This is a genomic window from Clostridium sp. HBUAS56010 (genome assembly GCF_007115105.1).
Lineage (GTDB): Bacteria > Bacillota > Clostridia > Lachnospirales > Lachnospiraceae > Lacrimispora.
On the sequence record NZ_SULJ01000009.1, the window covers coordinates 1 to 115,343 of the forward strand.

The window sequence follows — 115,343 nt, forward strand, 5'->3', positions numbered from 1 at the left end:
CATTCACAGTCATCAAACATGACTGATTTTTTAGAATTTTCAGGGTTTTACATACTGTTCAATCTTCTGTTTTCAAAGTGCTTTGCATCTGAGTAAAAGCTTGTCTTAATCAAATACTGACGCAGAAGGAGGGATTTGAACCCTCGCGCCGCTACTAACGGCCTACTCCCTTTCCAGGGGAGCCCCTTCAGCCACTTGGGTACTTCTGCAGTTAGCTGATTCTTTATTATATAGCGGCTAAAACCTGCCAACGGAGAGGGTGGGATTCGAACCCACGCGCCCTTGCGGACAAACGGTTTTCAAGACCGCCTCGTTATGACCACTTCGATACCTCTCCAAATGCGCTTTTACATTTTAATAGAAGTTTGTACTTTTGTCAAGCACTTTTTTCTATTATTTCCAAATCTCTTGGAGAACTTTATTATCAGTTCATTGGAGCTTTGTATTTGTTGTTGCCGTCATCAGAAGCAACTTGGATAGTTTATCATTGTTTATTGGTTCTGTCAACATATATTTACAATTTTTTCAAATTAATTTTTTTACCCTTAATATAACGTAGAATCTGTTGTTTTGCTTCCTCTGATGAGTAAAATGCTTCATCATTTCCTGTTATATAATAAAATGCGTCTCTCCATATTTTAACAGGGTACTCCCCTGCCTGAATCTGATTAATTGATGACAGGAATTCTTCTGTAAATACATATTTCCTTAAATCAGACAGGTACATACAACCAGATTCTGCTGCAATTCGTTCTAAAAGTCCGGTCTCACAGGTCTGACCATCCTTTTCCTTCTTTTCTCCCATATTCATCTGACGTACCTTCTTCCTTTCTCTTCCTGTAATAATGCAGTGAATGATAGAGAATAACCACGGAATCCCCTGGAATGGTTTTATTGCCTGGTTATACATTAAATACTTTATATAACTAATAATATTGTAACGTATGCAACATGTCAAGAGATGGATTGCATTATTTGCTACACATATTTCATTTAATGCAATACTATGGAAACAGAAGGAGCTGCCTATGTATATTGATTTCAATTTTTCCAAACGGCTTTCGGAGCTAAGAACTGAAAAAGGTGTGTCCGCCCGGGATATGAGTTTGTCCCTGGGACAGAACCCCACCTATATCCACAAAATAGAAAATGGAATCGCTCTTCCATCTATGATGGGCTTTTTCTATATATGCGAATACCTGGATATTGAGCCTGCTGATTTTTTCTCCCGTAATATAAACAGCCCTGTTAAATTAAAAGAACTGACAGAAGATGCCCAGCACTTAAACCGGGAACAACTTGAGCACATCCATCTGATTGTCAAAGACCTTTTAAAATCAACGGGCAAAAAATAAAAAGGAAGCTGTGGTTACAGCATTCCTTTTATTTCATTCCGTAGATTCTCTTTAATAGTACCTCTGCAATATCCAGGTCTTCCGGAGTGGTAACCTTTATATTACTGTAATCTCCTGGAATCAGCTTTACCTTTTCTCTGGTCATGGCTTCCACAACCATAGCATCATCTGTTACTCCCTTTCGATGACTCTCAGTCGAAAGGAGACTCTCATACGCTTGAAATACCAGGCTGTATTCAAAAGCCTGGGGAGTCTGAACCAGCCAGAGATAATTCCTGTCTGGAGTGTGGGATGCAAATCCCTCTTCATCTGACACTTTAATGGTATCCTTTGCCGGCATTCCGGTGACACAGGCCTTGTATTTTTCTGCACCTTCCAACGCTCTTTGTATTATTTCACTGGTAATACAGGGTCTGGCCCCGTCATGAATTAACACATAATCACAGTCAGAGACCATCTTTAGTCCTTCATATACGGAATGATAACGCTCTATTCCGCCCTCTGTCACAGCCTTTACCTTAGTAAAACCGTATCTTTTCACAATTTCCTTCTGACAATAGGGAATCTCACCGCAGCCTGTAACGAGAACGATCTCATCAACTGAACTGGTTTCAAATGCCTTCAGCGCATAGTAAAGCATAGGTTTATCCAGGAGTTCCATGTATTGCTTGTGAATGGAACTTCCCATTCGGGTGCCTTTTCCTGCTGCCAGTATGACAGCGGCTGTTCTACCAGTCATTGCCTTACCTTTCTCCCAGTTTCAAATTAGGAACTGCATTTAAGTCCCAGCCAGCTCTTGAACCTTTTTTATATTCATAATAAGCGGCTGTTCCTATCATGGCTGCATTATCAGTACAGTATATGGGGGATGGATAATAGAAGGAGATACCTTCTTTTTCACAGGCATTTTTCATTCCCTGTCTGAGTGCAGAATTTGACGCAACACCTCCAGCGATTGCAACCTTTTTAAAACCATATTCTCTGGCAGCCTGTATCGTATGGCTTACCAGAACATCCACAACCGCATTCTGGAAAGAAGCTGCCAAATCTGGTACATGGATTTCCATTCCCATCATGTGAGCATGATTGATATGGTTTAATACTGCTGACTTTAAACCGCTGAAACTGAAATCGTAAACATTGCCTTCTACCTTTGCCCTTGGAAACTTTATTGCATCAGGATTCCCTTCTTTTGCCGCTTTATCAATCTTTGGACCGCCAGGATAGCCAAGACCTACCGCCCTTGCAACCTTATCAAAGGCTTCTCCGGCGGCATCATCTCTGGTACGTCCTAAAATCTCAAACTCACCATAATCCTTTACAATGACCAGATGGGTATGACCGCCTGATACGATCAGGCAAAGAAAAGGAGGTTCCAGATCCGGATGTTCAATAAAATTGGCAGATACATGTCCTTCAATATGATGAACACCTACTAAAGGCTTCTTTGCTGCATAAGCAATGGCTTTTGCTTCTGCCACTCCAACAAGAAGTGCTCCTACAAGCCCTGGTCCGTAAGTGACTCCGATGGCATCCATCTCAGAAAGCGGCTTACCGGATTCCAAAAGAGCTGCTTCGATTACCTGATTGATCTTTTCTATATGTTTTCTTGATGCAATCTCCGGAACTACACCTCCATATAATGTGTGAAGGGCAATCTGGGAGGATATTACATTAGAAAGTATCTCCCGCCCATTCTTCACGACAGAAGCTGCCGTCTCATCGCAGGAACTTTCAATTGCCAGTATATATACATCTTCCTCTGTATCATTCTTTTTCATTGCCATTCCCTCATTCCTCATCAAATTCCAGCTCTGCTGTCCAGGCATCTTTTGCCGCTTTTGCCCGCGGGAAAATGTCTCTGACTTTATCCATGAATTCTTCTGGTCTGGTAAGGGAGGGGCTGTAATGAGTCAGCCACATCTGTTTTGGCTGTGCTTCTTTTGCCAGTCTGGCAGCTTCATAGAATGTCATATGTCTGTATTCTCTGGCTTTTGCTTCTTTTCCTTCTTCCCCATACATTCCTTCACAGATAAAAAGGTCTGCATCTTTTGCATATTCTGCAATCACAGGAACTGGTCTTGTATCCGTACAGTAAGTCACTTTAATTCCCCGTCTTGCCGGTCCTAATACCATATCAGGAGTTAATGTTCTCTCTCCGTCAGCAATGGTCTCTCCTTTTTGAAGGCGGTTCCAGAACTTTTGCGGAATTTGGGACTCTTTTGCACGGTCAACATCAAAACGGCCTGTCCTTGGAATGGAAATAGAATAACCATAGCAAACCACATTATGGTTCACACGATACGCATCAATCACATAAGGTCCGATCTTTAACTGTTCCCGGTTCTCAGACAGTTCTATAAATTTTAATTCAAATGGAAGCTCCGGTGCTATGACCCTTAGCGCTCCAACGACCCGTTCCAATCCTTTTGGTCCAATGAGCGTAAGGGGTTCCGTCCGTTCGGCATTGCCCATGGTTAATAAAAGTCCCGGCAATCCGCTGATATGATCCGCATGATAATGAGTAAAGCAGATGACATCAATGGGCTTCGGGCTCCAGCCTTTTTCCTTTAACGCAATCTGGGTCCCTTCGCCGCAGTCAATGAGAAGACTGCTGCCGTCACACCTTGCCATCATGGCTGTCAGCCAGCGATATGGTAAGGGCATCATTCCTCCGGTTCCCAGCAAACATATATCCAACATAAAATTTCCTCGCTTTTGCTTCAATCAATGAATGGCGGTCAAAAAACCGCCTCATAAAATCATATCACAAAGCAGAGGCAATTAGCAACTATAAATATTCCAGTTGTTCTTCTACTTCTACTGGTATTTTAAATTCCATAATCAAGGCGTCATAACAATCTTCACACAAGTCAAAGTGATGGATCTCCCCATCTTTTTCTGAAAAGAAATCCCAGCTATGATTGATGCTGATCACTCCTTCTCTGGCAATGCCTTCCGATACAATAATTTTTTTGCCGCAGCAATTGCAAACAACTGTTTCAAGCTGACCGCCGTTTTTGTACTTTCTCATCTTACTCTCACCTTTCCTTTTTCCCGCCCGCTGTTTTCATACCGGGCATATTGGTATGCCTTTTTGGCTTCCCTTTTTCGCACGTCCCAGATCCGCCCATTTTCTGCACCGCTAGAACGGAGGATAGAAAAAAGGGCATCCCAACTGGATACCCCTACATTATAAACGGTGTTATGACTTATTTTTAGTGGTAAATGTTTCAAATCACGGCGTACTGCATGACGAGGGCATTTTCACTCGGATTATGGTAATAATCTTTTCGAATTCCAGCTTCGGTGAAACCATAGGATCTATATAGGTTTCTGGCACTTTTATTGCTTTCACGCACCTCTAAAAACAAGGACTGTGCGGACTTTTCTCTGGAATAATCCACCACCCGGTCCATAAGTTTCTTTGATAGTCCGAGCCCCCTAAACTGGGGAAGAAGTGCAATCCTTAAAAGTTCTCCTTCCCCTGCAATGATCCGCAGCACACAGTACCCCTTCAAAATACCATCCCCGGTAAGCACAAACCAGGTATCCAGCTCACTGGTAAGTCCTTCTTTTATGGTATGAAAAGACCAGGGATCGCTGAAACAGACCTGTTCTGCATGGGAAATAAAAGAAACATGATTCTCTTCCATCTTACAGACCATTCGTTTCCCCTTTTAAAGCCTGCTCTTCCCGCTCACGCTCTGCCTGCGGTTTTCTCAGATAATCAGGTCCGTGGTCGGCTGCACTTACCGTTTTTCCTTCTTCATAATACAGACTTCCAAGAGCTGCAACAGAAGATGCTTTCTGTCTGTTTAAATGGGCAGGTGCAAAGGAATATGGAACAGCCATCTCCTTCTTTATCTGCTCTTTGTATACAGGAACTCCATCTCCCAAAAAGATTATCTTCTCTCCTGTTTCATTTAATTCTCTGATCAGATCGGAAATATCCATGGCACAGGATTCTTTTTCCACGGAAAATCCGCTTTTATTGTTATAGATTCCTGTATATACCTGATTTCTTCTGGCATCCATAATGGGACATACCAGACCGGAATATCCGTATAAATTATATGCCATTGCGTCTGTGGTAGGTACCGAAACCAACGGCTTATGAAGTGCAAGTCCAAGCCCTTTTCCCGTGGCAGAACCAATCCTCAGACCGGTAAAAGAGCCAGGACCTGCGGATACTGCAATGGCATCAACCGTTTCCAAATCAAATTCTACCATGGAAACAATCTCATCAAGCATGGGAAGAAGTGTCTGGGAATGGGTCTTTTTAAAATTGACTGTATATTCAGCGATGAGCATCTGATCTGTTATAAGGGCAACAGAGGCTACCAGCGATGAGCTTTCGATTCCAAGTATATTCATTTACATTCCCTCCACGGTTATTTTTCTGTAATCAAACCCTTTTTCCATATCTTTTTCAATGGTCACCGTAATCACATGATCAGGAAGAATCTCCCGGATCAGCTCAGACCATTCAATTAATGTTACCCCTTCTCCATAAAAACAGTCTTCATATCCAATCTCATCCATTTCGCTTACATCGCCGATCCGGTAGACATCAAAATGATAAAACGGCAAACGCCCGTCATCATACTGCTGGACGATTGTAAACGTAGGGCTGTTTACAGGTTCTGTAATTCCAAGCCCTGCTGCAAATCCCTGTGTAAAAACCGTTTTTCCAACCCCAAGATCCCCGTTTAAACAATAAACCGAGGATTGATCTGCCGCCTCTCCCAGTTTCTTCCCCAGTTCAAACGTCTCTTCTGGTTTCCAGCTATCTATTACCATAATTATATCCTCTTTCGCCTCCAAAGAGGCAGCTTCTTTAATTATTAGTGAAATTAATGCCTGTTTCAAATATCCGGTAAAAGATCAGAATTTCATTGTCAGCGCAATCCGTTTCTTGGGAAGATCTACGCTTATGACTTTCACCTCAACAATATCTCCTACACTTACTGCTTCCAATGGGTGCTTGATGAATTTGTCTGATATCTGGGAAATGTGGACAAGGCCGTCCTGATGGACACCGATATCTACGAATGCACCAAAATCAATGACATTCCTTACCGTTCCTTTCAGTACCATACCTGGTTTTAAATCTTTCATATCCATAACATCAGTCCGGAGAATGGGTTTTGGCATCTCATCACGGGGATCTCTCGCAGGCTTTTCCAACTCTTTTGCAATATCCCGAAGGGTGATCTCACCGATCTCCAGTTCAGAAGCAAGCTTTTTATAATCAGGAATCTTCTTACCTAATCCACTTAGACCGCCACGTGTAAGTTCCGATGGCTCATAGCCCAGTTTCTTTAGAAGCTTTTTTGCCGCTTCATAAGATTCCGGATGAACACTGGTCTGATCCAGAGGATTCTTTCCTCCCTGAATTCTCATGAATCCGGCACACTGTTCATATGCTTTGGGACCCAGTTTGGAAACTTTCAATAGCTGGCTTCTGCTTAAAAAAGCACCATTCGCCTCCCGGTATAAGACAATGTTCTTTGCAATCGGCTTTGAGATGCCGGATATATATTCCAAAAGGGAAGCGGAGGCAGTGTTTAAATCCACTCCGACTTTATTTACACAATCCTCAACTACAGCCTGGAGTGCCTCACTTAAACGCTTCTGGTTCATATCATGCTGGTATTGACCTACACCGATGGACTTTGGATCAATCTTGACCAGTTCTGCAAGAGGGTCCTGAAGTCTTCGGGCAATGGAAGCTGCACTCCGCTGACCAACGTCAAAATTAGGAAATTCCTCTGTAGCCAGCTTACTGGCGGAATAGACAGAAGCCCCTGCTTCATTCACAATAATATACTGAACCTGCTCCGGAATTTCTTTTAATAATTCCACGATTACCGCCTCTGATTCTCTGGAGGCTGTTCCATTTCCTACAGAAATCAAGGAAATGTGATACTTTTTAATAAGCTTTTTGACCGTTTCTTTTGCTTCTTCCACTTTATTCTGCGGAGCAGTGGGATAAATGACCACGGTATCAAGAACTTTTCCTGTCTCATCCACGACTGCCAGCTTACAGCCTGTCCGAAATGCAGGGTCCCAGCCAAGAACTACACGTCCGACTATAGGAGGCTGCATCAAAAGCTGCTCCAGGTTCTTTCCAAAGACTTTAATGGCACTCTCTTCTGCCTTTTCCGTCAGTTCACTTCTCACTTCCCGCTCGATTGCAGGAGCAATGAGACGCCCGTAACTGTCTTCAACTACCTCTTGAAGTACAGGTGTTGTGTAGGGATTGTCCCTTACAATAACCTGTTTTTCCAGATATCGGATAATCTGTTCTATGGGAGCTGTAATCTTTACGGTAAGAAGCTTTTCTTTTTCCCCGCGGTTTATGGCAAGAATTCTGTGTCCTGCTGTCTTTTTTAATGTCTCTTCATAATTGTAATACATCTCATAAACAGATTCTGTCTTCTCATCCTTTGCCTGAGACTGGAGAAGCCCCTGACTCAATGTGGCATTGCGGATATAGGTACGGAAATCTGCCTGGTCAGAAAGCCGCTCTGCCAGAATATCCTTTGCACCATCAATGGCTTCTTCTGGAGAATTCACTCCCTTTTCTTCTGAGACATACCGGCCAGCTTCTTTTATTAAAGGGGAATCTGCCATTTGAAGAAGAATATAATCTGCAAATGGTTCCAGACCTTTTTCCTTTGCTATGGTGGCACGGGTCCTTCTCTTTTGCTTATACGGACGGTATAAATCCTCTACGGCTACCAGAGTCGGGGCTTCGTTGATCCTTACCTCCAGCTCTTTCGTCAATTTTTCCTGGTCCCGGATGGAGGAGATCACCTGCTGCTTCCTCTCCTCAAGATTCCTGAGATAACGAAGACGCTCATCCAGATCCCGAAGTACCTCATCATTTAAAGAACCGGTAACTTCCTTCCTGTATCTGGCAATAAAGGGAATGGTATTCCCCTCATCAATCAGCTTAACCGTGGCTTCTACCTGGTTCCTTCCAATGGAAAGTTCTTCCTGCAATACTTTTATGATATCCATGCTATTCCCCTTGCTTTTTAATAGTTCATTTAATTTTATTATTATAATTCATCAGTCTTTGGTTTGCAAGACCTGTCTGGACATGCAGTCGGTTTCGTGCTACAATCATACAATGCAAGAGAATGCGCTCTTTGCTTTTGAAAATACGCAAACGAGGTATAAATACAAATGGAAGATCATAACAAAAGCAATAACGGGATGCTGCCTCAATTACCGCCGGCAGGTTCCTTTCTGGCCTATTGGTCTGTTTTCCTGGGTGGTCTTGGACTGGTGAGCGGCTGCCTTCCTTTATTTAGTATCTGGAATCTTCCAGCAGGACTTTTTTTCGGTCTTGGAGGAATTATATGTGCAGTACTGTCCAAACGAGGGAAACCTTTTACTCAGCAGGCACAGCTTGGTCTGATCCTTTCTGTCATCGCTTTTGTCTGCGGAATACTCATGGCATTATTTGTTATCTTTGTTTACGACACCATGGATTCAAACTCTCCGCTGGGGCAGTATTTCAGAGATACCATTGAAACTGCCACTCAGGCACTTATGCCTCCTAAAGCTCCTGGCGAATAAGATTATTTTAAAACAGGAAGCAGATCCACGCCTTTTACTACCAACATATAGTTTTTAAAAATCCAGTTCACTACTACAATGGCAGCCCCTGCCAGAATAAAAAAACGAACTCTTTTGTTGTGGTCCATGGGACGTGAAAATTTCTTTGATATAAAGCGAAGGACGATTTCACATAGGAACACACAAACAGTATAAAGGACCAGTGGATGATACTGAAAACTCATCCACAGGTCCCCTCTTAAAAGGGAACGGACAGCCCGTGTTCCGCCGCAGCCAGGACAGTATAGTCCGGTTAAGCGGTTGAACACGCATGGCTTTCCAATTCCCAGTATTTCTTTTAACCAATTCATAACATTCACCTGTCTAATCTGCCAGATCAAAGGCATCATGAACCGTTCTCATAGAACGTTCCACATCTGCTTCATCAATCAAAACCGTTATCCGAATCTCAGAAGTTGCAATCATCTTAATATTCACATTCGCATTGGAAAGAGCTTCAAACATCTTGGCTGCTACTCCCGGATTGCTGGACATACCTGCACCGATGATGGAAATCTTCGCCACTCCCTCTTCACTGGTTACATCCTGGGCAGAGAACACTTCTTTTTGATCTCTTAACAGTTCTAATGCTTCCTGCAAATCTGTCTTGGCAACGGTAAAGGAAATGTCTTTTCTTTCCTCCCGTCCAATTGACTGTATGATAATATCCACGTTTATGTTATGCTTTGCCAGCAGATTAAAGATCTTAAATGCAACTCCAGGCATGTTGTTTACACCAATAACAGATATACGGGCTACATTCTTATCTGCTGCCACACCGCTGACCAGCATTCTCTCCATCTTTGCTTCCTCCTTGACCACAGTACCTTCCTCTCTTGTCAGACTTGACCGGACTACTAATTGTACACCATATCGTTTTGCCATTTCCACAGAACGGTTATGGAGGACTTTGGCTCCTAAAGAGGCAAATTCCAGCATCTCATCATAGGAAACTTCCGGAAGTTTCCTTGCATCTGGCACCACTCTGGGATCTGCTGTGTATACACCATCCACGTCCGTATAGATCTCGCATGCGTCTGCATGAAGCGCGGCTGCAAGTGCAACTGCGGTTGTATCGGATCCACCCCTGCCAAGGGTAGTTAAGTCATCGTACTTGTTGACTCCCTGAAATCCGGTGATAACTACAATCTTTCTGGAATCCAGTTCATGCCGGATACGTTCTGTGTCAATCCGTTTTAATTTGGCAGTGCCATATGCGGAGGTTGTGTGCATGGCTACCTGTGCCGCATTCAAAGAAACCGCCGGTACTCCCAAAGAATGGAATGCCATGGACATAAGTGCCACACTAACCTGCTCTCCGGTTGCCAGAAGCATATCCAGTTCTCTCTTTGGGGGATTGGGATTCATCTCATAGGCCTTGGCGATCAGACCGTCTGTCGTCTTACCCATCGCAGACAGGACCACAATTACCTGATTGCCTTTTTCATACTCCTCTATACATCGCTTTGCCACGTTGAATATCTTTTCTTTGTCTGCGACGGAGCTGCCGCCAAATTTCTTTACTACTAACATTGCTGCCTCCTGGCGAAAATTAGAATTCTGCGCGGATGCACTGTCTGATGCCTGACAGTTCGTTCGCTTTTCTTTTATATTCCTGTTCTGACATCGCTTCTGTTAAGAATGCAAACTCATCCATGTGATCCAGCTCAATGCCTTCCACTTCGCCAAATACAGACTCTACTTCTTTCAGCCGTTTTGCTGCAATTCCCTTAACCCGTACAAAATAGCGGAAAACCATAGTATCCATAGGAGCAATGGCAAGACTTTCTTTATCCCAGCCAAGTTCTACATGAGTAGTTTCATTCTTAAGGGCTTCCACAATATCTGCAATCACTGCACTGGCAGTAGGAAGCTTTCCTGCTCCGCTGCCATAAAACATGGAAGTTCCTAACATATTACCTTTTACCAAAATGCCATTATAGACATCATTGACGGAATAAAGCGGATGATCCTTCCCGATCATAACCGGTGCAACAAAGGCATGTGCAATACCATCTTTAATCCGGCTTGAACCCAGAAGTTTAATGGAGGTTCCAAGGCTTTCTGCATAGGAAAAATCCACATCCGTTATTTTTGTTATCCCTTCTGTATAAATATGCTCGTAGTTCACCTGGTGTCCCGCTGCCATGGCTGTAAGAATGGCAATTTTCCTACAGGTATCATGTCCTTCTACGTCTGCTTCGGGATTTCGTTCCGCATATCCTAAATCCTGAGCTTCTTTTAAAGCATTCTCAAACGTATCTCCCTGTTTATCCATCTTTGTCAATATGTAGTTGGTCGTTCCATTGAGGATTCCTGTAATCTCCTCAATCACTTCTCCTGCAAGAGATGTGTACAGAGGACGAATAACCGGAATTCCTCCGCCTACGCTGGCTTCAAAAAGGAAATTCACATGATGCTCTTTTGCAATCTTTAACAATTCTGTTCCGTATGCAGCTACCAGCGCTTTGTTTGATGTAGCAACATGCTTGCCCGCCTCCAGACTCGCCTTTACAAATGCGTAAGCAGGTTTTAAACCTCCCATTGTCTCGATTACCATCGTAACTTCAGGATCATTCTCAATTACGGAAAAATCGTGGACAATCTTATCTTCCACAGACGTGCCTGGAAATTCTCTTAAATCCAGGACGTATTTTACAAAAACCGTATCACCCGTCGCTTTTGCAATCATATCTTTATTTCTCTCTAATATTTCTACAACACCAGAACCGATAGTCCCATAGCCCATAACTGCAACATTTTTCATCTCTCTACTCCCTGGCTAAAATTTTAACGTAATGAACTCCATGCTTCTCTTCTAAATCTTCTACCATCTTTGACACATTCCCAGTCGTATCCAAAACTTCCACGCTCAGGGTTAAAGTGGCAACTCCATTCACCGGTATGCTCTGGTGAATCGTAAGAATATTAGCACGGTATACCGCAACCACATGAAGAAGATCGGACAGCAAACCAGGTTCGTCATCCATCTGCATCACAAGGGTTATGGTTTTCCCCTTCGTATTATCATAAAATGGAAAGATATCATCCTTGTATTTATAAAAAGAGCTGCGGCTGATCCCAACTCGGTCAGTCGCCTCCTGGACGGTGATAACACGTTCTGAATCCAACAGTTTTTTTGCTTCAACAACCTTTAGTAATACTTCAGGTACCGCTTTCTGCTTTACCACAAAATATTTACTCTTTTCTTCCATAAAAAAATATCTTCCCTTCTGTGTCCGCAGCAGAAAAACATCTGTGCTCATAGGGAAGATATTATCATATTTATGATTGGTATGCAACCATTTTGTATTTATTTTCTTGGATTTTTACAAATAATTAGCTAAAAATCTAGTCAGGTGTATTCTCACTGGCTTTTGCTCCAGTGCTTAACCACCTCAGATATGCGTACATAAATTGATCCAGAGATCCATCTAGTACGTTGTTGACATTGCCTGTCTCCGCATTGGTTCTGTGATCTTTCACCATGGTATATGGCTGAAGGACATAAGAACGGATCTGGTTACCCCAGCCGATCTCAGTTACATCTCCGCGGATTCCAGATAACTTCTCCGCATTCTCCTGCTGTTTCAGCATATATAGCTTTGCCTTTAACATCTGCATTGCCTTGTCCTTGTTCTGGAACTGAGATCTCTCATTCTGACACTGTACCACGATTCCAGTCGGAAGATGGGTAATACGGATTGCAGAGGAAGTCTTATTAATGTGCTGTCCGCCTGCTCCACTGGATCTGTAGGTATCAATTCTTAACTCTTCTTCATTGATCTCCACATCCAGATCTTCTTCAATGTCCGGCATTACATCGCAGGAAACAAAAGAGGTCTGACGCTTGCCCGCTGCATTAAAAGGAGAAATACGAACCAGACGATGAACGCCTTTTTCTGATTTCAAATATCCATAAGCATTGATTCCATTAATCTGTATGGTTACCGATTTAATGCCGGCTTCATCTCCATCAAGATAATCTAACACTTCGGTCTGAAATCCCCTTTTCTCCGCCCAGCGGCAGAACATACGGTAAAGCATCCCGCACCAGTCACAGGATTCTGTTCCTCCTGCACCTGCATTGAGTTTTAAAATTGCATTATGGCTGTCATATTCTCCGGATAAGAGTGTGCTGATTCGCATAGCTTCCAGCTTATCCTTGAATTCCGTCATCATCTGTTCAACTTCCGGAACCAGAGACAGGTCATTTTCTTCATTACCCATCTCAATCATTACACCAATATCTTCATATTGCTGTTCCAGATCTTTGTATCCCTGAACCGTATCTTTTAAGTTCTTTGCAAGCTGGACAATCTTGGTGGACTTCTCCGGATCTTCCCAGAAGCCCGGTTCCTCCATAGACTTATCAAGCTCATCAATTCGCTTCAACTTATTATCTAAGTCAAAGTGAATCCCTCACTTCCACTAATGGTTTTTGAAACGTCGATAATTCATATTTGTACTGATCTAATTCTACCACTGTGTCACCCACTTTCATTTTATTATTTATAAATACAAAATTGGGGTCCGCCCTTTTCAGATGCGAACTCCAATTTTATAAAAATACTATACTAATTTGCGCCCGCAGCACTGTTTATACTTTTTACCAGAACCGCAAGGACATGGATCATTGGGATATACCTTTGCCTCAATCTTTTTGACTGGTGCTTTTGGTCCGCTTTCATCCTTGTTGGTTCCTGTCTCCTTGGCAGCAGCTTCCCGCTCTACCTTCTGCTCCACTCTGATGTGGAATAAAACTCTTACCGTTTCTTCCCGGATGGCTGCTGTCATCTCTTCAAACATCTGATATCCGCTCATCTTATATTCTACCAGCGGATCTCTCTGACCATAAGCCTGAAGACCGATACCTTGACGAAGCTGATCCATATCATCAATATGAGACATCCATTTATTATCAATCACTTTTAATAAAATTACACGCTCAATCTCACGAATCTGCTCTGCCTCAGGGAATTCTGCTTCTTTGGACTCATAAAGCTTAATGGCTTCTTCTTTTAATCTATGCTTTAATTCATTCTTCTTAATCTTCTTATCTTCCGGAAGAGTAACCGGTTCTAAAGGAATAACAGGAAGCAGCAAAGTATTTAACTCATTTAAATCCCATTCTTCCGGTGCCTGATCCTCACTGACGCAAAGATCTACTACATTCTCCACAATATCTGTGACCATCTTTAAAATTACGTCACGCATATTGTCTCCGTCTAATACTTTTCTTCTCTCTGCGTAAATAACCTCTCTCTGGTCATTCATGACTTCATCATATTTCAGAAGATTTTCACGGATTCCGTAGTTATTGGTCTCGATCTTCATCTGTGCCTTTTCAATGGCATTAGACAGCATCTTATGCTCGATCTCTTCGCCTTCCGGCACACCTAAGGCATTGAACATGGTTACAAGACGCTCAGAACCAAACAGACGCATCAAATCATCTTCCAGGGAAATATAAAATCTGGATTCACCCGGATCTCCCTGACGGCCGGCACGACCACGGAGCTGGTTATCAATACGGCGGGATTCATGACGTTCTGTACCGATAATCTTCAAACCTCCGGCTGCTTTTGATTCATCATCAAGCTTAATATCCGTACCACGCCCAGCCATGTTGGTTGCGATGGTGACTGCTTTATGAATACCAGCATCGGCTACAATCTCTGCCTCAAGCTCATGGTACTTGGCATTAAGGACTTTATGAGGAATGCCGCGGCGTTTTAACATTCCACTTAACATCTCTGAAGTTTCAATGGTAATCGTACCAACCAGAACTGGCTGCCCCTTCTTGTGAGCTGCTTCCACCTCATTGCAGACCGCTTCAAACTTCTCTTTCTTAGTCTTATATACAGCGTCTTCCCGGTCAATACGGGCAATTACACGGTTAGTCGGAATAGAAATGGCATCCATGCCATAAGTATTACGGAATTCTTTCTCTTCTGTAAGAGCAGTACCGGTCATACCTGATTTCTTACCATACTTATTAAAGAAGTTCTGGAATGTAATGGTTGCCAGAGTCTTGCTTTCTCTGCGGACATTTACATGTTCCTTTGCTTCAATTGCCTGATGGAGTCCATCCGAATAACGTCTTCCCGGCATAATACGTCCGGTAAATTCATCAACAATCAGCACTTCATCATCTTTTACCACATAATCCTTGTCCCTAAACATGAGATTATTGGCTCTGAGGGCAAGAATAATATTATGCTGGATCTCTAAGTTCTCCGGGTCAGACAGGTTCTCAATATGGAAGAACTGCTCAACCTTTTCCACACCCTGCTCTGTTAAGTTTACGACTTTATCCTTTTCATCTACAATAAAATCACCGGTCTCAACAATCTCTTCTCCCATGATGGCTGCCATCTTGGAAAATTCTCCGGAAGCTTCTCCGCGCTCCAGCTGGCGTGCAAGTATATCACAGACCTCATAAAGCTTGGTTGACTTTCCACTCTGTCCAGAAATAATAAGAGGTGTTCTGGCTTCATCAATCAGCACAGAGTCAACCTCATCAATAATACAGAAATCTAAATTTCTCAAAACCATCTGTTCCTTATAGATGGCCATATTATCTCTTAAATAATCAAATCCCAGCTCGTTATTGGTTACATAGGTAATATCACAGTTATAAGCGTCCCGTCTCTCATCTGAATTCATGTTGTTTAACACGACACCGACTGTAAGACCCAAGAACTCATGAACTCTGCCCATCCACTCCGCATCACGCTTTGCCAAATAGTCATTGACCGTTACAATCTGGACACCATTCCCAGCCAGAGCATTCAAATAGGCAGGACAGGTGGAAACAAGCGTTTTACCTTCACCAGTCTTCATCTCCGCAATACGTCCCTGATGAAGAACGACACCTCCGATGAGCTGTACACGGAAATGTTCCATATTAAGGACTCTTCGTGCTGCTTCTCTGACCGTAGCAAAAGCTTCAGGTAAAACATCATCAAGAGTTTCGCCTGCTGCCAGCCGTTCCTTGAAAAGCTTTGTATTATTCCTCAGTTCTTCGTCCGTAAGAGCAACCATTGCCGGACGCAGAGCCTCTATCTTATCCACAATGGGATTAATCAGTTTTAATTCTCTTTCACTATGAGTTCCAAATATTTTCTGAACGAGGTTCATGTTTCATTCTCCTACTCTTCTTATCTCTTATACACGATACAATCTAATATATTGTAGCACTAAGTGCCTGTTAATTCAACGAATTCATAAAAAATTAACATTCTGGTAATAATCTGACCAGATCCTTCCAAAAGCACCCTTTCTTTCCACAGCAAAGAACAGCAAAACAGATTATTTTTATGGTAACCTGACATATTGCACAAAAAACATGTTCGATTTTTTGTTTTTCCACATTATCCACATCCGCCTGTACATCTTTCCCCCATTTTTATCCCCAGATTTTCCTTCCAAAAATCGGGAAAAAACAGTTATACACCGAGTTATCCACATTATCCACATTATTTCTCCACATATTCCCATAATCCCTTATCGAATGCAACAACGTGGTTTTTTTGTATAGATGTCATAAAATTTCCTTTTTCGACGGAAAATTCCATATTTCCCTTGACTTTTTTTTATGTGTATCTATAGTTTTTCAATAAATTGATAAAATATAAGAAGAAACATTTCACATAAAATTCACATAAATTATCTTAATATTTTACTAACTTATTGAATTATTCTCATAAATATGCTATACTATAACCATCTCAAGAAAAAGGAGCTGATGACTTATGCGTTTTACAATTACGGGAAAGAATATTGAGGTTACATCAGGATTACGGGAAGCGGTTGAAGACAAGCTCGGAAAGTTAGATCGTTTCTTCGCTCCTGCTACGGAAGCTACCGTAAGACTCAGCGTGCAGAAAGAATTGCAGAAAATTGAAGTCACAATCCCAGTGAAAGGACATATTATCCGGGCCGAAGAGTCCAGCACAGACATGTATGTTTCCATTGATCTTGTGGAGGAGATTCTGGAACGGCAGTTAAAAAAATATAAAAATAAGCTCATTGATAAGAAACAGAATGCTCCATCCTTCTCTAAAGCATTTATAGAAGAAGATTTTGTAAGTGATGATCACTTTGATATTGTTAAGACAAAGAAATTTGCAGTGAAACCCATGGATTCCGAAGAAGCATGTGTGCAGATGGAACTCCTTGGACATAACTTTTATGTATTCTTAAATGCAGATACAGAAGAAGTCAACGTGGTTTATAAAAGAAAAGGCGGTTCTTACGGACTGATCGAGCCGGAATTCTAAATAAAAAAAGCCCATAAAAAGAATAATCCCCAATCAGATTGGATGCCAGTGCAGACAATCTGACTGGGGATTTTTTTGATTCTTCCATAAATTGACAGGATTCAATATGACATGATACAATTCTATTGATTGTTTCGGAATTCAAAGTTCCTGCAATAAAATCGGGAGGTCTATATTATGGAAAAAGCACTAAAGAAAAGGCGGCATGGTCTTCAAATCGCTTACGTCACTATGGCAACTCTTTATATCCCATTTAATTTTTTGTTATTACTAGGTCTATCCTCTTATCCCAGTCCAGGTATAAACGAGGACACCGCGGAAGCGTTATTTACAGCTCCTATTATAATGTATTTCATCATTTCTTTTATTTATGTTGTAACATTCATTGTTCTGGCTATTTTAAATATTATTCAGTCTTTTAAAGCCTTCAATCAAAGGGACACGCTATTTTGCATTAATGGTATGTTGATTTTAAAATATGGCATGGTTATTTTTTTTGCAAGTAATTTTCTTTATATTACACTTACGCTTTTAGGGCTAGGTATTTTCGGAATGCTTATCAGTCATGGAACACTTATTTTTACTGCACCAATCTTACTTCCTTTTTTGATAGCTATCATTCTTTTTTTGCTTTTTATTGCCTGGCTGATCATGCTACCCGGCTCTATTTTCTCCATTCAGGTCATACGTCTCAGCCGCTTAGAGAAAAAAATCGGATCAGCATCTGCCTTTTTCCACGGTCTGCTTCAATTTCTGTTTCTGACTGATGTTCTGGATACCATGTATTTAGCCCTTGTAAAATGGAGAAGAGGGAAAAAGAGTTCCATTGTTATCAGCTTCTTCTACCTTTTTTGCATCGTAGAGAGTATATGGACCTGTATAAAAATATGGAATGTGCTTAACAGTTAAGAAAAAAGCCGTAGGATTGATATCATTTCCATCCTGCGGCTTTTCTGATATAAAAATATAAAATTACAGAACCTGTTAATTCGCCTGAATACTTGTCAGATACCGTTCTACACTGGTAATGGCATTGGCACCATCGGATACGGCTGTTGATATCTGTCTAAGCTGCTTGGTACGCACATCTCCTACTGCAAATACTCCTGGAATATTGGTTTCACAGTCTTCACCTGCTTTAATATAACCGTGATCCATCTCAACAAGGTTGTTAAACGCCTCACTCTGCGGATTGATTCCTACAGCAATGAACACACCATCTACAGCCAGTTTTCTGGTCTCTTCTGTATTGGAATTTCTCAGTGTTAAAGATTCTACCTGATCTCCGCCTTCGATTCCTTCTACCACTGTATCCCAGATAATCTCTACATTGTCCTGGTTAAATAACTGCGTCTGCAGGGTCTTTGCACCTCTCAACTGGTTTCTCCTGTGAATTAAGTATACTTTTTTACACATTCTGGCTAAGAAGATGGCATCCTCAATGGCTACATCTCCGCCTCCAACCACTGCTGCTACTTTGTTGCGGAAAAACGCACCATCACAGGTAGCACAATAAGAAACACCCATTCCAGTAAGCTCTTCTTCCCCGATGACACTTAATTTACGATGCTGTGCTCCGGTTGCAATAATTACGGATTTTGTCACATAGGCTCTCTCTTCGCCGACTACCGTAAACTCTCCATCAGCCGCTTCAATTCTTAAAACTTCGTCATTGGCAAATTCAGCTCCAAGCTTTTCTGCATGTTCACGGAACTTCATACCAAGATCGTATCCGTTAATCCCTGGAAGTCCCGGATAATTATCCACTTCATAAGTGGTAAGGACCTGACCTCCGCTCGCCATCTCTTTTTCAATCACTACCATCTTCAGTTCGGCTCTCTTTGCATAAACCGCGGCAGTAAGCCCTGCCGGACCGGAACCAATGATTACTACATCATAAATTTCATTCATATTTATCTACCTGCTTTCTTAATTTCGATCTGTTTTTCATCGCTCTGTATTCATTATATCTTACGAATCGTGAAGTATGCAATGCCTGACCGGACGGAAAGGACTTTCTTGCATTGTGCCTGTCAATTTGATAAAATAATGGGATAAAACATTGACAGAAAGGGGAACGTATATGTCCAGAAAAACGGTACTCATCACCGGTGCTTCCCGGGGAATCGGCAAAGCAATCGCTGTAAAATTTGCCAAAAAGGGATATCAGGTGGTTATCAACTGTCTGCACAGCGAAGACCGCCTGCTTCAAACCAAAAAAGAACTGGAATCGTATCAGATCTCCTGCCTTGCCCACGTTGGAGATGTGGGAGTCATGGAGGAATGCCAGGTTCTTTTTGAAAAAATCAGGAAACAATTCGGTACACCTGACGTTCTTATCAACAATGCCGGAATCTCCTATATCGGACTTTTGCAGGATATGAACCCAGAAGACTGGGACCGGATCATCCGAACTAATCTGACTTCTGTATTCAATTGCTGCAGGCTTGCCGTTCCTGGCATGGTGGAGAAAAAGTCTGGTAAAATCATCAATATCTCTTCCGTCTGGGGCGTAACAGGCGCTTCCTGTGAAGTGGCTTACTCTGCTACAAAAGGCGGAGTAAATGCTTTTACCATGGCATTAGCCAAGGAACTTGCTCCCAGCAACATTCAGGTCAATGCCATTGCCTGCGGCGCCATTGATACGGAGATGAATCAATTCCTCTGCGAAGATGATCGAATCGCCCTGACAGAAGAGATTCCAACCGGCAGACTTGGGAAGGCTGAGGAAGTAGCTGATCTCGCCTATCACCTGGCTTATAAAAACGCCTACTTAACCGGCCAGATCGTCAAACTGGATGGCGGTTGGATATAAGCTTTCGCTCATGGGTTGTCTATCCCCTTACTAAATCATATGTTGAAATTAACAGGGTGGATACGAAACGGAAACAAACCGCAATGCAATTTGGTTTTGTTAAATTAAATTATAAACAATTTATATGGTTTTGTCAAGCAGGGATTGAAAAAAGGCGTCCGGAAGAAATCTTTTCCGAACGCCCTGTTTTATGCTTCAGGCTTTTCTACTTCTACAACCGCTGACTTCTGCATTGGAATTCTACAGTTCTTGTTATTGCCGAATTCAACAATAACCGTATCATCTGTCATATCAATAATAACTCCATAAAAACCGCTTGTAGTCAGAATACTATCACCAATCGCAATGTTGGAAAGCAGATCCTGCTGCCTTTTCTTTTCTTTTTTCTGTGGTCTGATTGCAATAAAATACATAAAACCAAAGATTACTACAATGTAGAGAACCCAAAACCCCATTCCCATTGTACCGCCTGTTGCTAATAACATAACCATTTCCTCCTTATATAGACCCGCTGGTTCCTGCGGTATCTCGTCCTACTTTTCGGATTGAGCTTCTATCATTCCTGCAAGCTTCCTCTCCTTATATTCCCCATAACGCTGATGATCAATTGCGTCACGAATCTCTTCCATCATTGTATTATAAAAATACAAATTATGCAATACACATAATCTCATGCCAAGCATTTCTTTTGCTTTCAGTAAATGCCTGATATAAGCTCTGCTGTAAGAGCGGCATGCCGGACACTGGCAGCCTTCCTCAATGGGCTTGTGATCCAGTTCATATCTGCTGTTGAACAGATTACGTTTTCCCTGATTGGTATAGACATGACCATGCCGTCCATTTCTCGATGGATATACGCAGTCAAAGAAATCCACCCCTCGTTCTACGGATTCCAGGATGTTGGCAGGAGTTCCAACTCCCATTAAATAAGTTGGCTTATTCTCCGGAAGATAAGGTACGGTTTCGTCCAGAATCCGGTACATCTCCGAATGGCTTTCCCCTACGGCAAGTCCGCCCAGAGCATAACCGTCTAAATCCATGGCAGAGATGGTTTTTGCGTGGGCAATACGGATATCTTCAAATGTTCCGCCCTGGTTGATTCCAAACAAAAGCTGTTCCCGGTTAATGGTGTCGGGAAGAGAATTAAGTCTTGCCATCTCCTTCTGGCAGCGTTCCAGCCATCTTGTTGTGCGGTCTACGCTGTTTTGCATATATTCCCTGGTTGCAGGATGAGGAGGACACTCATCAAATGCCATGGCAATGGTGGATGCAAGATTGGACTGGATCTGCATACTTTCTTCCGGGCCCATAAAGATCTTATGACCATCAATATGAGACTGGAAATAAACGCCTTCCTCTTTGATTTTTCTTAATCCAGACAGGGAAAACACCTGAAAACCGCCTGAATCCGTAAGAATTGGACGGTCCCAATTCATAAACTGATGAATGCCTCCAAACTGACGAATCACCTTATCGCCAGTACGGACATGCAGATGGTAGGTATTGGATAATTCTACCTGAGTTTTGATTTCCCGCAGATCATCAGTTGAAACTGCACCTTTGATCGCCGCCACAGTTCCCACATTCATGAACACTGGTGTCTGAATCGTTCCATGGACAGTTGTTACCTCTGCCCGCTTGGCGCGTCCATCCTTTTTTATAATCTTATAGTTCATAGACTGTTCCTTACTTTGGTTTTTGAGTTATCGGTTTCTTCACATGAACAGCGGCTCTTATTATTCTGCCAGAGCAGCCTTTATCATAATTGCACATTCAATCCGCTTCTTCTGCATCTCACAGCCAATATCATAAGCATCGGTTATACAGCCATGGAAATTATAGGAATTGGCTGCACAGCCACCGCTGCAGTAAAATCTTGCAAAACAGTCACGGCATTTATCCTTCGCATATACATTGCAAAGCTTGAATTCATCACGAACTGCTGTGTTGGTAAGACCTGTATCCACATTACCGAGGAGGAATTCTTCCTGTCCCACAAACTGATGACAAGGGTAGAAGTCTCCCCATGGCGTCACTGCCAGGTACTCTGTTCCTGAACCACAGCCGGAAAGACGTTTCGCAACACATGGTCCCTGCTGTAAATCAATATTAAAATGGAAGAAATTAAATCCCTTTCCTTCTCTGGAACGATTAATATATTCCACAGCAAGCTTATCATACTCCTCTAAAATCTGAGGAAGATCTTCCTCTTTGATGGCATAGTATTCTTCTGGCTGGGCAACTACCGGCTCAATGGACATGCTTTCAAATCCAAGATCTGCAAATTCAAGAACATCTTTTGCAAAATCCATATTACCTCTTGTAAAGGTGCCTCTGATATAATAATCTTTGGTTCCCCGGAGCTTGGCAAACTTCTGGAACTTGGGAACGATTAAATCATAACTTCCTTTTCCGTTGCGGAACGGACGCATCTTGTCGTTGACTTCCTTACGTCCGTCAAGACTTAATACCACATTGCTCATTTCCTTATTACAGAATTCCATGATCTCATCATTTAATAAAACACCGTTGGTTGTCATGGTGAAGCGGAAGTTCTTATTATATTCTTTCTCTTTTGAACGTCCATATTCCACAAGCTGTTTTACCACATTAAAATTCATCAGTGGCTCACCGCCAAAAAAGTCTACCTCCAGGTTCCTCCGGTTGCCGGAATTGGCAATCAGGAAATCCAGGGCTTTCTTTCCCACTTCAAACGACATGAGTGCACGCCGTCCATGATACTCACCTTCTTCTGCAAAACAGTACTGGCATGCAAGGTTACAATCATGTGCAATATGTAAACAAAGAGCTTTTACCACAGTTTTTCTCTTTTTAAAATCCACTACATAATCATGGTATACATCTTTGGTAAACAACTCTCCTGCATCTACCAGATACTGAATCTCTTCCAGTGCTTCTGCTACTTCAGACTCGCCATAGGTCTTCTCAAGGCGGTCTAACACTTCTTTCTTTACATGGTCTGAAATCTTCTCAGGCTTTTCCATATCCGGAATCAGTCCCTGGGCAATTAAAACCGCATCATACATTACTGGGTCTACAGAATGGACGGAACCGCTGTTGACATCCATAATAATATAGAAACCATTATTCATATATTGATGAATCACTTGTATTCTCCTTAATCAAAGGGACTATCCCCTTATTGTTTATGCTGACAAGCGAAGGAACCCCTACTGTCTAATGACCGTAGGGGCATCTGCTTCTCTGCCTTTTGGCTGTTCTATACAGTTAAAACTAACGGTTGCTGTTCTCACAGCTCTGATTTCCTACTGTACAGGATGTCTTGCAGGCTGACTGGCAGGAAGTCTGGCATTCGCCGCATCCGCCTTTTTTCATAGATTCTTTTAATGTACTGGAACTTAATGTCTTCACGTGCTTCATAAACTTACACCTCCTGTATTTACATAATTCCATGCGATTATACCACATGTCTTTTCTCAGTGCAAGAATAATTGGGACACCAATCCAGCCACCAATCCACTATAATCATAGAACTTCGCTGTTTTTTTTTATATAATGAGAAACTACTATATATGAAAGTTATAAAATTTTCTTTAAATATACCATAGTAAAATTATTTCTTCCCCCGGGACATCATCTGGTATTTAATCGCATCCAAAACTTCCTCACTAATATCCAGAGTGTGTAAATAATCCACCACGCTTCCATAGGTGTTCTTTAAATATGCCAAAGTATACTGCATCTCACCTGCCTCAGATTTAAATAAATACTCCGGCAGTATTACTCCCTCCTGCTGCATCCTCACTCTCATTTTTCGAAATACCGGTTCCATATTTCTTCCGCTCACTTCATAATCAATGACAATCACTTCTTCTTCCACATCCGCAAGGCTTAAAATCAACATGGCAATCAGCCCGGTTCTATCTTTGCCGGCAGTACAATGAAATAACGTACAGCCTTTTCCGTTCTCACCGATAATATTCAGGATGCGGCTGATCTGTTGCCTGCTGTTCTCCAGCCAGTTTATATAAAGTTCGTGAAGGCTGTCTGGAAAACCGCCCTGCAGATCATTGGAGTGTATCTGATCATATAAAGAAACCGAATAGTATGCAACCTCATTACAGGCCGCAAACCAACTGGGGGCACGTTCATATTCTTCCGGGCTCCTAAGATCAATTACACACGTCACGCCATAATCAAGCAGCTTTTTAATATCTTCCTCATTTAATTCGTGTAGGCTGTCCGCCCTTAACAGCCTGCCCATATTTAGTTTTTTATTATCTTTATTACGGTATGTCCCTAAATCTCTTACATTATAGGCGCGCTCCAGAGAAATAGGCATTGCCGCTTTCTGTATGATATCCATGATTTCCTTACCCCCATAAAAAAATTACGCAGAACTTAAAATTCACTATTTCCCACTTTCCCATGCTTCATCTTTCATATTGCTTTTTATATAGACTGCCGCACCTCCGAGGCAGATCAAAAACATCAACACAGACAGAGCTGCTGCCCTTTGATAATCCAGGTAAGTATTTACCTGCTGATATAAGAGAATTCCCAGCATCTTCGGGTTATTGGGTCCAGTCAAATATGGTATGGTAAAGGCCCCCACCTGACCCATGAGGATAAACGTTGCTGCCACCACCAGATCTTTATATGTCATGGGCAGTACAATATGTCTGAATATGCCCCACCAGGAACTGCCTGCATCCCTTGCACTTTCCACATAGGAGTCATTAACTGCTGATAAAGCTGCCGATAAAAGCATTGCAGAAAAAGGGATGTTAAACCATAAATTGCATATAATAATTCCTTTCATATCATAAAGAAGTCCAGGTTTGTAGATAATTCCAAACAATTGCAAAAATCTGTTGATAAAGCCGGCATCCTTAATCACATTCATCACCGCATAAACAGCTGCAATTCCCGGAATAAACCGGGGGAGGAGATAAAGCCTCCCCAGAATTTTACTGATTCTGCTTTTGGAAAATCTTAAATAAAGAGCTAAAAGGAAGCTGAAAAAGATTCCCAAAGCCATGGTACATAATGCTTCTGTCATAGTAAAAATCAGACTTTCCAAAGCATCCATGCTGGTAAAAAAATACTGATAATTTCCCAGCGTAAAACTGCCCGAAGCCGTTTTAAATGATTGTACCACCGTATTGCAGATAGGAAATATGACAACCAGAACCATAACTGCAAATGCCGGAAAAACCATCAGATATGGAAGCCAGATTTGATTCTTTTTATTTTTCATTTGAAAACCTCTTTATTTTGCAAGACTTCCTATTTCCTCTGTCCAGCGCTCTCTTATGTTCTTCTGTAAATTTCCTATGGAAAAATAACGGATTGTATCAAAATTTGTTTCTGACAGCCAATCTGCATGCTGCAGATTTTCCAGTTTTCCAGAATCTACTACCGGTGAAGCAAACATAGTATTCCAGTCCTTTGCCTGAGCTTCATAGCTTAAATAATAATCAACAACTGATAAAGCAGCTTCCTTATCCTTTGCAATTTTAGGAATGGAGAACCCTGCCAGTCCACCTAAAAATGGCTCTTCCAACTGTACCAGTTTAATGGATTCTGGTAATGTCCCCTGGTTTTTCTGGCTCAGGACCATATTTGCAAATGCCGGGCACATATCAATCTGCTTTGTAGCAAGCAACTCTAAGGTTCCTGCATTTTTCATAGGATACTGGACTTTGCCTGCCGTCTGATAAAGATATGGATGGAGTTCTGCCAGCAGTGCAAAAGCATTATCCCATTCTTTTGAATGATCTGTCATCCACTTTTCATCAGAGGATGTGGCAGCTTCAGTGGGAAGCTGGTTATAGATCGTATTGGCCGTAAAGGAAAAACCCGAATTTCCGGTAGATGGATCATTATAGGAGAATCGTCCTGGATTGTCCTTAATCCACTGATATAATTCATCTGCTGTTTTCGGCGGTTCAGAAACTGTTTCCGAATTATAAGCCAGATAAACAGATGTTCCTCTGTACGGGATGAAAGTATTTCCTATAATATTATCTTTGAATATCAGGTTTTCATAGTTTGGAATTTCAGAGGTATCAATGAAATCAAAAAAATCTTCACTGGTCTGAGCTAAGATTCCTGCAATTGCGTTATCATCAATAGCAATTAAGTCAAAATCCGTATCCGTTTCTCCAGCTTTATAAGCTGCCGCAAGCCGGTCCGGAAGACTCTGCTCACTTGTTCCCGACACGATGAACTGAATTTCCACCTTTGCCTTCTGATTATAATCCGGTGATGCATTATAACTGTCAGCAATGGTCTGAAGTGCCTCTCTTACTTCCTGGCCTCCGCTTCCCCAGATCGTAACCACCGGAACATCATTATTACCGGAAGCCGCAGAAGTCTTTCCGCATCCGTTTAAAGACAGCAACATGGCTCCCGCCAAAAGAATACTCATTCCTTTTTTCATTTTGTTTTTCCAATTCTGATTCATCATACTAATCTCCTTTTTTTGTTATCTGGAAGGCTGCAGAATTTTTTTATTGATAAAACTACATAAAACTGGTTGATCTACTTTATAATTTCCAGAATCTGCTTTATTTACAAACACCTTTAAGGTCTGATCAAAAGGCTTCTGAACCAGCACCTGAACATAATGGCCGAGAGGCATAACTTGGACAACACGGTATTCACTTTCTTCTTTCAGACAAGGCCTTATAAGCACATCCTCCGGCCTGACTACAGTAACCTTTCCATCCTCCTCCAGAAAGTTCATCTCACCTATAAAACTGGCAACAAAACGGTTTTCAGGATTATTATATATCTCTGTAGGAGGTCCTATCTGTTCAATGAAGCCCCGGTTCATCACTGCAATCCTGTCTGAGACCGCCATGGCCTCCTCTTGATCGTGGGTAACAAACACTGCTGTAAGCCCGGCTTCTCTCTGTATTCTTTTTAGTTCCTCTCTCATTTGCCCTCTGATCTTTGCGTCCAGTGCGGAAAAAGGCTCATCCAAAAGCAAGAGGGACGGTTTTAGTACCAGCGCTCTGGCAATGGCAATTCGTTGCTGCTGTCCCCCGGAAAGCTGACCAGGATATTTTTTTTCGCTTCCAGCCATGTTTACCATATCCAGCATTTTCATAATTTCCTGCTGCATCTCAACCCTGGCAACCTTTCTTAACTTCAGGCCAAAGGCCATATTTTCAAAAACGGTCATATGAGGCCATAAGTTATAGCTTTGGAACACCATGCCTGTAGGGCGTTTTTCCGGGGGAAGTTCCTGGATTTCTTTCCCGTCTAAAACGATGGTTCCGGAATCAATCTTATGGAATCCGCCTATTGCTCTTAAAATTGTGGTTTTCCCGCATCCGGAAGGCCCCAGCAGGGTCAGCAGTTCATTTTCATATACAGAAAGATTGATTTTTTCTACTCCCTCTGCAGCACTGAATTTCTTCGTAAGGTCATGTATGACCATTTTTTCTTTCATAATTCCGTCAGCCTCCACTTTCTTTCATTACATTTTTAAACCGTCAGATAACGTTTCCGCACTTAAATATTTACGGAATACAATCAGTAAAACAATGGAAGGAATTAACAAAATTACGGAAAATACCGCTCCTGCTGTCTCCGGGAATGACATAATAATTCCATAAAGTTCGCTGGGCATGGTATGAATATTAGGGAGTCCGATCAAAAGCGTACCCTGGGCTTCCTCCATAGACCCCAAAAATGTATACAGAGAAGCAACTACGATTCCAGGCCATGCCATAGGCATGGTGATCTGAAAAAATACACGAAGGGGAGAGGCGCCTGCATCTCTCGCACTTTCTTCCTGCTGGGCATGAACCGTCCGAAAAGAACCGCTTGGAATCCACACCATGAACATCATGGTATTTATAATATGTACCAGCACTACTCCAGGAAAGGTTCCTATAAGCTTAAGCTTATAAAATATTACCGCCATAGCCGTATAAATTCCCATCTTGGGAAATGCATTGGTTAGAAGAAAACTCAACCGTACCAGACTTTTTCCTTTAAACTGAAATCTTGCAATGGCATACGCTGCCGGCAGACAGATGATAAGAGAACACAGCGTCACCGCAACTGCCAGAATCAGGGACATTCCAATTGACTCCACCATCTGCCCTTTTGTCATGATATAATCCCACCATTTAAATCCAAAGGTTCTGGGTATTACATCCGGATATTCATATTTGCCTGCAAAGGACAAAGTCAGCATATGAAACATAGGACCATAGAAAAAGAGAAGAAATACAGCAAACAATATATATTCCCAGAATCGAATCTTTCCAAGACCATAATACAAACCTTTCATATATTACCGCTCTCCTCTCCACCTCACCGGTGCGCCAACTGCCAGGAGATGTTCCATATCACATACAGAATCATATAATTCGATAATAGCTGTACTGGCGCCATTTTTAACTGGTATTTTAAAATCCCGGTTCAAATCCACTTCCCACTCATTTACAGTCTTATCATTCCACTTTACCTGAAGGACAACCTTATATTCCTTATAATGCCTGTCCCATCCAAAATAAGATGAGGTATGATCAAAATGTACGATTAAATTTCTGCCTTCAAATACCGTATGAAAAAGAGGTCCTTTTGTTATCATGGTTCTTTGACGGAGAATTGCTCCTATCACGCCATCTGCCAGGCTGTCCGGTTCCTTTTCAAACATTGCATAGGTAATAAATACCCGTTCATCCTTCGGCTTTCCATGAATATCCTTTCCTGTTACAGCTCCTATCTTATATCCCTGAAGCACAAGCTCTTCCCAAAGTTCTAAAGCCTGTTTATTGCCTGATATGCCGTCTCCCATGGTTTTAGTACCACTGGAGGTATTAAATATTTCAATATAGTCTACTGAATTCCAGTTTTTAACATCCATCCCAAATCTGCAGCCAATCATCAGAGGTTCTCCAATACAAAAGGGATGGGCAATTCCCACTGCCGCTGCTCCTTCTGCTCTCAACTTCATAAAAAAGGCTTCGGGGTATTTCGGGTTCAATTCCGTAATATCTGTCATATGCTTCATTCCCAGAGCCAATATGTGTCCGTAAAAAGTAGTAATTTCCACGCCTTTTAAAATTGAAACATCATATTTATTCTTTCTCACTTCTTCATCAGCCTTATCATGTCCGGAGCAAGTATTGTGATCCGTCAAAGCCAGCACCTCAAACTTCTGCTCCTCTGCATACTTTACCAATTGGCCAATTGTCATAGTTCCATCGGACTCTGTAGAGTGATTATGCAATTCCGCTCTCTTATAGATCATCAACTTCTCCTTTCACAACCAGGCTGAAATTTGTATTATCATTCAGGACATTTAAAACATGGAGCACAATGCGCAGATTTCCCTCATCAGTTTTCCACTGTAAAAACCCTTCTGAGGAATATTCTGGTGAAATATGAATTTCCTTTAGCAAAAGATTTCTATGAGCGGTGCCCAAGCAGGCTCCGTTGTGAAATACCGATACATTAATTTCGCTTTTCGGCATTTTAAGAAGCTGTTCTTTTACGCTTTGGGTTACTTCCAAATCCGGTATATTTTGCAACAGCGCCTGAATTCCTTTTTTCTCTATTTCCTCCAAGTTCCCGGTTGGCTCTCTCTTATCAAACTCAAAGGTTATATCCAGGGATTTCATGTTTTCCGGAATAAAAAACAAATAAGAAATATGTCCTTGATATCCTGCCGATAACTGCCCTGAAGTCTTGTACAATTCTTTTTCAACCATTTGTATTTCCTTTCTTTAATCAAACTTTACTACAGACTCAGTTTAGTGAACCTATTCCTTTAAAACAATCTATTTGGAGTTAAATATATGTAAAATAAAAGTTATATTACCCAAATTTATACACTTCTTTTAACTTTTACATTATTTTTACTTAAATTACACTTTTTATAAGCTGTTTTATTTTAAAATAGAGTATACCAACAAGTTCTTAGATAGGTTGTAAACAATTTCAGCAATCAATTCAGGAGGAGCTATGATAAACAATAATTTAAATCCATCATACAAAGTAAAATACCTCAAACATAATGAGCGCTTAAGTGACCTTATCTTAGACAGAGCAGAACAGCTTTTTATAAGTAACGGTATCAATAAAACCAGCTTTTCTTCCATTGCTTCTGTCTGCGGTGTCACTCGTTCCACTTTATACAAATATTACAAAAGTAAAGAAGATCTGCTCTGGAGCATCCATCATAAAAAAATGCAGTTTTTAAGCCAGCGTCTATATCGTAATTTTTCGAAATCCAGACATTCCACCTATGACCGCTTTTATTCCTATTATCGCTTCATCCGGGAAACTTACCAGGATGATCCCGAATGGTTCCAATTTTTTAATGTTTTTTATGACAGTTGGCAATATGAAACTAGTAAACGTTCCTCAGATTACTATAAAAAAACTTTTCATAACGGTGACTTCGGATCAAAAGATATGGTTAGATTTCTTTGTAAAAACTTTCATGACGGTTCAGTCAAAAAAGATTTAGATCCTGAAATGACGGCTGTGGCGTTTACTTATGCAGGATTTCACATTGCATCAGGGCTGATGCAAACCGCTCAAACCTTGCCCGTCAAATACGGGCTTAACACGGTAGAAATACTGGATACAACATTCCAACTGCTCTTATCAGGATTAAAAGGATAAAGTACGCACTTCACTCCAACATTCGCAATTCCGAAACAAACATATTAGAATATCCTGCATGCCATGGGAATATATTGAACCATAAGACAAGATGTAAGGAGTATTCATATGGAAAAATCAAAGCTTCAGGTCACACTAAGAAACCTGCTCATCACCTACATACTGACCGGAATCCTGCTTGTTGTCCTGGCATTCGCACTTTATAGATTCCAGTTAAAAGAAGGCCAGATCCGACTGGGCGTGAATGGGGTTTACATTATCACCTGCTTAATCGGAGGGATTTTGATGGGAAAAAGCATAAGGCAGCGAAGGTTCTTTTGGGGACTTTTACTGGGTCTTATGTATTTTGTGGTTTTACTTGCAGTCTCATTTTTACTGAATAAGGGCGTGAATGGGTCTATGAATCAGATTCTTACTACCATGGCAATCTGTGTTGCAAGCGGAACTGCAGGGGGAATGCTTAGTTAAAACCATTTTTCATTGCCATGTGCAATCTGCAGGGAGTTGTTATTATTTTACAGGGAGAAAATTTTCTATAAAAAAACGGCTGTGTCAACATCACACAGCCGCTTTTTTATATCAGCGTTCCCGAACCATCTTAATAAGCTCTGCAATCAGAATTATGGCTGCACCCAGGAAAATGAAAATATCGCCCAGGTTAAATACGACTTTTTTGAGTCTGCCTGCCTGAATGCTGAAATAATCAACCACATAACCGCGGAAGAGTCTGTCATATAAGTTACTGATGGCACCCCCAAGAGTAATGGATAATGCCAGCTTTTCTACAATTCTGCCCTTTTTCTGGGAAAGCCCTGCCAGGATTCCACCTATGAAAGCAGCAACTGCTAAGGGGATCATCTGGACCAATTCCAAATGTTCCTTTAAATAACCGAAAGAAAAACCTGGATTGTGACTCTTATAGAGGACGATCTTGCCGCCGCTTCCTTCCAGCTCTTTTGGGAAACTGCTTTCTTCCTGGTTTTCAATGGAACTTTTTATAAAAAGATCCACGGCCGCCAATAATACGATGACACCGATAAATATCATAACGTACACTCCTTCCGACCTTATTATCTCCATTCTACTGTACTTTTTATCCTTCGTCCAGCGAATCCGGTCTACGGCTTTTTATTAACCTCTCATCTGAATAAAAGGTCCGCCCTTTTTGTCCAGATACGCACGGGTTATTACAACAGAACCAATGTTTGGATCTTTGGGGATTTCATACATGATATCCAGCATAAAATTCTCTATAATGGCACGTAAAGCTCTGGCACCGGTCTTTTTCTTCAGCGCTTCTTCTGCAATCCACTCTAAAGAATCATCTTCAAATACCAGCTTTACTTCATCTAATTCCAAAAGTTTTTTATATTGCTTTAAAATAGCATTACGGGGTTCCTTTAACACCCGGATCAGTAAATCTTTATTAAGAGAATCCAAAGTAACACTGATGGGCAGACGTCCCAGGAACTCAGGAATCATTCCAAACTTTCTTAAATCTTCGTTTGTTACCTTTGTCAGGAGGTTGTTGTCTGTCTCGTACTGGTCTTTTAACTCTGCGGAAAAACCAATGGAAGACTTTTCCTTCAAACGCTCTTTGATGATGTCTTCCAGATCCGGGAACGCACCTCCGCAGATGAAGAGAATGTTCTCCGTTTTCACAGAAGTCATAGGCGTAAGAGCATTCTTCTGGTTGGAACCAACAGGAACCTCTACCGTACTTCCCTCTAACAATTTTAAAAGCTCCTGCTGCACCGATTCTCCGCTGACATCCCGGCTGCTGGTATTCTTTTTCTTGGCAATTTTATCAATCTCATCAATAAAAATAATTCCCCGCTCTGCCTTATCCACATCATTACCAGCCGCGGATAACAGCTTGGATACTACACTTTCAATGTCATCGCCTATGTATCCGGCTTCTGTTAAAGAAGTGGCATCGGCAATGGCTAACGGTACATCAAGAAGCTTTGCCAGTGTCTTAACCAGATAGGTCTTTCCGCTTCCTGTAGGGCCAATCATCAAAATGTTTGACTTCTCAATCTGGACCTGATCTTCTTCATTCTTTAATTCCTTTTCAACCAGATAAACTCTCTTATAATGGTTGTAAACGGCTACGGAAATCACTTTCTTTGCCTGATCCTGACCAATTACATAATCATCCAGCTTCTGGCGGATCACATGAGGTGCAGGAATATCCTTTAAGTCAATTTCAGGTTTTTCACTTTTCACTGACCGTTTTTTTATTTTCTGTTTTTGTGGTATCTCAAGATCTTTGTCATTTAACTTTCCAAGATCGCTGAGATTCAGATTCATATATGGCATACCCGGAATCTTACTTAAGTCAAATCCGCTCTGGGTCACAGAATCAAATGCTTTCTGCATACAGTCATGACACAGATTCATAGAACCTGTCATGGAAACCATGGGACCTGTGATGCTCTCCGGCCTACGGCAGACATAGCAGACTTTTTCAAATTCATCCTGTTCTTTTTTTTTCTCTTCTCCGTCAGAATCCTCAACCGTGGTATCTTCCATCTGCTCCTCCTCCAGTAATTCTTTATCGTTCAATCTATATTCTCCTTCTGTCTGCAATTATATACTTCATACATTCACATTATAAAGCATTTAAAAGATCCTCACAAGTGTACAGGCACATTTTAGATTTTTTTAAGAAAAGACTCCCTCATCAGAATGATCTGACAGGGGAGTCTTATTTTTGTCACTGCTGCGGCTCTGCCGGCCGCTTTCCAAGTGTGATGTTTACATTTCTTTCTACATACTGTCCGTTCTCTATGGACTGTACGGTAACAGGAACGGTTGTTCCACCTTTATAGTACTTAAGCATATTGGTCAGGTCATCGTATGTCTTAATGCTCTGCCCATCAAATTTTGTAATAATATCTTTTTCTTTCAGATCGGACTGGCTGGCTGCGCCGCCTTCTACAATCTTATAGATGAATACCCCTTGAGGCATACCAAGCTGCTGGCTTGTGGCAGCATCAATGTTCTTACACTGAATTCCCAGATATCCCTGTTCTCCATCAGCAACCTGACTTCTGGTTGTTCTGGTCATCAGAGTATCAATAATCGCCTGAGCTTTGGAAATGGGAATTGCATAGCCCATGCCTTCCACTTCCGTTGAGGAATATTTTGCAGAGTTAATACCAATGACTTCTCCCTGCATATTTAAGAGTGCGCCGCCGCTGTTGCCTGGATTAATCGCTGCATCGGTCTGCAGTAAATCTCTGTTGGTTCCGTCTTCTGTCTGAACAGAACGGTCAAGGGCACTTACATAACCAACCGTAACGGACTGACCATACCCAAGGGCATTGCCGATGGCTACCACTCCCTGACCTACTTTTATGGTATCGGAATTACCAAGAGAAGCAATGGCAATTCTGGAAAGAGTATCCGCCTCGATATTCTTAATCGGAACTGCAATCACTGCAAGATCGGTGTCTGCATCTGTTCCTTTAATCGCTGCATCAACTGCAACCTGATCAATAAAGGTTACTTTTAAAGCTTCGGCACCTTCTACTACATGATTGTTGGTTACAATCAGCAGCTCATCATCATTCTTTCCTACAATAATTCCTGAACCGCTTCCCTCCCCTTCCCGCTGCATGGGACCAAACCAGGTCTGGCTTTCATATACCACCTTGCTGGTAATCGCAACTACAGACGGCATGGCTTTATCTACAATACCGGATACATCGTTGGGCACCACCCCGGATACACTGGCTGGCACTACGGCTGCTGGAGAAACAGTCTCCGCTTTATTGATCTCAACGGTGTTCTTACTATGGTAAGCACCGGCTGCCCAGTTGATGGCAACCATGGTACTTCCTGCAATTACTCCAAACACCAGTGCTCCGCCAACAAGAGCCGCCGCCCTCTTTACAAACCCACGTTTTTTCTTCGGAGGAATCATATCTTTCTGGAAGACGGGACTCTCTTCCCTTTGAAACTGATGTTCCTGATAGTGAGGAAGGTTCTGTTTCTCTTCTGTCTTTTGGGGCTCCGGATCTCTCATTACAAAATTGGTAGTGATTGGTTCTTCTTTTTCTTTATCAAACATAGGATCTATCTCCTTTCATCTAACGGATTATCTTTTTGATAATCACAGTCTATCAATGAAATGTGACCATTCTGTGATAAAATTATATTCAATATGTGAAAAGAGATTGATACTTCCTTTTACTCCCCGGTAGGGGGTGCCGGAACAACAGGTGCCTCTGTCACACTTCCCGCAGGCTGGGTCTCTGGCTGCGGACTAACCGTCTCTCCCGGTCCATTATGCTTTGTCTCCCCCTGGGTTTCATGAGGAGTGGTTGGTTCATGGACCGTGGTGGTCTCATGAGGAGTTGTCTCATGTGCTGTGGTAGTCTCTTTCGTTCCTGGTTCATGGATAGCGGAAGTGGGCTCTGTACTGCCGCCTGAATGAGAAGGCTTTGTTTCTCCAGGACCACCCTTTCCTGGTTTCGTGCCTGCCTCTTCCTGGCTGGAGCTTTCCTGAGCCGAAGATTCCTCGCTTTGTGTTGTCTTTTCCGGTTTTGTTTCTTTTGTCTCTTTCTTTGGCTTATCTTTCTTTGACTTGGAAGAATCATCTGCATCCTGGCCATTTTTATACATGCCGGAATCTGCTGCAATCTTGGCACTGATCTTTTTTACCATTTCAGATGGCTGGTAATCCTGTTTATCAAAGAGAAATTTATGAAGTTCTGTTACATTGCTTGTAAGAGTCTGGGGGATTACGCAGTCTCCCTTTTTGCCCATCTTCATGTCACCTTTACTAAACGGAAAACCTCCAGTCTCTCCAATGTGGTATTTGCCCATATCCAAAAGAAGTTCTGTAAAATCGCCGAATGTCAGGTTGGTTCCTACCTGTTCAACTTCCATAAGAAGAATCCGGTTTAAAAGACCCAGATCCGCTTTTTTTGCTTTATCAAATGATTTTTGAATTACCAGACGCTGACGCTCTGTTCTCTGGTAATCCGTATCCATCTTTCTCAATCTGGCATAAGCAACCGCCTGGACACCGTCTAAATGATTCATGCCTGCTGATTTTAAGTGAACCGATGGAACACCTGTCTTTTGTACTGTTTCTGTAATAAAAGAATTAATATAACGAAACTCTGCTTTTGTTATATCCACATCAACGCCGCCCAGCATATTAATGCCGTCAGCCACGGATTTCCAGTTAAATGTCACATATTCTGTAATATCCATATCCAGATTCTTATTCAGAGCCGCCAATGCCTGGGCAGCTCCTCCGTTTGCATATGCAGAGTTAATCTTATTATAAGTATTCTTTTCACTGACGTTTAGATATGTATCCCGGAATACGGATAACAGTTTGATCTCACCAGTATCCTGATTGATATTACATATCATAATAACGTCCGTGTTTGTTCCCTTATTCACATTGCCGTCCCGGCTGTCCACACCAAAGACCGCTATGTTGCGGTATCCGGTCATATGTTTCTTCTGTGCACTGGTCATCTCTTCATTACGGACCTGCTTCTCATCAAAATTCTGCGGTCTCTGGATAGATCCCATAATCCGTGCCACATAGGCGTAAGAAAATATGATTGCAAGAGTAAGAAGTTCTGCAATGGTAAGAAGAATGATGCGTCTGATCTTTCTTTTATTGCTGCTTTTGGCTTCACTCCGGCTGGAAGTGGAGGAACGTTCCTGGATGGGTCTCCTCGCCTGCTGCCTGGTGCCGCCGTCACCAATCACAATCTGCCCCCTGGTAGTTGACTGTCCTCTGCTCTGAGAGGTTCCTGATGCCTGCCTGGAGCGGGATGTATCCTGACCGGAAGATCTGGTGCCTGATGGTGACTGAGGTCTGCGTACAGGCTGACTCTTACTCCTGGAACTTTTGGCTGTATCATCTTCGTAGTCATCATCCAGATAGTAATCTCCATCGGACGGATCTGGTTTTGAATCGTAACCGCGCCTTCTGCTCTGTCTTTTTTCACGGTTTAACTCATCATCAAATTCATTTTTCATTTATTTAACCTCATCCTAATCGTGTCGTATTCAATCTCAGTACGCATTTTTATTAACAAACCCTTTAAAGATGGTCAAGAAGAGAATCTTAACATCTAATCCCAGGGTCCAGTTTTCGATGTAATAAAGATCATGCTCAATTCTTTTTGTAATGGAAGTATCCCCTCTGAATCCATTGACCTGTGCCCAGCCCGTGATGCCGGGACGCACCTGGTGCTTGATCATATAGCGGGGAATCTCTTCTTTAAACTTCTCAACAAAGAGAGGTCTCTCCGGTCTTGGTCCTACCAGACTCATATCTCCCCGGAGTACATTAAAAAACTGAGGCATCTCATCAATGCTTGTCTTTCTGATAAATCTCCCAATAGGTGTGACTCTGGAGTCATGGGGAGTTGTCCACTTGTTTTTCTCTTCTGAGGGAGCCTGTACCACCATAGAGCGGAATTTATACATCTGGAAAGGTCTGTTGTGAAGACCTACCCTCTCCTGCTTATAAATCAGTGGTCCGGGTGCTGTCAGCTTAATTAATAAGACTGTCAGCAGCATAATCGGAGAAAATAAAACAAGGGCAACGGCTGCTCCCACTATATCCACCGCCCTTTTTACGATTGCATTGACCGGATCTGTTAACGGAACCCGGCGGATATTAACCACAGGCAATCCCTGAAGGTCCTCAATGTAAGGTATGGTGGGAATTATATTGTTATAATCCGGAATAAATTTGGTATGAACACCTGATTTTTCACAGGAGGCAACAATCTTTTCTAAATTTGCATATTCATTAATGCTTAAGGTAATGGCAATCTCATCTAAGGAATTCAAGGCAAGAATCTCATCTAAATCCTTGATCTTCCCAATTACATTGACGTCTTTATAACCGCTTCCCCATTCCTTTTGATTATCCAAAATTCCTTTGATCTGATAACCCCACTCCGGATTCTGGCGGACCCGTTCAATAAAACTTTCTGCCGCACGGCTGTAGCCAATAAGCAGAATATGCTTCTGGTTATAGCCTTTGGAACGCATGGAGTGTAAAATACTGCGGATTAAATTCCGTTCCACTGTTTCCAGTATCGTGTTAACAGCAAAGAAATAAAAAACCATTCTGGTAGAGAATTCACTAAAAAATGGATTCTTCTTCACCAGGAACAGTCCCAGGGCAAACAAAAGTACTCCCAGCAGATTTGCTTTTACAATATTAGCGAATTCATAGCGCTTCTCCTGAACTCTTTTCGGCGCATATAGCCGGAAAACACCATAAAGAAGCAGGTAGATTGGCAATATTGCAAGCAGTGCCCCAAAATAATATTGCGGAGCCAGGACTCCCTTATAAGGACTGAACGCATGGTTGCTAAGAAGCAACAGCAGCCAGGCAATAAAATAGGACAGGATAATAACCATTCCATCCAGCACTACATGAAATCCATTAAATTTTTTCTGATTATCCTTTATCATAGCTGCAAAACCTTCCAATCGTGCATCGCACCATATTTCTCCATGATAATTCCCGTTTATTATACATGATATGTTGTGATAGTTCTATAAAATTTTTCTTAATATGACCTGTCAATTTTTAGTTTTCTTCTTAAAAATTCCCATACATAGAGAAGAGTTCCAAAAATCAGATCTCCTTCAATCTTTAAATAGTTTACAAACCTGGATTTGCGGAAGGGAACTTTTTTAGTCCTTCTAACAGTTCTCACTCCTTCTTTTAATCCTTCTATATAATCAGAGGCAAATCCGATCTTTCTGAAAAACAGATACTTTACAAAAATCCCCAGCAAAATGGGAATTGAATTGAAAAGAAGCTGAAATGCAGGCATGTTTTTGTAGTTTAGGTATATGTTATTTCTGGCGGCAAGTTTTACTTTAAATGAATTATACTTGGAACCGCTGGTTCCGCTTCCTACATGGTAAACTACAGCAGCTGGACAATACACATTCTCATAGCCGTGGATTCTTGCCCGGTAACCAACATCAATGTCTTCCAGATATGCAAAATGAGCTTCATCAAATCCACCGATTTCATCAAATACCTTTCTCCGGTAAATGGCTGCTCCCGCACAAGCGGCAAAAACAGTTCTGGGTTTGTCATATTTTTTAATACTCTGCCCCACACCTCTTTGATAAGCCCAGCCAAGCACACTGTACATATCCCCCGCATCATCCATCAGTTCTCTTTGATGAAGCTGGATCATCTTGCTGCTTGCAGAAAATATACGGGGAGACTGGTCCATTACACGAACCAGTTCCTTCACATAATCCGGTTCTGGTTCCGTATCATTGTTAAGCAAAATTACATAAGGTGTTCTGGCATGACGGATTCCCACATTCACTGCACCGGAAAATCCTGTATTTTCTTCTAAATATATGGTCGGAATTTCATGCTCTTTTAGCCAGTCCACACTGCCGTCTGTGGAACCATTGTCCACCACAAGAAGCTCAAAGTTTTTATCACTTTGAGTCTCCAGGGCTTTCATACAGGGCTCCATAAACTTTAATCCATTATAGTTTGGAATGATGATGGTAACTTTTTTCTCCATCTTACACCTCCAGTTTATAGGGTTCTCCAATTTTCTCTTTTCGAAGGTCACGAAGGGCAAAATTGGATTTGCGCAAGGTTAAGTTAGGATTATAATAAGGATCTCCATCTCTTAAAATGTCAGGCCATTTTTCTGAGAATTTTTTGATCTCCCGGTTAAAACGTGCTACCTTCTCCGGTGTATCCTCCAGCCCCCTTGATTTGGACTCATAATGATAAAATAAGGCGTAAGGAGCATAGACCACCAGTTTATTGAGAGAGCGTATTTTCATGCAATAGTCAATGTCATTAAATGCAACTGCCAGGTCTTCTGAAAATCCTCCCGCCTGGTCAAACAATGATCGTTTGCTCATCATGCAGGCAGCAGTCACTGCACTGTAGTTTCTTGCACACATCGCCTGATTAAAGTAGCTGCTTTCGGATTTATGAAGACCAATAAAGGTATGCCCCGCTATTCCGCCAAATCCAACCACAACCCCGGCATGCTGAATGGTATCATCGGAATACAAAAGTCTGGCTCCTACAATTCCAACATCCTGTCTCTGGCAGAAGCCCAGCATCTCTTTAATACCATCAGGATTAATCATCTCTGTATCGTTATTTAAAAAGAGAAGGTATTCTCCTTTTGAAAAAGTAACTCCAAAATTATTGATGGCAGAGTAATTAAACTCTTTTTCCCATTTCACCACATGAACGGAAGTAAATTCTTTCTGAATCTTTTCGTAGTAGTCAAAGGTTTCCGGGGCTGTACTGTTGTTTTCCACCACAATGAATTCCAGATTCTTATAGCTGGACTTATGAAGAATGGAACGGATGCACAAATCTAAATCCGCTGTATGATCTTTGTTGGGAATAATCACGGAGACCAGTGGAGAATCATTGATTCCAAAGGTAGTATGATAGATGCCGTAATCAATTCCTTTTTCTACGGAAATAGCATTCACACCGATTCGTTTAAAATGGGCCTTTACGGCTTTTGCACCTGCTTCAAAAGCATATAACTTGCTTTCCGGATTGCTGGCTGTGGAATTCTGATGGCAGCGCCAGTGGTAGAGTGCTTTTGGTACATGGCAGATCTTTCTGGCTTTCTCTGTACAGCGCAGAATAAAATCATAATCCTGTGCTCCATCGTATTCTTCTCTAAAACCACCTACTTCCAGAAGAAGTTCATGGCTCACTACAAACAAATGGCAGATATAGTTGACGCTGTTTAGCAGATCCGGATTAAAATCAGGCTTAAAGTGAGGTTCAAATAATTCTCCACCGTCAATATCCAGTTTATCCTCATCGGTATAAACCACATCAATCTCTGCATCGGATTGAATGGCTTTCACACACTCAAACAAGGCATCCGGCGCCATGGTGTCATCATGATCCGCCAATACAATAAAATCACCTGTTGCCATCTCAATGGCTGCATTGGTGTTGCCGGAAATCCCTTTATTCTCTCCCAGAATCACGTAGCGGACTCTCTCATCTTTCAGAGCATAGCGCTTTAATACCCGCTCTACGCTTTCTCCTTTGGGACTGCCATCTGCGATACAGACCTCCCAGTTGCCATAGGTTTGAGCCAGCAGAGAATCAAGCATGGCGGATAGAAACCGTTCGGGCGTCTTATAGGCAGGTATGACCACTGACATTTTAGGCATATAATCAAATACTGTTTTTCTCTGACTGTTCAGTTCCTCTTCCGTTGGTTTCGTTAATTCGTACCACTCCGGATAATCATAGTCGCTGTCAATTCCCTGAAGCTTGTGTCTGGATTTCAGCAGGAATGCTTTCAGACCATTTTCCTTTAAAAAATCTGCAGCAGACTGAAGCGTCTGTAAATTCATCATATTCTTAAGCTTTACAGACTTTTTATGGGCGGAGCTGTTCTGCTTTTCAATTATGGCTGTATTCAGTTTGACTTTCTCCGTCTTTCCATCACAGGATATAACGAGAAAGCGGTCTTCGTTCTTCTCTCTGATATAAGGGATTCTGATATCAAACCCAAGGTCTTTTTCCGTTCCCTGTTTAAAATAGATCTGACTTACATCATCTCTTCGTACCGGAACATGTTTAAATTCCACCTCATGCCCCTGACCATCTAAAACCTGGAACTTCACTTGTGAACGAAGGGTCTTGCCAATGACCCAGCCATTTAATACAATGGAATTCTCCCGGATTCTTGCTACATCTATCTTATATTTCATTTCTGTTCCCATCCTCCATAGAGGCTGCTGTAAGAAGCATATCCTCCTCCGGTTCGGCTTTCTCCCCGGATGTAAAATTAATTCTTTCTTCTTCAATTACCAATGGCCGCTTCATAATACGGGCATTGATGGAAAGCACATATTCTCCTACCAGACCGATAAAAAAGATCTGCACCGATCCAAGGAAACACATGCCAATCAAAAGGGGGGCCATACCTGCCGGAAAACGATCCCAGTACATGAGTTTCATAATCAGGTAAATCAGCGCTACCGCCATACTTGCGAAAGAACAGATACTTCCAAATATGGTGGCAATCCGCAGTCCCACCTTTGTATAGGAAGTAATGCTTAACATCGCAGCATCGTAAAGGCGGTAAAAATTGTTACTGGTTTTTCCTGCACGCCGCTTTGGCTGTTCATAGGGAACTTCCTTGCGCCGGAACCCAAGCTCTGCCACTATTCCGCGAAGAAATGGGGTAGGGTCATCCAGTTCTCTTAAAACCTTGATGAATTTTGAATCATAAAGCCCGAATCCGGTAAAATGCTCAATCTGCTCTACATCGGATAGTTTTTTGATACATTTATAATAGCAGCTTCTCAGCAGATACATCAGCTTGTTTTCCTTGCTGGATTTCTTAATTCCAATAACAATCTTATATCCCTGTTCCCACTCCCTGATATACTTTGGGATCATCTCCACAGGATCCTGAAAATCAGCCGCCATTAAAATCGTGGCGTCGCCTGTGGATTGAAGCATGGCATAGTAAGGGGAATTGAACTGCCCGAAATTTTTAGCGTTAAAAATACCCTTTACCCCTGCGTCAAAGGAACAGAGCCGTCTTATAATCTCTCTGGTTCTGTCTTTGGAATCATTATCAATAAAGATGATCTCATATTGATAGCCTGGCAGATCCTTTTTAAATACATCTGATATTGCCTGATACAGTGCCTCTACATTTTCTTCCTCATTATAGCAGGGGACAGCAATGCTAATTGTCTTCATACGTTCACTTCCAATCTATCTGAACCATTACTTTAATTAAATCCTGTGGTTTTTCTCTCATCTTCTGAAGGGCAGTCTCAACGGCATCAAGCCCCAAAAGCCGGTGGGTAATCAGCTTTTCCGGGTGAATTCTTTTATACTTCACCATATTAAGCAGGCGTTCGATTCTCACCCTGCCTCCCTTTGCCAATTCTGTATGGATGGTCTTTCCAGCCATTCCTCTGCCCCCGGAAAATTTGGGGAAAGGAAGGTTCCCGGTTCCTCCATAATAATTTACATTGGACACGGTTCCAATTCCGTACCTCACCATATCCACTGCCTGGGAAAACACTTCGTCTCCCCCGCCGCAGATAATTACGCTGTCCGCCCCAAGTCCTCCGGTTCTTTCCATTACCTGATCTACCACATCCCCATCTTTGTAACTCAGAACTTCCGTTGCGCCGAATTCTCTGGCAAGGCTGACACAGACCGGACGGCTTCCCACTGCAAGAATCCGGGCAGCACCCAAATGTCTTGCACCTTCTACCGCCATAAGACCGATGGGACCGATTCCCATAACCACAACCGTATCTCCAAACTTGATATCTGCAAATTCCGCCCCTGTAAATCCGGTCGTCACCACATCCACACACATGAGTGCCTGCTCTATGGTCACTCCCTGTGGAATCTTTGCCAGCGTTGTATCCGCATCCGGAATAAGGAATCTCTCCGCAAATACTCCAGGTGCCGAACGTCCAAGCTGATGACCGGAAAACGGAGCTGATGCGTGTTTATAGTTTCCCTCCTGAATGCCCAAAGCTCTCCAGTCCGGTGTAATAGCCGGAACTGCAACCAGTTCTCCCGGTTTAAAATCCTGTACCAGTTCTCCGGTTTCTAAAATCTCTGCCACACATTCATGTCCTAAAATCAGGTTAGGAGCTTTTCTGGAACCGCCGCCATACACCGTATGAACATCAGAGGAACAAGGTGCTACGGCAACGGGCCGGAGAATGGCTCCATAAGGGGTAATAGTTGGTTCCGGGGCATCATACCAGCCGACTTTTCCAGGTTCAATTAAAACAAAAGCTTTCATAGTTTTATCTTATATCCTTTCCAGATGATTGGATTTCAATGCCAGAATTTCAATATTCTGTCCATATCTTTCTTTTATAATCGCCGCAATCTCCTCTGTGTATCCGGGAGCCACAATTAATACAGCATCGACCGGAGCATGGGAAAAATGATCCGGAGACACAATTGGCAGATGAGAAGCCGGTGCATATCTGCCCTGTTTAAAGGGAGCAGAGTCAATCATATACCGGGCAAATTCACCGATCTTAGTTGTGGAAGCAAGAGTAAAACCCTGATGGCTTGCGCCCCAGACTGCCAGGCTTTTTCCCTGCTTTTCCAAATCCCCGACCAATTCATTCATCTCTGCGCCAATGGTATTCTGGCTTTCAATGAGACCAGACACATCCAGATTCTCTGCAGTTTTTTTAACAGACTTACTCGGTTTTAAACTATTTCTTTTTCTTACGATCACAGACAGTGTGTCCCGGTTGACCATCTTCTCTTCCAGAACTTCGAAACCAGCAGTCTCCACAGTATATCGAAGAGTATCGAATGTATAATAAGCCAGATGATCCCGAATCAGTTCATAATACCCATCATATTGAAGAATATACTCCAGGCTTGGGACCGTAATCAGCCCGACACCGTTCTCCGTCAGATTATCTGCAATACACCGAAGCATGGAAACAGGGTCAGGCTGATGTTCTAAATAATTAAAGGACAAAAAACCGTCATAGGGGCCTTTCACGCTTCCGTCCGGAGAAGCCAGTACCTCTCCCTCCTGTGCAAACTGTCTCCATACGGAGAGTCCTTTTTCCTGTGCCATCTGCACAAGGTTTTCCCGGTGCTCAATGCCATGTGCTTCCACCGGAAACCGTGTGAGCACAGAAAGGAATTCTCCCTGTCCGCATCCTGCTTCTATCAGTTTCCTGCCTTCCAGATGGCAGAAATCAATAAAATGTTTATACTGACGTGTCCTTAAGTTGACCATGGTGGTACTATATCCACCGGAACGGATCACATCCTTATAATATGACACCGGTTCACAGGAAAATTGTACCAGACCGCAGGTGCTGCACTGGTGAAGGGAAAGTGCAATTCCTTTTTCCTGTTCCAGTTCTGCTTTTCCCGGAATATCCTGAGCCGAAGCAGGCATATGGTTGAGAGTCATCAAAGGATTCCCTTCAAGGGGACTTTTGCATACAATACAAATTTTCTCTCTCATATTAAATCAATCCCTTTCTGTCAATGGTTTCCGCCTCACAGGTTCTTCGTATCCCATGGGCAAATGATACTTCCGGTCTAAACCCAGTTGCTGCCTGCAGCTTTTTTATATCCGGAATCAGATTTGCCGGTCCTTCTGCATTCGGCTTTCTTCTTCCATAGCTATAACTTCCATGAAAGCCGATCCCTTCATATATAAGCCGGATATAATCTCTCAGCTTCCGATTCTCTTCTTCCGGTCCAGCTACATTATAAATTCCGGAAACCGATTCTTTTTTTTGTTCCATCAAAAGTATCAGTGCCCGGATGCAATCATCTATATATAAAAAATTCCATGTCTGAGTACATTCTCCAAGGGAAATATATTCTCCATGAGAAAATGCCCGAATGCAGCTTTCCACCAAAGACCATGGATGATCAAAGGGACCATAAACACTGAAAATTCTTGCATGGATATACTCCATGTCACAGATTCCTTCCTGTCTCCATCTCTCCGTCTGCTCCATTGCCTGCCGATAAAATTCAAGCTTTGCGATTCCATATTCAGAAACCGGACTGCATACGGTCTCTTCTGTCATTGCTTCCCTGTGAATTCCGTATTCCGCCTGGGAACCGCTGAATAAAAAGCGTCTGCACTGGAGACGTCTTGCCGCTTCCAGTGCCTTTAATCCATCTATGGTGTTCTTTTGCTGAACATCTTTTTTCAAACGGTTTGCGCTTCCAGAGCCATCCCAGCCAAAATGATAAAATGCCTGGCAAGGCTCCTTGATGATGTCGGGAAGCCTGTGAAGGTCTTCCAGCTCACACTCAATCAGTGTCAGCCCCTGGCAGCCGGTATTAATCTTCTTTAAATTCTTTGAACCGGGACGGACCACAGCATACACCTGATTGCCATCCTTTTGTAATTGATCCACCAGTGCCTTTCCAAGAAAACTGGTGGCACCTGTCACAACTATATTCAACGTTCTTCCTCCAAACTTCCCATTACTCACGCTGCTATTTCAGCCTTGGAATGATCATGTTCCGTTCCATCTCTTCTTCTGGCAGGAATGGAGATAAATCTTCCAAAGGAGGGGATACCATCGTGCCGTCTGCAAGGCGTTTGGCTGAGGACTTTGGTTCAAAGTTCTGGTCACGGCTTACAAATACCTCGCAGATCACTGGTCCTTCCTTTGCAAAGGCAGCTTCAATTCCATGATCTATCTCTCCGTTATGATGAATGGCGACATAAGGATATCCATAGGCTGCTGCCAGCTTCTCCATCTGTGGAAAGCTCAAATCCCTGCTGTCTTCTCCCACTCCCACCAAAGGTTCTCCAAAGAAATTCTTTTGTGTCTGCCGGATGGAATGATATCCTCCATTATTAATAAGAAAAATCTTAACCGGCATCTGGTGATGGACAATGGTCTGCAATTCCTGCAGATTCATCTGAATACTGCCATCGCCGGTTATAAGAATAATATCTTTAGAACAATCCGCCATAGCAATTCCGATTGCCGCCGGAAGATCATATCCCATGGAAGCAACTGCAGAATTGGTTATAAACCTCTGTCCTCTCCTGATGGTATAAGCATGTCCGCCTACCACACAGGCGGAACCGTTTCCCACTACGGTAATCTGGTTTTCCTCTGCCTTACTGCTGAGTTCCTTTATAAACGCATAGATGTTGGTCTCTTCCTCTGCTCCATGCCTGTAATGCTTTTCTAACACCACCGGATACTCCTGTTTCCACATGCGGCAGGTCTCATTCCAGTTTTTTCCCTCAATGCCTGTTCCGCCATGAAATAAAGGGTTCCCTTTTGATGCCTTATATTCCCCATCTAAAACCGCTTCCAGCGCCTCAAGGAGGTCCTTGACATGGGCATGAACCGGCATGTCTGCATGAACCGATGGTTTTTTTAATTCTTCGGGGTCAATGTCATTCACAATCACATATGCCTGTCTTGCCCACGTTTTATAATTATATCCTACCTGACGAATGCTCAGGCGGCTTCCAAGCGACAGAACCAGATCACTGTTTTGAACTGCAAAATTCCCGGCACGGTCTCCCATGCCACCTCCCCGTCCGGTATAAAGGGGATGGTCCTGCCATATACAGTCCTGACTGTTCCAGCCTGTGACAACGGGAATTCCAAGTTTCTCCACAACCCGTAAAAAGACATCATGTGCCTGTCCGATTCGGATTCCATTCCCTGCATTGATTACCGGACGGGACGACTGCTTTATCTTTTCTAAAATAGCTCTGGCTGTCTCTGGAGTTACTGGCTTTGGAAGTCTCTGACGCTGTTCTCCACATCCAGCCTCATCTTCCTTTATTCTGGCCTTACTATCAGATTCCCAGCCATCTCCGCCCTTTTCATAATCTTCTGCTGAAAATCCAATTAAATCATTGGTCTCGATGAAAGCCCCCTGAACATTCAGCGGAATATCCAGCCATACGGGACCTGGACGGCCGGAAAGGGATAAATATATTGCCTTTTCCAGACAATACCGGATCCGCATAGGATCAATAATCATCTCACTGTACTTGGTCATACAGTCAACCGCTTTCACAATATCAAATTCCTGGTCTCCCATGGCTCGTATTCCCACACCAGACCACCTTGCCGTGGTGTCGTAGCGGACCTGTCCGGATAAGATTAGCATGGGAATAGAATCCAACCAGCCTCCAAGCACACCGGTAATGGCATTGGTTCCCCCAGGACCTGTCGTGACACAGACGGCGGCAAGCCTGCCCTGAATTCTGGTATAAGCCTCTGCTGCTATGGCACATGCCTGTTCATGGTGATTATACAGGCAGTGCAGACCTGGCTCATGACCGAGTGCATCATTCAAGTGCATCGCCCCTCCCCCGGTCACCGTAAACACCTGGGTAATTCCAGACTGGGTAAGCGTTCTGGAGATATAGTTGGATACTTTCATTCTCATGATTCATCGCTCCTTTTTAAGGAATGTTTTTTATCTGTTTGTGATTATACCACACCAACCTTTATTTTCCTATTAAAGTTTTCTTACTTTAAAAAACCTTAAATATTGGGGGAAACCCCTTGGGAATCTCAACTTTTTTCTTGTTATGTTATCTCCTTCCATATCTGCCATGAAAACTCACTATCTTTGAACCTTACCAATGGGTTATAATCGCAGAGTAATGCAACGATGGATTTTCGGCCATGACAAAACTTAGTGTAAAAAAGGAGAGAACATATTTATGAAAAAGCATTTTAAATTAGTGGCTGTATTATCCGCAGCAGGTATCATCGCTGCTGCAGCTCCGGAGTTCGGCCTCTTAACCACAACCGCTTATGCAAAAGCAACCGGCTGGGTAGAAGAAAACGACTCTTGGAAATTCTATGAAGAGGGCGATTACTATGCGACCGATTCCTGGAAAAAATACGGTGAGGATTGGTATTATTTAAATGAAGACGGCGAAATCGCAAAGAGCCAGGAAATTGATGAATACTATGTAGATGAAAGCGGAAAGAGAATTACAAACCAGTGGATCTCTGTTAACAATGACAGCTACTGGGACTCCCCTGACGCTCCTGAAGTATTCTGGCATTATTATGGAAAAGACGGCAAGAGTGTTGTTTCCAAATGGCAGAAAATCAACGACCAGTGGTACTATTTTGATGAACAGGGTCAGATGCTGACTGGTAAGGTTGAAATCGAAGGTTCCACATACTATCTTGGTGATGAAAACGACGGCGCCCAGAAAACTGGCTGGTTCCAGCTTGACAGCGTAAGCGAAGATCTGGAGAATCCTCTCTCCTGGTACTATTTTGATAAGGACGGAATTATGGTAAAAGATCAGGTCGATAAAAAGATCAATGGTTCCTACTATACTTTCGTAAATGGAGAAATGCAGACTGGCTGGTACAAACTTCCAGTGAAGGCAACTGCATCAGAAGCGGCCGAAAATACAAATGATAATACAGCTTCCGCAGCAGGATATCAGTACTATGATCCTGATGACGGAGTAAGAGTGAGCGGCTGGAGACAGATCGAAGGTATCTCCGGCGTCAGTACAGAAGACGAAACTTACTGGTTCTTCTTTAAAGACGGTGCTCCATACCACTCAGATAAAGGAATTAAATTATTTACTGTAAATTCACAGAAATACGGATTCAATACAAAAGGTGAAATGCAGACTGGTCTTAAAGTCGTAACTTTAGCAGATGGAACGATTGCCAACTTCTATTTTACAACTGAAACCAGCGGCGGTACCATCGGCGTTATGAACACAGGAAAGCAGACCATCTTTAATGATGACTTAGACGAAAATGAGATCTGGTACTTCCATACCTCTGGTTCCAAAAAGGGACAGGGTTACACTGGAATCCTTGATAACACAGTTTATGAATACGGTTTAAGAAAAGAAGCATCTTCTGATTTAAGACTGGCTCCTGTTTCTCTTAATGGAGTAAATTATCTTGTAAATACAAATGGAGTTGTTCAGACTGCATCTTCCACTTCCAAATCCACCGAAAAACCGGAACTGGGAGCAGGATACAAAGACTACAAAGATAACAACAACAAATTCTTTGTTGTTGATACTAACGGTATTATTCAGTAAGATAACGATTAATTATAAATTACAAAAGATTCATCCGTTCAGATAAAAGAGTCCGCATGTGCTTCTGCACTGCGGGCTTTTTTGGCCTGATCTTTATAATTTTTTTTAATTCGATAATTTTTGCGTTATATTTTGCGATCGTTTCCGTTATATATGTTAGGAATAGACTGTTTTTATCATAATTTTAGAAAAAGGAGGAGACTAATGAGAGAATTGTCCGTGTACTATTGTTCTAAGTGCGGTTACTATGGATATTATCAGCTTCAACGCAATGCCGTTTGCCCCAAATGTAAAGTTGAAATGACTCCGCTTTCCATGAGTTATCAGGATTTTATGGATCTGTCCTGCCAGGCAAGGGATGAACTGCTTTCCAAGCATATTATTGAATCATCTTCTCCTTATGTCCAACGACTTCTTGCCCCACACAAAGTCAACAACAGCCGGGAGATTATCGCTCGTATGGGAGATCGCATTACCGAATTAGAAATAGAAAATGAAAAGCTGAACCAAACCATTGAATGGATGCACCAGACAATATGGGAACTTGTACGCAAAAATAAGGGAATGGTTCCTGACGACAACACAGATCTGAAAAAGGGGATGGACCCCTGACAGGGATACCCCCGGGAGTGCTGGGCACTCCCCCACTATCCCTGTCAGGCAATCTTATCAACGCTTATGTAACGACCAAGCAATCTGTTCAGCGTCTGGTTTAATCTCTCAATCACCCTATGGAGTTTCTTGTTTTCTTCCACTAACCTTTCGTTCTCCATCTCTATAATCCGCAGCTTCTCAGCATCTGTCATATAGAAAACCCTCCTTTTTTTCTGCTTTTCTAGTAACCACTATAAGCTGTTTTAAACTGTTTGAAAAGCAAAACCTATCGCAAAATTCGACATATTCTTTTGTCATTTGAAGGAATTTTATATATTTTTCGTAAAAAAGAATCAAAAATACTATATCTATTAACTAAATTTTTCCACAGCACAAGATATGCTATTTACCTCATTCTATTATTGTCGATAAAATTTGTGTTAAAATTCTGTTTTTTCGAACTATATTCAACTATTTATCCTTTATTATAAATCAAGTGCATTTTCTTCTTAATTGAGACATATCACTCAAAACGTGAAAAGCGCAAAAAAAGCTTCATGACATCGGGTTTTCTTAACTGATTTAACCGGCTCTGAGGATTCAACTTTTCAGTTCCTTATAAGAGAATCTTTCAATTATTACAAATACATTATCATAACAATGATTCGAACATATACGGCTTTCTATCTCAGACTTATTGTCGGAATGTTGGATTATGGGCAGGAACAAAAAATAAAAATGGGATAATCGTGCTATTCTATGAGTTTAAATTGACGGTAAAGCATATCACGATAGGATTTATCCACAATTGCATGATTCAATTCTTTCAATTGACCTTTCTGCAGCAGCATCTGCGCCAAATCTGCAAATAATTTTTCTCCCTGGGCATAACCTTCTTCATGTCCTTCTTTATGCCCCTCTTTATGTCCTTCTTTGAGTCCTTCTTTGAGTCCTTCTTTGAGTCCTTCCTCGAGCCCTTCTTTTCGTCCTTTTTCTAAACCTTCTTTACGACCTTCTTCCAGTCCTTCTGCCAAAAATTCGTTATACCTTGTCATGAGAGTCATATAGATCAACCTCCATTCTTTATTTCTACGACCTTTCCGGACTTCTGTTAACGCATAATTTATCAGAGCGTTATCCATTGTAAATAAATCATATTCCTGCGGCGCTCTCAGATAATTAAAAAACTCTACTAATTCATTGCTTATATCCCCCTCTGTTCCACATACATTCACAAAAACTTTATGAGAGCCATCGCCCAGGGGAAGTCCCGGTACCTCTACACAACTGTTTCTGAAATGATATATGTAATGTCCATAACCGAATGGATCAAACATACAAATGAAAATGACATAGCTATCAGACAATTCTTTGTATTGCTGTCCTTTCTGAAGCATTGATGTATCAATCTGGCTCTGATAGTATCTGCTTCTCTGGGGTAAATCGGACTTTACTGCAGTCTGCATTTCAACATTAAAAACCTTACCTGAACTTTTTATATACACATCAAGTCTTACTCCCTTTGCTTCCGGATAAGAATCAAGGGTTTCCTGACTGGATAGGAACTCCAGTCTTTCTACCTGGATCTGTAAAATATGTTCCAATAAACATTTGCACAATGCTTCATTACTACGCATCACATAAGAAAACATAAAATCATCCGTAAATTCCAGTCTTTCGTATTGTTTTATTCTCAATTTTACCTGTGCTTTCCCTACTCTCCAGGGGGACCGCACTTCATTATTCAACTGGGAATAATGTGGTGTGATACACTTTTTACTATTAATCATGAACTCCATCCATGGAATTCATGCCCCGCAAGGACCGCCTGTCTGTTTCAGCATTTTTCCGGAAATCAGCATCGCTTTTTAACACTTAACAACATATAAACCGTCTGTTGAACAAGTTTTATGGTCTTTTTCTTTCTCCCTCCCAACATATCCAGAACCAGTTACCTGTCCACTCCCCCATCTGCTTCCACAGCTTTCAACCCCCGGCGGATTAACTCCTTGATCATCTCATTCTGAGTGACCGTACCAAAGTACGCCTTTCTGACTGCCTTTAACTCAGCTTGCATTTCCGTTGTCAGAGAGATTGTAAGCCGCTTCAAGCCTGTTTCCATTGATTCCTTCTCCTTTCCCATGGTGGTTCACTGAACCCTGTAGTTTTATTATATTGGTTCACCGATGTACTGTCAATACCCATATTTTATATTTCATCTTTACTTCTCTGGTTCACTGATGTATAATTAAATTAATTTATAGATGAGGTGATATTTATGGCTACAAACAAACCAAGGTATACGGTCTCTGTTGATGATGATTTGTTTAAGCAGATTGAAGATTTCCGTTTTGAAAACCGGTTTCAGACCAGATCAGAAGCAACTGTAGAACTGATCCGGCTGGGACTTCGGGCACTCCGAATGGAGAGAGAAGAAAAGCAAAAGTAAGACTGGTTAAGAAACACCTGTAACAAAAAGCGAGTGAACAGACTATAAGTCTTCTAAAACGTTTTTCCTGATACAGGTGTTGTTTACCAGCCTCATTCTTTCTTAACCAGAGACGATACCCCAGGGTATTCCTTTCATCAGAAAAAACCAGTCACGTGTTTTGGGGCTGGTATCGCCATATCATAGAACTTTTTAAATGTTCACATGTTTATCCATTCTCCCCCGCTATCAAGCGGCTTTAAATTTTTTCATATCTGGTATTATTCAGCAACACACTCTTCTTTGATTTCCACTAAGATATCATCATAACGGTTTTTAGGAGAAGCAAAAACCGCTTCCCCTAAAATCGTTAAGAACAACACAATGGACAGTCCTTATGCCTTAATGTATTATACCTTCTGAATCCAGGCACCATCAGGTCCTACCCTATAACCATCAGGTGTGACAGTATCTCTATACACAGCTCCAAGGCTTTCCCCTGCTGTCTTATTAAAGTAATACCAGATTCCATTAATCTGCTGCCACCCCATCAACATCCGTCCCATGGTTCCATCACTAACCGGATTTAAATAATACGTTTGATTCTTATACTCCAACCAGCCAGTAATCATATAACCTTTATCGTTAAAATAATACCATTCCTCTGCATCTTTCTCCCGAACCAGCGCCCAACAACTTCGTGGATAGGTTCCGTCTGTTCCCGACAGCCACCAGCCAGTCTCATCCTGTTTCCATGTTCCATAATAATACGCATCTTTTTTTGACTGGCGTTTTGCAATAGAGACATCTCTATCATCAGAATCACTGGAATCGTTATAGTTATCCGGTATCTTTTCCTCATTCATAACTTTCACTGTAAATGAGTCGATAAATTTCCGCTCCTCTCCCAACTTATCAAGGCCATAATATATAACTTTAACTTTTCGTGTTCCTGGAATTGAAAAATCATATTCTGTTTCATATTGATCTTGTGTCAGAACCTTCTTTCTCGCTGCATTGGATGGGCTTGCTTTTACAAATTCCGTCACCTCCATGCCTGACAGTTCTAACTCTTCCCCAAGTCTGTATCTGGTCTTATCTGGCTTCTTTGTGACTTTTATTTTTGTGGTGTAAAACTCTTCTTCCAGTGCTTCACAGACTGTTACGATAAATGAATCTGTAAAGTTATGCTCAACACCTTCTTCAGCCCATTCGCTATAGAGCACTGTAACTTTTCTTTTTCCAGGTTCAGAAAAATCATAAAGTACCTCATAATCCTCTTCTTCCAATACACTGACTCTTACCGCATTACTGGGACTGGCTTTTTCATACTTTCTTACCTCCATTCCCGTCTGATCCAGTACCTGCCCGATATCATACTGGCTCTTTTCTGGTTTCTGTGTAACTTTGATTCCAGTGGTATGGTAAATATTCTCCTTTGGCAGATCATCTTCTGTTTTTTCATTGACCGCAAGCCAACTGATAACCGGATCGTTCTCCCCTGTCTTTTTTACCAGGAATTCAACAATCTGATCCGAAGGTATCACCACATCTGTCTTGGATCTCAGAATGGATTCTTCCGGCGCTGAGATGGTTATGGTTCCAAGCGAAACCGTCCTCTGCTCTCCACTCTTATCTTCATAGGCTACATAAGCCTCCATCGGACGTGTTACAGACCACCATTCATAAAAACCACTGGTGAACTGATAAGTTCCTGCCTTCAGAGGAAGCCTATACACGATTTCTTTCCCTTTCTTTGCCCACCAGCCCGTTTTATAATGATTGTCACTTTCCTTTCCCATAGAGCCTCCAAGACTCGCCGGGTCTGCATATCCCCAAGTCTGGCTGTCCGCCTCTTTATCCGGAAGTTCATTCAACAGACCTCCCACTGCCTTATCTACCGCATTATAATAAGAGGAGTCCATCTGGTCCACCACTCCCGAATCAATGAAGTAACGCAGGTTTTTAGGGATGGTTTCTACTGTTACACTCACGGGAAGATTCAGTTCCGGTACTTTTCCTTTCACAAGAATTGAAGACCATGGCTTCTTAAAACTGGTTTCTCTTTCTGTGTTCCATGTAACCTCCATCTCCTTTCCAGATACCATAACAGTCTCAGGCAGGTCTGGAAGTGTTCCCTGTTCGGTAATTATAACAGCGGGAAGGTCCGTTTCTGCCTGATCTGCTACCGCAAGCCAACTGATCAGATGAATCTTTGTACCAGCCTTTTTTATCCTGATTTCTACCACACCATCCGTTGGAATCTCCGCTGTTTTGGAATAACAGATATCCGGATCAGAGGCGCTTACCGTTACAGTTCCAAGTTCTATGGTTTCCTCTTCCCCTTCGGCGGTTCTATAACGCAGTTCTACCGTTCCAGAATGAGTCTCATTCCAAAATGCCTGGACACCAATCATAAATCTATGCTTCCCTGCCTTCATTGGAAGCTTATATACGATGTCTGTATCTTTGCTGTAATCCACATAAAGTCCTGATTCATAAATCCCCGTATGATAGGAAATGCTTCCGCTCCCCTTTACTGCAACATCTTCATGTTCCTCGTATCCCCAGGAGCCTTCGGTATACCTTTGATCCGCTTTTTCATTCTCCAGATTAACAGAATCTGCAATCAGATCATAGAGATCGGAATGTCCTGTCATCCCGTTGTCATCTGTAACATCTGCAGTTCCACTGTCAATAAACCAGGTTAATCCAAAAGGAATCACAACTACCCTGACGCTAAGCTTCATTTGCGTATCTTCTATCATACCTGTCACTTCAACCGTATTCCAAAGAGTACTAAAATCCAGATCATTAAAATTCCAGGTCACATCTTTTAAGCTTTCTTCTCCTACTGCATTTACAACAGTTACAGCCTCCGGCAATTCAGGAATCCCATTCTGAATTACGGTCTGTGGTCCGAACTCGTCTTTCACCTTTACAATGGTATCTGATGGAACCACCCTTATGAAAGCATTTCTAAGAGAATTTCTTGTTGTATCCACCATCTTCTGGTCAGGTGAACTTAAAAGAACCTCTTCTGCAGCTGCAAGCTCATGTTCTACCTGTTCTATTAACTTCTGAGGATATAAGTCGGAATGAAAGCTGTACCCTTTTACAAACTCCATCAGAGAAAGCAATTCGCCTGTATAAACATTCTTATTCCCGACAGAAGCGCCCGACAGTAAATCAATTCCATCCACCTGACAGGTTCCCTGTAAGACTTCTAATTTTACCAGATGATCGCCTTCTGTCAGATTCTGTTTCCGCAAAATTGTTTCTCTGTCTCCTGCTGATGCTGTCGTGACCACTTCCTCCTGTCCATCTATGATGAGACGGACTTTCGCCGAGGCTGACTTTCCAAAAATGTTAAAGCCAGTTCCTGCAGGTATTGTAAACTCCATCGCAGTTTTCTGAGGCATGGCGGTATAAGTACGGTTATAAAAAGCAAATCCCTGTCCGATATTGTGAGTTACCTCTCCTTTCCACCAGATTAAAGGAGAAGTATCATCCAGCTTTACCGATGCGAAAGGTGTTTTTCCTTCTATTGGAGTCACTGACAGATTATCAAAAGCTGTGTTCCAAAAACCGCTCATCAGAACCACACGCCCTGTCATTACGGGACTTGATTCATCAATAAATTGTCCTGTCTCCTTTCCATCAAGATACATTGTAATAACGTTTTCATCAACGTTTAGTTCAAGCCTGTGCCATAAATCTGGAATAAAACCTTCCAGCTTTCCAGACTTTTTAATCTTATTAAAACGTAAAAGTTCCCACCTTCCATTGTCATAGATTTTGGCTCTGTATGCAGCACCTGAGGAATGGACCACTTCTCTTGCTCCCAAAACAGCAAAGTTTTCTCCATAGCCTGTGCCTCTGGTATCCAGTTTTATATCAATTCCAGCCCTATAATTCGCCCAGCGGTGGTCCCCAAGGACCGTCCATGGAGCATTGGTAGTCTGGCTGCTCTCATCGCTTCCTCCGCCCCATGGATTCCAGTTATAAGGTCTGTTCTCTCCATGAATCATCTGGGTCAGGACATATCCGGTATCCTCTGATTTGCAGACCTCAAAGGCTCCTTCCAAATCCGTGGTAAAGAACGGTGTTCCACCCCTTTCCTCTACAAAAGAATCCTTGTAATCAAAATTATCCCGGTAGGGGAGAGAAAGCACCTCTCTGTCTTTGCCCGAATCATTTTGCCCAGGTATGTAACTGGTTCCCCGATCAGTTAAACTGGTAAGCGTTATGATTGAATAAGGTTTTACTGTCAATTCAATTGCAGTGGTTCCATCGTCATTGCGGCTGGGTTTGCCCTCCTTTACAATATTCTGAAACCAGTTCGCATCATATTCCTGTCCATCACCTGGACCTCTTGTTTCCCAAATATTATAGGAAGCCTCTGCAGTCTTTAGATTCTTGAGTGTTAACCTATACGTTCTCTTCTTTGAGGTATTATTGGCGAATATGACTGAATAATCATCGGTATCCGGATCCTTAAGAGCAAGTCGGGTATCCGTCGATGTGTCTGCTACAATATCACCATCTCCGGTCTTTCCGTCAGAGAAACAGGCTTCCGGAAGATATCTCCAATCACCATCAGCAAACTTCATAAAATGTTCTGCCATCTGAATTCCCCCGTCAGCTTCATAATAACCCGACCATGGATCAAATGCCCCAATCAACTGTTTGGGACTGTAAGCACTGCCTTCATAGAAAGCCCCAATTGCCGGCTGAAACAATAATTCTGTCATATGACTGGTATACCCCTGGGCATTCTTATAGGCATAGGCAGAAATCAGCCGTTCCGCCATGGCTGCAATTCCTCCCGAACCTCCAATTCCACCCCGAAGCGGATCCACATTCGCCCGGTAATTGGCATTGATCATAGGTGAAGTGGATTCTCCATACCAGATTTCTTTTCCATATTCCTGGTTTAAGCGGTCCAGCTCCCTGCTCCCCATCCATATCTGATAATGATCTGAAATAATATCCACCAGGTCCAGAAACTCCTGATCTTTCATCAGATAATCCACTGTAGTTCCCATACCACGGTATAGATCTGCAGCAACAATCTTAATCTCTCCGTAATCAAATGCACCAATCCCATTGTGTGCATCTTCTTTAAACCTTTTTGCACAGTATTTGATCCATGCAAAATTATCGGGATAATCTTTTCTCCGCTCATTCTGTCCGGGACTCACCTCTGTAATCTTATAGTTATAAGTCTCGTAAACCGCATCAATGGTCTTCCGATACCATTGATATCTCGCCTCAAATCTGGGATTATCATACGCTTCATACCCCTTTCCCTCCTGAGTCCATCTGGGTTCTCCCCAACGGAGAATCTCCACCGTAATATCAGGATTAATGGACCTGGCATCTGCTGCAAACAGAAATCCCGCACCTCTTCGTACATTCGGCTCTTCATCCGGTGATCGCATGGTTGCCGGTTCTGTTCCAGAAGAAGAGTTGACATCAGCCCCCATCTCAATCTTTACATGATTTAACCCTGCCCCATTCTCCCTGTCAAACAGCAATCTCATCATTGTCCAGTATTGTTCCTCATGAAGAGCCTTATAATCCATAAGAAGTCTGGATGTATTATTACAGGTAACAGAACCAAAACCACCGAATGTATTGTATTCATCAATTACCTTTCCATCAACGGTAACAGGAATAACTTCCATATCCGGAAGTTCCTCTCTTACCTTTACAATGGTAAATCCTGAAAGAACTGCGGCTTCACTGCTCCCCTCCTTCCTCTGGAAATCAAGTAAAATCTCCTGTTTTGCATCAATGGTGAAACTGCCGAGAGCTGTATCCATACTCAGCCTGTCTCCCAAAAGAGCTGTGTCCAGGACCTTTGTAACCGTGCTTCCGCTGGTTTCAGCAAAGGTGACCTTCATATCAACTGCCCTGCTGTAGTTTCCCCACCACTCAGCAAATTCTGCAGCTACAACATAAGTTCCTGCTTCCAGAGGAAGTCTGTACGATATCTTCCCATCTCCATCGGTATAGTATCCGGTATAGCCTTTGGTGCCTTTTAATTGAGCCACTTCTCCCTTTTTCTTTGCATCTCCCTCAATTCCCCAGGTCCCCTGAGAATAAACCTGGTCCGGAATGGAGTTTTTAAGGAAAGAAATATCCCCGCTTTCCTTAAAACGTTTAAAATCTGCAGACTCCAGAGGATCTGAACTATTGGAATCCACCAGGTAAATAACCTCTTGCGGAACCGCCAATACTGTGGCGGAAACCTTCTGTCCATTCTCTGTTATGGTCCCCCTTACTCTTACCTGGCTTCCTGCATTATAGAAAGATCCATTCCCTTCTATCTCCCAATTAATGTCCTTTGGAGTCTGTATGGAGGCCCCAGCCTCAACACAGTTTACTACAGAAGGCAACTCATCCAGAGCTGCTGCCATAGCCGGAATCTCCCCTTCCTGAATCTCATACTGAGCTGCCAGCCCATTCACTGGTCCTGCACCAGGCAGACCAGTGAGAACCAGCCCCACACTTAGCGCCAAACAAAGCGTCCTTTGAATTAACTTCCTGGTTTTCAATTTTTATCCCTCCCCCAAATTATAACAACCATTCCTGCCTTTCTTTTTCCCCCATTTGCCTCCACAATTTTTAATTCTTTGCCAATTAATTCTTTCATTAGTTTATTCTGAGATATCTTGTAAAAGTACAACTTTCTGACCATTTTTAACTCAGATTCCATTCATATTTTCTGTATCTTGATAGCAAAAATCCAGAATATCAAAAAAGTCAAGGCATATTGCCTACTTTTTTAACATTCTGGAAATAAGATCGTTCATATTATAAAGCAATCCATTACATTTTCCTGATATCCAGGGTGCTTGAATTCCAAGAGCAGACCTGCAAGTAAGACCAGTCTTTCATCCGTAAGCTTTTCAAGCTGCCTTAGCCGTTTGGCGCTGATCACTTCGGAAGACATGGCTCTGTGATATATGTCCGGCTGAAAGCACCATAATTTAAGTCTGCTTTTATATCGGTAAACCAGCCTCTGTGCAATCAGCAGGCCTTCCGGATCAAAATCCCCGGAATAATAAATATCTGTACCGCCTTTTACAAGTAAATCCAAAAGAACGAGTACAGAAAGACGAAGCTGACCTCCAGAGCAGATACATGCACATTCCTTTCCCTTCTTTTCCGTAATCCACGCAAATACAGAAGGATTTTCCACCACATAGACCTTCTTTTCCGCCGTATCAGCAGAATGCAGAATGCTTAAGTTCTGCAGCGTAAGAACCTGCGCCTCCCCCCTCCTTAAGTATTCCTCCATACCATCGTGATGCTTCTCAAGAGAAACATATCCTCTGATACCATAGCAAAGTACCCAATTGTAAAGATCTTCCTTCATAATACCCGCCTGATACAAAAGAACTGCCTTTGACTCCGCAGTATGATCTTCTGACTTTCCAGTTTTAAACAAAAACCGGATTCCATGAAGGAGATATTTCAGTGCTTTCCTTCCCTCATCAAAATAATGAGGATTTCCAGTGGCAGAAGCAGCAAATACCGGAAGACGGACGTATTCTCCTTTAAAAACCGGAAGCGTATTTAAGGCACCAAAAATCAGCGGCAGATTCTTTTCAAGCCATTCTTTTTCCGAATGATAATCCTTTCTTAACCATGCGGAGAAGTATCTGTCTTCTGACAACGAGCTTTGAAACCAGATACCAGCCTGCGTTCCTTCAAAGCCACAGGATATTTCATTGAAAAAACATTCCCGATCCTGTTCTTTTTTTACTCTCTGTTCTTTATGAGATACCAATGGTCGTTCCGCCACCAAAGGCAGAATCTCCTCCAGCTCCCATTTACCGTAACGAGTGTTTTTCAGTGCCTTTCTCAGCTTTGGTACCGTTATGGTGATTTTCCCTTTTTCTGCAACCTGCACGGAAAGGAAACCCTCCAAAGCTTCCGCCTCTTCTTTGGTAAGATTATTGAGAGAAATACTGCCTCCCAATCGGGACAGTACTGCATAACGCTCCTGCAGCCCGGTAAACAAACGCTGAAATTCTGGTTTTTTAAAATACTCCGCTGCCTGCAAAAGTGTCTCATTCTCGTTCCATTTCTCCATTTTCTACAAGCCTTTTTACCTTTCCATTCCAAATGTATGGCAATACCGTCACAAACTTTGCATTTTCCTTTCTCAGAAGTTGATAAACAGCCAGTTCCGGCACAGTTTCACAGTCTCCCCATAAAATCTGGGAATTGATAATAAACTCAAACTCCATATCTACCATCAAACGGAACATGTCGCTGATATTTTGTTCATCCACTCCTGCAAAAGCTTCATCAAGGGAAACCAGTCTTGGAGCATCCGGACGGGCTCCGTCATATTTTGCAACCACTGCGGAAAACAGAGGTACATACATGGACATTGCCTTCTCTCCGCCGCTGAAGGTGAAAAATGCATTATTGGTCAGCTCCCTGCGATTTTCTCCTGTTTTTTGATAAAAAAGCTGGAATTCAAACCACTTCCGATAATCAAGAACCTCTTTCATAACTCCATGAAAGCTTCTTAAACTTCCGGTATCTTCCATCATGCGCCTGGCCTCTTGCACCTTTGTCTGAAAATGAAGGGACAACTGCTCTAACTCTTCCTCCCGCATGAGACCTGCATCTCTTTTCAGAAGTTCAACCAGCTCCTTTGTGTCAAGCTGCCCTTCCTCCTCAGCCCTTTTCTTTTTCCATACCAGATTTAATTTAAGTCCGCTGGAGGTGTTCATGCTACCCATTAGCCCGTTCATTTTTTCTACCCAGCCTTCACTTTTATAAATTTTATGCCGAATCTTCTTGCTGACGGTATTGGCAAGGACATCCTCAAATAATGCACGGTCACTCTCTTTTACGAGATTTTTCTGAATTTCAACATCACCAGTAATCCCCTTCAGCAAAACATCATAGGACACTTCTTTTCCCTTATATTTTGCGTAAATAGCAAGCCTCTTGAAATCAGGCTCCACAGTACCTTTTTCAAAGCTGCTGTATTCTTCATTTCCAAATACCTGTCTGACTGTAAGATTAAAATCCACAAGTTCGCTTAAATTTTCATAAAACTTCTGCTGAAGGAGGCTGCTTAACTCATTGCTTCCTCTTGCATTTGCAGAAAGAAGCTGACAGATCTTAGAAGCTGCGTCTGCTACGCTCTCCCAGGATACTTCCTTAACACATGCAGGTACTCCAAAATCTCTTTCATCCAAAAGACCTTTTTCCAAAAGAAGCAGATCCCTCTGACTGTTTTCTTTTTGCACCTGTATGGCAATCAGCTTCTCTTCCATATATTTGTAGTCCTTTTCATAGCCGCTTTGCTGGAGATAGCAGTTCTTTAACTCTTCTGGAATCTCACTCAGTCTCTGAATACAGGACTCCAGCTGTTCCCTGACAGCCTCATAATCTTTTGCTTTCAACTGCTCTTCATAAGCAGAAACCGCACCTTTTAATTCTTCCGTCAGACGCTTCTGCCGATTCATATCATAACGGATTTCATCAAGGAGAGCTGTCAGTTCCTCCAGACGCTCCTCCAGAACACAGACATTTTCCAGTGCATGGAGATAAGACTGATGGAGAAGTTCCAAACTTCCTATTTCATCATAATAAGAGGAAGCCTCAGATTTGGCATTCTTATAAATGGAAATATCACCTTTGAGATACAGTTTTTTGCTATTTTCAACAACAGCAATTCCTATCTCCTGCAATTCTTTTTGAAGTTTAGAAACGAGTGCTTTTTTCTCCTCACTCTCTTTTTGAAGTTTTTCTATTCTTTCTTCCGTCTCAGAAAGAACTTTTACCCATTCCATAACCTCCCCTTCTCTGGGATAATTACTATATTCTTCATTGAGCTTTTGGATAGCTTTATTATTCTCTTCCAGCATTTTCTTTGTCTCAGCCAGTATGGAAGCATACTGGTTCACTTCCGCCTCCAGCTGGGCAACCTTGTCCAGACGATAATGTTCTCTGGTTCCTGCACCAATATATCTGGCCTTATAATCATAAGAAATGGTTCCCGTTAAAAGTCCAAGACCGAACCGCCCTTCTCCATCAATCCAGGTCTGTCCCTCTTCACCTGATGTTACAGCTTCCAGCACAGATGCCAGCTCCTGATGAAATATAATGTCATCAATCTCATCAGAAACTTCTAAAAGCTTTGATATACTTTTTTCTACTTTAGCTGCATCTCCAAATATATAAGTGTCCTTCATCCCATTTCGGGGCGAAAGAACCTTCTCCTCATAATTCGTCGGAACAATCACTGCATCAAGGAGACCCATACAGTATAAGGCCTCTTCCAGACGGTTTCTTTTATCCGGCTCAAGATCCTGTGCAAATTCCACCATTTTATAAAACGGATAATAAGGAATGTGATTTTTCTCAAGCCACATACGGTTGGCAATAACACCTTCTTCTTTTTCCGGTTCCGGATCTTTTCTGGTTTTCCACTCCTCCAGCTCACGCTCTTTTTTCTTATACTCTTCTTCCTGCAGCCTGCATCGATGATCCAGTTCAATACCTTTTCTCTGCAATATGGCAAGAACCATATCCTTCTGTTTGCGAAGCATTTCTCTGGTCTCTAAGGGATCAGTATTCTTATCATATGACCGGACACAGCTGGTATAATACTGCTCCTCCTCTTCTGAACAGCACAATACGGTATTGTTCCTGCTCCACCGGTAAAATGCCTCTTCCCACTCACTTTTGGCTTGACGGCATTGCTCCTCCTGATTCTTTTTTATAAGCTCATATTTATCCTTTTCCTGATGGCATTTTTCGAGCTGGACCAAAAGTTCCTCCTGCTTGTCCTCAACCTTTTGCCTCTTTTCCAATATATCTATTCCAAGATCTATGTCACATCGAATCTTTCCCATCTGCTCCCTAAGAGTACGAAAGGAATAAGGTTCTCCCAGACCTTTTTCAAGTTCATCTGCCATAAATCCATGCTCATCAAAGGATAATACCTCCAGTCCCTGTTCCATCTCTTCGAGCTTTTGTGAAATATCTGCTTTGTGCGTATCCAGACTTCCAGTCTGCTCTTTCAAGGCGTGATAAAGCTCTGTTTCTTTCTCCTTTTTCTCAGACAGGCTCTTTTCTTTTTCTTCATAATCCTTGCTCGCCACCGCAAGCCTCTGCTCTGCCTCCAGCTTCTGCTCCATAAGCCGGGAAATATCGCTTTTATCGAGCGTCTCCTTTTTCTGCTGCAAGATCTTCTCTTCAATCTTCAGTTTTTCTTCTTTGTCAATTTCTTCCTTGTGAAGGTTGTCACACTCCTCCAGTTCCTTTTGGGTACGAACATATTCATTCCCGTTTTCTTTATACTGGCGATGTGCTTTTTTGTAACGGTCCGCTTTCTCATACAGCAAGGCATTATTATACTGCTGATAGACCTCGTTGATTCTGTCCGCCGCTTTTTTACTGTTTTCAAGTTCTCCTAGCCTGGTCTTTAAATTGTCCATATTTTCTATTGCTTCCGACATGGGGCGGAGGTCTTCATCAGAAAGAGGGGGAAGGGCACTGCTTAAAATCTCATTTAATACAGTGGGTTTAAAGTCCTTGGACAACTTGGGCGTACGGAGCTGTATGAGTAAATCAACCAGTTCCTTATATTCCTCCACGTTTTCATAGCCGAACAGAGTGTCATTGACCAGTTTCATATAATCATTCTGTCCTTCTACTACCTGTCCGCCTTCTCCCAACCGGTTTATCAATTCAATTTTACTGAGTGTGATTTTATTTTTTAATTCTCTGTATAGAAAAAAATCACGTCCAACCCGTCGTCCATCCCGTATAACAAAATGCCAGGAATCCAGCTTCTTATTTTTCTTTGCGCAAAGGCCAATTCCAATCGTGATATAAGCATCACTATCCTTTCGCTTAAATTCCATATAAAGATAACCGGTACGTTCCTCTCTTCCGTCATTCTCCTCAAGAAGGTAATTCTCAAGCTTTCTCGCTCTTGTCCCAAATGGGTCCAGACGTTCTGCCGCTTTATTGCCATCCAAAAGCAGGGGGATAAAGCTCTGCATGGTAACAGACTTTCCCGATCCGTTTGCTCCTCTAAGAAGCAGTCTTCCATCCCTAAAGTGAAACTCTTCATCGTCATAATACCAGAAATCTATTAGTCCAATTCGGTTAATCACCCATTTACTGGTCTGCATATTCACCCTCCGCTTCTTTTTTTTGCTCCAGATAACGTTTTGGATATCGCCCCATTATTTTTCCTGCAACGGGCATGACTTCAGCTTCCTCTGTTACATCATCAATCCTTAAAAAGTCCAGAGATTCCAACTCATCAGTCAGCTGCTGTACAAATTCCATATCCGGCATTTCTCTTAGAATCTTTGAAAATCCTTCTCCATATTTCCGCTTTGTTTCCAGAATGATTTCTCTTAATTTTATTACAGGAACAATAATTCGTTCGTTTAATTCAAGCTGTAGCTCTCCTACCTCTTCGCGCCTTTTTATTTCTCCATGAAACAGTAAAACTGCATCTGACAAGCTGTTCCTTGCTGGAAAAACCTTCCCAAGGTCTCCGTTCTCACCAAGAACCAGATACGCACTTGATTTATAAACCTGAAGCGAGGCATCAAGAAGCTCCTCCATATCATTTTCAATTACGCTTCTGTAATTCTTCACATAATTAAAATCCTCGTCCTGCTCCTTTTCCCGATACATGCCAATGGAAAGCAAAAGCTTTCTATAGACTCTCTGCCTGCGTATCACACCTCGTTCTTCATTCATATCAAGCCATTCACTCTGGAAAAAATCTGCTACGGTATGATAGCTGCCAATATCCTTTGTAAAGGTTCTAGCAAAATATTTTGATAACCCGGTATTCTCATATAGAGCCTCGGCATCAATGCTTGTGATAAAGCTTTCCCCGCTACCGTCATTAACCAGAAACAAATCATTTTTTATACAGTACTTCATCACTCTGACAAGTTTCTGACGATTTGCATAGACCGTCCATGCCATCTGTCCCTGCGGATAGCTTGCAGCAATATACTCCGTCAGCTGTGACAATACAAACTGCTCCTCCGCCTCTTTATCTTCCAGGAACATAAGTATTACACAAAATAGAGCATAATCCGACGGATCCTTAAATTCCTGTATCCCCATCCAGGGAAGCGCTTCTCCCGGAACTTTCTCAAGCTTTACAAGACTGCTGTTGCTGATAATACGGTATCCCAGCTTTTCCACCAGAAACGTTTTGATGGTTCCAATCTGATCCTTCGCTCTATAATAAAGATCTCTGTCCCTAAATTTTGATATCCAGCGTTCATTCATCAACTCTTCCAATATATTCATGTGTCAGCCTCCTCAAACTGAAGCACAAAGGACGGCATTTCAAAGATCCCATCCTCACATTCCACAAAGCATCTCTCTTTTGTATCAGGGTTTACCACCCTGTAAACTCTTCCATCTTCCGTCTTGCCTGCCCCATTTCCCTCTAATGCTCTGGCAAGCCATCTAAGAAGAGTACTCCTTGCACTTTTTTTAAGGACTGGTAATTTAGCAAAGTCAATAGCACCATGATCTAGGAATCCCTCCATCATCAGCTGCTCCTGTTTCTGCAGTGCAATGGCTTCTCTCCTGGCTTTCTCCTTTTCTTCCCCAAATTCCCTTATTATACTGCGTTCCGTTTTCTCTCTGTAAGCTCTTATTCTTGGAGTAACTTCTATTACACAGGGAGGTTCCTCATAGACGCCTGCATTAATACTGTCTGTTGTGCGCGCCAGCTCTCCTTTTAAGTGCATAGGTCTTTCCACACCAAATACCACTGCAGACAGGCAATGGGCCTGTCTCAAATCTGAGCAGGCAAGAAATGTCTCACACAGCTTACGGTATTCTTCTTTTCGATTGGCACCGCTGGTAAATTGTTCGCTGATCTGAGTGGCATACCTGGTAATCTTTCGGATGCTTTCATTTGTCATATCAAAGAGCCTGGAAGCTTCACTTGGTACCCCTGCACTTTCTGCAAACCACTCTTTCATGCTCTGAAAGCGCCCTCTCCCCTTTTCATAAAGCTCCTCAAAGTTTAATTCCAGATCAAGCCTTGGTATCGACATCTCATATTCCACCACTTTTAAAATAATCTGCTCCAACTCCTCCTCTGTAACCCGTCTTATTATGCCTTCTATAATTCCAACATTGAGCTGCAGCCCCTTAACAAAGGACCGCAGGTAATCAATCAGCTTGTCTTTATACAGAATAAACTCAGCAGTCTTCATCAGTTCTTCCGCTTTGGCACTGTTTAAATCTCTCATATAATCCTGGTAATTTTGATTTAGCCTGATGAAATCATTATTCAGATCATTCCACCAGCTATATACCGTCAGCGCCGGTTTATCTGCTATTCCGTTTAATTTTTCCAACTCCCGTCTGATCTTCTCAAGAAGGGTAGGTTCCAATGAAGCTCCTTCTACAAACAGCTTTTCCAGCCGAATTGTCATACGCTCGATCTCAACGGTATATTCTGAAAGCTGATATCTGTACTGGCGGCTCTTAAATGCCTCAATGGAAGTTACTCTTTTTGTATCCTGCATGGTCAGCAGATTTCCCCAGTTCACCAAAGCATCCATATCCTGTCGGCACTGCTCCATGGTGTAGTCTGCAAATTCATCATGAGTACATAATTCCCGATGGACCTCATCCTGTTCCATCCAGTATTTAATTTTTTCATATTGCATATAAAAAAAGCGAAGAATGACACGATACCGTCTGGCATTCTCCGCTGTTAGATATGAAGTTTCTTTGATTGGCTTAAGTAATTTATCTGTTAATTGCATTATAATACTCCTTACCGGACTTTTATAATATGATTATAATGGAGTATTTATGAAATTTCAATATTAAATTAACAGTTCTTGTTGACCACATAAATTAGTTTGATTTCTATGAGTATTACGGTGTAAAAGTGCAACCGTTTCAAAAAAACAGTGCACTTCTGGCTGAGAGCTGGTTTCCATCTGAACAATTTCAATGTCAGGCAAATAGCCTGTTCGGTGACACTGTGCCAGAACAGATGAATGACATTGTGCAAAATCAGCAATAACTGCTGTCCCCTAACTGACTATATATATTGTGATTATTAATAATTTTTTAACCCTCTAATCAAATATCTGTTTGAAATCTTGCTCCATAATATTCTCTAATCTCTCAGCATCCTCCCGATTCTCTGCACTAACGGAAAGATATAATTTCATTTTGGGTTCTGTTCCAGACGGTCTTATAACAACAGAAGCATCTCCCTCTAACAAATACTTTAACACATCAGATTTAGGAAGATTATTAATACCACACTGATAATCTTTTACTTCAATAACAGTTCTTGTTCCTATTTTCTCCAATGGAGATTGTCTTAATTTATGCATAATTGCCTGCATTTTCTGAAACCCTTCTGCACCTTCAAAAGTATAACTGTGTAACGTATTTAAACAATAACCGTACTTTTTATATAAACCAGTTAACACATCTATCAGACTAAGCCCTTGAGTTTTATAATAAGCAAACATTTCGCATATCATTAAAGAGCCAACTACTGCATCTTTATCACGTACATATCCGCCAGTTAAATAACCATAGCTTTCCTCAAACCCCAAGATAAAACTTTCTTCTTGGCCATTTGCTTCCAAACGACCTATCTGCTCTCCAATAAACTTAAAGCCTGTCAGTACATCAATTACCCTCACTCCATAATCCTGGGCAATTTTACCTGCCATATCAATAGTAACAATGGTTTTCACCAGTACAGGATCTTCGGGCATTTTTCCAGTTGCAATCCTGCGCTTGCAGATATAATCCAAAAGAAGCATGCCTACCTCGTTACCACTTAAAAGTACATACTCTCCCTTATTAAGTACGGCTATACCCACCCGATCACAATCAGGGTCTGTAGCAAGTAATAAATCACTTCCCAATTTCTTTGCTTCCCTTAATCCCAGCTCCAAGGCTTCTTTCATTTCAGGATTGGGATAAGGACAGGTCGGAAAATTCCCATCTGGATTTTCCTGTTCTGGAACTACCGCTATATTTGTAAAACCATTTTCTTTTAATACTCTCGTCACGCACTTTAATCCCGAACCATTTAGCGGTGTGTAGACAATGGATACACCCTTGTTTATTTCTTCCCCACACAATGCTTGTCCGGAAACTGCATCTAAAAATGCTACTACTACTTCTTCTTCAATATAAGATATCATTCCATTTAACAGAGCCTCCTCGAAAGTAATACTGTTAACATCATTAAAGATATCCAACTTTTCTATTTCACTCAAAATAGAGGAAGCTGCTTCCGTAGTAATCTGACACCCATCACTCCCGTATACTTTATAACCGTTATATTTTGATGGATTATGACTGGCAGTAATTACAATTCCTCCCGCACATTTTAAATATCTAACAGCAAACGATAAAGAAGGTGTTGGCATAAGCTCCTGATATATATATACATGTATTCCATTTGCTGCAAATACTTCTGCTGCCTTTTTCGCAAATACATCAGACTTTATCCGACTATCATAAGCAATCGCTACAGAAGGAGAATCCATCTGCTTTTTTAAATAATTGCTATACCCCTGGGTGGCTTTTGCTACAGTATAAATATTCATGCGATTCGTACCCACACCAATAATTCCTCTTAAACCTCCGGTGCCAAATTCAAGTTCTCTGTAAAAACAATCAAAGATTTCGCTTTCATTCTGTTCGATACTATCCAGCTCTTTCATCAAATCAACATCCGCTAATTTATGATTTCTCCATTGATTCCATTTTCTATTTATCTTTTCTTCCATGTTATTTTGTAAATTCTCCTTTTCCGTAATGTAACAAAACCAGTCTTGTAAACCAATAGATTAATACTTACATATTTAAAAAATTCATATTTACTAATTCAAATTTTTCCTCCAATATTGTAACGTTTCTATTAATGTTGTATCTAACGCAATATTGGGAGACCAGCCAGTGCAATCTTCAAGCTTTGTTATGTCAGCTTCTATTATTGGGACATCAATCGGGCGGAGCTTATCAGGATCTATCTCTACAGAGACAGAAACCTTAGAAAGAGAGATTATTTTATTTAGAATGTCTCTAATGGATACAGACTGTCCAGATCCAATGTTATAGACTTCTCCTGGTGTTCCTTTTTCAATAAGCAATACATATGCTCTGACGACATCTCTAACATCAGTAAAATCCCTTTGGGCCTCCAAATTTCCAACCCTAAGAATCGGATCACGAATTCCTTTCTCAATTTCCACTATTTGTTTGCAGAAATCTGGTACTACAAATACCGGAATTTGATTCGGACCAATATGATTAAACGCCCTAACCATCATAACATTCATTGCATATGCCTTTGCATAAATACTGCCTATCATATTCTGGCAAGCCTTTGTTACTGCATAAATATTTCCTGGTCTTAATGTATTATCCTCACCAATTGGGATTTCACCATTTTTCACATGTCCATATTCCTCTCCCGATCCAATAAGAAGGATTGATGGTTTATAGTCCAGTTTTCTTATACAATCGAGGACATTCAGAACTCCTTTAATATTTACATCCACTGTCAGCCCTGGTTTTTCCCAGGATAACGCAACAGAGCTTTGTGCCGCCAGATGAAAAATATAATCTGGTCTAACTTCTGTAATTAAAGCTTCCACCTCTTCGTAATTCAAAATATTCAGATCCCGAATCTCTATCTCACTGTTATCAATTTCCTCATGCTTCATCTTCGTAACTGTAATAGACCATATGCAGTTTTTCTGTATATGGTCTATTAAATAGTTTCCTACGAAGCCTGCCGCACCTATAATTAATGCCTTCTTCATAGTACTCTCCTCTGTATTTACTTTATATTTGCAATCTTAATTTCTTTTTCAACCAATTTCATATCATTATTTATCATCCTCTTGACTAATTCAGAGAAAGATACCTCTCTTTTCCAACCTAACTCTTTTTCCGCTTTCTCCGGATTTCCTAACAGGACCTCAACTTCGGCCGGACGGAAAAATCTAGGATTCACTTTCACGACAGTCTTTCCAGATTCCTTATTAATACCAATCTCGTCAACACCGGTTCCCTGCCATTCTATCTCAATATCAACATGGGAAAAAGCTGTTTCAACAAATTCACGTACCGTTCTGGTCTCATTGGTTGCAATCACATAATCATCTGCCTGATTCTGCTGTAACATAAGCCACATTGCTTTTACATAATCTTTAGAATGTCCCCAGTCACGTTTTGCATCCATGCTTCCAAGTTCCAGACAATCTTGTACTCCCAATTTAATTCTTGCAACCGCATCGGTTATTTTTCTGGTAACAAATTCAAGACCACGACGTTCACTCTCGTGATTAAATAAAATACCGCTGCATGCATACATATCATAACTTTCACGATAATTTTTAGTAATCCAATGACCATATACTTTTGCAACACCATATGGGCTTCTAGGATAAAAAGGAGTTTTCTCTGTCTGAGGCATCTCCTGGACCTTACCAAACATCTCACTAGTAGATGCCTGATAAAAACGTGCTTCCGGTTTTATGGTCCGAATCGCCTCCAGCATGTTTGTCACACCAAGAGCATCAATATCTGCCGTTGCTAGAGGCTGTTCCCAACTGGTTCCTACAAAAGATTGAGCAGCCAGATTATAAACCTCATCTGCCTGTGAAATTTTCATGGCATTAATCAAAGAAGCAATATCTGTCATATCTGCATAAATGAAATGAATCTTGTCTTTAATATGTTCTACATTTCCATAATCAACAACACTTTTTCTTCTCATAAGACCGAAAACTTCATAGCCTTTTTCTAATAACAATTCTGATAAATAAGAACCGTCCTGTCCTGTTACACCTGTAATTAATGCTTTTTTCATAGCTTTATCTCCTTAGTGTTTATACATATTCTTCCCTGTTACAGATTTTCAGATTCTCAAGAATCTTTTTTATATCACTTGCATGATCTTTGGCACAAATTAATGTAGCATCTTCCGTATCTACTACAATCATGTCCTCCAAACCCACAGTCGCTATCAGCTTATTTTCACCCTGAATAATACAGTTGTGAGTATTTACTGTAATAATATTTCCATTTACCACATTACCAAACTCATTGGTCTTTTTTATTCGCTCCACCGCAAGCCATGATCCCACATCATCCCAGCCAAATGTTCCTGGAAGAATATAGATATTCTCTGCTTTTTCCATAATACCATAATCAATGGATTGGGATTGAATTGCATGAAATTCTTTTTCCAAAACGGTCTCTTCCGTCTCTGTTCCTATAACTGCCTGAATTCTTTTCAGAGCACTGTAGGTATCTGGCATGTACTTTTCCATATTTTTTAATATAGAGGATACTTTCCATATAAACATACCACTGTTCCACAGATATTCTTCTGAAGACAAATACTCTTTTGCCACTTCCAAACTCGGTTTTTCTACAAACCGATCCACTTTATATGATCGTCCCTCAGTGACCTGCGGATCAAATTTAATATATCCATATCCTGTCTCTGGGTAGTCTGGAGCAATACCAATTGTAACCAAATTATCATCCTTTTCAGCTACATTACTGGCATCTTGCAATGTCCGGATAAACATTTTATTGAATTTAATTAAATGATCTGACGGAAATACAAACATCATAGCATCGTTATACTTTTGTGCTATATGCATGGCCCCAAGCCCGATGCATGGAGCCGTGTTTCGTCCCACTGGTTCACAAAGGACGTTTTGTGCCGGGAGTCCAGGAAGTTGTTTTAAAACCAAATCTTTATAATCTTTGTTAGTAGAAACGTATACATCTTCCAGGTTTACCAATGAGGATATCCTTTCGACAGTTAACTGGATCATTGTTTTTCCGTCATCTGTCAGAGATAAAAACTGTTTTGGCATATTTTTACGACTTTTAGGCCAAAAACGTTCTCCTCGACCGCCAGCCATTATAAGTGCTGTTGTGTTCATGTAAGATTTCTCCTTCTATGAATAATCTATAAAAATATAGTACTATATGCTTATACCAAAAGCAAATTATAATTTTCTTAAAGAACAGATAAAATTGATACACTTCTTTTCGGCTTAGTCTCTTCCATACATATCCCTGGTATACACCTTTTCTTTAACATCATATAATTCTTCATTCCAACGATTTGCTATAATAATATCCGAAATTTTTTTAAACTCGGCCAAATCACTTATCACTTCAGATTTGAAAAAATCAGCTTCTTTCATAGCCGGCTCAAAAATCACCATTTTGATTCCTTTCGCCTTAATTCGCTTCATTACCCCTGTATGGAAGATTGCCTGAAATTATCAGACTCATATTTCAGTGTCAGACGAAAAACTCCTACCACCTCCGGGTTTTGAGCTAACACCTGCTCCGCAATAAAATCCTTTCTTGTACGGTTTGCATCAACAATTGCTCCTATAATATTATTAGGTACTTCTAAATAATTAGCCAGAAGCTGTTTTGTATCTTTTGGCAAACAATAACCACCATACCCAAAAGACGGATTATTATAAAAATTCCCAATTCTGGGATCTAAGGATATTCCTTTTATAATACGCCTTGTATCCAGCCGCCTAACTTCTGCATAAGTATCCAACTCATTAAAAAATTCTACTCGCATCACTAAATATGTATTTGCAAAAAGCCTTATAGCTTCTGCCTCTGTTGAACTTGTAAATAATGTAGGAATATCCTTCTTCTTCGCTCCCTGCTTTAGCAAAGCTGCAAATTCTCGGGCACTCTTTGAGTTATCTCCGATTGCAATTCTGGATGGATAGAGATTGTCATAAAGAGCTTTTCCTTCTCGTAAAAATTCCGGAGAAAAAATTATATGATCACTAAAATAACGTTTCCTAAGTTCCTTGATATAGCCTACAGGAACCGTTGATTTTATTATAATCAAAGCCTTTGTTGAATATATGAAAGCTAATAAAAATCTTTAATTCAAATATAATAAACATTATTATTGCACTAAATACCCATTCCTTTGTTGTCTTTTTATTTACCATTATTAATTACACCCCTTCTATACTCCTCTTTAATTTTTCTACTTTTTATCTCTAAAAAGGGCTCTTATCTAAAGTTACATTTTTAGTTTATTCAGTTTATCGACTCTTTCTGTTACTCCAACAATTATACCATCAATGTTGTAATAAAATAGTTTGTAAGTATCATCCAGCAATGTATTCTTATCATAAAAAACAAATACATAATGATTTGCATTTCCCTGATTTATTGCTTCAATATAACTATTAGTTAATGATGTCATTCTATCGGAATCTGGCCTAGACACATAAAAGGAATTAAACTGAATATTGTTTATGTAGGCATATCGACCCAAGGCATATGTCATCTTCGAATTAGAATATACTGTATCCCAAGGAACAAATACCAGCTTTTTCTTACCCTCAAAAATCAAATTCCATGAATCAGTATCTAATGTTTCCTGGTTCTTTTCCATTCCAGAAAACATAGCATGCCGTTCTTGTATCAATGGGCTCATATCTATTATCTGTACGCAACATATAATTGTAAGAATTACAACCGCCACTCTGCTTTTACTCATTCTAACGAGACCAAAGATCAGAAGTAAAAAAATCATATAAGAAACTACCCAGATAAATCGACCTGAGGCTCTGAAAATCCCTAAAACTTTCATTATAAGCTGAGGCCATTTAATGACAAATAAAATGTGATCACCAAATGTAATAGTTGGACTAAATGCCAGTACACAAAACACAAAGCATATCACACCTGAACATACAATAAATATCTTGTGATGCTTGGAAAAGAGGAATACACGTTCTCTATTTTTTAATGCCAGCAGTATATTAATTACCACCAATAATATCATACCTGTTCCCAGATATCCAAGTCCCTCACCTTGACCTTCTCCCGCGGGAAGTGTTGGGAAAAGAAGCGATATATTCATTGGGTTAAACAAGGAGTTTATATTGGCACTGTAGTACCCTAATCCCCATACATGATAATCCCCTGTTCCGCTAAACCCTCCCATAACATACAACTCAATTAGAGCAAAACAAATTGGAACGCCTACAATCAGACAGCCATTGAATATATTTTTTTTATTTACAACATATCGAACAGCATCGATAAAGCAGAACACACAGGTCATCGGCACAAAATATAAATGCGTTAGCGCTGCTACACAAAGTGTACCCGTCCAAGCCAATATCTTTACATTCAATATATTGTCTCCAAAATTATAGACCCATATAAGCATTGCCAAAATAATAATCCATTGCCCCCCCAGTGATGTATGAATATACATTCTTTGAACCACATAAGGAGATAGTACAAAAAAAATACTACCAATCCAACAATATAATTTATTCTTAGTAAATTTATATAGTAAAACTGAAGCCAGTCCCCCCATCATTGTGAAAGAAAAAATACCCCAAATCCCAAAATACTGAAAATTATTGGGTAATAAATTTCTAAAAATTTTAAATAAAAGGGCCAGTAACGGAATGGAATCCATAAAAATCACACTGATATCCAAATCAACCAAGCCGTCCATCATTCCAATTGGAAATTTCCAATCAGACTTTCTATAATATAACCATCCAAAATAATGTTGTGAAATATCTTCTCCTGAAAACAACCAATTATCATTAGTTACATTCAAAATTGTAATTCCGTAAATCAATAGGTAAGATATTGCACCTATAAAAGCTCCTCCTAACATGAGCCATAAATAATGATTATATCCCATATTATCTAAATTATTTTTCATATTCACTTGTATGATGTTTATAGAAGCAAAACACCATATCTTCCTTCTTTTTTTAATTATAGTTATAATACATTCCGATACTGTGGATTTTTGGTTTTTCCCTGTAGCTTGACTACTTGACTGGAGTGATTGCCTCTATCTTTATCTGAATTGTTTATCAGCTGGTTGTGCCCGAGCTTTGATCCTGAATACTTATTTCAATCAAGTCTAGGATGATAATCGTTCGCGGATATCACAGTATCAGACTTTATGAAAGGGAGGGACAACCTTATGAATTATATTTGGATTGATATTGCTAAACTCAACCATTTTGCCTCAGCCATATCTTTTGATGACGAAATACTCATCGGTCTTGAATCAATGGCATACTATGGCGACTACATTGTTGTCAGCTGTTTCAAAGTGTGTGTGTTGAACCCTATTAAGACGTCTTCGATGCGAAAGAATAATACTTGCAAAAATAAAACTGACATGGTCGACACATACATAATTGCTAAAACTTTAATGATGCAGGATTCCTTCAGCTTTATTTCCTATTATGACTTGAATCTGATGGATTTAAAAACTCTTGGTCTGTTTCCTTCAATAGACAAATAAGCAGCGGACACGGTTAAAAAATCACCTGACTTCTTATGTTGACCAGGCGTTCTCGGACTCCCAGTATGTCTTCAAATCTGGGCTGCATCAAAAATCTGTCTATAATCTTATTAAAAGAGGCTTCAACACCTAAAAACATTGCTTCTATGCCTATGACTCATCTTGCTCATTTGCTTTTAGTTTTCTCACACAATCACTTCAGCAAAGAAGAAGTCAAAGAGTTCTCGCACAGAAGTCTGTTGGCACTAGTGACAGTGCTCTTTCTATTAATATAACTCACTCCTTTGTACAGATTGAGTTATTGATAGAATTGAATCTGAGATGGCAGATATCATTAAATTCATCCCTTCTGTTATCTTGACCATTCCAGGTATCGGATATATTAATGGTGTAATGATACTCGCCAAAATCAATAAAATTCACCGTGAATATTCCTTATGCTTTTGAATTAGCTGTTCGTTGAAAGAGACCCAGTATAAATCATAACCTTTTGGGCTTCTAATAAGAAATAATTAAAAAGGATAATTTGCACCGTTGTAGAGGCAAGGTCTTCACAAATTCCTTGCCAAATTAAGGTAGCTCTCATTTTTTCGGAATCATGATTCTATTTATATTGCTTTAGAACAGTGCGCCTGCCATCAATCTTGCCAGAACCATCTGGAAGATACTCACTGATGAAGTTCGATTTAACTTTGATTAAGAGGTCTGAATCCCAATATCGTTAGATTCGAAAAAGCACCCTAATGAACTCTATTAAAGATACCTTTTTATACCATAAATACAAAAAATTTGCAAACTTATGCTTGACTTTTTATGGCTGATTTCCTAAATTGAATTAATCATATTTTTTAATCAACTAGAAACCTTTGACTAGATGGGAAAACTCTTTATGTTTAAATCAGTATCACTCTCTGATATATTTTGAGTGTTATCAACAATATATATTGGTCTATCTTTTATTTCCATAAAAATAATTCCTAAGTACTCTCCAATTATGCCTATAAGAATAAACAAAATGGCAAACATAAAACATATTACGATAATAATAGTTGCATAGCCAGCAGGTGTCCCTTGTACCACCTTAGAGTAAATGGTATATATCATTAACAGTAAACCAGCCACGCCAGATACAAGACCGCACATTCCGGCAGATTTTAGCGGAATATTCGAAAAACCAAGAAGTGCGTTAATAGAAAAAGCAATCAATTTTTTAATGTTATACTTGCTATGACCCGCAGCACGTTCCTTAGCCTCATATTCAATTGCAGTCTTTTTGAAGCCAATGCTTTGAACATATCCTCTCAAAAACCTTACTTTTTCTCTATACTCCAGCTTGATTACTTTTGCTGCTCTCCTACTGATGGCAAAAAAATCCGAGGCATTATTTTCAAATTGAACTGAAGAAAGCATATTTAGTACCTTATAAAATAATTCTGATGTTATGTTTTTTATTAGACCTGCTGATTTATTTTTTGTTCTAACCATACTTATAACTTCGTATCCTTGCTCAAATCTATCAATAATTTCAGGAATCAATTGCACTGGATGTTGCAAATCAGCATCCATACATACTATACCATCCCCAATACTATATTCAATCCCAGCAAGCATAGCTGCTTCATGCCCAAAATTGCGTGAAAAATTAATCACCTTTATATCCATATTTTTGTCCGCTATCAAAGCCAGCTTTTCTCTGCTTCTATCGCTACTTCCATCGTTGACAAATACAATCTCGTATTCCCACTTACAGCATTCTAATATGCTACTGATTTCTCTATAGAAATTATCTAACATTTCTTCTTCATTAAAAACAGAAACTACGATAGATATTTTATTGACCATAACTTGCCTCCCTAAATGATTAAATGTTGAAATATCAAGATTATTTTATAATATCACTGCTTTAAATCAAATTCTCTATTCTTTCAATTCATATGTAATCATATACTACTATTATAAGCAGTATTTTTAATTAAACATTGAATAGGTAAACGCCACTAGAGAAGCAAACTAAAATATGGATGACCCGCTAATAATAGTATATGTTTTTTGATTTTTCTACGAAAATCTATACAGTAGTTTACTCATTTTTTTCAATTAATACTTTGTAAATACTTCTAGAAATAACCTCTTTACTGCAATAATTTTGAACATATCTTCTTGCGCTACTAACCAACTTAGTTAAGTCACTATTAATAATAGACTCAATTAAATCATTTAATTCTTCCACACATACATTATGCTTTAATTTAATTACGGCAGAATCAGGTAATTCGCTAAACCAACCAATGTCTGTAACAACACAAGGCTTATTCATATACATACACTGAACTAAAGTAGAAGAAGATTCTCCATTATATGGATACCTTAAATTCATTATTAAATCACAAGACGCTATAGCTTCAAAAAAACTAATATTTTCTAAAAAACCTGTTTTTATTATGTATTTACTTTGTAACTGATCAACGTAATTTCCATCCCCCACCATCACATAATAAATTTTTGTTTTATGACTTTTATTGTATTCATTAACTGCCAAACATACTATTTCATTCTGCTTGGACGGGCTAATAAAACCAATCGATCCAATAATAAAAGCATCCGAATCGATATTATATGCTTTTTTTAAATAGTTTGTTTGACATTTATCTATACTTTCTTCATCTTTTATTGTATTAATCAGATTTATTTGAAATGCACTTTTATCATTATAAACCTTTTCTACCTTTTTTTTAGTATAATTAGAATGAACAAATATACCTTTTGATTTTTCGATAACTTCTTTATTTAAAGGTAAGAAACTGGAAATGCCTTTATGAAGCAGCAAATCATTTATTTTAATTTTTTTCATGTTATCTTTAATGATTTGAATTCCATCTACTCCCTCCATTTCATAAATTTTTTGAAAAACAACATCTTTTTTTTCATAATAACCAATGGTTAAATAATATAATACAAAATCATGTAAAATCACATAACCAGGATATTTCATTATCATATCATACATGTAGCAATGATATTCTGGATTATTTCCAAAATTATATAATATATAATCATAATCAGTAATGTTACTGCACTCACTAAACCTAATTATTTTAAATTGTTTTTTTAAATTCTTATTTTTCACTTCATAATTATCTACTATCAAGGTTATATTAAAATAATAAGATAATCCCTCTACTAATGTTTCACTATATTCACTTATTCCGCTTTTTTTAGGCCAAAAGGGACTTGCGTATAATAAAGTGGGTTTTTCCATATAGATTCTCCTATTTTAATAGTTTATTTATAACATAATCCCAATCAATGTTTTTTTCTTTAAGGGATTGAAATCCATTTACTCCCATTGTTTGAGCCAACGATCGATTTAAAAAAAGTGTATCTATTTTTTCTGCTAATATCATAGGATCCTCGTCAATAATATATCCATTTACTTTTTCAGTTATAAATTCTAGAGGACCTCCTGAATCCTTATGAACAATTACTGGTTTCTTTGAAAAAAAGCTCTCAAGAGTAATGTAACCATAGTCTTCATCATAAGCTCCAAAATATACAGCCAAGCACTTTGCGTAATAATCAATCTTCTCTTGCTCTGATATATAACCTGTCATTGTAACCTTTTCATGTAAATTATATTTATCAATTAATGTACTAATATAATCTAATTCACTTTTACTCCCTGTTCCAGCAATGATAAATTTAACTGGTGTTTTTGTATATCTCGCTGACTCAACTAAAAGACGTTGACGTTTCATTGGATCAATTCTGCTTGCATAAAACACAAAATCCCCATAACTATCACAATGCATTTTATCATAATTCAGTGGCGGATGATATAAAGCTTCTGCTTTAATACCATTATACTTCATAAGCCTATTTGCGGTATTCTGAGCATTAGTATAAACTTCTTTGGCTTCTGAAATATACTTGCTGTCATGCTTTATAATCATGTCACGAATAAATTCTCCTTCGGGAAAATTATGCAAATCTCCATATGGTGTATTCCATAAATCATAAGCTTGTCTATGTTGATGTAATAACCAAAGAACCTTATTTTCATGTTTTACATAAAATGCTGGAAACTTCATTGCTATTACTCTATCTATTTTTTCACCATTTACTTCCGTCAAATCCATAGTTCTTCCCATAAGCATACAATCTAAAAGTGTCGAAGTCGGATACCATTTAAACGGAATGGTAACAATATCTGCTTGATGTCCTCTTTTCATTAATTCTGCTTTTAACATTTCTGCATGAATCTCAGCACCTCCTCTTATAAAAGGGACTTGTACCATTGCAATTGCAATCTTCATAATTTTACCTCCATTCTATTTTCCAGAATGTTTTTAAACCTTTCTAAAATTCTAGTGTAGGTAAATCTCTCATTATAATTTCTTAATCCATACTCCCGAATAAAATTTTTATACTTATAATTTTTATAGAGTATATTTATCGCAGCAGAATATTTCATTATATTATCATCTAAAATTATCTGATTTTCCCCCAATGTTTCAGGAAGTGCACTTATATTTCGTGCTATCACAGGTAATTGAAAAAATTGTGCCTCAGGAATAGGAACACAAAATCCTTCATGTTCACTTACGCATAAAAAGAAATCACTACCTAAATAATAGGATATTAATAAGGAATCATTAATTTCCCCAATAAACTCAATATTATTTTCCAATCCATAAGCAGTTATTTTACTAGTTATTTCCCGATTATATTCTTTTAAACCATCATCAAATTTTCCTATAATTCTTAGTTTAATATTTGTATCAAAATTTATACAATAATTATGTACAATGTCTAACAAAAAAAGGTGACCCTTATTAGGTGCAATTCTTCCAACAAATAATAAGTTGATTTTATTGTCTTGCAGAAGACTTTTTAAAACTCCTTCTTCTGGTTTTCCTTTGGCCCACTTTTCTATTTTATTAAAAGGAGGACAAATTTCAATTCTCTTTTTTTCTACATCTATTATATCTTCTGCATTATAATTTGAATCCACTAACCATATAGCATTTTTAAACTCACGTGCAAGTCGTCTTGTTTGCTTACGGCCTTTATCACACTGTTCATAATGGAATAAATTATACTTCAAAAAGAATATTGGAGGAGTAATATTATGATACCTAATGATTACCCTTCCCTTATGTCTTTTTAATATTTCTTCGCCTTCTTCCCAATATACGCTATGATGATATATAATCAAACTATTTAAATCATTCAAAATATCATTTAATTCTTCTTTTTCAATATATAGGAGAGTATTATTAAACCTATTTTGGGAATACACCTTACAATCATTATTTTCATTTAATATATAAAACATTCCTTCTATATCGTTACCAATAGCATCATGCTTAGTAACGGTCTGATGCATTAATATAATTTTCATTTTTTCACCGCCAATATTGAATATGCTTGCTCCATATTAAATCTATATATTATATCTTTAATTGGATCATTATCTTTATACTCATATGGTATAAAATCAAGGGGATATAATAATACCTTTTCCACAACCTCTAATCCGCATTCATTAATAAAAAAAGCTAATAATTCAGGAGGAATAGGCTTATTATGCGTTGGATCTAAATGAAAATAGTACGATGATATAAGTATATTTTGAGGATTTGGAGTTTCAACAATAAACATTCCTCCCTTTTTTAAAACACGTTTACATTCTATAATTAATTCTACTAAAAATTCCATATGCAAATGTTCAACCATATGAAATGATGTCAGCAAATCTATGGAATTCTCAGGTTGCTTTTTCAGATAACTTAATGCATCATTTTCTTCAATTCTAATATCAGGAAATAGCTCTTTAACTTTTCTAATTACAAATGCATTACTATCAACCCCTTGAGCCATATATCCACTTTCATTTAATAATTCAATCCATTCGCATTCTCCACATCCTAAATCTACTACTTTCAGTTCTTTTTTGGATTTATTTTCAAACCATTGATTTATTTTATCAATGTAAATTCTCGCTCTACTCTTTACTTCTTCTCTAGAATCAGGCATAAGCTTTTCATTATAATGTAAATAAAGTAAATTCATAGCGTTCTTTTCCAATAGTCTTTTTTTTTCTAACTGTTTTTTCAAAGAGTCTTGATCATTTATAAACTTTTCGACTTCATTAACCTTTCTTCCTATATCATTTTCTCTTAATTTAATAACACCTAATTCTTGTTCAACCTTCTTTAATATTTGGTATTCTCTATAAACTTTTGGTAATAAAACTATACTAACCAGTATTTGTACAACATATCCTATAATAGGAATTTTATAAATAAATTTTTTTATAGTTAAATAATTTTTTTTTCTCTTAATACCTTTGACATGGATATTTAATAATTTCATTTCACTAGAATTTGCAATACTATCAATTAAGTAAACTTTAGCATCGTTAGATTGAAATATATAAGTTAAGGCATTTCTTTTCGCCTCGGGATCAACTTCTCTTAAAAGTAAACTTCTATATAATACTTCAATGAATTCTTCGCCTTCAAATTTTAACAATTCTTTTGAATCTATTATATTACTATTATAAACAGTCCCAATAATTCTTTTAAGTATTAATCTAATCCACTTTTCATAAAAGCCAATTTTTTTTAATCGATTGTCGATTTTTCTAAGATATATCAATATATTAGATTTACTTATTGAACTGAGTTTTATATAAGTTTTAGGTTTTATATAATCCTTGTTATCAACTAAATCTTCTGCCATTCTATTAATCTGTGTTAAAATTTCTTCTATTGATATTTCATTATCTTTATTATCTATGTCTAAATCCGCTAAATCTCTAATCTTTTTCCGTTTGCTTTGAAGCACATTATCCAAATCAATATTTCTCATCACATTCCTCCACAAAAGCCCATGTATGGTCTATTCTAGAAACGCCAATATCATTAATCACTGAATATATTTGAATTTTATATGCCTCTTTAAAATAATCTATTGGAGTACCAACATCAGTTTCTATTGCAAGATCAATACTATACTCTCCAGGTAATAGCCCAATATGATTTAGCGAAATTTTACAATAGCCATCTTTTGACAAATTGAATCCTTTTATATTATCAATGAATGTATTTGTGCCATAGCAATGTATTCCATCACTTCTATAAATTCCAATTCCAACTACAGCATTATTGACAGTTTTCAAAACTTTATAATTGAACCTTATTAAAATATCTTCACCTGTGCAAAAGACATTTCTTGGAATATTATCTTTATCAAGTGACAATATTTCTTTAATTCTTGCATAACCATTCCCCCATCTTTGTTTCTGGTCTTCTGTTGGATCAGAATTCTTATACTCTGGATCTCCATTCTCTATTTCGATTTTTTCTTCAATTTTTTTATTATTTTTAAGTACTTCTATAGTCTTATCTCTTTTCTTTCCCATAAAATCCATATATGCAAAATGAACATCTCTTGGTGGTCCCGCCTGTATTACTATACCATCTTGAATCCAAATCGTACGATCACATATCTGTTCAATCTGCCCTAATGAATGTGAAACAATGACAATTGTAGCTCCATTCGCTTTAATTTCTCTTAACTTATTAAAACATTTCGCTTGAAAATTAGCATCGCCTACTGCAAGTATTTCATCAATTAACAAAATATCTGCATCCACATTAATTGCTATAGAAAAGGCCAGCCTCATATACATTCCAGAAGAATATGTTCTTACAGGATTATCAATAAACTGCTCCAGTTCTGAAAAAGCTATAATATCATTTAATCTCTCATCTATTTCTTTCCTTGTCAGGCCAAAAATAGAAGCATTGGTATATATATTCTGTCTGCCACTCATATCCGGGTGAAATCCTGCACCTAATTCAATCAAGCTAGAAATCCGCCCCCTCATTTCAATGATTCCAGAATCAGGATACATAATTTTAGTCAATAGCTTTAAAGTAGTACTCTTCCCACACCCATTATGACCAATTAACCCGATAGCTTCTCCCTTTTTCACCTCAAAACTAATTTTTTTTAAGACTTCCCGCTCTTCATACTTTCTTCGTTTACTAAACAAAAGTAATTCCTTTAATGTCCTTCCTTTATCCAGAAATACCTTGAACCGTTTAGTTACATTATGAACCTCTATTGCATTTTCTAGCCTCATTACAATTCCTCCACAAAATGTCTTTTCAGTCTGGAAAACACCACCATCCCCACAACTAATAATACCATGCCCAAACACACGGCATGTACTAATGTCCCCAATTCCGGCACCTTTTTGTAATATAGAATATCACGATAAGCCACAATTACAGGTGTCATTGGATTCAAATAAAAAATAGTCCGAAATTGATCTGGAACCATGTCTACAGAGTACATCACAGGAGTCAAAAACTGCCATGCCATAGTAACAATTCCCAAAATATATTCTACATCTCTTAAATATACAGTCACTGCTGAAGAAATCATGGCAAAGCTTAAAGCAAGAATATATTCAATAATCATAATAACAGGAAGATACAAAAGAGCGATTAGGTTAATTCCTTTTCCTGAAACAATTAATACTCCAAAAATCACAAAAAAGCTTAAAAGCATATTTATAAACTGACTTGTTACAAATGCTATCGGAAGAACTTCTCTTGGAAAATAAATTTTTTTAACCATTTCCTTTTGGGACCAGATGCAACTGGAACCACCGGAAAGAGAGGTGCTAAAAAAAATCCAGGGTATTAATGCAACAAAAAGAAATAAATAATAGTCTTCTATCCCGCTTCGCATAATAACTGAAAATACCATTGTATATACACCTAGTTGCAACAACGGATTTATAAATGTCCATAAAAAACCTAATGCAGACCCCTTATATCTTCCATTTAAATCTCTACGAACTAGGCTAAATATCATTTCTCTGTAAGCATATAGCTCTTTTATTGTCTTCATAGTGCTCTTATCCTTCTATAATTCAATTAATTTTCTATATTTTCCAATGGTGTTATCCCAGTTGTAATATTCACTCACATACTGCTTTCCTGCAATGCTCATTTTTTTATATTTCATTTCATCTTGATACAACACTTCTATATCATCTGCAAATTGCTCATATGTTTTATAAGTAAACCCTGCCCCACTTTTCTCACAATGTCCTGCCAGAACAGAACATGCTCCATTTACCACCACAGGAACACCACTTGCCAAAGCTTCCAAAACGGCCAAGGATAAACTCTCATGCTCTGACGGCATAATCAATGCTCTAGCACCAGCTATTGCTGATCCTTTTTCTTTTTCACTTAAAAATCCCAAGCAAATAATTTGTTCATCCACAGGTTTTTCCATCATCATTTTACCTACAACAATTAATTTTAAATCTTTCTGATACTGGTTATTATACTTGGTAAAATACATAAACAACTCATCACATTTCTTACTTGTATCAACTCTGCCTACATAAATGATATAATTTGTATTAATCCCATACTTTTTTCTAAAATCTTCACAATCTACTTTTTCAGGTATATCGATACCTGATCCGGCAATTATATTAGGCACATTATGATTTTCAAAAAGCTGTTCAGCAAATTTTCTTTCTTCCTCTGTCAAATATATAATTCCCTTTGGAGATTTAAATATCTCTTCATATACACTGAAATAAATGCAATACTCGTCATGTGCAGTAGGTACTAATATTGCCTTTTTTGCCACCTCTGGCAGCCCCACCGCCGTTGTATAATACAAATATGTCACAAAAATAAATGTATCAAAATGATCTTTATTTTTTTTAATGTATTCTATTAATTGGGGGCAATAGGGACCCTGTAATTTAATCCACATAGGTTCCAATAATTTATTAAGATTCGGAAAAAGCTGAACCATTTTATTAATAACTTTAAATAATATTATATTGCGTATTTTTTCCACCTGGAATCGATGAACTTTTACACCATTTTCATCCATAACACCTGCTGGATAATACGGTTTCCATTTATCATAATTCAAAGCAGTCGTTGTTAACACCTCAATATCGTAATATTCCTTAAGATGCTCAGCCAGCTTTTTTGTATAATATTCCGACCCTCCATTAACTTCCGTCCCATATCGTTGATTTATAATAGCAATTTTCTTTTTCATATTCATTGCTCCTTATAAATACTACTAATTCTTTTATTAATTATTTTCACCGCATTTGACATGCTAAGTTTTTTTTCAATATAATCTTTTGCTTTATCTGAAAGTATATGGTAAAACTCTGAATCATCGTATAACCTTCGCATATAATCTGCTCCCTGTTTTTCATTCGGTTCTGCCCAGCGATTCCCTTTCTTAAACGAACCAAAATCTTTGTTCAAAGTTATCAGCTCCGCATCCACCATACATGCCGTTTCTTTTGTCATGAATTCGGTGTTTGATGACCAATTTGTGGCAATCGTTGGCTTTCCCAATAACATTGCTTCCGCAAGAACCAAACCAAACCCTTCTGCCCTATGCAAAGACACAACCACATCCACGCAGTATATCAGTTCATTCACTTGCTGCCTTTCCAAAATTTCAATAATAAAATAGACATTTTTATGTTCTGGAAGCATAGAACTAATCAGATCAATTTCTTTCTCTGAAGGATTATTAATCTTGATTACCAACCCCACATCTTCTTCCTTAGAAAACGCCATTTTAAAAGCTTCAATCACCGCCTTAGGATTCTTTCGTTCTGTCATACTTGTCCGATCATACATCATTAAATACAAAAACTTGTCTGTCGGCAAACCAAATCTTTTTCTGTAATCATTTTTACCCTTTTCCGGGATTGTTAAACTCACATGGTAAGGGATCGTCACTACCTTTAAATCTGTTTTCTTTTGAATGCAGTCAGATATAAATTTTGAAGGTGTCCAGATCTCGTCCATACAATGAAAACAGGGAACCCATTCATCAGGGAAATCCTCAAGTTCCCATAGCCAAAAGCCAATATTATACCTACCGTTCCAAATTTTATTATGAGCCTGTTGAAAAGCCAGTCCCAGTTCATGGGGATTGATATGAATCAAATTAATATTGTATGGTAACTCACTGCTAATCTTACTTTCATATTGCTGATAATTGCCTTCAGACATAGTTCCCAATTGATCATACTGATAAATAGAATACGGAATACCAGATGCCTCTAATTCATCTGCCACCAGCCTACAGCTTTGTCCCAATCCAGTTTCAGCTCTAATATTCCCTATAAGATTAATTCCATCTTTGAATTTCTTTCGGTCAAATGGTTCTATGTTAATCCTTGAAATTTTTTGAAAACTTTTTTTTATCATATTTCCTTTTATTCTTTTTAAAAAATCATAAGGAAATATCTTTAATAATATAGGCTTCCATTTCATTGTAATACTTAATATCTTATTTGAAATATTCATAATCAACCATCTTTCAACAAGCTCTCATATAACTCCATTATTCGATTCATCATAACACCCATTGTATAGTTATCCTCCAAGCGCTTTCTTGCAGCATATCCCATCTCATATCTCTCACAAGGGTGTTCTACCAACCACCGCATGGCATCGCGTAATTGCAATTTATTCCCAGGTTCCACAGTCAATCCAGTAATCCCATTCAAACTAACCTCCGGGACTCCGCTGGGCAGGTTTGTATTAATTACAGGCTTCCCATATGCCATAGCCTCCAACTGCACGAGTCCAAAAGCTTCACTCTTTGCTATAGAAGGTAAAACAAATACATCACATTTAGAAAATTCGCTATATAATCGTTTTTCTTCTACTTTCCCTAGAAAATGAACATGCTCTGACATTCCATGTTCCTTTATATAAGCTTTTAAATCATTCTCTCTATCACCGCACCCAATTATAGTTAATTCAGCATTCTCTACACTTTCAAAAGCATTGATTAACACATCTACACCCTTGTAATATACAAGCCTTCCAACGAACAAAAACCTGGCATATTTTTGCATATTAGGTTTAGCCTGATTCAAATATTCTTTCCCCATTTGTTCAATCTTTTGATTAACAGCAAAAGGAATAGTAACACACTTATCTTCATAAGGCTTTAAATAGGAAGAGCCCTTTATCACTCCATCAGCCCCGATAATTATGGCATCAGCCCGTTTTAAAAATCGCTCCATAATTGGTCTGTATATAATCATTAACTTTTTTTGTTTCACAACATCACTATGCCAATACAATACAACTTTACCATGATAACCAGAAAGCAAACACGCAAGATCGCCAAGAGGAAACGGGGCATGGAATTGAAGAATATCCTGATTTCTTGATTTATTCCGAAGTTTTAAAAAAAAGCTTAAAGATATAGGCATAGAGAATAGAATACCAAAACTTCCACAACGCTGTACCTCCACTCCATTAACTTGTTCCGTAACTCCATGTCCTTTTGGCTGACACACCAAAACACTCATTTCAACTTTGTCTTTCAATCCTTCCGCTATATGTTGAACCGTCCGCTCTATTCCTCCAATATCTGGATAATATAATTTATTAACCTGTAATATTTTTATCTTCTTCACTATATTCTCCTGGGACTAATGTAGCAGTCGTTTGTCCTTCCGCTATCCCTTCTGTGCTATCCTTCATGAATATAACCTTTAACGTCATTAGTATCAACTTTAAATCTAATAGAAATGAATGATTTTCTATATACATTAAATCCATTTTCAGCTTATCATAGGGTGTTGTATTATATTTTCCATAAATCTGAGCATAGCCCGTTAATCCGCCCTTTACCTTTAGCCGATAATCAAATTCTGGCATATACTCCCGATATTCTGCAGCTATTTGGGGCCGCTCAGGTCTTGGTCCCACAAGAGACATTTCCCCTTTGAGAATGTTAAACAACTGTGGTAACTCATCAATACGGGTTCTCCTTATGATTTTTCCAATTGGGGTTATTCGAACATCCCCTTCTGCAGATAAACGCGCAATCCCGTCCTTTTCCGCATTCATAATCATACTACGAAATTTATAAACATCAAACTCCATTCCTCCCATAGTGAGGCGAGTTTGTCTGTGAATAATTGTTCCTCCGTCATACAGTTTAATTAGAATAGTTGTAATTAACATAATTGGAGAAGTAATTAACAACAATAGGACGGATAAAATAATATCTGTTATACGTTTTAAAAACTTTTCTTCAAACGTAAAACCATTATTTCTAGACAAAAGTAACGGAGTATCAAATATATGAATATCGTCAGATCCTCTAAGAATTATATCAGAAATTTTAGGGGATAGATATGTCCGAATAGACTTTTCAAAACAATATTTCATTATTACATTTCTATATTGAGAAGGTATATCGCCAATTATAACTGCTTCATAACCCTTAAGCCTTTCAAATATGTAATCCATCCCTTTTTTTATATTCACTGTCTCGCAAATATTGTATTTATCCTCTCTTGTATCAATTTTGGTCTTTAAACCAAATACTGATCTTTCACCGTAGACTAATATCATTTTCTTCGGTGGAAACATCATACTATAAAACCGTTGAAATACGTTCGTCCAAATAGTAATTATAAGAATTTGAATAAAAGTCAGTAGAATAAGAGGAACTCCATTTACAAAATGTCGATCAAGTAAGCATATCTGCAAATATGTAACTGCATTCACACATATAGTCGATAAAACTTGAGAATATACAATATCGGCCTTTTTTAAATACCCTACTTTGAAGCCTCCATAGGTATTGGTAAAGGAAAAAAACAATGCCCCATATAATGATGCCATCAACCAATTCCCTTTTCGAAAAAATGGTAATTCAATATTGCTATTGTAATATTGTAACCATACAATCCAAAATATAATCATATGAAGTAAAATTGATGTCGCCAAAAAAAAGCATTTAATAATTCGTTTAAACTGTTCTTTTTGATTCATAATTGTTTTAACCTCTTCTTATTGCTTTAACTCCAAGACTTTTATTAGTATAACATATTTAATCGACTTAGTACAATCTTCTCCATAACAAAATAGGATGTTATTATTTAAGAATTTATGAATATTTTACCTTATAAAAAATCAAGATAACCAATGAATACCATAATATCCATTATTTATCTTGATTTTTATTTTTCTAATTATTTGTTATTCCTCTATAGATTTGGAAGTATATCTGGTTTTCTTCGCTGCCATGATACCTAGCAGAAGCCAAAAAACAGGTGTTGTTATTGGTAAGTTAAGATTAACAACTGCTTGTATACTATAACTAATAACGGCAAACGCAATAGCCAATATATAAGAATTGTTTCTATTATGTTTTAATGTATCCAATATATTGCTAATAATAAAAACTAAATAAGACGTCAATCCAGCAACACCAACTGTAATCAACAAATGTAAATACTCATTATGTGCACTGTCAAACAATTCTTTATAAGGATTATTTGCAGTTCTTTGCAAAATAAATATGCCAAACGTTTCTGGACCAAAACCAATTATCTTCTTAAAAATAGATAAACCAGAAAAACGTTCCATTGCATTTCTCCAAATATATCCCCGATGTGTTCCCCAATCATCATTGAACACAAAATACGCACTTAAACCACCATACTTTGTAGAATTGCCCAAAATATTTATATCATAATAAATATAAAGTATACCTAGTAAAACAGCCACCATAACAAAGATCCAAATACATTTAAATGTATTTCCATATACTTTATCTCTATTACCAAATTTGGTATCTATAGCTTTCTCAATACAGATAGCTGCCCATAAAGCAATCACTATGTAATGTAACCCCGAGAAGCCAATAACCATGTTAAAAGCACTATCAATACCTAATACCCTATCACCCATAAACAAATTTATCCAATCAATGCATTGTATAACAGTAAAAAATGTTGTTATAATTATCAAATATTTTCGCATTCCATTTTTACTAGAAAAAAGAATAAATGGCAACAAGCAAAATAATGATGCTAAACTGAGATATGCATTATCACTAACTCCCATTATAATTGCAAAAAAACTAATAACCATACAAATATAATAAATAACAGATTGTTTTAACTCTTTACTTAAAGAAAATAATACCGTTGAAATTGCTACAATAATCCCCACATAAGCAGTATACGTATTGATATTGCCAATAGTTGAAGTAAAAATTGCTCTTTGTCCTGCGACCATTGGAGCCTTGAATTTAAAAATATCTAATTTAAAATAATCTGTAATACCAAATAGACATATAAATATACCCGCCGCAATAATTATATTAATATCATTTTTTTTGAACTCCCAGAATTTACTAACACAAAAATACGATAGAACATACCATGTAATTAAAAATAACCCTGTAAATCTGCCTTCATTTCCCCAAAAAGATTCAAATACAAAATCCGATGTTATTGTTGACAGAATAGTAATTAAATAAAAAGCTAATACTGAATAATCTGTTAGAGTTAAATTTTCAAAAGCTTTATTTAATAAATCCTTATCTACAGATTGAATTATCTTGTACCTCTGCAAAATAACGCAAATGACTAGTATTATAATCATAGTAATAGTACAAATGCAATAAAAATAATATTTGGAAATAAGAATATCAAAATACTTATTTCTAACAAACAATGGAAGCCCTACACCTATAAATATGACATATACCCTCATAAATAAAGCAACCAAAGAATTACTTCGATGGACACCACAACTATTTTTATTTAACTCCGCCACAGCTATTCTCCTTTTACATCGATATTATTTATAGAAATAATATATCACCAATTTATTATAGTGTTTTTTATCATATAGCATCTTAGTACTTTTCATTAATATAACATCTTTAATTGGTTATAAAAAAGGCAAAAAGGTCAATAATAGATTTCTCTATTATCGACCTTTCTTTTGATATAACTATCAATTAGTCTTCTACGTAGATATAATCGATATTTGAACCGCTCTGAACATAGCAACGATCATTTCCATCTTTTGCTTTTGTCTTTTTCTTCTGAACAGTACCAGAAGTATTAACTAATTTATATTCGATTTTTCCTGCTTTCACTTTATCGTTATCAATCTTCCAAGCTTCTGACCAATCAGACTTTTTCTTATCTATTGTATCAGCGTCACCTAAGAATTCATTTTTTGTAATATCATCAATAAACTCATCAGTGTCAAGAAGTTCATAGGTAACCGCATCTGCATCTTTCTTGTTAATCTTAATAACAGAATATTTGTCATCTTTATCTGCTTTCAGAAGCATACCAGACAAATAATACTTGTCATCAGATTCACCAGTTTTTCCTGATCCTTTAAAGCTTCCTGATTTGTTGAACATAAAGCGGAAAGATTCTCCATCAATACTAACATTCTGTTTATTAGTCTTCATAGAACCATCATTACCATCGCCGAAGTAATAAGCATAGTATCCTGCCTCATTTAAATCATTTGCACTATTAAGGAAGTTCTCTTCAGTATCAAACTTAGTATCATCAATGCTGTCATCATCTAAAATAGCAGAAATCTTTGTAGAACTTACTCTTCCAGATTCAGACACTTCGAACCTAATGAATTTAAGACCAGATTTCATTCTTCCATATTCATCAAATGCATACTTCTTACCATTGATAGTCTTAAGTTCAGAAGCTACTAATTTACCATCTTTATCAGAATAGTACCAGAAATCTTCATCATCGTTATATTTTTTTAACTGTAAGTTTTCATCTGGAACTACCTTAAACCAACCCTTGGTTACTCTAGCGCCATCTTCTGGTGAACCATAGTATCTCCAATTATGGCTATACTCAGCATCACCCTGAGAAGCAGTACTAATGCCCAGAACTGAAGCATCAGCTAAGGTTGCTCTTTTAACATCTGTGGTATCTGTTGTTGGATCTGCATCATAAATAACCCATTCAGCGTTCATACGACCATGCTCATCAAAGCCATATTTTTTACCATTAATTGTTTTGCCTTTTTCGCCAGCCATCTTTTTACCATTGCTCTTGAAGTAGAACCAACGTGTCTGATTTTCATCATCATAAACATTTTTGCTAGAGTGTCCGGTAGAATCGCTATTATAACCATCATCTTCGATTTCAATTTGTACCCAGCCACTTGCCTGTGCACCGTCATTTTCATCTCCGCAATAGTACTCGCCATTATCTTTCTGCCAAGCATCATCACCAGTTTTTCTTTCGCCATCTTTTCCAATCCAACCAAATAGCATTTTGCCTTCATCATCAAAAATGTATTTTTTGCCATTAATTGTTTTGAAAGAAGCTGTGGTATTTGAACTGGAAGACTTATAAGCCTTTCCGTTAGCACCGAAGTAATACCAATGATTTAATGGTTCATCATCATCACTACCACCATCATACTCCTCATTTTCTACAGAAACCCATTTGTTGGTTACCATAGCACCACTTTCATTTACGTAGTAGTAGTTATCTTCATCTTCTACGATAGCATCAGTTGTCATTTCACCATCTTCATTAAGATAGAACCAATTGTCTCCTGATTTTGCCCACTTCTCTGTTACATGATCTCCGCTCTTATCATAGTACACCCATGTACCATTTTCTTCCTGCCAGCCCTGAGCTGCGAAAGAAGACATGGAAGCACCTACTGCAAGCAATGCTGCTGTAGATAAAACAGCAACTAACTTTGTCTGCTTTTTCATAATTAATGCACTCTCCTTTTTTCTTTTTGAAATATTTTCTGAAATTCCTAATAGCATTACGAGGTAATTATACTTCCTATAATGGAAATTATCAATACTTTTTTTACTTTTTTTGCATATTTTTCAAAAAGCAGAAAATATTTACATTTCCTCCAGAAGCTATCAATTCCTCCATCACATGGAACAGTATAATACATTTTGGGAAAAAATACTATAACATTTCTCTGTTCATTTTCTTACATAATCTTTACGAAAATGGTTTTAACTGGTAGTTTTGTATTATTCTTCATACATGAAGGGGGTTATGAGGCTTTTATGGCAATTATTATGGTGGTTTTATGGTATCTCCCGGTTCCATAGGCGTTTTTTCTTTCTGTTGATTTTTGCTATTACAATGGTATAATGTTCATATAAAACTTGCATCATGTTAAATTTGAACAACTTTTTAAAATACGGAGGTCTTACTGCTATGGATCGTAATGTCATTATCTGCCGCTCAATTCTTGAGAATCCTTTGGTTACTCAGAGAGAGCTGGCGAAGGAACTTCATGTTTCGCTGGGCACTGCCAACAGTCTTGTGAAGGAATGTCTGGAAAAAGAACTGATCCGGGCTGGGAAACGAAAAGACTCTTATGAACTGCTTCCGCAGGGAGAAGCGCTGCTGGAACAGCATAAAGTTGATGGAGCTGTTATTATTGCTGCTGGGTTTGGATCCAGGTTCGTTCCTTTGACGTTTGAAATGCCTAAGGGACTTTTGGAGGTGTTTGGGGAACGGATGATTGAGCGTCAGATCAGACAGCTTCATGAGTCGGGAATTACGGATATTACAATTGTCGTTGGCTATCTGAAAGAAAAGTTTGAATACCTCATTGATAAATATCAGGTAAAGCTTCTATATAATCCTGAATATTCCAAGAAAAATACACTGGCAACGATCTATCATGCAAAAGAACTATTTTATGGTAAGAACATGTATGTACTCTCTTCGGATAACTGGATGAGACATAATATGTATCATGCTTATGAGGGAGGTGCCTGGTATTCTTCTTCTTATATAGAAGGGGAAACTTCTGAGTGGTGTCTGGATTATAATAAGAAAGGACGAATTCTTGATGTATTTGTTGGGGGAAAGGATCAGTGGGTTATGTATGGTCCTGTGTATTTCTCCAGTGAGTTTTCCAGGCAGTTTCTTCCGGTGCTGGAAGGATATTATAATCTTCCTGGTACGGAACAGTTTTATTGGGAGAATGTTTATATGGAGATGCTGTCCGGAGATGCTGCAAAAAGGCTTCCCCAACTGCCCGAGGCAAAGAAAGACATTGAACTGTATATAAACCGCAGACCGGCTGATGAAGTATATGAATTTGAAAATCTGGAAGAATTACGGCGTTTTGATGTTAAATATCAGCGTCATTCTGATAATGAAGCCATGGAACTGCTTGCAGAGGTCTTTCATGTTCCGGAATCAGAGATTACGGAAATTCGTTGCCTGAAAGCCGGAATGACAAATAAATCATTTTTATTTAAGGTAAAAAACCGCCAGTATATCTGCCGGATTCCTGGACCGGGAACAGAACTTTTAATTAACCGGAAAGAGGAAAAAGAAGTCTATGATGTTATAAACAGTTTGGGGATTGCGGAACATGTTATTTATTTCAATGGGGATACCGGATATAAGATTGCAGAATTTTATGATGGTTCCCACAATGCAGATGCCAAAAATATAGAAGAGATGAAACGTTGCATGGAACTTGTCCGCAAACTTCATGGGCTGGGATTAAAGGTGGATCATTCCTTTGACTTAAGAGAGCGGATTGATTTTTATGAAAAGCTTTGTAAATCTCATGGCGACATTTTGTTTGAAGATTATGGGAAGGTACGGGGACAGATCAATGAGTTGTTGGAACGACTGGATCAACTGGGGCATGATAAGGTTCTTTCTCATCTTGACCCCGTAGTGGATAACTTTCTATTTCTTCCAGATGGAACCACGCGGCTGATCGACTGGGAATACGCGGGTATGTGTGATCCTCTGGTGGATATTGCCATGTGTGCCATCTATTCTTATTATGACGAGGAAGAGTCAGACCGGTTGATTGAGATTTATCTTGAACGGAAGCCTACACCGGAAGAGCGGTTTACCATTTACGCTTATATGGCATTAGGGGGATTGTTATGGAGTCTGTGGGCGGTGTATAAGGCAGCGCTTGGAGAGGAATTTGGAGAATACACCATCATCATGTACCGCTATGCCAAAACCTATTTTAAGAAGTGCAGCACAATTGTATTAGAATGACATTTATGGAAATTTGTCTGCAAATCGTAATAAAATGTTTAGGTATTCTTTCCTATCCTATGCTATAATGGCAGTATCTGTAAAAAAGCAATGCTAGAACAGGAGGAAGAAAACGGTATGCGATACGGAAAAAAGGCGGCAGCATTTTTGCTGGCCGGACTTATAGGGACCGCCTCCCTGATACCGGCCGGGTCTGCCTGGGCTGCAACCGGCTGGGTTTCAGAAGGTTCCAATTGGAAATACATTGACCAGGACGGGTCTGCTCATAAAGGTTGGGTAAAAACGGCTGATGGCACCTATTATTTTCTTGATCTCTCCAACGGCTATATGAGTACCGGCTGGAAGCAGATCAATGGGAAGTGGTATTATTTCCATTCCAACGGAGCCATGGCTACCAAGTGGATACTAAAAGACAAAAAATATTATTACCTGTTTGACAGCACTGGTGCTATGGTTACAGGATGGCTGAAGATCGGGAATGATTACTATTATATGAAGGGCGATGGCTCTATGTCTACCGGCTGGCGGGAGATGGATGGCGGCTGGTATTATTTTAAAGAAGACGGCAAATGCGTCATCGGATGGGGAAAGATAGGCAACGACTGGTTCTATTTTGGCTCTGACGGCAAGATGGTGACGGGCTGGAAACAGATTGAGAATGCCTATTACTACTTAAACCTGGATGCAAAGTCTGTTCTCGGTAAGATGATGACTGGCTGGCTTAGTGACGGTACCAACAAGTACTATATGGATACAGGCAGCGGTAAGATGGCTCATGGCTGGAAACAGGTGGATGGCACCTATTATTACTTCAACGAATCCGGTCATATGATGAAAGGCTGGATTCAGGTTTCTAATGTTTATTATTACCTTGATCCGACTACCGGGAAGATGGCGGCGAATACCACTCTTACCATTGACGGAAAGAGTTATACCTTTGCTTCCAACGGAGCGTACCAGGGGAATAATGGAACGCCTTCTGCCACGACTCCTTCCAATACAGGGAATCCTTCTGGGACACCTTCTGGTTCCGGCAATACACCGGGAGGATCCGAATCTTCTTCCGGAACGATTTCAGGGGGACCGGGAGAAGGTTCTCCGAACCCTTCTGATAATGGAGTATATGAGCTGGCACCCGGACTAACCGGTGGTCCTGGCTGACCGATCTGATTCGTATCTGTGTGGGTATCTGCACCTCGGCGCAGATACCCATATTTTTATATTTTTTCTATGGGAAGCAATGGTATTTACCTATTACATATATTCATAAGGAGGCTTTGTTGTGAGACACAAAAAGATACTCATGCGGTTTACCGCAGCAGCGTTATGTACGTTACTTGGATTGTCGGCGGGATTTTATCCTGCTACGGATTCCTGGGCAGCAGGGTATGCACGGATTAACGGTCATTACCAGATGCGGGATGGCACTGTGCTGGACCAGGTTGTTGCAAGAGGAATTGACGTTTCCCGTTGGCAGGGGAACATTGACTGGACAGCGGTGGCGGCTGATGATGTAAACTTTGTTATGCTTGGCACACGTTCAAAAGGGGCTGTCGATCCTTATTTCCATACCAATGTTAAAGGAGCTTCTGCGGCTGGGTTAAAAGTCGGTGCTTATATCTATTCACTTGCTACCACTCCTGATATGGCAAGGGAGGAGGCTGACTTTGTTTTAGATCTGGTGAAAGATTATCCCATCTCCTTTCCCATTGCTTTTGATGCGGAGGACAGTGCTACCCTTGGAAGTCTTCCCCCGACTCAGGTAAGCGAGATTATCAATGCTTTCTGTGACCGTATTGAAGAAGCTGGTTATTACCCCATTGTTTATGCCAACGACAACTGGCTGAGCAATAAGATTGATTTATCTAAGATGAAGCGTGATGTGTGGGTTGCCCGGTATGAAGCAAAGCATAAATATGCCGATCCGATTATGTGGCAGGTAACCAGTACCGGGGCAATTCAGGGAATTAATGGCAATGTGGATATTGATTTCCTCTATAAGGACTTAACTCCGAAACTTCCAAAAAACCTGTGGAGAACCATTGGAGGAAAGAAGTTTTATTATCAGAACTATTCCATTCAGAAGGATTCCTGGATCAATGACGGAACCGGCTGGTATTATATGAATGGAGATGGGCTGACTTCTAAGGGATGGTTTGAAAAGGATAGCCAGCGTTATTTTCTTGATGAAACTTCCGGTAAGATGACCACTGGCTGGAAAAAACTTTCTGATAAATGGTATTTCTTCAACGGCGGCGGTGCTATGAATACAGGCTGGCTCCAGGAGAATAGTTCCCGTTATTATCTGAATGCTGACGGTTCTATGGCAACGGGTTGGATTACCCTTGACGGCAAGAGTTATTACTTAAACGAATCAGGTCCTATGGCAACAGGCTGGAAGAATCTGGACGGAAAATGGTATTACCTGTTGGAAAACGGTGTCATGTCCACCGGATGGCAGGATTTGAACGGAAAACGGTACTATTTAAACAACAACGGAGTTATGGCAACTGGCTGGTTTACAGAAGGAAACTCTAAGTACTTCCTGGCAGACAGCGGAGCTGTGACAACCGGTTGGGCAAACCTTGATAACAACTGGTATTATTTCAATACCAACGGAAATATGGCAACTGGCTGGGTGAATGTTGACGGTTCCTGGTATTATCAGGCGGCTGATGGAAAGATGCAGAAGGGCTGGCTGGAAGATAAGGGTTCTAACTATTATTTAAGCACTTCTTCCGGCAAGATGACCGAAGGCTGGAGACAGGTGGATGGTTCCTGGTATTACTTCAATCAGGGCGGTGCCATGGCAAAGGGAATGACCCAGGTAGATGGAAAATATTATTACTTAAGTCCTTCTGACGGCAAGATGGCTGTTTCCACTACGTTTGACTTAAATGGAACTTCCTATACTGCAAATGCTGACGGTGTCTGCACTGTAACACCACAGGAAACCCAGGACGGACAGCAACAGGAAAGCCAGCCGGCGAACCAGAACAACACTGGAGAGAAGCAGAATGATTCTGCTGAGACAGCGGCTGAATCCACCTCTCCTTCCGGAGAAGTCGGACCTGGAATCGGGTTAAAATAAAAAATACGCCTTGAAACGGGATTTCAGCCCGATCAAGGCGTATTTTTTCACTATTTGTTTAAGTGTTTATTTTGCAACAGATTTTTTAGAACAGAACATTCTCCACAGGAGGTTCTGTTTTATTGCTGGTTATCCACATTTTTAGTCTCTCCCACAATATAAATGGGTCTGTCTTTTAATTCTGAGAACAGAATCGCAATGTAATTTCCAATAACACCTACGATTAAGAACAACACGGCAAACATAAAGCAGATCAGAACAATGATGGTTGCGTAACCATTGGGTGTACCGACTCTTGCCCAGCTCCATATGGTGTAGACCATCATAAGCAGTCCTAATGCTACTGCACCGAAACCGGCATAGATTCCTAGCTTTAAAGGAAGGTTGGAAAAACACATAATGGTATTTAAAGAAAATGTAATCAGTTTTTTGATGCTGTATTTACTTTCTCCTGCAACCCTTACTCTTGCCTCATATTCGATGGTTGCCCGGTTAAAACCGATATTCTGGACATATCCTCGAAGAAAACGGACCTTTTCCCTGTAGTTATCTTTCAGCACCTTTGCCGCTTTTTTGGAGATTGCAAAGAAGTCAGAAGCATTGGGCTCAAACTTTACATCGGAAAGCACATTGATCAGCCGGTAAAAACAGGAGGATGCAAGATTCTTTAACCAGCCTGCGGATTCATTTCTGGTGCGCACCATATTTATAACATCATAGCCTTCTGTAAACTTCTTAACGATCTCAGGCAGATATTCAGGAGGATGCTGGAGGTCTGCATCCATGCAGACAATCCCGTCCCCTTTGCTGTAATCAAGCCCTGCAATCATCGCCGCTTCATGGCCGAAGTTCCGGGAAAAACTGATGACTTTTACTTTGGAATCTGCAAGAGCCAGACCTGTCAGTACAGACATGGTGCTATCCTGGCTTCCATCATTGACAAAGATAAGTTCGTAATCCCAGTCTAATTTATTTAAAATATGGGACGTTTCCTCATAAAACTGTTTGAGAGCCAGTTCTTCGTTGTAGCATGAGACTACGACCGATAATGTTTTTTCCATATTTCTGCTCCTTATGCAAATACCTTTTTCTATTCTCCCTATTCATGGAAAATACTGTACCCATTTTCTTTTAAAATCGACAGTGCGCTTCGCACTTTTTCCCCGCTATCTTCTCTGTTTTTTCGGTACTCAAAATTGTCTCGAAGCTCTTTGTCTGTGAGCTGCTCAAAATCACGGGCAAGTTTTGCTCTTTTCTCATACGCTTCCAGACGGTAAGGCGCCTTTTTAATCTCAACGTATGTGGTATAGATGTTTCCTGTCAGAAACAGAATACAAGAACCACCGGCTGCCAACCGAAGAAATAGATGCTGTCTTTTTTTCTCTTTGGCCAGCACAAGGGCAAAGGTCAGAAGAATTCCTATAATCCCAGTCTGAAATTGAAGGGCATACCGGGAACTCATTCCATAGTTTTCCCTTAAAAAAAACCATCTGGAAAATAGGATAAGAACATGGTTTAATCCACCGGATACCAGTAAAATGGCAGGAAATAAGGTCTTTTTGTAGAGACGGTACTTCCAGTTATACCAAAGGGCAAGGATGTAGATGACGATTACCAGAAGCCCCATGATAATAAAAGGAAGATTCCGGTGAAAGATCTCTTCTGCTCTCTCTCCTTCTATGATCATAGAGGAAAAAGATTTAATAAAAAATCGGACAAAAAAACCAGGGGTGTCTTTTAACTGTTCCAAAAGAGAGGTGCCTGCATAGTCTGCATGATCATCCACCACATAACTGTCGCTCCATAAGTATAAAAGTAAAGGGATGAGACCACTGATTCCATACAGAGCGTAATTGAGTTTTCCTTTGCCCTTTTTCAGAAGAAAGAGTATTCCACAGGTTCCAATAATGGTTACCGAATAGATTGCACAGTATGGACCTGCCACCAGCAAAGTAGTCGCAAAAGGTAATGCCACAAGCCTTAAAGAGTCATAAGGTTTCCCTTTTCCATTCCATACCCGATCCAAAACCTCATAGTGATAATAGAAACAGGCAAAAGATAAAAAATGAGTCCAGCCGCTTCCATTGGTCAGCATCTCCCATTTGTTCAGGCTGAAAAGTACTGCCATAACAACAGCAAACCAGAAAGCAGACACTTTCTGGCACAGGCTGTAAGATGCAATTACCATGCCGGACAATCCCAGTGCAAGAACACCCAGCACCCGGTCAAACATGGTATTATAACCAAAGAAAATCACATTTACAATTCTTCCCAGATAATTCAGAGGTATTCTGGTCAGAATATCCGGGACGAAAAATTTATCCGGATTGTATATATCGGGAAGATAGCTGTTTACCAGACGGATATAATCCGAATAAACACCGTCACAAGACGCTTGAAAGATATACCATAATCCAAATAAGGTTCCCAAAAGGGGAAGGAAATAATATAGATATTTTCGTTTCATGTCTTCTCCTCTTTTTTATCTAATTGGTACTGATATCCGCAACAACACTTAAATGAGTTCTTCCTCTCTGCTCGGTTGCTTCATGATAGTAAAAATTGCTTTCAAATCTTATTTCCGACGCCACAGAAGGAGGAACATCAAACTCTGCCTGAACGATGCTGGCGCTGATGGGAATAACCCGCTCTTCGCTTCCGTTAACCGTTACCGTTATATGTTCAAGTCCTGTTATCTCTCCCGGATAGTAGAATTTAACATAGAGTTTTCCTTCTTTTCCTGCTGTAATTCTTGCCTTGGCACTCTGATCCAGCCAGCCGTCTTCATAGCAGCCATAGATCCGTTCAAATTTTAAATTGCGGACAAAGTCTGTCACATCCTGAAACGAATTATGAGCCGGCTCTTCCCTTAGCACCAGCATATTGGGGGTAATCAGACCAATGGAATTCATAGAATCAATACGAGTGACTTCTGTCCCTTCTGCCAGCCGCTTCTTATCAAAGGTCTTAAAGAAGGTGTCTGCAGTGAACTTACTCATCTTGTAACTGTTTCCAATGATATAAATCTTCTTTCCAAACAGGTTGTCTCCATATTTTCCATAAGTTTCTTTTGCAAGGGAATTATATCGGTTCTGGGAAGGCCAATAATACAGATTGTCGTATTGGGTCCGGTAAAAAGACTCGATCGGGAACATCAGAATTCCGTATAGAAGAAACAGTCCGCAATAGAGAAGGGGTCTTGTTAAATTAGCCCTTGTTTCCTTTTTGGGTACGGTTACACCGCACATATAAGAAGCGAAGAGCCATGCTGCTGTCATTGACACATAGATCCATCTGGTCTCCACCCGTATGGTCACGCTGGAGGAACCGATGCAAAGAGCAATAAACAGAACAAACATACCGGTTATTTTCAGCCTTTGCTTTCTTTGGCTCTTTTCTCTGACTAACACAACAAGAAATACTGCAGTCATAATAAGAAGAAGTAAGTCTGCCACTACAATAAGAATGCGGACCCACACCGGAGAGGCACCCCAGCTCATTCCGCTTAGATGTTCTGGTCCGGTATTGATTCCAAAGATATAGAGAACCTGGCTCATGGCATAGCGGATAATTCCTGTAATCGTAACAGTATCCGCAACGTTAGTGCCTCCGGTTCCGGCAGGAGATATACTTCCAATGGCAAAATAACGGATCACCTGAACAAGAGCAAAGACTCCGGTCACCAGAAGCCATGGAGACTTCTTCCGTTCCTTTTTCATAAGGAAAACTGCGTAGAAAAAAGGTAACAGAACCATATAACGCTCATGGATAAAACAGATGCAAAAATAAAGAATCATGGAGACAGGAATCAACCGTTTTTCTTGTTTTTCCTCCGTGAGATACCGGTACAGGCAATAAAAGATTCCGATGGCTGCCCACAAAGCCAGGCTTTCCATCAGACCGTATACCTGACCGATCTGATAATAGGACATTCTGGAAAGCAGATATAAAATTCCTCCCACAAAACCCATAGTCCATCTCCCGGACAGCCGCTTTGCAAACCGGTATACGGTATAAGCAATGCAGACATTGATCAATATGTTGATGGGGACAAACCAGCCGATATGCCTTCCCACTACCATTAGCTCCAGCCAGGCAGCCAGATTATAGACAAATCGGAACCGGGTGCTTCCCAGGGGAAACACAAATTCCCAAAATGACTGTTCTCCGTAGCAGGACCAGAGATAAAGATCATCCATATACAGACCTTTGATCTCAATGCCTCTGTTTATGAAGAAAGCAAAAGCCAGTAAAAGTATGACTGCAATGACTTCATCTTTCCATATGGCTTTTTCTCCTATCTGTTGTCTGTCTTTCATCTTATCCTCCTGTATTATAAGCTTCTGTTTAGAAAAAACGCTCTTCCAGCATCAGGCACAGGGCGTGGTATACGGGAAGGTGCAGTTCCTGGATCTTAAAAGTCTCTGTCTCGGGCACTACCACCGATACATCTGCAGATTCTTTTAGCTGACCGCCGTCTTTTCCGGTAAGACCGATGGTTTTCATTCCAAGAGCTTTGGCGGCTGCCATGGCATACATTACGTTTTTGGAATTGCCAGAGGTGGAGATTCCAAGAAGCACATCTCCTTTTTTTCCATAACCATAAGTCTGCTGGGCAAATGCCAGATCTCCATCCACATCATTGGCATAAGCAGTGGAAAGAGCAGAATGACCGGTCAGCGCAATGGCGGGAAGACCGCCCTGAAGCTTCTCTGCCAGTTCTTTTCCCCTTTGAGGGTCTGCCTGTATGAGCCTGTCTGCAAATGCTTCTGAAACCTGCCGCCTTTTTACAAAGCCTTTCATAAGCTCTCCTACGATGTGCTCTGCATCGGCACAGCTTCCGCCATTCCCGGCGATCAGGAGTTTTCCTCCATTTTTATAACATTCCTCTAATATAGTATAGGATTTCAAAATCTCATTCTTTACGCTGGAAAGACTTGGATACCGTTGTATCAGTTCATCCAGATAATTCATTGGTTCCATTGGGCTTCTCCTCTCTGGAAATGATATAGTCAGCAGCTTCTTTCATGGTTTTTGCATAAAAGTCAAAAGCCCTGGTTTTCTCCGTAGCGCTCATGCCTTCACACACTTCTTGTCCATAACCGGTTCCAATTAATATGGGAGTCACACCATAATTTTTACCTGCCTGTGTATCCAGAAGCTTATCACCAATCATAAAAGAATGTGTCTTATCCACTGAAAAATAAGCCTCTGCCATCTCAAACATTCCGGTCTCTGGTTTCCGGCAGTGGCATTTTATTTTATAGGACCCGATTCCATGCACCGGATGGTGGGGACAATAAAAAAAGCAGTCAATGGCTGCCCCCTGTTCTGCCAGACGCTCATTGAGTACCTGGTGAAGGGCTTTCACATCCTCTTCTTGATAATAACCTCGTGCCACACCTGCCTGATTGGTGACCACAACCAGTTTAAATCCATGGTTTTTTAAACGGCAAAGGGCCTCTGCTACGCCCGGAAGAATTACAAGGTCTTCCGGGCGGTGTAAATATTCTACCTCTTGATTAATGGTTCCATCACGGTCTAAAAATACAATTTTGTCCATCGTTTTTAACTCTCCTGCCTGTGCTTACAGGTTAAAGTGATATTCTCCTCCCGGAATCTTGACTTTGACATCAGAATAATCCCAGCGTTTTTCGTCAGTGATCCACGCCTGGGCTCCTCTTAGTTCAAAATTCCAGTCAGTAAGCTGTCCGCCTGCGGCTTCCATACGGGCTGCCACTTTATGGCGTACATTATAAGGGCAGTATACCAGTAAGAATCCGCCGCCGCCGGCTCCTAATAATTTGCCTCCCAGCGCTCCCGCTTTTAATGCTTCTTCGTACAGCTCGTCAATCTGTGGAGTTGTGATCTTACTGCTCATTCTCTTTTTGCTTTTCCAGCCGTAGTCAAGCAGCTTTCCAAAACTGTATAAATTTCCTTTTAACAGCTCATCTTTCATGGCATAAGCCAGGGCTTTTACTTCGCACATGGCATCAAAGGGGTCTTTCTTTTCATAGTTCTTTACCTGGTCTTTGATAATGTTGGCAGATACATGGATGTTGCCAGTATAGCAAAGAAGCAGGTTATATTGAAGTTCATGAATGATTTCTTTTTTAATCCGCAAAGGATTGACCACCACATTGTTGCGCCCATGAAATTCAATGAAATTGAATCCGCCAAAGGTTGCCGCATACTGATCCTGATATCCGCCGTCAATCTTTAAGTCTTCCCGCTCTACCTGATATGCCAGATCAGCCATGGCATAGCTGTCTAACTCCACGCCTTTCCATTTTGCCATTGCAGTCAGAAGAGCTACCATAACAGTGGAGGACGTGCCAAGACCTGAACCTGGAGGCGCATCGCACTGCAAATATACTTCACAGCCCTGTTTGATCTCCATGGCTTTTAGTGCTGCTGTTACCAGATCCAGCCTTCCGTCATATACATAGTTCTCTCTTGTATTGTATTTGACTGTCATATCAAAGTCAAGGGAGTGGACAATGATCTGATCATCCTCCCTTGGAACGATGGAACAATAGGCATATTTATTAATGGTGCTGCCAATAATGGCACCTCCCTGCTGATCACAAAAAGGAGCTACATCGGTTCCGCCTCCTCCAAAACTTACTCTGAGAGGGGCTCGTCCTCTGATTATCATATGGTCACCGTTCCTTTCTCCACATCTTCTATAAACCGGTAATAGTCTTCCGGCACGCCAATATCAATAAAATAACCGTCATTGACAAAACCGCCCAGTTTTTTTCCCTCTAAAAGCCAGCCTGGAATCATCTCATGCTCCAGAGATACTTTTCCCTCCGGAATCTGTTCCAGAAGGGAACGGCGGAGATAGTAAATACCGCCATTAATGGTTCCTTGACTGGAAGTGTCTGTTTTTTCATCAAAGGTCTTTAACCAGCCGTCTTCCAAAACTGCCTGTCCGTAACGGGATACGTCTGAAACTTCTCTTAAGACCAGAGCCATATCCAGATTCCGTTCTTCACTGAGAGACACAAGCCTGGTGTAGTCAATCTGGTAAAAGGTATCTGCATTGAGCACAAGAAAACGGTCGTCTGTAATCAGCTTTCCGGCATTTTTAATGGCTCCCGCTGTCCCTAAGAGTTCTTCTTCATAGGCATACGATACTTTTATATCCCATGAGGAACCGTCTTTAAAATATTCCTCTACCATAGAGCCTTTATAGCCTACAGCAAAAACGATCTCTGTAACTCCATGTTTTTTCAGTTCCAGAACTACATATTCCATAAAGGGTTTATTCCCGATTAATGCCATGGGCTTTGGTCTGTCACTTACAACTGAGCGAAGTCTTGTACCAAGACCTCCTGCCAGTAAAACTGCCTGCATATCCCGTTCCTCCTGTTTTTAACTGAAGTCTTCTCCTACCACACTCCATGCCGCATCAATGCTGTGATATCTGCGGATGTAGTCCTGTGTATTCCGGCACATCTGTCTGCACCGCTCTTCGTCCTGGTAGAGAGAAAGCACTTCCTGTGCAAATTCTGCCGGATCATCTTTGATTGCCATAACCTGCTCTGCTTCCGGAATTCCTTCTGCACCGATGGAGGTGGTGACAACAGGAGCACCGTGATATAGAGCTTCAATGACTTTTCCCTTTACTCCTGCACCATAGCGCAGAGGTACTACCACAATCCTGCACCTGGCATACAATTCTGCCAGTTCTTCTTCTGAAACAAATCCTTTGACAATAATTCCATTGCCGGGCTGTTGAAGCGCTTTTATTTCCTCAGTTACTTTTGATCCTACAATGTAGAAATTCATCTGTAATACGTCCCGGATCAGAGGAAATATCTCCCTTGCAAACCAGAGAACCGCATCTTCATTGGGGGGATGTGCAAATCCACCAACAAACAAAAGCCCTTCCCTCTCTTGAAAATCTTCCGAAATGTGGGATAAAAATGTTTCAAAGACATAAGCCACAATTGCTTTTACCGGTATGGAAGGTTCAATCTCATGAATGGCTTCCCGCTCCACATAAGAGGGATAGTAGGAAACCGCAGCTTTCTTCATCAGACGCAGTTCCATGGATTTCCAGTATTCCGAAGCTTCCCGTTTCTCAGGATTACCGGTCAATTCATACTCTCTGCCTTCCCGTAAAAAGTGAAGGTCATGTCCATAATAAATCACTTTCATGGAAGTCTTGTTTTTTATGAAGTCTATATATTTTGCCGCAATATGCGGACGATTTAAATAAGCGAAGGAGATGTCATCTCCATGATCTTTTAACCAGTCCCAGATCTTTGCCTGAAATTCTTTTCCGTAGAGAATTTCAATCCCCATCTGCTGGAGCGTGGTAGAATAAGGTTCTTCATGGAGGAAGTTATCCCCAAGAAATTTTACAACGTAACCTTTTTCCACAAACATCTGAAGGTACTGGTAAGTGGTCTTGGAACCAGCATCCCGGTCATAGGTGGGAACGTAATGGTCAACCACCAGGAGGATGTCTTTGTTCTGGCTTCTTTCCCTGGCACGGAACGGGTCGGGGCTTCCGTTGTTCTCACTTTGTCTTTTAAATTCTTCCGCCCATTTTTCCCTGAGCTTTAAGCTGTTTTCCACCTGATACCGTTTTAACCCGGTGCCGTTGACATCCGTGCCGTTTGATACGCCTTCAAAGTGAATGACTTTGGAAAGAGGCTGATAAACCACACGAAGCCCTGCCTTCCGCACTTCAAACGCAAGATCGGAATCTTCGCAGTAAGCGGGGGCAAAGCGTTCATCAAAACCGCCGATTTTTTTCCACAACTGGGTGGATAATAAGATGGCAGCACCTGAGATGTAGTCCACATCCTTGACATAATTATACTCTGGTTTTTCCGGATCGTCTAATCGCCCGTAATTCCATCCGGAACCGTCGCTCCAGAGAATTCCGCCTGCCTCCTGAAGCCGTCCGTCAGGGTAGACCAATTTGGAACCGACCATACCAATGGTGGAATCGGCTTCAATTAAATTCACCAGACTGGAAAGCCAGCCTTCTGTTACCTGGGTGTCATTGTTTAAGAACATGACATATTTTCCTCTGGCTGCTTTCGCCGCCTGATTGCAGTTTCTTAAAAAGCCCTGATTGGTCTCATTTCTGCAGATCACCACATTCTCGGTGAATTTTAATAATTCCTTTGTGGCATCACTGGATACGTCATCCGCAATAATCACTTCATAGACCACATCTTTTGTGTGTTCCAATATGGAAGCGAGACAGGCATAGGTATAATGAATCTGATTGTATACAGGAATTACAATGGAAACCATGGGATGACCTTCTTTGATGAAACGAAGCTTCCCATGGGTCCGGTACTGCTCCCCGATCTTCATATCTCCTTCTATTAAGTTCCTGCCCTCTTCTGTGGTATAAAGCCGAAAGGATTTTACCGGGTGAAGAACGGTGTTTTTGGCGTAATAGAAGTACTTGCGCCTTCTTGTGCCTTCTGGAAAACGGTCGTTGAATATCCGCTTTACTCTTCTGCCTGCCCGGTAGAACAGCGCTTCATGCCGTCTTAACCGGTCTATGATCTGCTGCATGTTCTCACAGTCCTGGCGGAGGGTTGTAATAATCATCTCCTGGTTGGTCACATGATTATCGGTAAGACGTTTGATCTCCTGCTGCTTTGTGATGGTTACATCCTTTTCGTGAAGTTCTGCTTCCATCTGGGCAATTTTTTCATGGGTTTCGTCTATGAGGTCTGAAACCTGATACATGTCTTCTGGAATGGCATGGGTTTCGTGCATGTAATTAACCAGATAAATCTGCTGGTTCTCTCCATGAACATATTCCTGGAAATGGCATTCCATCCGGGCATAGGTCTCCAGACGGCCTGCTTCCACACCGGACTCTTCCATAAAAGCTTCCAGAGATTCATAAGACAGGATACTCTTATACTGCTCGTAGAAATAATAAAGAACCCGGTACTTAATAAACGTCACTGGAACAGGAAATGAAAATACCCATTCATAATCCAGGCAGTAAGGACCATCTTCTGTTAACATAATATTTTCAAAAAGGCAGTCAATGTTGGAAGTTTTAAATGCCCAGTCTCTCAAAATGGCATCATCCGCATCAGACAGATCACCGAATACACGGACAAATTCCTCTGTCATACGGAACGGGAACATAAAATCATCTTTCACCGTAAAAATCGTGGAAAGCGCATCTTCCATACAGGTTACGGGAACGATTCCATCGAGAACTTCCTTGCCCAGAAGTTCCGATAAAGTCTCCCCCTTTAAGAATTCAAACCGGGCTGTCCGTCCGTCCGGGCTTATGGAAACTTCCGCTACCTTTAACTTCTGGTTCTGCTCTTTAAGACTGTTATACTTTCCCTCCAGAGACCGGATATGTCTGACTCCTTCATCTCTTATGGCAGTTTTCTCCACAAAAGGAACTCCATCTTCCTCCACCAGACTGGTGCGGATCTGGAATTCTTCTCTTCTGGTTTTGTTATATTTTACAAAATTAATCTTTTTCATCACAGCTCCAAATGGTTAAAAATGAATTGGCAAATACCTCAAACTGTTTCCCCTCACACACCTCATCAAACATTTTTCCCAGATCAAACCTCAGATATTTGGGATAGTCATATGCCAGAATCGCATGAGTTAAATCTCCTTTTGCAGGCAGATAAGATTCAGAATATATGGTTACCGGCAATTTGTAATCAGGCATGGGATAATAAAACACTGCCTTTCCCTTCCTTCCATCACTGCCCCGCAGAAGCTCTGTAAGCTCTGTCTTAGACAGCCGTACCTCATCGGCTGGCGCACCTGCCTGATACTTTAGTCCCAGCCGGTTGCAGACAGCGATAATCAGCTTACCACCTGGTTTTAAGAGAGTTCTGGCTCGTTCTATCTGCTGTGCTGCCGGTGCTTTTAAAGAACCAGCAAACACAATATAGTCAAAGGTTTCCTCGGAAAGAGCGTCAAAGTCTCCATTTACATAATGGATATTGGTCCGTTTCTCATGCCGGAGCCGGTTAAAGGAAAGGTTATTATGACAGGAATCCAGAACCGTTACATGACTTACTTTCCTGCTGTATAAGCCTGTCATGGCACCGTAATCAGAACCGATCTGAAGCAGGGAAGCACCTTTATCAAATTCATACCATTCCAGCAGATTCTCACGGATATCCGAAAGTGCATACAGATAATCCAGATTGGGATTCTCCTGCAAAAGCCTTTTTTTGTCCCCCTGATACCTCTGATACAGGCTCCTGATCTCAGGACTTAAATCATTCATCAATCCTTCCTCCTCATTCTCCTGCTCTGGAGAGTTTTAAGCTTACTTCCGGTTCCATATCGTAGACACCTACGGTGTTTTTATTGGAGATAACGGTAATGTTTACAATATCGTACAGACGATGATAAACCACATGTTCCCCGCCTTCAAATCCGGTGCAGCTCATGGAAAGTAAATACTCCCCACCCTGTAAGGTCATCTTCTGCTTAAACTCCACTTCATATTCATCACCTTTTTTCACGGCTTTTACATCAGAAGCTTCATACATGGTATTGGTTCCGGTTAAATCCGCTCCCCGCTTGTCCTTGATGGTATAGGTGAAAATAGGAGCTTCAATCTCTCCATGAAAATGAATCCGCTCTTTAATGGAGAAATACTCTCCCTTTAACAAAAGATTGGTTACGTTGCCACGTTCATCAAGAAGACCGAAATCCACAATCTCCGCCTTTTTATCTCCGTATTCCGTACGGGCAGGATTCACCGTAAGCTTCTCCTTCATTAGTCCTTTGTGTTCCGCTGCCTGGACTTCTTTTCTGGAAACAGCCTGTTCACCGGAAAAATCATTAAGCTCTTCGCTTAAATCATCCATCTGATTTGCCAGAATCTTCTTATATAAATCCACCATCTTCCCTGGTTCTCCCTGGGCGATGAAATTCCCTTTGTTCAGTACCACAACCTGGTCACAATATTTGATAATGGCTCCCATGTCGTGAGTTACCATTAAAACTGTGGTTCCTTTCTGCCGGATCTCATCCATGCGGCGGTAACATTTTGCCTGGAAAAACACATCTCCTACGGACAGTGCTTCATCCACAATTAAAATCTCGGGCTCCACATTAATGGCAAGGGCAAAAGCCAGGCGGACAAACATACCGCTGGAATAGGTTTTTACCGGCTGGTATACAAAATCACCGATATCTGCAAACTCTAAGATATCATCCAGCTTGGCATCCATCTCTTTTCTGGAAAATCCCATCATGGTACCGTTCATGTAGATGTTCTCAATTCCGGTATAATCCATATTAAATCCCGCACCTAATTCCAGCAAGGCAGAAATAACCCCTCTTACTTTTAAATCTCCGGCGGTGGGAGTGAGTACACCTGTAATAATCTTTAAGATGGTTGACTTCCCAGACCCGTTGGTGCCGATGATTCCCACCGTCTGTCCTTTTTTCACATCAAAAGAAATGCCGTTTAACGCATAAAAATCCTTGTGGTAATTTTTATGGGTGGGGCTTAATGCCTCTTTTAACCGGTCGATGGGTTTTTCATATAATTTATATATCTTTGTTACATTATTAACAGTTATTGCATTGTTGTTCGATTCTACGGACATTGAATCCTCCATACTAAGCGGATCACAGCACATCAGAAAAGTGCGGACGCAGCTTTTTAAATACTTTTAAACCGATGAGCATCATAACAATGGTTACAATCCAGAAATAAAGCCCAAGAGTTGGTCTTTCCACCATCCAGCTGCCGGTCAGCATACTGTCTCTGTAACCTGCTACAATATAATAAAATGGGTTTAACTTTAAGAGCACAGGCAGCCAGGATGGAATAGAAGGAAACATCTCCGGTGCCCACATAATCGGCACCATCCACATTCCAAACTGCAGACATATGCCAATGATCTGAGCCATATCTTTAAAAAACACATGAACAGCACTGGTAAAATAAACCATAGCCAGAGAAAACATGGAACTGGCAAAGGTGTAGTAAATAATCTGAACCCAGCTGATCTTTGGCATCACACCATAGCAGAGGAATACCACAATCATGATGAGGGCAAAGATTCCGTGAACCATCAGACAGGAGATGGTTTTAATAACCGGAAGAATCTCCACCTGAAACACCACTTTTTTCACCAGATAATTATATTCCTGCAAAGAGCCTGTTCCCATGTTTAAGACTTCACTGAAATAAAACCAGGGCACAATGCCTGGGATCAGCCACAAAACATAGGGGTAGTCCGGCACCGGGGGAACACTTTTAAATCCCATCTGAAAGACAAAAAAGTATACCAGTACCGTTGCCATGGGCTGTAAAAACATCCAGGCAATCCCAAAGTAAGAGCCTACAAACCGTTTTTTAAAATCTGCTTTTGATAAATCCAGAATCAGTTTTCTTTTTATAAAAATTTCTTTTAATAAGGAAACCAGATAGTTCATGGTTTTCTCCTCTCACTAAAATTTAAACGTTTCCCGGATTCCGCTCCACTTCTGATCCTTCTCAGAAATAATCAGCTCCATACCTTCCTCAATGGGCCATTCAATGCCAATCTCCGGATCGCTCCATAAGATTCCGCCTTCATCACCTGGATGGTAAAAATCCGTACATTTATAAGCAAATTCTGCTTCGTCAGAAAGGACTACAAAGCCGTGGGCAAATCCTTCCGGAATATAGAACTGCTTTTTATTCTCTGCGGAAAGTTCCACGCCAAACCACTTGCCGTAAGTTTTAGAAGAAGAACGCAGGTCCACAGCCACATCAAATACGTTACCTCTTACAACGCGGACTAATTTACCCTGTGGGAATTCTTTCTGAAAATGAAGTCCCCGAAGAACTCCTTTGACGGACATGGACTGGTTGTCCTGAACAAATACCATATGGAGGCCAGCCTCTTTAAAGTCATTCTGGTTATACGTCTCCATAAAATAACCTCTGGAATCCGGAAATACCGTTGGTTCAATTACATATAATCCCTCTATCTCGCAGGGTGTTACTTTTATCTTTCCCATAATTTATGCTCCTTTACCTAAAAAAAACATTCTTTTACTTGTAGCATTCTACCACAACTTGGTGCAGATTTCTATGATATGGAAAATTTTTTATGAAATAACGAAGAAAACCGTAAGATTTTAGAAATAAAGATAAGAGCAAAAGCAGGATAGAATAAGGAAATTCCCATTCTATCCTGCTGCATTTACTGTTTTGATATAAATGATTTTCTCTTACTTACCACATCAAAGATGACAGCGGCTAACAAAACACCGCCTTTTACTACCTTCTGGAGGTTCTGATCCACACCCATGATGCTCATACCAAGATTCAATACGCCCATCAAGGTGGCACCTACAATTACTCCAGGTACCGTTCCGGTTCCGCCGTATGCAGAGGCTCCTCCGATAAAGCAGGCACCAATGGCATCCATTTCATAGTTGTTCCCTGCCGTTGGATTGGCGGAGTTTAAACGGGCAACGGTAATCATTCCTGCCACCGCCGACAAAAGTCCCATATTTAAGTAGGCGAGAAAATAAACTTTGTTGGTATCAATTCCTGATAATCTGGTGGCTTTTTCATTGCCGCCCACTGCATAAAAATACCGCCCGGTCGTAGTTCTGGAAGCAATATAGCTGTAGATTCCAATGATGACTACCACCCAGATGAGGGCATTGGGAATTCCTTTGTATCTTGCCAGCTTATACATGAAAGCAAGAATCACCAATGTAATCAGCACCAGTTTTATGATGACTCCTATAAGCGGTTCTACATGATATCCCCTTGCCAGCCGTTTCTTCCGGTTTACGAATTCCAGAACAATAAACAGGACACATGCCAGCACTCCTGTTAAAAAGCAGGTTAAGTTAAAACCTTCCATTCCAAACACATCTGGAACATAAGTGTTAAACAGATTTAAAAACGGATCTGGTATGGGAGATAAGGTCATTCCCTGCAACACGGTATTGGACAGTCCCCGGAACATCAGCATTCCTGCAAGAGTCACAATAAAGGGTGGTATCCGCACATAAGCAATCCAGAAACCCTGAAACGCACCTGCCAGTATACCGATGATCAGCATTGCCACAAGACTCAGATAAGGATTGACTCCAAAGGTAATCATCATGGTTGCGCCGACCGCTCCCACAAAGCAGACAATTGAGCCTACCGACAGATCAATATTGCCTCCTGTCAGAATACAAAATAGCATTCCGGTTGCAAGAATAAAGACATAGGCATTTTGGGAAATCAGGTTATTTACATTCTGCGGCAAAAGCATCTTTCCCCCCGTATTGACGGTAAACAGGAGAATAACAACTGCCAGTACAATTACCATGGTATACTTTTTTAAACCCTCCGCCAATTTTATGTTTGATTTCATCTTCTATTCCCCTTTCCGTTTAACCAGTATGTCGATTCTGTGATTTCAGAATGTTTGCCATGATTTTCTCCTGGGTGGCTTCCTCTGCCTGAAGCTCTCCTGCGATCCTGCCTTCATTCATAATGTAAATACGGTCTGACATTCCAAGCACCTCAGGAAGTTCAGAAGATATCACAATAATGGATTTCCCCTCTGCTGCCAAACGGTTGATAATGCAATAAATCTCATATTTTGCTCCTACATCAATTCCTCTGGTCGGTTCATCTAAAATCAGAACATCCGGCTGTGTAAACATCCACTTGGAGAGAAGAACCTTTTGCTGGTTTCCACCGCTTAAATTTCCAACATTCTGCTCTATGGTCGGACATTTTGTCTTTAATTTCCCCTTGTAATCTTCTGCAACAGCAAGTTCCTTTTCCTTGTCAATGACCGTTCTTTTGCTGACTGCGCTTAAATTGGCAAGAGTGGTATTAATCCGGATTGGATTGCCCAGAATGAGTCCATTGCCTTTCCGGTCTTCGGTCACATAGGCCAGCTTGTGATGTATAGCATCTCTCACGTTTCGAAGTGTGACCTCTTTTCCATGAATGCGGATAGTCCCGGATATATGGGTCCCGTAGCTTCTTCCAAAAATACTCATGGCAAGTTCGGTTCTTCCCGATCCCATCAATCCGCAGATTCCCAAAACTTCTCCCTTTTTGACATAGAAGGAAACATCATCAACCACTTTCCTGTCCTGATATAACGGATGATAGACATTCCAGTGCTCCACTTCCATGGCTTTTTCGCCGATCTTTGGGTGGGTACGTTTTGGGAACCGGTCCACCAGTTCCCTGCCTACCATTCCTTTTATGATACGGTCTTCTGTTATGGCATCCTGTTTTTTGTCCAGAGTTTCTATGGTCTGCCCATCCCGGATCACTGTAATCTTATCTGCCACATAGGCAATCTCATTCAGCTTATGCGAAATAATAATGGAGGTCATGCCCTCTGCCTTAAATTTTAATAATAGCTGCAAAAGTGCCTTGGAATCATCTTCATTTAAGGAAGCCGTAGGTTCATCTAAAATCAAAAGCCGTGCATGTTTTGCAAGAGCCTTGGCAATCTCTGCCAACTGCTGTTTTCCAACGCTGATATCCTTAATTAAGGTCTGGGATGGCTCCTCCAGTCCCACGGTCCTTAAATATTCATCTGCTTCTTTATAGGTTTCATTCCAGTT

Annotated in this window: 94 protein-coding genes, 2 tRNA genes and 1 pseudogene (1 of these 97 running past the window's edge); 14 read left to right on the forward strand and 83 right to left on the reverse strand. The window is 40.3% G+C overall.

The annotated features are described in order from the left end of the window. Positions 1–120 precede the first annotated feature (120 nt). The 3 genes from FAY33_RS13755 to FAY33_RS13765 form a co-directional block, all read right to left on the reverse strand. Positions 121–209 (reverse strand) — tRNA-Ser (locus FAY33_RS13755). A gap of 42 nt (positions 210–251) precedes the next feature. After that, positions 252–337: transfer RNA gene (locus FAY33_RS13760), tRNA-Ser, on the reverse strand. A gap of 177 nt (positions 338–514) precedes the next feature. Next, complete coding sequence (locus tag FAY33_RS13765; RefSeq protein ID WP_143321811.1) at positions 515–811, reverse strand: hypothetical protein; 297 nt, start codon at positions 809–811, stop codon at positions 515–517. 217 nt (positions 812–1,028) lie between these two features. On the opposite strand from FAY33_RS13765, the gene FAY33_RS13770 reads away from it, so the two are divergent. Then, on the forward strand, positions 1,029–1,355 hold the full coding sequence (locus FAY33_RS13770) for a helix-turn-helix transcriptional regulator (protein ID WP_143321812.1): 327 nt from the start codon (positions 1,029–1,031) through the stop codon (positions 1,353–1,355). Between the two features lie 28 nt (positions 1,356–1,383). Here the strand turns inward: FAY33_RS13770 and ispD are convergent, their stop codons facing one another. The 8 genes from ispD to FAY33_RS13810 form a co-directional block, all read right to left on the reverse strand. Further along, on the reverse strand, positions 1,384–2,094 hold the full coding sequence (ispD, locus tag FAY33_RS13775; RefSeq protein ID WP_143321813.1) for a 2-C-methyl-D-erythritol 4-phosphate cytidylyltransferase: 711 nt from the start codon (positions 2,092–2,094) through the stop codon (positions 1,384–1,386). Positions 2,095–2,098: 4 nt separating this feature from the next. Continuing rightward, positions 2,099–3,136 carry a tRNA (adenosine(37)-N6)-threonylcarbamoyltransferase complex transferase subunit TsaD gene (tsaD, locus tag FAY33_RS13780; RefSeq protein WP_143321814.1) on the reverse strand — a complete coding sequence of 346 codons (1,038 nt, stop codon included), beginning with the start codon at positions 3,134–3,136 and terminating at the stop codon, positions 2,099–2,101. A 10-nt stretch (positions 3,137–3,146) separates the two neighbouring features. Further along, complete coding sequence (locus FAY33_RS13785; RefSeq protein ID WP_143321815.1) at positions 3,147–4,058, reverse strand: ribonuclease Z; 912 nt, start codon at positions 4,056–4,058, stop codon at positions 3,147–3,149. Positions 4,059–4,146: 88 nt separating this feature from the next. Continuing rightward, a complete protein-coding gene (locus FAY33_RS13790) occupies positions 4,147–4,389 on the reverse strand; it encodes a hypothetical protein (protein ID WP_143321816.1) in 243 nt (80 codons plus the stop codon). A gap of 199 nt (positions 4,390–4,588) precedes the next feature. After that, positions 4,589–5,023, reverse strand: coding sequence for a ribosomal protein S18-alanine N-acetyltransferase (rimI, locus tag FAY33_RS13795; RefSeq protein WP_143321817.1), 435 nt, complete (start codon positions 5,021–5,023; stop codon positions 4,589–4,591). After that, entirely contained in the window at positions 5,013–5,732 is a 720-nt protein-coding gene (gene tsaB / locus FAY33_RS13800) for a tRNA (adenosine(37)-N6)-threonylcarbamoyltransferase complex dimerization subunit type 1 TsaB (RefSeq protein ID WP_143321818.1), read from the reverse strand. Before tsaB ends, rimI begins: the two co-directional genes overlap by 11 nt. Then, entirely contained in the window at positions 5,733–6,158 is a 426-nt protein-coding gene (gene tsaE, locus FAY33_RS13805) for a tRNA (adenosine(37)-N6)-threonylcarbamoyltransferase complex ATPase subunit type 1 TsaE (protein WP_143321819.1), read from the reverse strand. It lies immediately after the preceding gene. Positions 6,159–6,242: 84 nt separating this feature from the next. After that, on the reverse strand, positions 6,243–8,384 hold the full coding sequence (locus FAY33_RS13810; protein WP_143321820.1) for a Tex family protein: 2,142 nt from the start codon (positions 8,382–8,384) through the stop codon (positions 6,243–6,245). A gap of 168 nt (positions 8,385–8,552) precedes the next feature. Here FAY33_RS13810 and FAY33_RS13815 point away from each other — a divergent pair, with 168 nt between their 5' ends. After that, complete coding sequence (locus tag FAY33_RS13815; protein ID WP_143321821.1) at positions 8,553–8,948, forward strand: sodium:solute symporter; 396 nt, start codon at positions 8,553–8,555, stop codon at positions 8,946–8,948. A 2-nt stretch (positions 8,949–8,950) separates the two neighbouring features. On the opposite strand, the gene FAY33_RS13820 is transcribed toward FAY33_RS13815, so the two are convergent. The 6 genes from FAY33_RS13820 to secA all read right to left on the reverse strand — a co-directional run bounded on the left by FAY33_RS13820 (position 8,951) and on the right by secA (position 16,130). Next, the gene (locus FAY33_RS13820) at positions 8,951–9,298 is read right to left on the reverse strand and encodes a DUF2752 domain-containing protein (RefSeq protein WP_143321822.1); all 348 of its coding nucleotides are present in this window, start codon (positions 9,296–9,298) and stop codon (positions 8,951–8,953) included. A gap of 13 nt (positions 9,299–9,311) precedes the next feature. Then, complete coding sequence (locus tag FAY33_RS13825; protein WP_143321823.1) at positions 9,312–10,520, reverse strand: aspartate kinase; 1,209 nt, start codon at positions 10,518–10,520, stop codon at positions 9,312–9,314. A 19-nt stretch (positions 10,521–10,539) separates the two neighbouring features. Further along, a complete protein-coding gene (locus FAY33_RS13830; protein WP_143321824.1) occupies positions 10,540–11,754 on the reverse strand; it encodes a homoserine dehydrogenase in 1,215 nt (404 codons plus the stop codon). Positions 11,755–11,758: 4 nt separating this feature from the next. Beyond that, positions 11,759–12,202, reverse strand: a complete 444-nt coding sequence (locus FAY33_RS13835) for an ACT domain-containing protein (protein ID WP_143321825.1) — start codon at positions 12,200–12,202, stop codon at positions 11,759–11,761. A 136-nt stretch (positions 12,203–12,338) separates the two neighbouring features. Beyond that, positions 12,339–13,473 (reverse strand): peptide chain release factor 2 gene (gene prfB, locus FAY33_RS13840; RefSeq protein WP_143321826.1). Its coding sequence is split into 2 segments (ribosomal slippage): positions 12,339–13,397 and positions 13,399–13,473, totalling 1,134 coding nucleotides; the frame shifts between segments, so codons are not numbered across the junction. A gap of 86 nt (positions 13,474–13,559) precedes the next feature. After that, positions 13,560–16,130 carry a preprotein translocase subunit SecA gene (gene secA, locus FAY33_RS13845; RefSeq protein WP_143321827.1) on the reverse strand — a complete coding sequence of 857 codons (2,571 nt, stop codon included), beginning with the start codon at positions 16,128–16,130 and terminating at the stop codon, positions 13,560–13,562. 614 nt (positions 16,131–16,744) lie between these two features. Between secA and raiA the strand changes: the two genes are divergently transcribed. Next, positions 16,745–17,272, forward strand: coding sequence for a ribosome-associated translation inhibitor RaiA (raiA, locus tag FAY33_RS13850; RefSeq protein WP_143321828.1), 528 nt, complete (start codon positions 16,745–16,747; stop codon positions 17,270–17,272). Positions 17,273–17,449: 177 nt separating this feature from the next. After that, the gene (locus tag FAY33_RS13855; protein WP_143321829.1) at positions 17,450–18,181 is read left to right on the forward strand and encodes a hypothetical protein; all 732 of its coding nucleotides are present in this window, start codon (positions 17,450–17,452) and stop codon (positions 18,179–18,181) included. Between the two features lie 75 nt (positions 18,182–18,256). Here FAY33_RS13855 and trxB read toward each other — a convergent pair whose 3' ends face one another. Then, a complete protein-coding gene (trxB, locus tag FAY33_RS13860; RefSeq protein WP_143321830.1) occupies positions 18,257–19,183 on the reverse strand; it encodes a thioredoxin-disulfide reductase in 927 nt (308 codons plus the stop codon). 172 nt (positions 19,184–19,355) lie between these two features. Here trxB and FAY33_RS13865 point away from each other — a divergent pair, with 172 nt between their 5' ends. Further along, a complete protein-coding gene (locus FAY33_RS13865; protein WP_143321831.1) occupies positions 19,356–20,087 on the forward strand; it encodes an SDR family oxidoreductase in 732 nt (243 codons plus the stop codon). A 188-nt stretch (positions 20,088–20,275) separates the two neighbouring features. Here FAY33_RS13865 and yajC read toward each other — a convergent pair whose 3' ends face one another. The 11 genes from yajC to FAY33_RS13920 form a co-directional block, all read right to left on the reverse strand. Next, positions 20,276–20,572 (reverse strand): preprotein translocase subunit YajC, encoded by a 297-nt coding sequence (yajC, locus tag FAY33_RS13870; RefSeq protein ID WP_143321832.1) that lies wholly within the window; start codon positions 20,570–20,572, stop codon positions 20,276–20,278. Between the two features lie 48 nt (positions 20,573–20,620). Next, positions 20,621–21,763: a tRNA guanosine(34) transglycosylase Tgt gene (tgt, locus tag FAY33_RS13875; protein ID WP_143321833.1), complete on the reverse strand. Its 1,143-nt coding sequence runs from the start codon at positions 21,761–21,763 to the stop codon at positions 20,621–20,623. A 60-nt stretch (positions 21,764–21,823) separates the two neighbouring features. Beyond that, complete coding sequence (scfB, locus tag FAY33_RS13880; RefSeq protein WP_143321834.1) at positions 21,824–23,215, reverse strand: thioether cross-link-forming SCIFF peptide maturase; 1,392 nt, start codon at positions 23,213–23,215, stop codon at positions 21,824–21,826. 127 nt (positions 23,216–23,342) lie between these two features. Then, entirely contained in the window at positions 23,343–23,489 is a 147-nt protein-coding gene (gene scfA / locus FAY33_RS13885; protein ID WP_097003442.1) for a six-cysteine ranthipeptide SCIFF, read from the reverse strand. A 193-nt stretch (positions 23,490–23,682) separates the two neighbouring features. Further along, entirely contained in the window at positions 23,683–24,435 is a 753-nt protein-coding gene (locus FAY33_RS13890) for a tyrosine-protein phosphatase (RefSeq protein WP_143321835.1), read from the reverse strand. Positions 24,436–24,480: 45 nt separating this feature from the next. Continuing rightward, positions 24,481–25,329, reverse strand: coding sequence for an ABC transporter permease (locus FAY33_RS13895; protein WP_143321836.1), 849 nt, complete (start codon positions 25,327–25,329; stop codon positions 24,481–24,483). A 12-nt stretch (positions 25,330–25,341) separates the two neighbouring features. Next, a complete protein-coding gene (locus FAY33_RS13900; RefSeq protein ID WP_243126756.1) occupies positions 25,342–26,541 on the reverse strand; it encodes an extracellular solute-binding protein in 1,200 nt (399 codons plus the stop codon). Between the two features lie 18 nt (positions 26,542–26,559). After that, positions 26,560–27,531, reverse strand: a complete 972-nt coding sequence (locus FAY33_RS13905; protein WP_143321837.1) for an ABC transporter ATP-binding protein — start codon at positions 27,529–27,531, stop codon at positions 26,560–26,562. A 27-nt stretch (positions 27,532–27,558) separates the two neighbouring features. Next, positions 27,559–28,380, reverse strand: a complete 822-nt coding sequence (locus FAY33_RS13910) for an ABC transporter permease subunit (protein ID WP_143321838.1) — start codon at positions 28,378–28,380, stop codon at positions 27,559–27,561. A 3-nt stretch (positions 28,381–28,383) separates the two neighbouring features. Next, on the reverse strand, positions 28,384–29,346 hold the full coding sequence (locus FAY33_RS13915) for a CehA/McbA family metallohydrolase (protein ID WP_143321839.1): 963 nt from the start codon (positions 29,344–29,346) through the stop codon (positions 28,384–28,386). Then, the gene (locus tag FAY33_RS13920) at positions 29,336–29,806 is read right to left on the reverse strand and encodes a DUF6669 family protein (RefSeq protein WP_143321840.1); all 471 of its coding nucleotides are present in this window, start codon (positions 29,804–29,806) and stop codon (positions 29,336–29,338) included. The genes FAY33_RS13915 and FAY33_RS13920 overlap by 11 nt, the downstream gene beginning before the upstream one ends. A 253-nt stretch (positions 29,807–30,059) precedes the next feature. On the opposite strand from FAY33_RS13920, the gene FAY33_RS13925 reads away from it, so the two are divergent. Further along, positions 30,060–30,725: a TetR/AcrR family transcriptional regulator gene (locus FAY33_RS13925; protein WP_143321841.1), complete on the forward strand. Its 666-nt coding sequence runs from the start codon at positions 30,060–30,062 to the stop codon at positions 30,723–30,725. 108 nt (positions 30,726–30,833) lie between these two features. Further along, positions 30,834–31,193 carry a TIGR04086 family membrane protein gene (locus FAY33_RS13930; RefSeq protein WP_143321842.1) on the forward strand — a complete coding sequence of 120 codons (360 nt, stop codon included), beginning with the start codon at positions 30,834–30,836 and terminating at the stop codon, positions 31,191–31,193. A 111-nt stretch (positions 31,194–31,304) separates the two neighbouring features. Here the strand turns inward: FAY33_RS13930 and FAY33_RS13935 are convergent, their stop codons facing one another. The 12 genes from FAY33_RS13935 to FAY33_RS13990 all read right to left on the reverse strand — a co-directional run bounded on the left by FAY33_RS13935 (position 31,305) and on the right by FAY33_RS13990 (position 47,682). After that, positions 31,305–31,772, reverse strand: coding sequence for a signal peptidase II (locus FAY33_RS13935; protein ID WP_143321843.1), 468 nt, complete (start codon positions 31,770–31,772; stop codon positions 31,305–31,307). Positions 31,773–31,856: 84 nt separating this feature from the next. After that, entirely contained in the window at positions 31,857–33,260 is a 1,404-nt protein-coding gene (gene clpX, locus FAY33_RS13940) for an ATP-dependent Clp protease ATP-binding subunit ClpX (protein WP_143321930.1), read from the reverse strand. Between the two features lie 184 nt (positions 33,261–33,444). Then, positions 33,445–34,803, reverse strand: coding sequence for a trypsin-like peptidase domain-containing protein (locus FAY33_RS13945; protein ID WP_243126758.1), 1,359 nt, complete (start codon positions 34,801–34,803; stop codon positions 33,445–33,447). 119 nt (positions 34,804–34,922) lie between these two features. Continuing rightward, positions 34,923–36,740: an LCP family protein gene (locus FAY33_RS13950; RefSeq protein ID WP_143321844.1), complete on the reverse strand. Its 1,818-nt coding sequence runs from the start codon at positions 36,738–36,740 to the stop codon at positions 34,923–34,925. Positions 36,741–36,776: 36 nt separating this feature from the next. Next, positions 36,777–38,195, reverse strand: a complete 1,419-nt coding sequence (locus tag FAY33_RS13955) for an undecaprenyl-phosphate glucose phosphotransferase (RefSeq protein ID WP_143321845.1) — start codon at positions 38,193–38,195, stop codon at positions 36,777–36,779. 98 nt (positions 38,196–38,293) lie between these two features. Then, a complete protein-coding gene (locus FAY33_RS13960; protein WP_143321846.1) occupies positions 38,294–39,283 on the reverse strand; it encodes a glycosyltransferase family 2 protein in 990 nt (329 codons plus the stop codon). A gap of 1 nt (position 39,284) precedes the next feature. Next, entirely contained in the window at positions 39,285–41,477 is a 2,193-nt protein-coding gene (locus tag FAY33_RS13965) for a glycosyltransferase (protein ID WP_143321847.1), read from the reverse strand. Next, positions 41,467–42,480, reverse strand: coding sequence for a glycosyltransferase family 2 protein (locus FAY33_RS13970; protein ID WP_143321848.1), 1,014 nt, complete (start codon positions 42,478–42,480; stop codon positions 41,467–41,469). Before FAY33_RS13970 ends, FAY33_RS13965 begins: the two co-directional genes overlap by 11 nt. Positions 42,481–42,484: 4 nt before the next feature. After that, positions 42,485–43,552 carry a zinc-binding dehydrogenase gene (locus FAY33_RS13975; protein WP_143321849.1) on the reverse strand — a complete coding sequence of 356 codons (1,068 nt, stop codon included), beginning with the start codon at positions 43,550–43,552 and terminating at the stop codon, positions 42,485–42,487. A gap of 9 nt (positions 43,553–43,561) precedes the next feature. Continuing rightward, entirely contained in the window at positions 43,562–44,755 is a 1,194-nt protein-coding gene (locus FAY33_RS13980; protein ID WP_143321850.1) for a class I SAM-dependent methyltransferase, read from the reverse strand. A gap of 1 nt (position 44,756) precedes the next feature. Next, positions 44,757–45,716: an NAD(P)-dependent oxidoreductase gene (locus tag FAY33_RS13985; RefSeq protein ID WP_143321851.1), complete on the reverse strand. Its 960-nt coding sequence runs from the start codon at positions 45,714–45,716 to the stop codon at positions 44,757–44,759. A gap of 34 nt (positions 45,717–45,750) precedes the next feature. Beyond that, on the reverse strand, positions 45,751–47,682 hold the full coding sequence (locus FAY33_RS13990) for a thiamine pyrophosphate-binding protein (protein ID WP_143321852.1): 1,932 nt from the start codon (positions 47,680–47,682) through the stop codon (positions 45,751–45,753). A gap of 280 nt (positions 47,683–47,962) precedes the next feature. Between FAY33_RS13990 and FAY33_RS13995 the strand changes: the two genes are divergently transcribed. Both FAY33_RS13995 and FAY33_RS14000 read left to right on the forward strand, forming a co-directional pair. Then, positions 47,963–49,327 (forward strand): cell wall-binding protein, encoded by a 1,365-nt coding sequence (locus FAY33_RS13995; protein WP_143321853.1) that lies wholly within the window; start codon positions 47,963–47,965, stop codon positions 49,325–49,327. Between the two features lie 204 nt (positions 49,328–49,531). Next, entirely contained in the window at positions 49,532–49,939 is a 408-nt protein-coding gene (locus FAY33_RS14000; protein ID WP_143321854.1) for a hypothetical protein, read from the forward strand. 44 nt (positions 49,940–49,983) lie between these two features. On the opposite strand, the gene FAY33_RS19555 is transcribed toward FAY33_RS14000, so the two are convergent. From FAY33_RS19555 to FAY33_RS19560, 3 genes are all read right to left on the reverse strand, one after another. After that, positions 49,984–50,133, reverse strand: a complete 150-nt coding sequence (locus FAY33_RS19555) for a hypothetical protein (RefSeq protein ID WP_185967639.1) — start codon at positions 50,131–50,133, stop codon at positions 49,984–49,986. Positions 50,134–50,673: 540 nt separating this feature from the next. After that, a complete protein-coding gene (locus tag FAY33_RS14005; RefSeq protein WP_185967640.1) occupies positions 50,674–51,711 on the reverse strand; it encodes an Rpn family recombination-promoting nuclease/putative transposase in 1,038 nt (345 codons plus the stop codon). Positions 51,712–51,872: 161 nt separating this feature from the next. Beyond that, positions 51,873–52,043 (reverse strand): hypothetical protein, encoded by a 171-nt coding sequence (locus tag FAY33_RS19560; protein WP_185967641.1) that lies wholly within the window; start codon positions 52,041–52,043, stop codon positions 51,873–51,875. A gap of 156 nt (positions 52,044–52,199) precedes the next feature. On the opposite strand from FAY33_RS19560, the gene FAY33_RS19565 reads away from it, so the two are divergent. After that, entirely contained in the window at positions 52,200–52,370 is a 171-nt protein-coding gene (locus FAY33_RS19565) for a hypothetical protein (protein ID WP_185967642.1), read from the forward strand. A 389-nt stretch (positions 52,371–52,759) separates the two neighbouring features. On the opposite strand, the gene FAY33_RS14010 is transcribed toward FAY33_RS19565, so the two are convergent. The 12 genes and pseudogenes from FAY33_RS14010 to FAY33_RS14060 all read right to left on the reverse strand — a co-directional run bounded on the left by FAY33_RS14010 (position 52,760) and on the right by FAY33_RS14060 (position 75,147). Then, complete coding sequence (locus FAY33_RS14010) at positions 52,760–58,912, reverse strand: bacterial Ig-like domain-containing protein (RefSeq protein WP_143321856.1); 6,153 nt, start codon at positions 58,910–58,912, stop codon at positions 52,760–52,762. Next, positions 58,909–59,073: a hypothetical protein gene (locus FAY33_RS19805; RefSeq protein ID WP_207706027.1), complete on the reverse strand. Its 165-nt coding sequence runs from the start codon at positions 59,071–59,073 to the stop codon at positions 58,909–58,911. The genes FAY33_RS14010 and FAY33_RS19805 overlap by 4 nt, the downstream gene beginning before the upstream one ends. A 93-nt stretch (positions 59,074–59,166) precedes the next feature. Then, the gene (locus FAY33_RS14015; RefSeq protein ID WP_143321857.1) at positions 59,167–60,456 is read right to left on the reverse strand and encodes a TIGR02679 family protein; all 1,290 of its coding nucleotides are present in this window, start codon (positions 60,454–60,456) and stop codon (positions 59,167–59,169) included. Next, positions 60,434–64,531, reverse strand: a complete 4,098-nt coding sequence (locus FAY33_RS14020) for a TIGR02680 family protein (RefSeq protein ID WP_143321858.1) — start codon at positions 64,529–64,531, stop codon at positions 60,434–60,436. The genes FAY33_RS14015 and FAY33_RS14020 overlap by 23 nt, the downstream gene beginning before the upstream one ends. Continuing rightward, positions 64,518–65,681, reverse strand: a complete 1,164-nt coding sequence (locus tag FAY33_RS14025) for a TIGR02678 family protein (protein WP_143321859.1) — start codon at positions 65,679–65,681, stop codon at positions 64,518–64,520. The genes FAY33_RS14020 and FAY33_RS14025 overlap by 14 nt, the downstream gene beginning before the upstream one ends. Continuing rightward, a complete protein-coding gene (locus FAY33_RS14030; protein ID WP_143321860.1) occupies positions 65,678–67,162 on the reverse strand; it encodes a TIGR02677 family protein in 1,485 nt (494 codons plus the stop codon). The genes FAY33_RS14025 and FAY33_RS14030 overlap by 4 nt, the downstream gene beginning before the upstream one ends. A gap of 321 nt (positions 67,163–67,483) precedes the next feature. Then, positions 67,484–69,166 (reverse strand): phospho-sugar mutase, encoded by a 1,683-nt coding sequence (locus tag FAY33_RS14035; protein WP_143321861.1) that lies wholly within the window; start codon positions 69,164–69,166, stop codon positions 67,484–67,486. Positions 69,167–69,259: 93 nt separating this feature from the next. Further along, the gene (locus FAY33_RS14040) at positions 69,260–70,204 is read right to left on the reverse strand and encodes a GDP-mannose 4,6-dehydratase (protein WP_143321862.1); all 945 of its coding nucleotides are present in this window, start codon (positions 70,202–70,204) and stop codon (positions 69,260–69,262) included. A 17-nt stretch (positions 70,205–70,221) separates the two neighbouring features. After that, positions 70,222–71,256 (reverse strand): GDP-mannose 4,6-dehydratase, encoded by a 1,035-nt coding sequence (gmd, locus tag FAY33_RS14045; protein WP_143321863.1) that lies wholly within the window; start codon positions 71,254–71,256, stop codon positions 70,222–70,224. Positions 71,257–71,275: 19 nt separating this feature from the next. Continuing rightward, positions 71,276–72,346, reverse strand: coding sequence for a mannose-1-phosphate guanylyltransferase (locus tag FAY33_RS14050; protein WP_143321864.1), 1,071 nt, complete (start codon positions 72,344–72,346; stop codon positions 71,276–71,278). Between the two features lie 114 nt (positions 72,347–72,460). After that, positions 72,461–73,296: pseudogene (locus FAY33_RS14055) on the reverse strand (nucleotide sugar dehydrogenase); the annotation flags it as partial. A gap of 177 nt (positions 73,297–73,473) precedes the next feature. After that, positions 73,474–75,147: a DUF6311 domain-containing protein gene (locus FAY33_RS14060; protein WP_143321865.1), complete on the reverse strand. Its 1,674-nt coding sequence runs from the start codon at positions 75,145–75,147 to the stop codon at positions 73,474–73,476. A gap of 270 nt (positions 75,148–75,417) precedes the next feature. On the opposite strand from FAY33_RS14060, the gene FAY33_RS14065 reads away from it, so the two are divergent. Next, positions 75,418–75,744 carry a transposase gene (locus FAY33_RS14065; protein WP_185967643.1) on the forward strand — a complete coding sequence of 109 codons (327 nt, stop codon included), beginning with the start codon at positions 75,418–75,420 and terminating at the stop codon, positions 75,742–75,744. 870 nt (positions 75,745–76,614) lie between these two features. Here the strand turns inward: FAY33_RS14065 and FAY33_RS14070 are convergent. The 13 genes from FAY33_RS14070 to FAY33_RS14130 form a co-directional block, all read right to left on the reverse strand. Next, a complete protein-coding gene (locus tag FAY33_RS14070; protein WP_143321867.1) occupies positions 76,615–77,586 on the reverse strand; it encodes a glycosyltransferase family 2 protein in 972 nt (323 codons plus the stop codon). Between the two features lie 238 nt (positions 77,587–77,824). Next, entirely contained in the window at positions 77,825–79,003 is a 1,179-nt protein-coding gene (locus FAY33_RS14075; protein WP_143321868.1) for a hypothetical protein, read from the reverse strand. A gap of 10 nt (positions 79,004–79,013) precedes the next feature. Next, positions 79,014–80,057: a glycosyltransferase family 4 protein gene (locus tag FAY33_RS14080; protein WP_143321869.1), complete on the reverse strand. Its 1,044-nt coding sequence runs from the start codon at positions 80,055–80,057 to the stop codon at positions 79,014–79,016. Beyond that, positions 80,054–81,145 carry a glycosyltransferase gene (locus tag FAY33_RS14085; protein ID WP_143321870.1) on the reverse strand — a complete coding sequence of 364 codons (1,092 nt, stop codon included), beginning with the start codon at positions 81,143–81,145 and terminating at the stop codon, positions 80,054–80,056. Before FAY33_RS14085 ends, FAY33_RS14080 begins: the two co-directional genes overlap by 4 nt. Then, positions 81,142–82,617, reverse strand: a complete 1,476-nt coding sequence (locus FAY33_RS14090) for a class I SAM-dependent methyltransferase (RefSeq protein WP_143321871.1) — start codon at positions 82,615–82,617, stop codon at positions 81,142–81,144. Before FAY33_RS14090 ends, FAY33_RS14085 begins: the two co-directional genes overlap by 4 nt. Continuing rightward, complete coding sequence (locus FAY33_RS14095) at positions 82,604–83,896, reverse strand: ABC transporter ATP-binding protein (RefSeq protein WP_143321872.1); 1,293 nt, start codon at positions 83,894–83,896, stop codon at positions 82,604–82,606. Before FAY33_RS14095 ends, FAY33_RS14090 begins: the two co-directional genes overlap by 14 nt. Further along, the gene (locus FAY33_RS14100; protein ID WP_143321873.1) at positions 83,896–84,672 is read right to left on the reverse strand and encodes an ABC transporter permease; all 777 of its coding nucleotides are present in this window, start codon (positions 84,670–84,672) and stop codon (positions 83,896–83,898) included. The genes FAY33_RS14095 and FAY33_RS14100 overlap by 1 nt, the downstream gene beginning before the upstream one ends. Before the next feature lie 15 nt (positions 84,673–84,687). Further along, complete coding sequence (locus FAY33_RS14105) at positions 84,688–85,857, reverse strand: glycosyltransferase family 4 protein (protein WP_185967644.1); 1,170 nt, start codon at positions 85,855–85,857, stop codon at positions 84,688–84,690. 2 nt (positions 85,858–85,859) lie between these two features. Then, the gene (locus FAY33_RS14110) at positions 85,860–87,134 is read right to left on the reverse strand and encodes a glycosyltransferase (RefSeq protein ID WP_143321875.1); all 1,275 of its coding nucleotides are present in this window, start codon (positions 87,132–87,134) and stop codon (positions 85,860–85,862) included. A gap of 2 nt (positions 87,135–87,136) precedes the next feature. Then, a complete protein-coding gene (locus FAY33_RS14115) occupies positions 87,137–88,261 on the reverse strand; it encodes a glycosyltransferase (protein WP_143321876.1) in 1,125 nt (374 codons plus the stop codon). After that, on the reverse strand, positions 88,233–89,630 hold the full coding sequence (locus FAY33_RS14120; RefSeq protein ID WP_143321877.1) for an exopolysaccharide biosynthesis polyprenyl glycosylphosphotransferase: 1,398 nt from the start codon (positions 89,628–89,630) through the stop codon (positions 88,233–88,235). The genes FAY33_RS14115 and FAY33_RS14120 overlap by 29 nt, the downstream gene beginning before the upstream one ends. A gap of 207 nt (positions 89,631–89,837) precedes the next feature. Further along, on the reverse strand, positions 89,838–91,424 hold the full coding sequence (locus FAY33_RS14125) for an O-antigen ligase family protein (RefSeq protein WP_243126761.1): 1,587 nt from the start codon (positions 91,422–91,424) through the stop codon (positions 89,838–89,840). A gap of 187 nt (positions 91,425–91,611) precedes the next feature. Beyond that, positions 91,612–93,372 carry a cell wall-binding protein gene (locus tag FAY33_RS14130; protein WP_143321878.1) on the reverse strand — a complete coding sequence of 587 codons (1,761 nt, stop codon included), beginning with the start codon at positions 93,370–93,372 and terminating at the stop codon, positions 91,612–91,614. 469 nt (positions 93,373–93,841) lie between these two features. On the opposite strand from FAY33_RS14130, the gene FAY33_RS14135 reads away from it, so the two are divergent. The 3 genes from FAY33_RS14135 (at position 93,842) to FAY33_RS14145 (ending at position 98,759) form a co-directional block, all read left to right on the forward strand. After that, positions 93,842–95,668, forward strand: a complete 1,827-nt coding sequence (locus tag FAY33_RS14135) for a phosphotransferase (RefSeq protein WP_143321879.1) — start codon at positions 93,842–93,844, stop codon at positions 95,666–95,668. A gap of 117 nt (positions 95,669–95,785) precedes the next feature. Next, on the forward strand, positions 95,786–96,829 hold the full coding sequence (locus tag FAY33_RS14140) for a cell wall-binding protein (protein WP_143321880.1): 1,044 nt from the start codon (positions 95,786–95,788) through the stop codon (positions 96,827–96,829). A gap of 121 nt (positions 96,830–96,950) precedes the next feature. Beyond that, a complete protein-coding gene (locus FAY33_RS14145; protein ID WP_143321881.1) occupies positions 96,951–98,759 on the forward strand; it encodes a GH25 family lysozyme in 1,809 nt (602 codons plus the stop codon). 119 nt (positions 98,760–98,878) lie between these two features. Here FAY33_RS14145 and FAY33_RS14150 read toward each other — a convergent pair whose 3' ends face one another. The 14 genes from FAY33_RS14150 to mmsA form a co-directional block, all read right to left on the reverse strand. After that, positions 98,879–99,820 (reverse strand): glycosyltransferase family 2 protein, encoded by a 942-nt coding sequence (locus tag FAY33_RS14150; protein WP_143321882.1) that lies wholly within the window; start codon positions 99,818–99,820, stop codon positions 98,879–98,881. 38 nt (positions 99,821–99,858) lie between these two features. After that, a complete protein-coding gene (locus tag FAY33_RS14155; protein WP_143321883.1) occupies positions 99,859–101,226 on the reverse strand; it encodes a hypothetical protein in 1,368 nt (455 codons plus the stop codon). A 19-nt stretch (positions 101,227–101,245) separates the two neighbouring features. Further along, entirely contained in the window at positions 101,246–103,078 is a 1,833-nt protein-coding gene (locus tag FAY33_RS14160; protein ID WP_143321884.1) for a glycosyltransferase family 39 protein, read from the reverse strand. A 28-nt stretch (positions 103,079–103,106) separates the two neighbouring features. Continuing rightward, positions 103,107–103,742 carry an SIS domain-containing protein gene (locus FAY33_RS14165; RefSeq protein WP_143321885.1) on the reverse strand — a complete coding sequence of 212 codons (636 nt, stop codon included), beginning with the start codon at positions 103,740–103,742 and terminating at the stop codon, positions 103,107–103,109. Beyond that, a complete protein-coding gene (gene gmhB / locus FAY33_RS14170) occupies positions 103,717–104,322 on the reverse strand; it encodes a D-glycero-beta-D-manno-heptose 1,7-bisphosphate 7-phosphatase (RefSeq protein ID WP_143321886.1) in 606 nt (201 codons plus the stop codon). Before gmhB ends, FAY33_RS14165 begins: the two co-directional genes overlap by 26 nt. Positions 104,323–104,346: 24 nt before the next feature. Further along, positions 104,347–105,417, reverse strand: a complete 1,071-nt coding sequence (locus FAY33_RS14175; protein WP_143321887.1) for a GHMP kinase — start codon at positions 105,415–105,417, stop codon at positions 104,347–104,349. Beyond that, positions 105,414–106,121, reverse strand: coding sequence for a nucleotidyltransferase family protein (locus FAY33_RS14180; protein WP_143321888.1), 708 nt, complete (start codon positions 106,119–106,121; stop codon positions 105,414–105,416). Before FAY33_RS14180 ends, FAY33_RS14175 begins: the two co-directional genes overlap by 4 nt. An 18-nt stretch (positions 106,122–106,139) precedes the next feature. Further along, positions 106,140–109,256: a glycosyltransferase gene (locus FAY33_RS14185; protein WP_143321889.1), complete on the reverse strand. Its 3,117-nt coding sequence runs from the start codon at positions 109,254–109,256 to the stop codon at positions 106,140–106,142. Continuing rightward, entirely contained in the window at positions 109,243–110,022 is a 780-nt protein-coding gene (locus tag FAY33_RS19975) for a class I SAM-dependent methyltransferase (RefSeq protein WP_143321890.1), read from the reverse strand. Before FAY33_RS19975 ends, FAY33_RS14185 begins: the two co-directional genes overlap by 14 nt. Positions 110,023–110,035: 13 nt before the next feature. Next, on the reverse strand, positions 110,036–111,358 hold the full coding sequence (locus tag FAY33_RS14195; RefSeq protein WP_143321891.1) for an ABC transporter ATP-binding protein: 1,323 nt from the start codon (positions 111,356–111,358) through the stop codon (positions 110,036–110,038). A gap of 22 nt (positions 111,359–111,380) precedes the next feature. Continuing rightward, positions 111,381–112,193, reverse strand: a complete 813-nt coding sequence (locus FAY33_RS14200) for an ABC transporter permease (RefSeq protein WP_143321892.1) — start codon at positions 112,191–112,193, stop codon at positions 111,381–111,383. 15 nt (positions 112,194–112,208) lie between these two features. Continuing rightward, positions 112,209–112,763, reverse strand: a complete 555-nt coding sequence (rfbC, locus tag FAY33_RS14205; protein WP_143321893.1) for a dTDP-4-dehydrorhamnose 3,5-epimerase — start codon at positions 112,761–112,763, stop codon at positions 112,209–112,211. A gap of 185 nt (positions 112,764–112,948) precedes the next feature. Further along, positions 112,949–114,124: a multiple monosaccharide ABC transporter permease gene (mmsB, locus tag FAY33_RS14210; protein ID WP_143321894.1), complete on the reverse strand. Its 1,176-nt coding sequence runs from the start codon at positions 114,122–114,124 to the stop codon at positions 112,949–112,951. Positions 114,125–114,143: 19 nt separating this feature from the next. Beyond that, positions 114,144–115,343, reverse strand: the 3' portion of a protein-coding gene (gene mmsA, locus FAY33_RS14215) for a multiple monosaccharide ABC transporter ATP-binding protein (RefSeq protein ID WP_143321895.1). The gene runs 345 nt beyond the window's last position; only the last 1,200 of its 1,545 coding nucleotides appear in the window; the start codon falls outside the window, past its right edge — the gene reads right to left on this strand; it ends in the stop codon at positions 114,144–114,146.

Bases quoted from the DNA above. Each gene is read 5' to 3' on its own strand.
- FAY33_RS13765 (WP_143321811.1), bottom strand. From the start codon at position 811: ATGAATATGGGAGAAAAGAAGGAAAAGGATGGTCAGACCTGTGAGACC.
- FAY33_RS13770 (WP_143321812.1), top strand. From the start codon at position 1,029: ATGTATATTGATTTCAATTTTTCCAAACGGCTTTCGGAGCTAAGAACT.
- ispD (WP_143321813.1), bottom strand. From the start codon at position 2,094: ATGACTGGTAGAACAGCCGCTGTCATACTGGCAGCAGGAAAAGGCACC.
- tsaD (WP_143321814.1), bottom strand. From the start codon at position 3,136: ATGAAAAAGAATGATACAGAGGAAGATGTATATATACTGGCAATTGAA.
- FAY33_RS13785 (WP_143321815.1), bottom strand. From the start codon at position 4,058: ATGTTGGATATATGTTTGCTGGGAACCGGAGGAATGATGCCCTTACCA.
- FAY33_RS13790 (WP_143321816.1), bottom strand. From the start codon at position 4,389: ATGAGAAAGTACAAAAACGGCGGTCAGCTTGAAACAGTTGTTTGCAAT.
- rimI (WP_143321817.1), bottom strand. From the start codon at position 5,023: ATGGTCTGTAAGATGGAAGAGAATCATGTTTCTTTTATTTCCCATGCA.
- tsaB (WP_143321818.1), bottom strand. From the start codon at position 5,732: ATGAATATACTTGGAATCGAAAGCTCATCGCTGGTAGCCTCTGTTGCC.
- tsaE (WP_143321819.1), bottom strand. From the start codon at position 6,158: ATGGTAATAGATAGCTGGAAACCAGAAGAGACGTTTGAACTGGGGAAG.
- FAY33_RS13810 (WP_143321820.1), bottom strand. From the start codon at position 8,384: ATGGATATCATAAAAGTATTGCAGGAAGAACTTTCCATTGGAAGGAAC.
- FAY33_RS13815 (WP_143321821.1), top strand. From the start codon at position 8,553: ATGGAAGATCATAACAAAAGCAATAACGGGATGCTGCCTCAATTACCG.
- FAY33_RS13820 (WP_143321822.1), bottom strand. From the start codon at position 9,298: ATGAATTGGTTAAAAGAAATACTGGGAATTGGAAAGCCATGCGTGTTC.
- FAY33_RS13825 (WP_143321823.1), bottom strand. From the start codon at position 10,520: ATGTTAGTAGTAAAGAAATTTGGCGGCAGCTCCGTCGCAGACAAAGAA.
- FAY33_RS13830 (WP_143321824.1), bottom strand. From the start codon at position 11,754: ATGAAAAATGTTGCAGTTATGGGCTATGGGACTATCGGTTCTGGTGTT.
- FAY33_RS13835 (WP_143321825.1), bottom strand. From the start codon at position 12,202: ATGGAAGAAAAGAGTAAATATTTTGTGGTAAAGCAGAAAGCGGTACCT.
- secA (WP_143321827.1), bottom strand. From the start codon at position 16,130: ATGAACCTCGTTCAGAAAATATTTGGAACTCATAGTGAAAGAGAATTA.
- raiA (WP_143321828.1), top strand. From the start codon at position 16,745: ATGCGTTTTACAATTACGGGAAAGAATATTGAGGTTACATCAGGATTA.
- FAY33_RS13855 (WP_143321829.1), top strand. From the start codon at position 17,450: ATGGAAAAAGCACTAAAGAAAAGGCGGCATGGTCTTCAAATCGCTTAC.
- trxB (WP_143321830.1), bottom strand. From the start codon at position 19,183: ATGAATGAAATTTATGATGTAGTAATCATTGGTTCCGGTCCGGCAGGG.
- FAY33_RS13865 (WP_143321831.1), top strand. From the start codon at position 19,356: ATGTCCAGAAAAACGGTACTCATCACCGGTGCTTCCCGGGGAATCGGC.
- yajC (WP_143321832.1), bottom strand. From the start codon at position 20,572: ATGTTATTAGCAACAGGCGGTACAATGGGAATGGGGTTTTGGGTTCTC.
- tgt (WP_143321833.1), bottom strand. From the start codon at position 21,763: ATGAACTATAAGATTATAAAAAAGGATGGACGCGCCAAGCGGGCAGAG.
- scfA (WP_097003442.1), bottom strand. From the start codon at position 23,489: ATGAAGCACGTGAAGACATTAAGTTCCAGTACATTAAAAGAATCTATG.
- FAY33_RS13890 (WP_143321835.1), bottom strand. From the start codon at position 24,435: ATGGATATCATACAGAAAGCGGCAATGCCTATTTCTCTGGAGCGCGCC.
- FAY33_RS13895 (WP_143321836.1), bottom strand. From the start codon at position 25,329: ATGAAAAATAAAAAGAATCAAATCTGGCTTCCATATCTGATGGTTTTT.
- FAY33_RS13900 (WP_243126756.1), bottom strand. From the start codon at position 26,541: ATGATGAATCAGAATTGGAAAAACAAAATGAAAAAAGGAATGAGTATT.
- FAY33_RS13905 (WP_143321837.1), bottom strand. From the start codon at position 27,531: ATGAAAGAAAAAATGGTCATACATGACCTTACGAAGAAATTCAGTGCT.
- FAY33_RS13910 (WP_143321838.1), bottom strand. From the start codon at position 28,380: ATGAAAGGTTTGTATTATGGTCTTGGAAAGATTCGATTCTGGGAATAT.
- FAY33_RS13915 (WP_143321839.1), bottom strand. From the start codon at position 29,346: ATGATCTATAAGAGAGCGGAATTGCATAATCACTCTACAGAGTCCGAT.
- FAY33_RS13920 (WP_143321840.1), bottom strand. From the start codon at position 29,806: ATGGTTGAAAAAGAATTGTACAAGACTTCAGGGCAGTTATCGGCAGGA.
- FAY33_RS13925 (WP_143321841.1), top strand. From the start codon at position 30,060: ATGATAAACAATAATTTAAATCCATCATACAAAGTAAAATACCTCAAA.
- FAY33_RS13930 (WP_143321842.1), top strand. From the start codon at position 30,834: ATGGAAAAATCAAAGCTTCAGGTCACACTAAGAAACCTGCTCATCACC.
- FAY33_RS13935 (WP_143321843.1), bottom strand. From the start codon at position 31,772: ATGATATTTATCGGTGTCATCGTATTATTGGCGGCCGTGGATCTTTTT.
- clpX (WP_143321930.1), bottom strand. From the start codon at position 33,260: ATGGAAGATACCACGGTTGAGGATTCTGACGGAGAAGAGAAAAAAAAA.
- FAY33_RS13945 (WP_243126758.1), bottom strand. From the start codon at position 34,803: ATGTTTGATAAAGAAAAAGAAGAACCAATCACTACCAATTTTGTAATG.
- FAY33_RS13950 (WP_143321844.1), bottom strand. From the start codon at position 36,740: ATGAAAAATGAATTTGATGATGAGTTAAACCGTGAAAAAAGACAGAGC.
- FAY33_RS13955 (WP_143321845.1), bottom strand. From the start codon at position 38,195: ATGATAAAGGATAATCAGAAAAAATTTAATGGATTTCATGTAGTGCTG.
- FAY33_RS13960 (WP_143321846.1), bottom strand. From the start codon at position 39,283: ATGGAGAAAAAAGTTACCATCATCATTCCAAACTATAATGGATTAAAG.
- FAY33_RS13965 (WP_143321847.1), bottom strand. From the start codon at position 41,477: ATGAAATATAAGATAGATGTAGCAAGAATCCGGGAGAATTCCATTGTA.
- FAY33_RS13970 (WP_143321848.1), bottom strand. From the start codon at position 42,480: ATGAAGACAATTAGCATTGCTGTCCCCTGCTATAATGAGGAAGAAAAT.
- FAY33_RS13975 (WP_143321849.1), bottom strand. From the start codon at position 43,552: ATGAAAGCTTTTGTTTTAATTGAACCTGGAAAAGTCGGCTGGTATGAT.
- FAY33_RS13980 (WP_143321850.1), bottom strand. From the start codon at position 44,755: ATGAGAGAGAAAATTTGTATTGTATGCAAAAGTCCCCTTGAAGGGAAT.
- FAY33_RS13990 (WP_143321852.1), bottom strand. From the start codon at position 47,682: ATGAGAATGAAAGTATCCAACTATATCTCCAGAACGCTTACCCAGTCT.
- FAY33_RS13995 (WP_143321853.1), top strand. From the start codon at position 47,963: ATGAAAAAGCATTTTAAATTAGTGGCTGTATTATCCGCAGCAGGTATC.
- FAY33_RS14000 (WP_143321854.1), top strand. From the start codon at position 49,532: ATGAGAGAATTGTCCGTGTACTATTGTTCTAAGTGCGGTTACTATGGA.
- FAY33_RS19555 (WP_185967639.1), bottom strand. From the start codon at position 50,133: ATGACAGATGCTGAGAAGCTGCGGATTATAGAGATGGAGAACGAAAGG.
- FAY33_RS14005 (WP_185967640.1), bottom strand. From the start codon at position 51,711: ATGATTAATAGTAAAAAGTGTATCACACCACATTATTCCCAGTTGAAT.
- FAY33_RS19560 (WP_185967641.1), bottom strand. From the start codon at position 52,043: ATGGAAACAGGCTTGAAGCGGCTTACAATCTCTCTGACAACGGAAATG.
- FAY33_RS19565 (WP_185967642.1), top strand. From the start codon at position 52,200: ATGGCTACAAACAAACCAAGGTATACGGTCTCTGTTGATGATGATTTG.
- FAY33_RS19805 (WP_207706027.1), bottom strand. From the start codon at position 59,073: ATGGAATCTGAGTTAAAAATGGTCAGAAAGTTGTACTTTTACAAGATA.
- FAY33_RS14015 (WP_143321857.1), bottom strand. From the start codon at position 60,456: ATGGAGAAATGGAACGAGAATGAGACACTTTTGCAGGCAGCGGAGTAT.
- FAY33_RS14020 (WP_143321858.1), bottom strand. From the start codon at position 64,531: ATGCAGACCAGTAAATGGGTGATTAACCGAATTGGACTAATAGATTTC.
- FAY33_RS14025 (WP_143321859.1), bottom strand. From the start codon at position 65,681: ATGAATATATTGGAAGAGTTGATGAATGAACGCTGGATATCAAAATTT.
- FAY33_RS14030 (WP_143321860.1), bottom strand. From the start codon at position 67,162: ATGCAATTAACAGATAAATTACTTAAGCCAATCAAAGAAACTTCATAT.
- FAY33_RS14035 (WP_143321861.1), bottom strand. From the start codon at position 69,166: ATGGAAGAAAAGATAAATAGAAAATGGAATCAATGGAGAAATCATAAA.
- FAY33_RS14040 (WP_143321862.1), bottom strand. From the start codon at position 70,204: ATGAAGAAGGCATTAATTATAGGTGCGGCAGGCTTCGTAGGAAACTAT.
- gmd (WP_143321863.1), bottom strand. From the start codon at position 71,256: ATGAAAAAAGCATTAATTACAGGTGTAACAGGACAGGACGGTTCTTAT.
- FAY33_RS14050 (WP_143321864.1), bottom strand. From the start codon at position 72,346: ATGAACACAACAGCACTTATAATGGCTGGCGGTCGAGGAGAACGTTTT.
- FAY33_RS14060 (WP_143321865.1), bottom strand. From the start codon at position 75,147: ATGAAAAATAATTTAGATAATATGGGATATAATCATTATTTATGGCTC.
- FAY33_RS14065 (WP_185967643.1), top strand. From the start codon at position 75,418: ATGAATTATATTTGGATTGATATTGCTAAACTCAACCATTTTGCCTCA.
- FAY33_RS14070 (WP_143321867.1), bottom strand. From the start codon at position 77,586: ATGGTCAATAAAATATCTATCGTAGTTTCTGTTTTTAATGAAGAAGAA.
- FAY33_RS14075 (WP_143321868.1), bottom strand. From the start codon at position 79,003: ATGGAAAAACCCACTTTATTATACGCAAGTCCCTTTTGGCCTAAAAAA.
- FAY33_RS14080 (WP_143321869.1), bottom strand. From the start codon at position 80,057: ATGAAGATTGCAATTGCAATGGTACAAGTCCCTTTTATAAGAGGAGGT.
- FAY33_RS14085 (WP_143321870.1), bottom strand. From the start codon at position 81,145: ATGAAAATTATATTAATGCATCAGACCGTTACTAAGCATGATGCTATT.
- FAY33_RS14090 (WP_143321871.1), bottom strand. From the start codon at position 82,617: ATGAGAAATATTGATTTGGATAATGTGCTTCAAAGCAAACGGAAAAAG.
- FAY33_RS14095 (WP_143321872.1), bottom strand. From the start codon at position 83,896: ATGAGGCTAGAAAATGCAATAGAGGTTCATAATGTAACTAAACGGTTC.
- FAY33_RS14100 (WP_143321873.1), bottom strand. From the start codon at position 84,672: ATGAAGACAATAAAAGAGCTATATGCTTACAGAGAAATGATATTTAGC.
- FAY33_RS14105 (WP_185967644.1), bottom strand. From the start codon at position 85,857: ATGAAAAAGAAAATTGCTATTATAAATCAACGATATGGGACGGAAGTT.
- FAY33_RS14110 (WP_143321875.1), bottom strand. From the start codon at position 87,134: ATGAATATTTCAAATAAGATATTAAGTATTACAATGAAATGGAAGCCT.
- FAY33_RS14120 (WP_143321877.1), bottom strand. From the start codon at position 89,630: ATGAATCAAAAAGAACAGTTTAAACGAATTATTAAATGCTTTTTTTTG.
- FAY33_RS14130 (WP_143321878.1), bottom strand. From the start codon at position 93,372: ATGAAAAAGCAGACAAAGTTAGTTGCTGTTTTATCTACAGCAGCATTG.
- FAY33_RS14135 (WP_143321879.1), top strand. From the start codon at position 93,842: ATGGATCGTAATGTCATTATCTGCCGCTCAATTCTTGAGAATCCTTTG.
- FAY33_RS14140 (WP_143321880.1), top strand. From the start codon at position 95,786: ATGCGATACGGAAAAAAGGCGGCAGCATTTTTGCTGGCCGGACTTATA.
- FAY33_RS14150 (WP_143321882.1), bottom strand. From the start codon at position 99,820: ATGGAAAAAACATTATCGGTCGTAGTCTCATGCTACAACGAAGAACTG.
- FAY33_RS14155 (WP_143321883.1), bottom strand. From the start codon at position 101,226: ATGAAACGAAAATATCTATATTATTTCCTTCCCCTTTTGGGAACCTTA.
- FAY33_RS14160 (WP_143321884.1), bottom strand. From the start codon at position 103,078: ATGAAAGACAGACAACAGATAGGAGAAAAAGCCATATGGAAAGATGAA.
- FAY33_RS14165 (WP_143321885.1), bottom strand. From the start codon at position 103,742: ATGGAACCAATGAATTATCTGGATGAACTGATACAACGGTATCCAAGT.
- gmhB (WP_143321886.1), bottom strand. From the start codon at position 104,322: ATGGACAAAATTGTATTTTTAGACCGTGATGGAACCATTAATCAAGAG.
- FAY33_RS14175 (WP_143321887.1), bottom strand. From the start codon at position 105,417: ATGATAATCAGAGGACGAGCCCCTCTCAGAGTAAGTTTTGGAGGAGGC.
- FAY33_RS14180 (WP_143321888.1), bottom strand. From the start codon at position 106,121: ATGCAGGCAGTTTTACTGGCAGGAGGTCTTGGTACAAGACTTCGCTCA.
- FAY33_RS14185 (WP_143321889.1), bottom strand. From the start codon at position 109,256: ATGAAAAAGATTAATTTTGTAAAATATAACAAAACCAGAAGAGAAGAA.
- FAY33_RS19975 (WP_143321890.1), bottom strand. From the start codon at position 110,022: ATGAATGATTTAAGTCCTGAGATCAGGAGCCTGTATCAGAGGTATCAG.
- FAY33_RS14195 (WP_143321891.1), bottom strand. From the start codon at position 111,358: ATGTCCGTAGAATCGAACAACAATGCAATAACTGTTAATAATGTAACA.
- FAY33_RS14200 (WP_143321892.1), bottom strand. From the start codon at position 112,193: ATGAACTATCTGGTTTCCTTATTAAAAGAAATTTTTATAAAAAGAAAA.
- rfbC (WP_143321893.1), bottom strand. From the start codon at position 112,763: ATGGGAAAGATAAAAGTAACACCCTGCGAGATAGAGGGATTATATGTA.
- mmsB (WP_143321894.1), bottom strand. From the start codon at position 114,124: ATGAAATCAAACATAAAATTGGCGGAGGGTTTAAAAAAGTATACCATG.